Here is a 115,343-nt window from a genome sequence, read left to right on the forward strand (position 1 = left end):
GGTGTAACCGATATAAAACCGGTCGCAGGAGGCTGAATAAAGGATATAGGTCTTATACATAAAAAAATAACCCCGAAAATTTTACGGGGTTACTTTGTGGGAGCACACGGGTTCGAACCGCGGACCCTCTGCTTGTAAGGCAGATGCTCTAAACCAGCTGAGCTATGCTCCCTTGATTGATTGGGAGTGCAAAAATAGGCCCTGTAACATAACTGCCAAAAAAAACTTTGGATTTTTTCGGAGTTTGTTTCCGTCCATGATGGTGATGCCGCTCCGCCTTCTTCCTGACCGGCCGCTGCCGGGAGCGGATTTGCACGAACATTCTCCGGCAACGCCTACATTTGTGGCATGACGCATAGGATATTCAGCAGTGCTGCGAAACCCTGGGAAAAAGAAGAAACGGAGCTGATGACCGAGCTCGCATCATCCTACAGTCTGATCGTATGGAATGATGAGGTAAATACGTTTGAATGGGTGATCGAAACACTGGTTCATATCTGCGGCCATACCACTGAACAGGCTGAACAATGCGCCATGCTTATCCACACACAGGGCAAGTACGCCGTAAAAAAAGGCGATTACGACACACTCAAACCCATGCGCGACGCAATCACCGACCGCGGTATCGGGGCTACGATAGAAGAGAACGCGGGATAAGCGCGGTTGCTTACCTGCAATCGGGAAAATGTCAATGGTAAGCTGTTTGATGGTTGGAAATTTGAGAGAGGGCGTATGCCGCAGATTTCACAGACCTGTCTGCCTACAGGCAGGTTATCACAGTTTTTAAATCCGAATTCATCATCCACGAATTCATCATCCGCTCTAGTTCAGTTGCAGCGCGGGCAAGCGGTATTCTTTGCTGTCGTAGACAAACAATTCTTCTATCTCGTAGGTCCAGTATTTGTACAAAGGCGATTTGGCGATATAGCCATCGGCTTCTGTTTTGGAGTCTGCATTGACCGTTACCCAGCAGGTCTGGCTTTCCATGCTTACGGCATAACTGTCTATGATCCCTTTGTTGATGAGGTAGTTGATATAAGTGCGGTGCGGCGGTACCAGTGACATGAAACCCTCATCCATCGTAAACCTGATGATCGCCTGGAACTTTTTCATGATCTTCCGTTTTACAACCTGTGTAATACAATATCCGTGCGAGCTTTCTTTCCAATGGCATTATGGCAATCAACCGGAGAACAACTGACATAATTTACGGTAATTTTGCCTCTTTCCTAATTAAACCTTTTATGCTGAGAACCGTCGGGTTACTGATCTTATCCAACTGCTTTATGACCTATGCCTGGTACGGGCACCTGAAAAACAACAGCGTTCCTCTCTGGAAAGCCATCCTGATCAGCTGGCTGATCGCATTTTTCGAATACTGCCTCATGGTTCCCGCCAACCGGCACGGTTATTTACATGGCATGACAGGTTTCCAGCTCAAGATCACCCAGGAAGTGATCGCACTGTTCATCTTTGTACTCTTTGCCATTTTCTACCTCAAAGAACCCTTCGAACTGAAGTACATGATCAGCATAGTGTGCATTATTGCCGCAGTGTATTTTGCGTTTAAGTGAGGGGGACTGATTTTCGTGAGTTGGCGTGAGTTTTTTGGAGAGATGTGGCGGCCTATCGCATTTTCAAATTCCTCCTACCCCTTGAACCCATACATTTTCTCCACATCCTTCACGATCCGTTCCATGTCGGCATCTCTGCCGCTGCGGTCGTAGCTTTGTTTGAGGTTGCTGCCGAAGAGTACGGCTACGGTTTGCCAGAAGGCGGCGGTGATAAATCCCTTGTATTCGTCGATGATCTCGTAACAGTTGCTGCCGGTTTCGCGGTAGATCAGTTTCATCAGCACCTTACCCTGGTATACCGAAAGATTGGTGAGTTTATCCGTAAACTCTTTTTTGAGCTCTTTCTCCCGCGAATGTATGATGGCTTTGCGCTGCTTTTTATCGGTGACATTGACCAGCTTTGCGTTGATCTCGTTCATCACACGGCCCGCGGCTTTTGCGTAGGGATAGGTTACATACACCGCGTTGCGCAGACGCGTCCAGTCGGCCCAGTAATTTCTCCATTTGCTGTTCATCCGGCCAAGCACTTCTACGGAGGGCAGGTAAGACATCCCTATCGTATCGCCTTCGGGGGTTACCCAGGCATAGACCTTCACCGTATCGGCAGAACCATGCACCTGCGCGCCGGCTTTACCGGTAATCAGGCTCAAAGCGATCAGCATGGCTGCGGTATATGTGTTCAGGATCCTCACCGGTTTTAAAAATAGACAGTTCCCGGGAATTAATGCTGCCTGGCAGGAAAAAGTAACCCAGCGGGATTGTTAAATGGGCGATGGCAGATTGCCGGTTGGTCGTTTTTTTCGCGAATACCTATCTGGCAGCTTTTTTCCCGTTCCGCTGGTAAATAGACATAAAGAACCCCACCACCATCACCACCACTCCCAGCCAGAGAATATTGATCATGGGGAAAGCATATACTTTGAGCGTGATCAGGTCGGTAATGGCCCCGCTTTCTTTAACACCGATCTCGAATTTACCGTTCTGTCCATCCAGTATTTTATTGAACCTGAGCGCCAGGCTTTGCGATACCACGGTATCGGCGATCATCCGCACCTGGCCGTTCTTCACCGCAAAACCGGGGTTGGCGGGATAGGTACGGCCGTCTTTGGCAATGACCACCATATCCATGAAAATGGCGGTGTCGGCATCGGGGTACCTGGACTTAAACCGGTCGGGGTTCAGCATAATATTGTTCAGCACCATCATACCGCGGCTGTAAAACAGCGTATCGCCTTTGCTGATGGGGCGGGCCTGGAAACTGGCCGTATCCTCTCGGCTGTTTTCCTGAAAGGAAGTGATGTAAACGAATACATCTTTATACCAGTAGTGCTTGGCAGCTGGATTGGCTGCAAACCCCTCGCCCCCTTTGTTCTGCTTGATCACATCGGGATAGAGTTTAAAATGTTCGCTGCCGTCTTTCGCCTGGAAATCGATCTCGAAATACCGCTTACGGTCGCGCTCGTTCAGGGTATCCTGTACATAGGTAACCATGTACTTGCCCATATCCGTAGGCAGTTTTTTGAACAGCGTGATGTTTTCCGCCGGATCGCCTGCGGGATTGGCTTTGTCTTTCGGATTGCCGGTCAGCGGGGTAATACCCGTGGTATTCCAGCTCAACACCGTTTTCTTGCTCGATGAAATAAGTATGCCCACCAGCATCAGCCCAAAGCCGATATGCGCCACCGATGCGCCGGCAGCCCTGATCTTACCATTCAGTCCCGCCCAGATATAACCCATATTCGCCACCACGGCATACACCGAAGCGTAAATAGCAATATGAATGGCGATCAGGAAGCCGGGGCCTTTTTTATCGAACGCCACATGGCCCCAGAAGCTGATCAGTATACCGATCACCAGTGAAATGACGGTTGGCAGTAATATCTTCTTATTGAAATAGGCTTTGGGCGTGTCTTTGTATTTGAAATACTGTGTAACGGCAGTGAGTACGCCGATCACGATGGCTACGAACACCTGTATCTGGTTGTACGCGAACTCCGCATCTTCCGGCGGCGCAATATTGGTGCCGAACACCTTGTTCACCACGGGAACGGAGGTTTTGGATATGATCACCAGTCCGGCAAGAAAGAATACCAGCGAACCGATAAACATCCAGAACTCGCGGCTATAGGTTTTTTCCTCTTTATGGATCGTCGGGATGGCTTTGTACCTGATACCGTACATCGCCATTGCCGGCACAAAAAATACCAGCACAAACAACAGCAGCTGCCAGTTCATACCCAGGTCGGTGAATGCATGCACCGAAGTATCGCCCAGTATACCACTCCGGGTAAGGAAGGTTGAATACAGTACCAGCGAGAAAGCCGCGATATAAAAGAAATATGTGGGGCGCAACGAATACCCCGTGCTTTTATAGATCAGGTTGGTATGCAGTCCGGCGATCAGTACCAGCCAGGGCACCAGCGATGCATTCTCCACGGGGTCCCATGCCCAGTAGCCGCCGAAGGAAAGACTTTCGTAGGCCCATGCCGCGCCCATCATCACACCGGTTCCCAGCACGGCGGCGGAGAAGGATGTCCAGGGTATTGCCGGTTTTATCCAGCTATGGTCTTTCTTCATCAGTCCCGCCATGGCAAAGGCAAACGGTACGATGGTGGATGCAAAACCAAGGAACAGTACAGGCGGGTGTATCACCATCCAGTAATTCTGCAGCAGCGTATTCAGCCCCGTACCGTCTTTCAGGAACTGGAGGTAATCGGCGCGAAGCAGACCGGTGGCTGCATCCTTGAATATGGGTGCATTGTCGAGGATACCCTCGTTGCGTACCAGCGTAAACGGACTGCTGCCCAGTTTTACGCCAAAGAAATAAACACCCAGCACCATCGTGGCCAGTGCAAACTGGGCAAAACTGATCACGCTCATTACACCGCTTTCCCATCCCCTGCCGCGCCATACCAGCAGCCAGCCCAGCACACAATGCCAGAACGCCCATAACAGGAAACTGCCCTCCTGTCCTTCCCAGAAACAGGCAAACAGGTATTCCATCTGCAGGCTTTTGTCGCTGTGCGTAAAAGCATATTTATATTCGAAATAATGATGAGAGATGATATAGTACAGCGTGGCAAATGCCGCAATCACACTGATGGTCTCCGCAAGAAAAGCCAGCCTTGCCAGCCGCTGCCAGCCCTGTTGCGAAACGATATCAGCAGACCGGAACGATTTGAAATAAGCGATGGTGGCGGTCAATGAACTCACCAAAAAAAGCACCACGAAAAAATGTCCGATCTGACCCGGGAGCAGGTGTTCGCCGATATAATCCATGCGGTAGGGAGGGTTTAGAAAGTAAGAGAGGTCTCTGTTATATTGTTAAATGGTTGCCTTGTTATATTGCTTTTGACTGCCGGTGACGCAATGCCATAAAACAATACAGCCATTAAACCATTATCGTTTTCAATTCATTCCTGTTGCCTGAACATTCTTCTTCATGGCATTCGGGTCGTCTTTGTATTTGGAGGGGCATTTGAGCAGGATATCCTTGCAGTCAAAATGATCGCCCGTTACCTTGCCTTTGAGCACCACGCGCTCGCTTTTCTCCATATCGGTGGGTTTGTTGTTATGGTACACCACTTTAATGCGGTTGCCCAGGGTATCCACAGCGGTAAAGCTCAGGTAATTGGGGTTTTTCACCGCGTCGTATTCCACCGGCTGCTGCAGGTCGATCTTTGCGATCAGGTTCACGAATTTACCCTCTTTCTGGCGGGCGGATGCGATGGTCTCGTACGTAGTCAGATCGCCCATATAACTTACCAGCACCACTATGGCTGCGGCGATCAGCACCAGTATCACAATATGCGTTTTCTTCATACCTGCAATTTTACGCCGCAAAATTAGCGTAAAAATGCCAAGACACGGCGGTTTGTGGTGAGCGGTTCCGCCGGTACACGGTGTTTCCGGAGCGGTTCCCACTCCAAAGCTGCCTGCCCAGGCCCCGCGAAGGCAGGTGTTAAAAAAAATCCAATCCCCGGGCAATTTCCATCCGGGGGCAAAGCATACAGATTTTAACGCCGGAAATCCGGTAATTAGCCTAATTTGCATCCGTTTTTGCAACAACATTATCATGGCTGATCTTTCGCAATTCGACCCCAATGCGGTCGGTAACCCGTTTAACAACATATTCGGGCTCCCCTTCTCCGAAGACGATGCAAGGCTGGTATTGCTTCCCGTTCCCTGGGAAGTGACCGTTAGTTATGGCGCCGGTACCGCCAGGGCCGCCGAGCATATCTGCAAGGCCAGTATCCAGGTGGATCTATTTGACCAGGACGGCGACCAGGGCTGGAAACAGGGGTTTTTCATGAAGGATGTGGACAAGAAGATCCTTATGAAAAGCGATTACCTGCGCAAGGAAGCAGAACTCTATATTGATTATATCTCCAAGGGCGAGATCGTTGACAAGAACAAGTTCATGTGCAAAAGCATGAAAGACATCAACGAGGGCAGCGAATTGCTGAACCAGTGGGTATACCACCAGACCACGGCCCTGCTTGGCAAAGACAAACTGGTAGGCCTGATAGGCGGCGATCACAGCACACCGTTCGGGTTTATCAAGGCGCTGGCCGACAGGCACGGCGATTTTGGCATACTGCAGATAGATGCACACTGCGATCTTCGCAAAGCCTATGAAAATTTCAAATATTCGCATGCATCGGTGATGTACAATGTGCTGGAAGAAATTCCCGCCGTAAAAAAACTGGTGCAGGTGGGTATCCGCGACTACAGCGAAAGCGAATGGGCATATATCTCGAACAGCAATTACCGGGTGGTCACTTACCTCGACAAACACATCAAGGAACGCCAGTTCGAAGGCGAGACCTGGAAACATATCGTGGACGAGATCGTTAACCACCTGCCTGAAAAAGTATATATCAGTTTCGATATCGATGGCCTGGACAGGAAATACTGTCCCAATACCGGCACCCCTGTACCCGGTGGTTTTGAACTGGAAGAAATATTCTACCTGATACGCAGGATCAGCAACAGCGGACGCAAACTCATCGGCTTTGATCTTGTGGAGATAGCGGTGGGACAAACCGACTGGGACAGCAATGTGGGCGCGCGCTGCCTGTGGAGATTATGCAACCTGCTTACCCATAACAATTCATAGGATGCCTGTTAAAGCCTACGATTATATTGTTGAATGCAAGCAGCCGGATTATAAACTGGTGAACCTGGTGAGCCAGATCATGCTGTTTCTCTCGCTGATCGCATTCGGGTCTTCGCCGCATATGTATCCCATTACCTTCAAAGCCGTGTACCTGTACCTGATCATGACAGGTATATTGGTATTGCTGGTGATCGGCAACCGCAAACAGCGCCATGAAGGCAATGCCAATTACCGTTTTGCCCTTTCGCTTGCCGCCATCGGCTGGATAGCGCAGCCAGGCGATTGGAAATGGGTAGCGGCCATCTTTATCCTTTCCGCCATACTCGAAAGACAGGTAAAGTTTCCCATCGAATACGCGTTTGATGAAAAACAGGTGGTGTTCAATTCCCTTCCCAAAAGAATGTATGACTGGAAAGAGCTGAACAATGTAGTGTTAAAGGACGGCCTGCTCACCATCGATTTCAAGAACAACAGGATCATACAGAAAGAGATCAACGAACATATCAGCGATAAACTCGAAACGGATTTCAACGATTTCTGCCGCCGGTGCCTGCTGTCTGCACAGGCAGCCTGACCTCTCTCTGCGATACTTTGCGATCTCCGCGTCTCTGCGGTAAAAATCACCGCAGCGTTTCGCAGCGAAAAAACAAAGACATTATGCCTACTCCCTATATACTTTATTCCGACGGTAACGGTAATATTTTCGAAGACACCAGCCTTTACGCCGCAGGCCGTGCAGGATGGGATGCCATGCCCGTACCCGAGGAAGACTGGATCATACTCCCCGAAGGCGGCAATCTTTACGAACTGCCCGGCAGGCGCGGCATAGGCATAGACGTGCACACCGGCGAGATGCGTCTCTGCGAAAAAGGATGGGCTGTAGCCGCCTTTATCCCACCCGCGCATACCGGTCTTTTTATTGCAGCATACGAAACCCTGCCCGATGCGCCTACCCTGCCGCTGTTTTGCTACACCGCTGTGGGCTGGTTCAACAACCAATACTATGTACCTGCGGTACGCATCGAAAAAGACATACGACAGGAATGCGCAGGTTACGACGACACCAAAATTGAACAGGGTACCAAACACCTGCTCCAGGCCTATCCCGGTAACCGACTGGTAAAACACCTGATGGAGAACTGCTGCATGACCTACCATTGTCCGGCAGCGCGCAATTTTGCTTTGGGCAGGTGGGAATGCCCGATACCGAGTTCCCCTGCCTGCAATGCCAACTGCGTGGGATGCATCTCCTTCCAGCCCGAGGAAGAATCGATCGTATCCACGCAGGACAGGCTTACGTTCAAACCTCTCCCCGAAGAGATCGTGGAGTTTGCCGTACCTCACCTGATGACAGCACCTTACCCCATCGTAAGTTTTGGCCAGGGCTGCGAAGGCGAGCCCTTGCTGATGTGGGAAACCATACGCGAAGCCATCATCGAAATACGGAGGCATACGGATAAGGGCAGCATCAATATAAACACCAACGGTTCCAAACCCGATGCGGTGCGCGCCTTATGCGAGGCAGGCCTCAACAGCATACGTGTAAGCACCAACTCGGCCCGCAAACGTATTTACGATCCCTATTACCGCCCCAATAACTACCGCTTCGAAGACATCATCGACAGCCTGAAAGTGATGCGCAGCTTCGGAGGCTGGACAAGCATCAACTATTTCGTATTCCCCGGTATGACAGACAGCGTGGAAGAATACGAGGCCCTGCGACAGCTTATCATCGACACCGATCTCTGCATGATCCAGTGGCGCAATTTCAATATAGACCCCGACTGGTACATGGGCAAGATCGGCGCCTACGAAACGGGCGATATGCTTGGCATGAAACAGGTAATGCAACTGCTCCGTGAAGAATTCCCTAACCTGAAATTCGGCTATTTCAACCCTTCGATGGAGCGGATGAAGGGAAATTACGAAAGCGATTTTGCGGGGAGTGAGCGGTACTAGCACTCCGCAAGTATGCCCGTACAGCGCTGAAAGATCGGGTAAAGATTTAGTTGTGTAAAAAAAATTGCCACAGATTGCACAGATTAGCACAGCCCTGTCTGCCGACAGGCAGGTTAGCACATAAAAAAGCTGTGTCAATCTGTGTAATCTGTGGCAACAAATTCCCGCACCACACCACCCTACACCGGCAGATACTTAGTCAGCATCTTTCCATTCGCATAAGTAACCACGCTCTCCAGCGCCAGCATTTTTCTCTCTTTGAATATCCGCATCCCCTCCCCGATCGCCACGGGGTTCCGGATGATATAGTATTCATCGATCAGGTTCAGGCTGATCAGCGAACTGACAAAAGTGGCGCCGCCATACACCATGATGTCCTTACCGGGTTGTTCTTTCAGGGCTTTTACGGCAGTGGCCAGGTCGCCGTTTTCCACTTCCAGGTTGCGGCCTTTGATCTCTTTCTGGGTATGACTGAACACGATCTTACGCATATTGACCATACGGTAGGCAAGCGACTGCTCTTTACTGTCGGGCAAATTATCGAGCGTATTTTCCCAGTGATCGATGAATTCGCGGGTCATTTTTCTGCCGAGTAAGATGGTGTCGCAGGTATCGGCCAGGTCAATGACAAAGCGCATTCCCGCTTCATCGGGTTGGCTCAGCCACATCCAGTCGAGTTCTCCGTTGGGACCGGCTACAAAACCGTCCAGGGTCATTTGTACCTGTACTTTTAATTTTCGCATGGGAATCGTTTTAAAGTTGATGATGTTTTACACCACAAATTTGTGCCAATATTCCCCGCCACCATGGGTAGGATTGCGACAAAACCGCTGGTGGTTTGCGTAAATATGCCCGTCAGGGTACCGGGCGGGACGCGATTGCCATACGAGGCCGCCGCGCTGATCCGCGGCATCTGTTCTTTCAAAGGGGAAACAATGGCAGTTTATTGCCGTCGATTTACGATATGAACATTCATCTCGATACTCATCCAGTAATGCCAGCGCGGAGCACGACCGGGCGCCTCGAACTCGGGTGAGCGAAAATTGAATTTCAGTTTTCCGTCAAAATTGGTTCTGCTGGAAACAGAAGGATTGATACAAAACCCAAGCGATCCGTCGAACACGCCGCGACGAGCCCAGGCATTGGGCAGGTTTACCGCATCGTGACGGCTCTGGCCGCTTATCAGTGCATTGTACCCAATGAAATTACCCCTGATCGCTGCAAAGAAAAAGAGCTCTGTTGCTTTTTCGCGTTTATAATAGTTTTCCATTGTTGCAACGGCATTGGGCTTAAAAAGCATCGAGGAAGATCCGAGCGGATTGGTCGCATACATCCAGTTGCGCGGATCGAGCCAGCCAAAACGCCAGGACAATTCAGCGACGGCGGTATTGTACCAACCCAGGTTTAAGCGGCCGGCGGCTTTCCATTCACCTCCGAAGCGGATAAGCCTGTCTGTGAAACCCAATTCACGCCGGCGCAGCGGTCCCCGGGTCAGCAAATGATCCTGCTGGTAAAACAGTAATGCGGTAAGCGCGCCGCCGTCTGACAGCTGGTTATGCCAGCCCCTTGGCGTGCGCGGGTCTTTTGTATCATTATTGTTCATCCCCTTGTGAATCGCGGTTTGTATTTCACGGGAAACTCCTGTACCCAGCGCACCCGCAGCCAGCCCGAAAGTATATAACCGACACTTTTCGCGATCAAGAAACATTCCGGTTGTTTGCAGATAAGTGAGAGAGGCATATGGCCTGTCGTTGTAGATCGGATAGGAAGCGGGCAAGGAATCAGGGGTAAACGATCCGTTAGCCAGCTGCATTACATAGAATCCCGTGGCATACTGTACACGTTTCGGTTTTATCATTTTGAAAAGCCAGCGCGAAGGAGCAAATAGAAAACATTTTTCAAATGCATCTGTTGCGTAGTGGAAGCCAAAACCCATCGTGTAGTTTCTGTCTTCATTCAATTGTTTCATGCCAAACCATTCCAGGGTATAGTCCTGGTCGTAGCTGATACCAAAACGCTGATAGCGCGCAGCCGGCAAAGGCTGTGCAAGGGCCTGCCCCGTCAGCAAAACTGAAACGAGTAAATACAATATCCTTACCATATGCTTTTTTATCGGTCCCGCACCATCAACTCCGCCAGTTCACCGATCACCCAGGGCGCTGTATTTGCTTCCCCGTTGGGATTGTTGTCATGATGCGTATAATCAAACTGGTTATTGGTAAGGTAGTCAACAGCATGCACGGTTTCGTGCACCAGTGTATTGGTTATCGATGCCAGGCTTCTGTTCAGTTTAGCCGTATTCACACTGATCTTGTCGAGTGTGCCCGCGTTGGAACGGCTCCAGGGCCTCCAGAAAGTGGTTACGGTGATCTCTCTTGGAAACGCGGTAAATTCCGCGGCGATCTGCCGGCCGGAATAAACAGAATTGTCAAAAGAATTGATCTGTTCGAGTTTCTGGTAAAATACCTCATCTGAAAGGATGCGGTTCGCTTCCAGGATCGCATTGGTGAGAGACCTATTGTTTCCCTCGTATTTTAGCTTTGGACAGTTGGTGATAGCCATGATCAGTTTAGTTTATAGTTAACGGCAAATTTGACAACAGGTTTGGCAAGCAGTTCCACCGGGCTGTTGGTATACTGGTAAACACCGGCACGCAGGCTGATAATATTGTCAATTTCTATCCCCATATCAACCGAATAGCCCAGCAGTGAATTTTTTTTGAAGCCTGGTCCGAATATGCGCGCAAAATTGCTTTCGGCCGACATGTTCCCGGAAATCTTCGCCTGCAGAAAGAACATGCCTATATTACTCATATCATCATTGGCCCAGGCCCCTGTTTGAAAATACAGTCCTGCATTGGCAAAGCTGTTGAGGTAATTGATACTTTCCTGGGTAAGACTGTCCCTGCCATTGACAAGCCGGGTACCCAGGTGATAGTTGAACTTAAGCAGTGTGCGGGCCGATGCATTTCTTTCTAACAGATTAAAGGACTGGTTGATGGAAAAATTCAACGTGCCGCCGAGCTGATTGAGCAGCGAATTGACAGACTGGCTATTCTCTTTATCATTGCCAAATCCGGTACCTGAGGTGCCTGTGTAGATATAAAACGGAATGCTGAATTTTTCCTCCCCGATATTCAGTTTCAGAAACCGCGCAGAAGCCTGCACGCCGCCGTTGGTGAGGTAATCTATGATACCGCTTCGAAGCAGCTGAAAAGATTCGTCGTCGGCCTGAATACGCTTTTGGATCTTTGTCGTTTTTTGGGTCAATCCAGAAATATTTCTCGCGGACAAATTGTTGATTTTTTCCTTTGCCCATGTATAATCCACTTCTACGATCTGGGCTTTTGCGTGCAGGTAAAAGACGGAGCACAGCACAATGATGGCACACCGGTACCGTTGCATAAGCAGTTGGGTTTTGATCAGTAAATAAGGGGGGATATCGTAAACCTAATAAAAGTTTCTGCATAATGCAAGCCATTCCAGACTTCTTTTTTCGGCTTAGGCCGACCAACCGGAGACAGACCGGAAGAACGCTCCGTGGCACTGTTTATGCGTACATTTGGATAGCCCGAAAAACGAGCATTATGACACTGAAAGAAACGCTGGCCCGGCTGAAATCGATGAGCAACGAAAAAACCATGGCGCATAACAGGAAATTCGGCCTGGGCGATAACCAGTTTGGCGTAAAAATGGGAGATATACGCGCGCTTGCCGGCAAAATCAAAACCGATCAGGCGCTGGCAATGGAACTTTGGGAGACCGGCAACCTGGATGCACAACTGCTTGCCGTACTCATCACCGACACCAGAAAACTGACAAAAAAAGAACTGGAAAAAATGGTACAGTCTGCCGGTTACGCCCCGGTGGCGGACTGGCTGTACAGCTATGTGGTCAAAGTGTTTCCCGACAAAGAATCTTTCCGCACCGGCTGGATGAATGGCAGGAACAAATGGGCCGCCCGTGCAGGATGGAGTCTTACCGCAGGCAATATAGCGCGCGATCCGGCACTGGTGGATATCCAGGCATTGCTGGACAGAATTGAATCCGAGATGCCCGCCGCGCCGCCCGAAGTGCAGTGGACCATGAACACCGCACTGGCCAATATCGGCATCCACCACGAAAAACACCGCCAGCGCGCCATCGCCATCGGGGAGAAACTGGGTATTTACAGAGACTATCCCGTTTCCAAAGGATGCACCTCCCCTTTTGCCCCGGTATGGATCGGCGAAATGGTGAAAAGACAGCAGGGCTGACCATTCCTGTTCAACGCAGAGACGCGAGGGAGCAGCCTCCCGCCGAGATCATATCCGGGAACCCGCGATCCGCAAATCCATCATCCCCTGCGCCGAAAGGATCCGGAACGCTTCCTGAATCGCGGCGGTTTTCTTATCTTACTGTGCAAACAAGGATTGCATGCAAAAGAACCAACTGTTCCGTTACTCGGTGGTGGCTGCCCTGGCTGGTTTTATTTTCGGGTTTGATACGGTGGTGATCTCCGGCGCCAACCTTCCTATTAAAAATCTCTGGCATACCTCGCCGCTGTTTCACGGTTTCTTCATCATGTCGATGGCCTTATGGGGCACCGTACTCGGAGCGGTCTTTGGCGGCATTCCTACGCAGCGATACGGAAGAAGAAAGGTATTGATTGCGGTGGGACTGCTGTTTGCGGTTTCGGCATTTGGAACAGCGCTGGCAAACGATCCCTATCTGTTCTCTTTCTTCCGTTTTATCGGCGGCGTGGGCATAGGGGTTTCTTCTGTGGCAGCGCCCACTTATATTTCCGAAATAGCAACACCCGGCAGCCGGGGCCGGCTGGGCGCTATGTACCAGTTCAACATCGTTTTCGGGATACTGGTGGCATTTCTCTCCAATTATTTACTCCAGGGTGTGGGCGGCGATAACGACTGGCGCTGGATGCTGGGTGTGCTGGCCATCCCGTCTGTGCTCTATACCCTGATGGTACTGGGCGTTCCGGAAAGTCCGCGCTGGCTGATCACGCAGAAAAATGATATGACTGCTGCCAGGCAGGTATTGGTACAGTTGGGTATAACGGATCCTGATAAAGAGGTGGAAACCATTCTGGCAGCCAACAGGGACGAAGCCGCCGCGGGAAGCGGGGCGCAGTTGTTCAGCGCCCCATACCGGAAAGTGCTGTGGCTGGGTTTTATGATCGCGTTCTTTAACCAGGTATCGGGTATCAATTTCATCCTTTACTATGCACCGGAGATACTGGAGAAAGCGGGACTTGCTGCAAAAGAGTCGCTGCTCAATTCCATCGCCATCGGTGGCACCAACCTGCTGTTCACCTTCGTGGGGCTGTACCTGATCGACCGCGCCGGCAGGCGGAAACTGCTGGTCATCGGGTCGCTGGGGTACATACTCAGCCTGTCGATGGTGGCCTGGTCGTTCTATACACATGCCGGCGCCGCCTTACTGATGGGTTTCCTGTTGCTGTTTATCGCCGCGCATGCCATCGGCCAGGGCGCTGTGATCTGGGTATTCATATCCGAAATATACCCCAACCGCATACGTGCGGCAGGACAGTCTTTCGGCGCAAGCGTGCACTGGGTGTTTGCCGCCATCATTACGCTGGTAACACCTGTATTTCTTGATTCCGGGAACGGCATCTTCAAAGACAATCCCTGGCCCATCTTCGCTTTTTTTGCCTTTATGATGCTGCTGCAGCTGATCTGGACCCTCACCAAAATGCCCGAAACCAAAGGCGTTTCACTCGAGGGCCTGGAAAAACGACTGATGCATTGAAGAACCAGGTAACCATGTTCACCCGTTCCTTATTCTTTGTTCCTTGTTCCCCTGTTCCTTGCTCCTTGTTCATCTGTTCCTATATTTGACCATCATCCCCTTGTTGATGCCGATATCCCTGCGTGTGGTTTTGTTACTGTTGCTTGTTTCCTGTTGGAAGGGCGGCCTGTTGGCCCAGGATAACAGCACGCATTTTTATCTGTATGAAGACACCTCGCGTTACCCCGATCCGCAGCGGGTATTGCAGCTGTACCGGAATCACCAGGTAAAACAGGCGCCGGATAAGGGAAAGAATCCGGGTTTTACACGGTCGCTTTTCTGGCTGCTGTACGAAAACCCGGTTGACAGACCGGCAGATTCCCTGCTGCTGTATATAGGCCACCACCATATTAACCGGATCCATTTTTATTTTATCAGCGACAGCAGCACACTGCTGCAGTGGGTTACCGGTGATTATTTTCCTTTCCGCCAGCGACCGGTGGAGGCAACGGGGTTTTATTTTCCCATCAACAAAAAAGGCATTTACCTGGCGCAGATAGACAAGCGGAACGAATCGTTACAGCTCTCCTATTACCTCACCGATAAAGTCCGTGCCCTTCGCGAAGAATCGGGTACCAAAACCACGGTCTTCCTTTTTACCGGTATGCTGCTGCTGCTGGTCATTTTCGGTATCTATCTTTTTATCATGGAGAAAGACAGGCTGTACCTGTACTATATCCTCTATATCGGTTCGGGCTGGCTTTGGGTGTTATCGAATGCGGGTTATGGATTTGAATACCTCTGGCCCAACCTGCCCTGGTTTGCCAGTAAAGCCCGACCCATATTTGTGGTGGTGCCGCTTATTTTTGCATCTATATTCCTGGTACGGTATATCGGTGGCATAAAAAGCAGGTGGCTGCTCAACACATTTCGTTCCATCAATACGCTGCTGCTGGGCTGCATCGTGCTGACGCTTTGCCTGAACGACCAGAACCAGCAGAACAACTGGTGGCTGTACCTGCAATACCTGGTGCCTATATTCCCGCTTACCTATATCATTCTTTCATTCACCATTTTGATTTCCGCATCCTGGCGTGGCAACCGGCTGGCGGTGTTTTACCTGGTTTCGCAGTCGGTGCTGCTGGTGTCGGCAGTGCTGCAGGTGTCTTTTTCACTGGGCAGTCTTAACCGCTTCGATCATTTCTTCAGTCATTATGGTCTTGCTTTCGGCTATGTGGTGGAAGCAATCATCCTCACCGCCGGGCTTGTATACCGGTTCAGCCGGTATCGGCTCGACAAAGAAAACCTGCTGATAGAAATGAACCGGCAGCAGCAGGAAAACACGCATGTGCTGATGCAGGTGCAGCAGGAAGAGCGCAGTCGCATCGCCACCCAATTGCACGATGTGGCCGGATCCTTACTTTCGGCGGTAAAACTCAATCTCTCATCGATCAGGGAAAAAAACCTGTTCCTGCAGCCCGATACATCGGCCAAGTTTGAAAAAACCGAGGAAGCCGTGGGCATCGTATCTGATATGGTCCGTAACCTCAGCCATGCGCTGAGTCCTGTCATGCTTACGCAGGTGGGCTTTCGAACGGCGCTGGAAAAATTGGTGGGTATCTTTAACGCATCGGGCAAGATCCATATGCAATTGGTGGTGATCGGGTTTGACAGGTATGAACCAAGACTGGAGCAGTATTATTTGGCGCTTTACGGCATTGCCTATGAGCTGCTCAACAATATTGCCAAACATTCGGGCGCCGGTCATGCGCTGTTACAGGTATCGGAACATGAGGATGTGTTCAGCCTTATTGCGGAAGACGACGGCGTGGGACTGGAACAGGTGTCGGGCGATGGATTGGGACTGGCAGGCATCCGGTCAAAGACAAACTATTACGGCGGTTCGATGGCCATTGACCGCAACGAACCGAAAGGACTGATTGTAACGATAGAAATACCCATTACCTATGACACCAAGCAGGATCATACTGGCTGACGATCACCAGTTCATGCTGGAGGGCGTACAGTCGATCTTAAAAGACGATGCTTCCCTGGAAATTGTGGCAACCGCGCACAATGGCCATCAACTGATGGATGCCGTGGCGCAGGAAAGACCCGACCTGGTGGTTCTTGACCTCAACATGCCGGGATACGATGGACTGCAATGCCTGGAAAAGATCAAGCAGCAGTTTCCGCGTGTGAAGGTACTGGTACTGTCCAATTATTCGCAACCCGACCTGGTGGGCACGGTAAAGAAAATGCAGGCTGATGGGTACCTCGTAAAAAATTCAACCGCCGCCGAATTGCGGGATGCGATCAGCATGCTGTTATCGGGCGAGACGCATTTTCCGGCCACCGAAGAACTGAAACCGGTTTCGGAAGACTCTTATTTCTTCGATGAGTTCCTGAAAAAATACCAGCTCACCAAACGGGAAGTGGAAGTGATCCGGCTGGTATGCCGCGAGATGAGCACCAAGGAAATCGCAGCCGAGCTTTTCCTGAGCGAGCTGACGGTCAACACCCATCGCAGGAATATCCTCAAAAAATTATCACTCAAAAACGTGGCCGGCCTGGTGAACTTTGCCAAACAAAACCAGATTTTGTAACTGCAGGAATGTTGACATGTCGGTATCCGAGAATTTTGAAACCCCTGTCTTTATTTACTGCAGCTTACCGCCTGCTGTATACCTTATCCCCCATCCGCAACTCGGATTTCGATACTTTCATGGTCAGACCGATCACCCTGGTTTGCTGCCAGCTGCCGCCGGTAAATTGCTGGTGATAGGCTTCCCAGTAACCGGCGCGTATAAACTCCACTTCCTTTATACAAATACCACCCAGGGCCGAAGACGGTAATGCAGTGCCCATGGCGTACACGGTGCCGGTGCCGGTTTGATGCAGGTCAACGCCGCTGATGCGCACCATCGCCCCGGTGGCGGTGTCTTTCCATATACCGTTGATATCGGCCGCTGAAAAACCAACCTGGTTCGTCGCCTCCCGTATATCTCCCCTACAACCTGTGAATACGGAAACCACCAATACAAGCAAGACCAGCCTGTTGTTTCTCATAAAGCACCCAGCGTTTAGAAGAACAAATCTATCCCTCCCAAACGCCCCCGGAAATCCCTATTTATAAGTATTGTTCACCCCCCATTCCCCTGTTCCTTGCTCCCCTGTTCCCTGTTCCCTGTTCCTTGCTCCTCTGTTCCCCTATTCCTCTCTTCCATCACCTTCTTCTCGCCGGGGTAAACAGACTCAGGTCCCATTCGCGGAGCCAGTGTATTTCCATCTTCCCGTCGGCGGTGATGGTGATGGGCAGGAATACGTATTCGGAATCGGGTTTGCCGCCGCCGTTCCATCGGTCGCCCATATAAAGATAGGCATCGGTATAACCGGGTATTTTGAAGATAAAGCAGGGCTGCGAGTTAAAGGAGTTGTTACCCGCATCGCCGGTAAACGGATTGCCGCCCCTGGTGTACGGACCGAGTATGGCCGAAGAGGTGTAAAAGGTGCCGGGGTTGGGCGTCCATCCCGAACACTGGCTTGTAAGTAAATAATACACCCCCCTTCTTTTCAGGACGCCCGGCCCCTCGCAATGGGCATTGATATCCGAATCGTTGGTGGTGATGTCGAGATAATCTTCTGTCAGCTCCACCATACGGATGGTGCGGTTCACATGGTCTGCGGCATAACCGATATAGGCTTTTTTGGTTTCCGGTTCGAGGTACATGCCGATATCGCGCGACTCATGCCCGTTGGGACGGAAATGTTTTTTTAGCACGAAAGGGCCTTCCGGCTTATCGCTGGTGGCAACACCGAGTTCGGCAACATCGTAATTACGGCTGTCGTAGTGAAACCACATCACATAACGATTGTTTTTGGGATCGTAAATGACTTTGGGTCTTTCCAGCACGGGTATTTCTCCCTTGGTAAGCACCACGCCTTCTTTTTTCCAGTTATACAGGTCTTTCGAGGAATAACAGGATACGCCCTGTGGTGTTCCCCTGTGCTCGCCGTACCAGTAAAAAGTGTGTGTGGAATCAACATACAACAGGTTTCCGCCATGGGCATCGATATGCACACCGTTTTCGTCGAGCCATTGCCCGCCGGGTTTAAAGGAACTGTAGCGCGGCTGTGAGAAACCGGCTGTAACCGATACCTGCAGCAGCAGGCATACCTGCATGAGCCTGAAAAGCATATCCGTATGTTTTTTTATCGTTTGGTTTGAAAATTTTTTCTACAATAAAACAGGAAGTATGTCCGCCAAAAAATGCGGGCTCCGTAAAGAATCCATGTTACCCATTGATCCGCCTGATGATCCTGAGTGTATGCGTGCGCTCGCCGGTATCGGAACTGACAATACCCATATTGTCGATGGGATCGATGCGTACGCGGCCGGAGGAATGAATGATCCTGTCGGGACCCAGCAATATGCCCACATGGGTGATGCGGCCTTCTTCGTTGTCAAAAAAAGCAAGATCACCCTCATTCGCTTCCTGCAGAAACCCGACAAGTTCGCCTGTTTCTGCCTGCTGGTAAGAATCGCGGGGCAGCTGTTTGTTGAAAAAAAGGAATACCTGCTGTACAAAGCCGCTGCAGTCTATGCCAAATACAGAGCGTCCGCCCCAGAGATAGGGCGTATTGAGGTACTGCCTGGAAAAAGCCACCAACGCCCTTTTATCGAACGGCGTGCCCGATGGATCATGGCGTTTGCCCGCGTAGGAGCAGTGAAAAGCGCCGATGCTGCCCCGGCCGTTTTCCAGCATATCGATGGAACAGCCCAGGGGTACCTGCATGGTTTGATCGTTGAACAGGATCGTGTTGATCCATTCTGCCGTAAGCTGTTTGTGCCAGGTCTTCTCCGTTTCCGGCACCTCGGCAAATTGTGTGCGCTGGCACCAGCCTTCGTATCCGTCAAAAAGGGCGCGGATACGTAGGAAATCCCGGGTCGTTTCCAGCAGTTCGGCTGCCTCCCCAAACAGCATCTGGCTTACCATCTCAGTCCTGTGCGATGCCTCTTTGCGCATCGGGGATATGGGAACGATACAAACGATCATATTCATTTGCCGAGTTTGCGGAAAGATATGGAAATTTACAGGGGCTGCATCTAACAGAAAAGCTATTTTCAGGCGTGGCGCAGGAACGATACGACCATATTGAAGACCAGGAGCTATTAGACAGGTTCTATAAAGACCGTAACAACGAGTGGCTGGGCATACTGCTGCAGCGGTATACACTGCTGTTGCTGGGTGTGTGTATGAAATACCTGAAGAACGAAGAAGAAGCCCGTGATGCGGTGCAGCAGATATTCCTGAAAGCGATCATGGAGCTGGAGAAATACCGGGTATCGTACATCAAAAGCTGGCTGTATATGGTGGCCCGCAACCATTGCCTGATGAAGCTGCGCGATAAACATGTGACGGTGCCGGTAGAAGAGAAAACACAGCTGGCGGCAACCGAAACGGACAAAAACGAGCTGGCCGATAAGGAGCTCACGCTTACACAGCTGGAAGCGGCCCTGGAAGAACTGAGCCCGGAACAGAAAAATTGCATCCGTCTGTTCTACCTGCAAAAGAAAAGCTACCAGGAGATCGTTTCTATTACAGGCTATACGCTTTTGCAGGTAAAAAGTTATATCCAGAACGGTAAACGAAACCTGAGAATACTGGTCGAAAAGAAAATGAAACAAAGGTAATGGCAGACCTGAAAGACATATTGAACAGTGACGATGAACTGAACCACGAAGAACTGATGCGCTACCTCGAAGGGAACGCATCGGAAGAGGAACGTTTTGCCATTGAAAAACAGATGGCCGATTCTGCTTTTGTAGACGATGCGGTGGAAGGACTGCAGCGTTTCAAAGACCCCGGGCAGGCGCTCAGCTACGCGGACCAGCTTGACAAACAACTGCAGAAATACACCAGGCTCCGCCAGGCCCGCAAACGCAAACGCAGGCTGAAAGACCAGAACTGGCTGGTGATTGCCATATTCGGCATTCTGGCGCTCTGCGTTGCCGGCTACCTGCTGATCCATTTCTTTATGCACAAAGGATAAACCACCCTACAAACACCGATCATAGGTATAAAAAGCAAAGATCTCCCTCGGGAGATCTTTGCTTTTTATACGGAAGGTAACACGCAGTTACCAGGGTTACTACCCTCTTGTCTTGATCAGTTGCACCACTTTTCTTCTGCCTCCCTGGGTAAACTCAGCATAATACGTGCCGCTGCTGTAGGTATGTCCTACCTGCAGACTGCTGTTTGCCTGGAGTTTAGTCCTTGCCTCAACCGTTCTTCCTGTTCCATCCAGCACACGGAGACTAACCGGAGCATCGCTCCTGCTTGTGAGTTTGAGGGTGAAATAGGTGGTTGAAGGGTTCGGCATCACGGTCACCGCAAGTTCCGCTTCGGAAACAGCAGCTGCAGTGGTGGCTTTTGCAGCCATTTCCTGCGTTACCGTTTGCTTCGTGGTGGTTGCGAAGGCGCTGCTGCTGCCGCTGTTGCAAGGAGCCTGCTCACAGCTGCCCAGCCTGTCGCCACCATGACCGCCGCAGGTGCCGTTCAGATGCGCCGGCACGGCGTTAACCGATATCTCTATGGTATGTGAACCGTTCTTACCGTCTGTGGCATGACATACAAATACTTTGGCACCGCCTTTGGTTCCTGGTACACGTATATCGGTTACACAGATGGTAATGCTTGTTGTGTAACTGCAGTTGTACCTGTTGGTAACCGTTACCACGAATGTGTAACTGCCGGCCGCCACCGGTGAGAACACCGGCGCTGCACTGCTTGTGCTGTTCAGCAGGTTGGTGGCACTGCCCGTCCAGCTATACCTGTAAGGTGCACCCACTGAGGGCAGTGTACCTACCTGCAGGGCTGTGCTCTGCGCACCATAACCCAGGTAGAGATTGGTTGCCACACCACCGGTGTACGTACTGGTTGTCGGAACAGACGTGATATACGGTGCAAACACCGCTCCGATCGCGATCTTCTGGATGGCTGTTCCTGTGTTTCCGGAAGGATCTGTCGCTTTCCAGGTACGGGTGATCAGATTGCCGGTTGTTTCATCTGTATAAGTGATCGAAGAAACATGGCAATTGTCTGTTGCCGTTGCCGTACCTGTTGCCGCCGGTGCAGTTGCGCCGCCGCAGTTAACCGTGGTATCGGCAGGTGCTGTCACCACAGGTGGTGTTGCATCCGTAACCATAATGGTCTGGTTCTGCGTTGTGGTATTGCCATTTCCATCATCGTATTTCCATACAATGGTGTAAGTGCCTCTTGTCGTATAGATCAGCTGGTCACTTGTTGTGGCAGTGATTACGCCTGTACAGTTATCTGTCGCTTTTGGTGCGTTGATAACCACTGCTGAGCATAGACCCGAGATCGTTGGCAGGGTTGCCACCTGCGGAACAGGAGCCGTAATGTCTTTCACGATCACGGTCTGCGTCTGCGAAACGGCATTACCGCTTGCATCCCTGTATACCCAGTTAACCGTGTAGGTTCCCTGAGCTGTATATACCAATGGATCTTCTGTAACGCCACTGATGATTCCGCCGCAGTTGTCAACTGCTATAGGAAGCGGCACTGTTACCGAGCACTCGCCTGTAAGTACCGGCAATTCTGCTACAGTCGGAACAGGTGCGATATTGTCTTTTACCGTTACGGTCTGCGTTTGGGTTACGGTAAGACCGCTCAGATCAGTTGCTGTCCAGGTAATGGTGGTAACCCCTACCGGATAAACCTCATCCAGCGCCTTACCATCGTCTCTCACACCAGCCACGCTTGCCAGTCCACAGTTGTCCGAGGTCGCGGGTGCCGTAGCAGCCACCGCTGCGCCGCAAACGCCTGCGTCGTTGTTTACGCTGATATCAACCGGGATATTCATCAGCGGAGCCTGGTTATCCGTTACCGTTACGGTCTGCGTTGCGGTACTGGTGTTGCCGGATCTGTCCGTTACAGTCCAGGTAATCGTGGTAACCCCAATCGGGTACCTGCCTCCGGTGAGGAAGGAACTGCTGTTGTTAACCACGCTCTGCACACCGCAGTTATCCGATGCCACAGGCGAACCGAGGTTCACCGCAGCGCCGCAATAACCCAGGTCTGCATTTACGCTGACAGAAGCGGGTGCCGTAATGGTCGGATTGGTCACATCCACCACGGTACCGATAACCACCGGCTGCACGGCCGATACGCAGCCATTTGCCGTTCTGACAGCCGCGTAATATGTGCCTGCTGTCAATCCGGCAAAGGTGTTGGAAGCCTGGTAGCTGCCGCCGCCATTTCTTGAATACAGATAAGGTGTGGATCCGCCTGTTACCGAAACAACAAGGCTTCCGCTGGCACCGCCCGCACAGGCAACATCGGTTTTTTCTACCGAAACAATGGGCTGTCCGTTCACCGTTACGATTGCCGTAGCGGTGCCTACATTGCCGCTGCCATCGGTTACGCTGAGTGTAACCGTATTGGCCCCCACATTGGCCGAAGTAAAGTCTGTCTGGCTCAATGCATAAGAAGCGATACTGCAGTTATCGGTAGAACCGTTATTTATCTGCGCCGGTGTGATAACGGCATTGCCGTTTTGATCCAGACAGACAGCGATATTTCTTGTAACAACCTTAGGACTGATATTATCCACCACTGTAACCGTTGCTGTGCCCGAGGCAGAATTGCCCGCGGCGTCTGTTACGATCAGCGTGGCGGTATTATTGCCCAGTTTGCTGCAGTCGTACACATTGCTGGTACCCGTGCTGGCATAAGACGCCTGTACACAGAGACGTTTTACCGTTCCGTAACAGGGATCGCCAAATATTGCATTGCTGGCGGCAATGGTAAAGCTGTTCTTACCGATGGCCTGGCTCAATACAGACATGCTGAGCGAAGAATGACAGGCTCCGAGCGCAAAATTACCGCAGGTTCCGGTGGGTGATCCGTACGATGCAAAATCGATGGCACTGATCAGTTTCCCTGCCGGCGCGGTGATGGTAAGCCAGCTGCCCTCTGCCGCTGTTGCGCAGATGATGCCGCTGCTGTTGGTAAGGAAGGTTACGGCGCCGCAGTTATCGGTACTGCCATCATCGAGCGATGCGGCATTCAGCGTTGCCTTACCCGTGTTATCGAGGTAGAGGGTTGTGTTCTTTGTTTTAACAACCGGCGGTACATTATCCACCACCGTTACATCAAACGAAACAGACGGTGTTCCGCAGCCATTTACCGCAGTAACGGTAACATGCGTGATGCCCTTGTTAAAGGTCTGATCGCTTCCGGTGCCTGTACCGCTGGCGGTAGTTGCCCCGCTAAAGGTATAATTCACGTTTGGTGCCGGTGTACCCGAAACCGCAAGTGCATAGTTCACCACAGCGTTGCAGCTGTTTGCTGCCGTGGAAGCCTGCAGGTAGGGATTGAGGTTGCTGAATACCGGCGCCGTGCAATAGGCAGTGCCTGTTACGGCAAAACGGTAGGTTGCTTCGTCACAGTCCGTGTTGTTGATGGTAACCTGCGCATTCTTCACACCTGCGGTTGCCGACTGGAATACCAGGCTGAAACCGGCCGTTGCACCTGGCGCCAGAGAAACGGGCAGGGTAATACCACCCATGGTGAAATCACCTGCATTTGCTCCGCTGATACCGATGGATTGTACGGTCAGGACACTGGTACCGCTGTTCTGGATCACAAATGATTTTGTAACCTGTGTTGCGGTAGTCACCGTGCCAAAACCGGTGTTATCGTTTTCAGATGGTGTCTGTGAATCATTTACAATATTGGTATTGTTACCGGTAAGATTGATTTCCGGCGCCTGTACGGTAATGTTCTGTGTACAGGTTTGAGTATTGCCATATGCATCGGTAGCGGTCCATACAACGTTGGTAACGCCTATCGGGTAAGTGCCTGATGCATCTGCCGAATTATTGAAACTGTTTTTGATCACGATGTTCGCAGAAGCCGTACAGTTGTCGGTTGCAGTAAGTGCAGGTACCGTCACCGCAGCGTTACACGAGCCCTGCGGGGCGGTGATGACAAGGTTTGACGGACAGACGATGACCGGTGCCGTATTATCAACCACTGTGATCACGGCGTTGGCAGTGGCGGCGTTCCCGTAAGGATCGGTTACCGTAAGCACAACCGGGTTGTCGCCGATATTGGTGCAGGTAAAACTGCTTTTGCTAAGCGTAAATGTCATGGAACAATCGTCTGTAGAACCATTGTTAACCGCAGCGGGTGATACCGTTACCTGGCCATTGCTTCCCAGCGCGGCCGTAAGGTTCTTCGCCACCGCCACCGGCGGATAGGTGGTCAATTCAATGGTGGAACTGGTGGACACGGTGGTGTTATTCGGTTTGGCAAGCGTTACCGTAAGATTGCGTGTTGCCGAAGATACACCGCAGTTGTTCTGGTAGGTGATATGACGCGCAAGACTGGTTATGATCTCCGGTGTTACGTTATTGCCGAATACTTTCACGTTATCGATATACAGCGATGCACCGGCTGCCCTTCCGCAGGTCTGGTCCCAGGTTCCGGAAACGAAGACAAAACGATAGGTGCCCGTTGTTGGAACGGATACACTGGCCGGGGCCCAGGCTGTTGCCGCAGAAGTATTGGCGCCGGTCTGGTTGAGTACGATAGTAGATGCCCCGGTATTTACATTGACGATATAGCAGAAAATATCATAAGCGTCACTTCCGCCGAGTGCCCGCCAGTCGAAAGAAAGCACATCGCCGGCATTTGACTGAAACGGCGCGCTGTAGGCATAGCCTCCGTGCACCACATCACAGCCAAGGGCTGTGGTCATGGATGCATACAACCGGAGCGACTGGTTGCCCTGTGTTTTTTCGGTGGTGCTGAACTGGTAGCTGTAAGTGGCAGATGCCGGCACGTTCAGGTCTTTGTTCCTGGTATTGGAAGGATAGGTAGGATCCGCAGGTGTGGTGAAACCGAACAACTGCGTCTGACCTAAAAATATCTGTTGGTTTACCACGGTCCAGCCGCTCAGTCCCGACTCAAAAGAAGGGTTCTCGAAGTTGGAGGTGAAATTGATCCTGAGCTTCTGCCCGTTCTGTCCGTTCAGCACACCATCGATGGAACCGATGATATTGGTGCCGGTTCCGTTACCGAGAAAAATACCGGTGCCTGAAACGGATATGGCGCCCAGATCATTCGGGTTGGCGTCGCTCTTGATACCCAGTTGGTCGCCGAGTGATCCGTTGGTGAGATCGAACAGCATATAACCGCCGCCAAAACCGTCACCACCCGTAACGGTAAAGTTCGGGTGAATGGTAATGGCGGGTGCATGTTCTGTATACGTTGAATTGGTAATATTCGTGATGGTCTGGGCATTCGCACCGGCGGCAATCACCCATACCAGCAGAATCCCTAAAAATTTGTACAAATGTTTCATAAGTGTTCTTAAGTAGGGTTATTGTGCAATGGTTACCAGCAATTCGGTCAGTTCAATGTCTGTCACGAGTGCCATCAGGCCAGACTCGCGCACCAGTACCGACAGTTTGCTGTTCTCGGCAAAGCAGGCGCCTTTCAGTGAAGCGTTGGCATCAACCGTCAGTTTCACCGCAGCATCATCGGGGTTCTGGGTCTTTTCGGTGCCGTTCTGGAAAACGCGGTACTTCCAGGAAACCGTTTGCCTGTCGGAAGAGGTATTGCTGATCCTGAACTGGATCATTTCCAACGGACCGCAGTCTACGTATTGATAAGATACGGTTACGGAACCGCTTGTTTTCAGGGGATGCCATATACCGGCGGTACTGTCTTTCTGAAGACTGCCGATGGCGATCCTGTCCTGTGCCCTCGATTTACTCGTCGAAAGGAGGATGGCAACAAGAATAAAAAGAGCAAGTAAGCAACACCTGGCAACCAGGGAGAGCTGCTTGCTTCTTACTGCATGGGTTAGCTGTCGCATGTTAGGGTATTTGTACGTTTTGGTTTGCATGTTTAGGATGGTTGATATGGTCCGGCCGTTCGGGAAGACAAAGGCTTCCTTAGGGAATAAATTGCCTGCTTTATTTATCTGTTCAGGATAATGTAGGCTGGCTTAGCGGATACCGGATTGAAGAAGACACCAATGTGGAGGAACAGGTCAGAACCTGCGTGGGTATTGCCTGGGTTGCAGACAGAGAACCCCTATCTCATTAGCAGTCATTTAGTTACAAAAACGCGGGCCGAGGGTACCTTGTTTTCATGGCGTAAACATAGGACAGCCATATTACCGCAAAAAACAAATTTGATAACCCCTTTTAATTAGTAGACAAAAACCCCAACCCAGTAGATGAGCATTTAAAACCGCGCTAAAAATCATTATTATCGCTTTTTACCTATTTTGTAACCGGTTAGCAAAATAGCTGAGGGCATTATGACGTACTCCTGTATCGCGGTTGAAGACAATATTATAGAACTTCATTCTCTGGTTTCCAAGATCAAGAAGATTACCAAACTTTCGCTGGCCGCCTCCTTTGAAGATCCCGTGCAGGCCGTGCACTACCTGAAAGAGAACGAAGTTGACATCGTGTTTTCCGATATAGACATGCCCGATCTTTCGGGTATCTCCCTGCTCAGAAGCCTGAAAAAACCGCCGGTGTTCGTGTTTATCTCCGCGCACAGCGAGCATGCCGCTGAAAGTTTTGAACTGGATGTGATCGATTTTATCGTAAAACCCGTGCAACTGGACCGGCTGATCAGGGCCACCGACAAAGCCGTGGAGTATATCCTGGCAAAGAAAAAACTGGGTGCGGAAAAAAGCCTGCCTGCCGCGCAGGTGATGCAGGACATGATCCGCACGATAGACGCACAGGATTATTTCTTCGTAAAAGAAAAGAACAACTACATACGGGTGAACATGGGCGATGTGCTGTACATAGAAAGCATGGGTGATTTTTCGAAGATCATTACCGTGGGCGGCAAATCGCATTTCATACTGGTAAGCCTTAAGAACCTAGAAAAACAACTGCCCGACCGGTTGTTTGCCAGGATACACAAACAGTATATCATCAACCTGCTCCATATCATTCATATCGGCGCTGCCGATATCAAACTCACGGGCAATGCCGTTGTTCCGCTCAGCGGCGCATACCGTCAGTTATTGCTCGATAACATCGTTGCCAAGAAAACACTGACCAGGTTTGGGGAATAATTAATAATACAGGGTAAATTGTTTTATTGCTGAATGGCTGCATTGTTTTGACAATGCAGCCATTCAGCAATAGGGGCGGTTTCTTATCAAACTGCTGCCGGCAGGGCAACATAGAACCTGCTGCCCTGACCCTGCGCGCTTTTTACCGTTATGGTTCCGCCCATCATGGCGGCAAAATGTTTGCAGAGCATAAGACCCAGACCGGTGCCTTTCTCTTTCTGCGTGCCGCTCGTGCTTTCCACCGACAGTATCGCGGGGTTATTGATGTACTGAACCTTGGTTTCCGCCATGCCCACGCCATTGTCTTTCACAGCAAATACAATGGCAGCATCCTGCCGGTCTGCAGACAGTTCAAGCATATCGCCCGGCCGCGAGAATTTGATCGCATTGCTGAGCAGGTTGCGCATGATGAGCTCGATCATATTCCTGTCGCCACTCACATACAAACCCGGCATTAGTTTATTCACCGCTTTGAGGTGTTTGTTCTGCAGTACCCGGTCCATTCCCGCCAGGGTGCGTTCCGCCACCTGGCAGATATCAACATGCTCGATCACCGGTCTGAAGCCCTTCATCTGGCTGGCCGACCAGTTCAGCAGGTTCTCCATCAGCGTAGAGGTGTGATCGAGCGTGCGCTTGATCTGGTTCACATACAGCTGCAGCGTTTCCTTTTCAATAGCTTCTTCTTCGATAATCGAACTCAGTGCAACGATATTGTTCACCGGCCCGCGAAGATCGTGGCTTACGATACTGAATATTTTGTCTTTCACATCCACCAGTTCTTCGAGCGACTGCTTCTGTTCCGAAACAAGCCTGTTCAGGCGGACCGTTTTTCTACGGCTCTGGTAGATCAGCATGGCTGCAACGATCATAACAATGACCACCACGGCGAGGAAAAGGGACAGTCGCCTGTTGGAAGCCAGCTGCACATTTTTGAGACCGATCTCCTGTGCGCTCGTTTTCTGCCTGTACTCAGACTCCATCTGTTCGCGGTGCAAAAGACCTGCCTGCTGTTCTTTTTGTTTCTGCAATTCAGCCTGCCGCTGGAGAAATACAAGGCGCTGCAGTCTTTTTTCCTTATCGCTGATCTGCAGTTGCTGGTTGCGGAGCAATATCTCCTGCTGCTGCTGCCGCAATCTGATATCCGACAGCTGCTGGGCGTTCTGGTAATCTTTTTCCCTGATGTCGAAATCGATCTTCATCTGCCTGCGGGTGATCTCCTGTTCTTTTTCGCGCGAGAAAATACTGTCGCGCACCAGTATCTCTTTTTTGAAATAGATCAATGCGCTGTCGTAATCGCCTGTTCTTTCATGTACGCTGCTCAGGGCGCCCAGCGCATCGCCTACGCTGCCCATACTGCTGTTTTTTCTTGCAGCAACCAGCGCCTCGTGCAGCAAGGCCAGCCCGCTGGCTTTTTCCTGTGCCATGTTGGCAAGAAAGCGGCCGGCATATACCAGGTTATCGGGATAGGATTCTTCATCCTGTTTATCTTTCAGGATGGCAACGGCCTGCAGGTAATTTCTTTTTGCGGCAGCCACATCGCCCAGTCTCTCATTCAGTTTTCCAAGTGCGGCGTAAAAGGAGGAGATCAGCGACTCATCTGCTGTGAACAATGATTTTTTCAACCCTTTATCCAGCACCGAAGCTGCTTCGCGCCAGCGGTTGGCCGGCTGCACACCCATGCGTTGCAGTTCCTGGTCTGTTGCGTTCATATAAGTACTGGCAATCTCCTGGTAAGCCACTGCCATCCCTCTCCCCTGGTTGTCTGTTTCAAAAGAGCGCAATGCTTTTTTGATATACTCCATCCCTTTTTCTTTCTGTCCCATATTATTGTAGATATAGGACATATTCATATAGCAGCTTGCAATGTCGGCGGTATCGCGCATTACCGTGAAAGTGCGTAAGGCCTGTTCATGCGCGTCGAGCGATTTGGGATAATCCTGTATCGTCATATACAGCGCCCCCAGGTTCAGCAAAGAGCCGCCTTCCATCCGCAGGTACCCGGTCTGGCGGGCGTTTTCTATGGCTTTGTTATAATACTGAATGGCCCTGAAGCGGTCTGCATTATGGAACATCGCCCCCAAACGGTTATACAGGTAGGTGATCGGTTTGCGGGTGGGCAGTCTGGAAGCAACCAGTAATGCGGAATCGATGTACAATTCCATCCTTTCCGGGTTTTTCAGTTGCAGGTAAGACCGGGCGATGTCTTTCAGCAGGATGCATTTGACAGAATCGGGGGAATGGTGCTGGTTATTCAGCGAAAGCAGGCTGTCGAGCCTTTTGTTCTGACCTACGGCAGGAACGGCATAAATCCAGAAAAAAAACAAAAGCAGGAACCCACAGGTTCCTTCGCAGCATTTTCTCACACGTATACAGTTTTAGCTAATCCGTCAGCAAAATACGACAAGAAAGCAAATCATCATAGATCATTTCAAACACCACAATGGATCAGCCCTGGATGGCCTGGAGGTTTTCAGTCGCCGATTGACGGGGCCGTTTTGGTGATCTGTGCAGTTGCTAATAAATCAGTCGCATGGATTTTTCCTGAGCGTTCTGATGCGCAAAATTTATATATAAGCAGCCATACTGCCGAATCCGTATTTTTACCCCGGACACATATTTGGAAAAATCATCGTATGACGGCATCCATTATCATTACCATATGTGTATTGCTGTTGATCGCTTATATATTCGATCTGACCTCAGGCAAAACAAAGATACCGGCTGTTATCCTGCTACTGCTGCTGGGGTGGCTGGCAAGGAGGATATCTGAGTGGCTGGAGCTCCGGATACCGGATCTTACTACCCTGCTACCCGTATTCGGCACCATCGGTCTTATCCTGATCGTGCTGGAAGGATCACTTGAACTGGAACTTAACGCATCAAAAACAAAACTGATCCGGAAATCTTTTATCGTGTCGCTGGTACCTATGCTGGTGCTTGCATTTGGACTGGCATACGCATTTCAGTTATACGGGCAACCTGATTTCAGGCAGAACCTGATCAATGCGATCCCCCTCTGCGTTATCAGCAGCGCGATAGCCATACCCAGCGTGAAGAACCTGGGCTCCGGAGACAAGGAGTTCATCATTTATGAGAGCAGCCTGTCAGATATACTCGGTGTATTGTTCTTCAATTTTGTCGTCATCAACGAAAGCATCAATTTTTATTCTGTAACCGGATTTGCATGGGATATCATTGTCATTGTCATTGTATCCTTTATCGCAACCATCGGTCTCGCCGTACTGCTGAACAGGATCGATCATCATATCAAGTTCGCGCCGATCATCCTGCTTGTGATACTGATATATGAGCTGTCTAAAATATTTCACCTGCCAGGACTGATCTTCATCCTGTTATTCGGTCTTTTTCTTGGCAACCTCGATGAGTTGAAAAGATTTGCCTGGATACGGAAATTACATCCGGAAAAACTGAACGAAGAAGTACACCGTTTCAAATACCTCACGCTTGAAGCCACATTCCTGGTAAGATCGATCTTCTTCATCCTGTTCGGATACCTGATAGAAATTGCAGAGATCATTAACCCGGACACGCTCGGCTGGGCTGCCGGTGTGGTTATTGCGATCGTATCATTGAGGGCCATGCTGCTAACACTGAACCGGCTGCCTTTGTTCCCGTTGCTGTTTGTTGCCCCGCGCGGTCTGATTACCATCCTGCTGTTCTTCGCCATCGAACCGGTCAACAGGATCCCGTTGATGAACCGATCGTTTATCATACAGGTAATCATTTTCATGGCTTTTCTTATGATGATCGGGATGATGAGAAAATCCCCAAAGCGCTTCACCCAACCATAAAATCGTTTCAGACCGCGTTTTTTGTCACTGTCTGCACAACCTTCGGATTACTGTCGCATGACTGGGATATGCCGATAAGAGTTCAGCCTGTTTTGCCAATTCAAAATCTGCAAAATCGAATCCCGGTGCAACAGTGCAGCCTACCAGCGAATAGCTGCCGCCCAACGCTGTTTCGGATGCGAACCAGCATCCGGCAGGAACCACTGCCTGAAAGGAACAACCATTGACAGGATCGTTACCCAACCGGATCAACCCATATCGCCCGTCGGGATAAATTACATGAACCTGCAGCGGATCACCCGCATAAAAATGCCAGCACTCATCGCTTTGGATACGGTGAAAGGCGGAGAAATTTCCTTTCTCCAGCAAAAAATAGATCGCTGTGGAAAAAACCCGGTCCCCGGTAAAACGCCCGGGCAAGGAAGCGGCTGCCATGGTTTCCGCGGCACGGTAGGTTTCGCGGTAATACCCGCCTTCGGGATGCGGCTGCAGCTGCAATTGCCGGATAAGGTCTTTTACGGCCTCGTGTTGCATGACAGCGATCATTTAAAGAAAATATAAGCGATCACGATCGCGGAAATAACGCCGATCAGGTCGGCGATCATACCGGCCCAGATGGCATACCGTACTTTTTTAATACCCACACTGCCAAAATACAGCGCTACGATGTAGAAGGTTGTATCTGCACTGCCCTGGAAAGTGGAGGCCAGCTGCCCCACAAAACTATCCGCGCCATGCGTCTTGAAAATATCCAGCATCAGTCCCCTGGAACCACCCGCACTGAAAGGGCGCATGATTGCCACGGGCAGGGAAGGCACAAATTCGCCGCTGAAACCAAGCGAGGTAAAACACCAGGTGATGCCGTTGATGATCGCCTCCAGTGCACCGCTCTCACGGAATACACGGATGGCAACCAGCAGTCCCACCAGATAAGGCAGCACTTTGATCACCACTTCCCATCCCTGCTTTGCTCCTTCGATGAAGGCACTGAACACATCCACTTTTTTGCGCCATCCGCCAATGATAAATGCACACACAACGAATAGCAGGATCATATTACCCAGCACATTGCTGAATGTTTCCTTTGTGAGCAGGCTGGGTGTCGGTAGGTCTTTTTGCGAAGGCAGGCTGTGGATAAAACCGGCAAACAACAATATCGCGGTGATCATACCCAGCAGCCAGAGCACCAGCACCCTGTCGAAACGCAGACGCTGGTAAACACCCGTTACAATGATACTGGCTATCGTGGCGATGGTTGTTGCAATCATCAGCGGCACAAACACACTGGTTGGGTTGGTGCTTCCGCCGCTTGCCCTGTATGCGATGATGGATATGGGAATAAGCGTAAGCCCGCTTGTATGCAGCACCAGGAACATGATCTGCGAATTGCTCGCGGTGTCTTTCGACGGATTCAGTTCCTGCAGGCTGCCCATGGCCTTCAAACCAAAGGGCGTGGCTGCATTATCCAGTCCCAGCATATTGGCGCTGAAGTTCATGACCATCTGTCCCATCGCCGGGTGTTTCTCCGGCACTTCGGGGAAAAGGCGTTTCATAAACGGACCCAGCAGCCGTGCAAGGAAATTGATGGCGCCTGCTTTTTCGCCGATATTCATCAGTCCCATGAAAAAGATCATCACACCCGCCAGCGGCAGCCCGATATCCATCACGGATGATTTGGATGCATCGAATATGCCTTCCACCAGTCGCTTGAATATTTCGTAATCCTGGAAGACAATGAGTTTGATCAGCGCGATGATCAACCCGATCACAAAGAACAGTATCCAGACGTAATTGAGGGCCATAAGCGGGTATTATAGAGTGAAAATAGCGAAAGCCGCAGAATTGGGCAATTCAGGTGCTGTCCGCCTGTTCTTCGCAGCAAAAAACGGGCAGGGATTTATACCGCGCTGCGCAGGGAAACTTCCATATCGGAGAGCTGATCCAGCAGTACCGCCTGGTTGCCGGCGCGCACCAGGTTCTGACCGGGGTAAGAGGACTGATAGTATACATCGTTGCTCAGGTAGTCTGCCAGGAAACGCAGCGCCTGCATATAGATCATGAATTTGCCGGCATACAGGAAATAATGCTTTTCCGTAGCCGTGAGTTCATCGGCCATAACACTCAGGTAGCCTTCGGCGATGGCTTCATAGAAGGCGCGCCGCACTTCTATTTTTGCCGTATCCGCCTCTTCCTCGCTTACGGGGCACAGGTAGGTGCGCATCATATCGCCCACATCGCTGATAAAATAACCGGGCATCACCGTATCGAGATCGATTACGCAGATGCCTTTGTTATGTGCATCGAATAACACGTTGCTGATCTTGGTATCGTGGTGGGTTACGCGCAGTCTGCAGGACGGGTCTTTCTGAATCCGTTTGTAGTCATCCACGATATGGCTGTTGCTGCGCAGCTGCCTGATCATGGATGCGGTTTCTTTAACGCGCTCCTGGTTACCCAGCCGCACCGCCCGTTCAAATTGCTGATACCGCAGCCCGAGATCGTGAAATGCAGGAATGGTGGCCACCAGCCGGCTGCTGTCGAAGTCCCTTAGCACCGCCGTGAATTGGCCGAACTGCCGCGCGGCTTCATAGGCTTCTTCCGGCGCCTGTACAATGTTCTTGCTATGCGATCCTTTGACAAAGGGAAACACCCGAAAATAGCCCTGCACCGGGTCGTGCACCATCGATCTTCCATCCGGTGTGGCAATGGGCGCGGCGAAAAAATAATCCGGGCACGCGTTTTCCAGATGCTGTGCGATAAGCGCAATATTATTGTCAATATCCTCCGGGTGGCGGAACACTTCCTGGTTGATCTTCTGAACGATAAAAGACGTTTCGCCCTTCACCAGTTTCCAGGTGGTATTGATCAGCCCCTCCTGCAAAGGGATGACGAGGGGCGCCGGTTCACCGGCAAGACCATATTGCTGCAGTATCGACTCAAGCATGGAGAAATACCTTAAAAATCATCGTTCAGTGCAAACACGGGTTTACGGTACATCCACTGGCCGCCGGTGAAATCGGGGAAGTCAACGGTTTCGTTACCCAGTTCGATCGACTGCTCGCTCAGCGGGGTGATCGCACTCCATGCGGCAGCATCATACACATCCATCGGTGTGGGCAGTTTGCGTTTGATGGATTCCACCAGTGCGTGCACTACGAAGAAGTCCATACCGCCATGACCCGCGCCCTGCGCATCCTGTCCGTATTTTTTCCATAACGGGTGATCGTATTCATCCAGCCATTTCCTGGCCTCATCCCACTGGTGGGCTTTGGCTGATTTGCCCTCGATATAGATACCCTTGTTCACATCCATCCACAAGCCATTGGTGCCCTGTACGCGGAAACCGAGTGAATACGGTCTTGGCAGGTTGGTATCGTGCTGCAGCAAAATGGTTTCGCCGTTGGCGCAACGTATCGAAGTGGTTACCACATCGCCCAGTTTGAATGCCACACCGGCATTGGGATGGGTGGGTCCGCATGCCTTAACGATATGATTATGCAGCCCTCTTGCCTTGGAAGAAAAGGAACAGAGATTCAGGAAACGGTTGCCGCGGTTGATATTGATGTAATTCGCCACCGGCCCTATTCCATGTGTGGGATACAGATCGCCATTACGGTAAACAGAGTGGTTGGTGCGCCAGTGCGCTTCTGAAAATCCTTTCTCGCCAAATTCGCAGCCATGGCCGTATGCATTCACGCCATCGTTGAATTTCACTTCGCGCAGGTCGTGCTGGTAGCCTCCCTGCAGGTGAATGAGTTCGCCGAACAGTCCCTGCCGCACCATATTCAGCACGGCCATCACATCGCGGCGATAGCAGACATTCTCCATCATCATCACATGTGCATTGTTTTTTTCCGCCGCATGTACCACATCCCAGTGGTCCTGGAGGGTAATGCCCAGTATCACTTCGGTGCCGATGTATTTAACACCCGCGTCCAGCGCGCCCATGATCATGGGCTTATGCCATTCCCAGGGTGTGGCTATGATGATGCCGTCCAGCTTTTTTTTCTCCAGCATTTTCTTCCATGCATATTCACTGCCGGTGAATACCTCCGGCATTTTCCTGCCGCTTTTATCGATGATGGTCTTTGCCGATGCCAGCATACGGTCATCGATATCACAGACAGCAACAAGGTCCACATCGTTCCTTCTCAATACCAGGTCCAGGTGGTTCTGGCCGCGCAGGCCAACGCCTATGATGGCCATCCGTACTTTGTCATCGGCTTTTTTACCGGCTGCCAGCAGTTCGGAAGAACTGAGCGCCAGTCCCGCCGCTGCGATACCTGTGGTTGCTAAGAATTCTTTGCGTTTCATATGGTTTGGTTATGGATGTAACAAGGTGTTCAGTTTTCCGAGATCGATATCCGGCATCGTATCCGTTCTTACAACGGTCACCGGCTGGCGCAATACCGCCGTTTCATTAAAAAAACCGCCGTTGGCAAGGTAATACCTGCCGTTGCTTAGGCCTCCGCCGTAATCCATCCTGTATTTTTTACCGGCCGTGGCGTCGGCGGTCAGGTACATGGTCCGCAATGGCTGCCAGTCGCTGTTCCTGGGCTTCACCCATTGGTTATGGTAATAAGCCCTGCGTGTAAGGTTGCCGGTTTCGGGAATGAAATTTTCGAGAAAGGAATGCAGTCTTTTCAGCCAGGTATTGGTTGCCGGTCTGATAAAGCTGGCTATCAGCAGCCATTCTTTTTTGTCCGGGTCCTGAAAATAGGCCGTGTATTGGGTGCGGTTGTCCGGCAAAGGTGTTCCGTGTAAAAGAAAGCCATACCGCTGCCCTGCTTTCCAGGGATATACCAGGTGCGAATGCCCGCCCGAACCTTCGTTGCCGAATTCGTTGGCGGTTACCCTGCGGCCTTTCTTTACCAGTACGATCTTCTGGTCTTCGGGAATTTCCTTGGGGTTATCGGTCCTGAACGAACTCCATACGGAAAAGATGATACGTCTTTCCCTTTCAGAATTTACCTGCATGCCAAAATAACCCTCCGCAAAACCATCGGCCATAAAATAGGAGCCGATCACATCGTTGCCGGCGGGCACGGTAATCTCGTTATAGAACCATTCGATATCGCTGATACCGGAAATATCGTAATTGATGTGCACCGAAGGCCCTCTTCTTCCCCAATAGAAATAGTTACCCTCGTTATTCCTGACGAAGGCGGTATTGCTGTCAACCGCGGATCCGCTGATATAAAATTCTTTCACCTCGGCATATACGCCACCCGTTTTGCCCAGCCCCTGCGCGGAAATCATAACATAGCCAGGTGCGGCTATATCCCATTCGCCGATATCGTACCGGTGCATACCGGCCTTGTCTGCTTTTACCGCATTTGTTTTGCCGTTGATGGTAAAAGCGATGCTGCTTTCGCCCGCGGGAACCGAGAGCAGTACGGCCAGCCGCAGGCTGCCCGGTTTTGCCGGTCTTAGGTAGGTGTTCCAGACGGCGGCCGCTGTTTGCCAGTTGCGCCATCCCTCGTTCGTCACTTTTTCTTTGGCCCGCGCAGACAAACCCGTTACCCAGGAATTTCCTCCCGCCGGCACCACCGTTTCCTGTGCCTGCAAACAGGTGCAGGAAAATACCGCTGCCAGCAGGCAGGCAATCGTTGCTATCGTTACGCGTTGTTTCATGCTGTTTCCAACCACCGGCCGAAAATAGCATGCTTATTTGTTTTTTGCATGCGCAGTCGGTTGCACAGGCTCAGCGCGGCTGGTACTGGTTGATTACAAGCGTGGGCAGTATTTCTTCGGAGAGGAACACAGCTTCCTGTGTTTCGGCGTTTTTTTCGTTCATAAGCCGTATGATCATCTTCATGGCTTTTTCGCCCTGTGCGTAGGGGTATTGTTCAAGCGATGCCAGTGGCGGGTTGGCTGTATAGGCGGTGATGGGCAGGTTGGCATAACTCACAAAAATGATATCGCGGTTCACTTTGATATGCTGTTTGTCTGCATACTGCACCGCATCCATATGCACATAATCGTTGAAGGTGATAATGGCGTTGGGCGGCTGTTTCAGTGCGAGTAATTTGGCTACCGCATCCTGGGTGCTTTCCTTGGTGAGATCGGTGTTTTCCACCAGCTGCATATCCACTTTCAGTTTCTGGCGTGAAATGCCTTCGATGTAGCCGTTCAGCCTGTCCCTGCTGGCCGCAATTTTATCCGGTCCGTTGATAAAGGCGATCCGCCTGTATCCCTGGTTAAACAGCCAGCCCACCATTTCGATGGTACCCTGGTATACATTGCAGTATACCCGGTTTGCTTTCTCCGAAAGAGGCACACGGTCAAAATACACAACAGGGATATCGTAATTATCCAGCGCTTCTATATGATCGTACCGCAAAGTGGTTTTAGAGGGAGAAATGATCAGTCCGTCAACCCTTTGCCTGCGCATGGCGTTAACCACTTCCTTTTCTTTCTCCACATCGTCATAGCTCTGCCCGAACAGTATGGTGTATTCGTGTTCCAGCGCCACCATCTCGATACCGCTGATCGCTTCCGAAAAAAATTCTTCGCGGATATAGGGCAGGATCACACCCACGACATGCGTTTTTTTCTGTTTGAAAAAAATCGCCTGCGCATTGGGTTCGTAGTTGAGTTCTTTGGCCAGTTGTTTTACCCGCTCTCTGGTGGCAGCTCCTATGCGCGGATGATCGCTCAGCGCCCGCGACACTGTTGACACCGATACATTGAGCCTCCGGGCAATCTCTTTAATGGTGGGTAACTTCTGGTTCATGCCGGCACAAGGTAGGGAATTCGGTTATAGCATTGCCCGTTGCAACTCAGCCTTCACCACTATGCAAGAGCGTTACGGTGCTGTATTTTTTTTCTTTTTTCTTCTGCCCCACCAGATCAGGAACCCGGTTACGGGCAGGCTGGCTGCGATCAGGCTGGCAAAGAATGCCAGGCATTTGGTTGCCAGGCCGCCTATCGCACCCACATGCACATCGTAGTTCATACGTACGATCTTGTCTGCCGCAGAAGTGTTTTCAAAACGGCCATAGATATGGTCAACGGTGATCTCCTTCAGCGAATACCGGTCAAAATAGCGGTAATCGGTTTTCCAGTACGTGCCGGGGTTTGGATTGGCCGCGCCCTCGATGGAGGCACTGTCGCTTTGCGGATAATGGATCTCTATCAAGCCGGCTCCGGGATACAATGCCAGCATTTTTCCGTACACCGCGTCCACAGCGGGTATACTGCTGTCTGCCACCGGTATTTTCCGGGAGAGCGCTTCATAATAGGTTTTCATGGTCTTACCGCCCGATGTGCCATAATACATGGCTTTTGCAAACCACTGGAAGCCCATGACCAGGCCGGTGATCGCGATAAAGATGGATACCCACGACATATAAAACCCGAGCACATTGTGCAGGTCATAGTTCTTCCTGCGCCAGCGTACAGTCCATTTGATCGAAAAACGCTGCCTGCGGGCGGCTTTGTTCTTTGGCCACCAGAGAATAATGCCGGTAACCATCATCACAAAAAATACCAGGGTGGCCGTGGCAACGATCGGTTGCCCTATCGAAACGGGCAGCCATAAATTATAATGTCCCGCAATAACGATCCGGAAAAAATCACGGCTCATATCCACTGTCCGCTGTACCGCACCGGTATAGGGGTTGATATAAACGATATGGAAATAACCCTCGCCGTAAAAAAATACCTGCGCCGCTTTTCCCTCCTGGTAGTTTACGCTGTGCGGGTGTTTGCCGGGAACTTCTTTTTCGGCGATGGGTTTGATAACCGACGGCGGAAGCAGTTTCTCTCCTTTTTCCTTTACATACTGGTAGGGTTTGGTAACCGACTCTATCTCCAGTTGAAAAGCCAGTATGCAGCCTGTGATACCCAGGAATAAAACAACCAGCCCGGACGAAAGTCCGAGCCAGAGGTGTATCAAACCGATGATCTTTTTTAACCGCATAAGGTTTAGAAACGATAGTTAACACTGAAACGCAGGTTCCTCGGCGGGTCTGTCTGCCAGTTGTATGCCTTAAGCCAGGAATAATACGATCCGTTGTAAAGGTATTTGTTCAGCACATTGAATACATTGAAGTTGAACACCAGGTTGTCTTTCTCGTAAGAGATCCCGGCATCCAGTTTGGTATAGGCCGGCAATACCTGGTTGGGATCGGGCGATATATCCCAGTAAGTTTTTCTTCCGTCCAGGAACATGAGTCCCGAGGAGAAACCCAGTCCTTTCAGAACGCCTTCCTGCAAACGGTAGGTGAGCCATACATTGGCCGTGTGTCTGGCATAACCCGGAACCACATCACCCACTTTCATAGAGGTAACGCCATTGGCCACCCTGGTGATCTTCGAATCCGTTAAGGCATAGTTCGCCACCAGGTCCAGGCCTTTTGCCAGCCGGCCTTTCAGATCGAACTCGATACCCTGCGCTCTTTTCTGTCCCATCACAATGCTCAGACCGGAAGCAGGCGGACTGAACGGATCAGCAGTAAGTTCGTTCTCTTTGAGTATGCGGTAAACTGTCAGTCCTGTATTCCATCTTCCGCCGGCCCAGTCGCGTTTGATGCCGAACTCCAGGTTATTACCCGTGATGGGTTTTACCTTGCCGCCATTGGCCAGCCGTCCGCCCTGCGGAACAAATGCCTGGTCGTACAAACCATATACGGAAGTCTGTTTATCGAGCGACACACTGATACCGATGCGCGGTGTAAACCGGCTGGCCGTTATAGCAGCCCCGCCCCACTGTGCCTGTGTAACGGTGGTATACCTGCCTGCCAGCGTTACACGCAGCAGGTTATCAAAAAATCCCAGTTCGTCCTGGAAATACACACCGGTATTGCGCATGCTCATCGTACCCCCTATCGCAGCGGCCCGCTGTTCAAGCGGCGTGCGGAAATTGAAGGAAGGATAGCCATTAACAGGCGCACCGAGATTGGGATTGCGTGTGTTGAATTCTGCGCCCACCGTGTCCAGTGCATGCGATTGTCCCCAGTCGGCAAAATATTCCTTGGTGGCCACATCGATACCGCCCAGTATGCGGTGACGTACCTTACCGGTGGCAATGTCGCCGTTCAGGTAAGCCTGCGCCATGGTCATGGCACTTTTTGCATCCCAGCTGCCCACCGAGCGGATCATGGTGCCATTTGGGTTCACCGCATTCGGCCACATAGAACTGCCTACCTGGCGATAATTGCTGTAACCCGCCTGCGCCGTTACTTTCCAATGGCTGTTGAACTGGTGCTGCAGGTTCAGCAACACCGTATGGTCGTTGATATTGGTGCCGGGCAATCCCGCAGGCAGCGAAGTAAACCCAACGGGCAGCGTGGCAAATCCTGCCGATGAAAACACATAATAGGAACCCAGATCGCTCATACTCGCTTTCTGCCAGGTATATTCTGCGGTGAGTTTTGTTTTATTGTCGATCTGGTAAGAGATCACCGGTGCAATTGAATACCGGTTATTGTATTCATTGGCACGGTGTGATTTTTTTTGCTGACCGGCCAGGTTCAGGCGATACAGGAGTTTTCCGTCCTTACTCAGCTTACCATCGAGATCCAGTGTTGCGCGGTACAGGTCAAAGCTTCCTATGGTAAGGCCGGCCTCCCCTTTTGTCTGGCCCGTGGGTTTTTTAGTCACCACATTGTACAATCCGCTGGGGTCACCGTTGCCCAGCATAAATCCTGCGGGACCTTTTACAAATTCGATATGGTCTACAAAGCTCATATCCTCTGTCAGCGGCCCCCAGAAAGAATTCACCATATTAAAGCCGTTGCGGAATGCCTGTATCTGCGAGCCGCGTGCGGTGATATTGGTATACATATCGCCCCAGTGTTCCATGCGTATGGCACCGCTTACATTGCGGATAGCGCCATCGCTCATGCTGATCACCTGCTGGTCGGCCAGCGCCTTACCGGTAACCACCTGTATGTTCTGCGGAACCTGTAATAAGGGCGTTTGCAGACGCAGTGAAGACGATACGGCAGACGCCTTGTAACTGCGCACACCTGTTTTGATGATCACTTCCTCCAGTTCTTTCTGTGTAAGCTGCAGCCTGATCGATATCACAGCCGCTTCGTTGGCCGCCAGCGTTACTTTCTCCGTCAGGTCCTGGTAACCCATCAGTGAAATATGCAGTTCGTAACTGCCTGCGGCGAGTCCTTTGATCTGAAAATTACCATCGGCATCGGAAATGGCGCCTTTGGGTGAATTTTTAACCTGAATGGTTACATCCGCGGCTGCCGCACCTTCGGTGGTGGTGATTTTTCCCCTGATGGAACCATTGCCTTCCGGTGTTTCGGAAGCTTTTGCCGCACCCAGCAACAACATGGCCGCACACAGCAGTAACCCGTATATTCTTCTCATAATTGTGTTGATTAAACGGCGCGAAAGTATTGCACCGATCAACCAGGCCTCTGCCGGATACGGAAAACGGTTTTACGCAAAGAGGAAAATGACAGTTGTGTGACGGGAGGGAGGGGAATATCGAATCAAGAACAAGGAACAAGGAATGACGAACGGAGGGATGGGAATATTGAACAAGGAACAAGGAATATCGAATATCGAGGGATTGGGGGAAACTGATTTGATAGTCGATATTCCCTGTTCTGTTCGTTGTTTGGGGTGTGGTTAGGCGGCCAGCAGTTCGTCGAGGTTGCCGAGGGCCATGGTGAAGCCTTCTTTGAAGCCCATCTGCACAATGGTCTCCAGGTCGGTCTCGCTGTTGAAGCGCATTTCCAGATCCAGTCTTGAACCTGTGTCTGTTGCGGAGAAACGGGCAAACCAGTGCATGGGCGGTGCGGTATCCACCAGTACACCGTTCTCATCGCAAAAACCGGCAACCGCCTGAAAACTTTTTTCCTTCACCACTTCTTCTATATCCACCCGACACCAGTGTTTGTCGCCTTCCGGACCCACCATCGCGTACAGCCAGCGGCCGCCCGTTTCAAACCGGATGCTTTTTGTCTGCGCCCGGTAGGGTTTGGGCGCCCACCACTGGTCCAGCAGTTCGCTTTCGGTCCATGCTCTCCATACCTTGGCCAGCGGTGCGCTGAAATCTCGCGTGATCAGGAGTTTCCGGCCGGAATCGTCCCGGGTAATTTTTGTTTCGTGTGTGTTGCTCATGGTTTAGTCTTTTAGTTTGTTTAATACATCATCCAGCTGGCTGAACCGGGTCTCCCATAGTTTACGGAAAGGTTTCAGCCACTGATCGATCTCTTTCATCTTTCGTTTATTTAAATGATAATAGATCTCGCGTCCGGATTGTTCCTGCTTCAGCAAACCGCATTCGGTGAGCAGGTTTACATGTTTAGATACGGCCTGCCTGCTGCTCTCAAAATGCTGTGCCAGGGCGTTCGGTGTCATGGCATGACACATCAGCAGCGATAAGATCGCCCTCCGCGTGGGATCGGCGATTGCCTGGAAAACATCCCGTCTTGGTTCCTGTCCCATAAAATGCAACCATTTGATTGCAAATATATGAAACGCAACCAAACAATTGCATATTTTTTTAAAAAAAATCCGGTCTTGGCCGGGATTTTTTTTGCGGGATCAGAACTTTTGCGGCAGATGCCAGTAAGCGGCAAGCCGGTTGGCTTCTTTTTTGGTAAGATGGATGACAGCGCCGTGTTTGGGCGAAAAGAAATTGGTGGCCTTCATCACCCCTTCGTTAAAATGACCCAGGTTTTTGAAATGCACAAAATCCGTTGTTTCGCTGAATCCGAAATTATGCGGCTGTATGCCGTAGATATCATAGATCAATATCCAGGTGTTCCGGCCGATCAGTTTGTATACCGTGGGCGCCTCGCAACCCCTGGGCTCCGGATCGTACCAGGCCGAATCGTAGCGGTAACCGCTTTTCAACGAATCGGATACCGCCTGCTTGATACCGGCCGTTCCATCCTGTGCCACGTAAAACAGGTGGTACCGGTCTCCCACCCTGGTGATATCGCCATCGATATAGGAAATATCTTTCGGGTATTCGAAAAGCAGCTTCGGCGCTGTTTCCAGTTTGGTAAACCCATCATCAAGATAAGACCAGTACAAACGGTTGCGGCCGTTTTTGAAACGCATGGTGAAATACACCATCATTTTTTTTGCCTGCCCGTCATAGATCAGCTCCGGGGCCCAGGCGCAACCGATCTCTTCCAGACCGGGAAAGGATTTGTCTACCCGGAGTACCGTATGCGACCAGTGCAGCAGGTCGGCAGATTTCATCAGCACCAGTCCTTTGTTGTTTCCCCAGCCGTATTCCTTGCCGTCGCGTTCCCATTGCGTTGAACGGAGACCGGCGCGCTGTGCAAAAATGTGCAGGTCTGTGAGTGCCATATAAAACAGGCCATCCGGGCCGCGGCAGATATACGGGTCGCGTACCCCTTTCTGTTCGGCCAGTGTATCGCCGCCAATTACGGGGCGGCCGTTGTTGATATCGGTAAAGCGGTAACCGTCGCTGCTCAGCGCCATGTACAGGCTATGCGTGGTATCTTTGAAATAAACCAGCAGGTATGCCGCCATGTCTTTTTCGCGCGGCGGTTTTTTCTGCCGGGGCTGTGCCATGGCTACGACACCGCTAAACAAAACAAACGCAAACAGCAGGCAGTGATTTCTCATACAGGTGGTTTGTGCAAATAAAATACAAAGGCCTGGGCGGGCTGTCCTGTTCAGTCCTAACGCCCGGCGGCATTCGGATGGTTATTCATTTTATTATTGGCCCATTCGATAAAATATTTCACATTCGGTGCGTCGGTATGTCCGCCTGCATGTTGCCGCCAGGCAAGTTCGCCATCCAGTAAACCCGTCAGTACGGCCGGCATTTTTTCCGTGCGGTAATTGTTGGATACGCCAAGGTCTTTTGCGCCAAGCAGTTTAAACACTTCGCCCGCGGCTACCGTGGCCATATAACTGCCCTGCTGGTCGAGCCATTTTGCATCGCCCTGCGCGGGCACACCGTAGCTGATGAATGTGAGACGCGGAGCACAGAGCGCAATCAGCTGGTGTGCATCCACTGGTAAATCGCCTGCATTCTTTGCACCGAAAACCGATTCCGCCGTTCCGTATTTTAAGAAATTACCTGCCATCCAGTGGTATTCACCGCTTCCGGTAAGACTTTCCACCGCCTCGCCGAAATTGCGGCGATGCAGCTTGGCGCCCCCTTCGCCCGATGAGCCCACGAGCGCCATGGCAAAACGCGGTTCAAACGCCAGTGTTACCAGCGCAGCTTTTCCATACCGCGAAACACCTTCGATACCCACATGCTTGGCATCCACCATCGGCTCTGTTTCCAGGTAGTCGAGCGCACGGGCCGCGCCCCATGCCCAGGCACGCAGGGCGCCCCAGTCTTCGGGTTTGCGGGGTTGTCCTTTGTTGACAAGACCAATGATGCCTTTTGTCAGGCCCGCTCCGTTATCGGCCTGTATGCTCGAAGGATCTATCTGCACATACCCCCATCCCGCCGCGATCAGCTGCTGGGTGGTGGGTGGATCCTGTCCTGCCGGCAACTGCGGTCCAAACGGAGAGGCAGGCGGTGTGGCCAGCATGGGTGTGTAGGCCGGGTACTGGTCAAAGATCGCTTTTACCGAAGGGTCTGCTTTGATGAGCATTGTCTTCAACGCGTCGTTGAGTTTTTCCATCGATTCCTGGCCGGGCTGCGCGGGTGCGGGCAGGTTATTGCCGCCGCCAAACATCACCAGCACGGGCACAGGGCCTTTGGCATTGGCCGGAAGCACCAGCACCATTTTGATATCTACCCTGATATCGGGATACGCGCTGTTGTCTACATGACCCACCAGTTTTTTTGCGATCACCGGTAAAAAGCCGATGCGTTCGTTATCGGTGATCTTTACTTCCCAGTTCACCCTGGGAACCTGTTTTGGCACCCTGCCGATCACTTCGCGTTCAAAATCTTCCACGATCTCGGGACGGCGCTGTTTCCACCAGCCCTCGGCCGTACTGATGCGCTGCCCGCTTTTTGTCAGCAGCAGTTGCGGAAGATCGGGGAAAGGATTGGCAAGGGCCTCATCGTAGTTTGCGTGGTTGGGGGCAGATTCGTTACCGCTGGGACCGGGTCGCAGTTTGCGGATACCCAGTTGCTCCATCATGTTCTTATGATCCTGCTCCGTTGTAAAGTTAACAGGCGTCTGTGCAGACAGGTCAGCTGCATACATGATCAGCAACAACATAAAAACGGAGAAAGCGAAAGGTGTTGGGGATCGGCTGGTTTTGTTGGCCCGGGAACAGGCATGGCAATAATTCATTGTATACGTAATTTAACAGTTACTTACCGGTGATTACGTGAGCAATGGCAGTAGCTAATATACAGGAATATTTCAGACCAGGAAAAGATTAGAAAATTGCATGTGATGAACCTCCCTGTTTTCTTAACACAAAGCCACGGAGATACAAAGGTGCTTCTCCGTGTTCCTCAGTATCTCCGTGACTCTGTGTTCAACCCGTGTCTCTGTCCTCTCAAACCACCCACCCAAAAACGCCCCATCCCGTGCCGCCGCGGCAACTAACAGGAATGGGGCGTTGTCAAACAAGTGAGAACCCTGAGTTATTTATCCGGGGTCAGCGCGCTGCGGTCATAACTCACTTTCCACAGATCGTACCGGCCGAATTGTGTTGACAGGCGTTTTTTGAAATCATCCCAGTTGCGAAGTTCCTGTGGCGACCACAGCACTTCGCTCAATGCCGTCATACGCGGAAACACCATGTACTCCACTTTTGACGGGCTGGCCATGTATTCGGTCCACACATTGGCCTGTGCGCCGATGATGTATTTCTGTTCTTCCGGTGTCAGTTCGGCAGGAAGCGGGTTATAGCTGTATACCTTATCCAGCGGCAGGAAACCACCGATCACCAGCGAGTCTTCATTCTTTTTCTGCGCATAGTCGAAATACACATAGGTGGTGGGCGTCATGATCACTTTGTGTTTTTGTTTGGCTGCCTCTATACCGCCTTTTTCGCCGCGCCAGCTCATCACCGTTGCATTGGGCGCCAGGCCTCCTTCGAGTATCTCATCCCAGCCAATGATATCGTGACCCTTGCTGTTCAGGTATTTTTCTATCCGTCCGATAAAATAGCTCTGCAGGCCATGCTCGTCTTTCAATCCTTTTTCCTTGATCAGCTGCTGGCAGAATGCAGAGCGTTTCCAGGCTTCTTTCGGGCATTCATCGCCCCCGATATGGATGTATTTTGACGGAAACAGCTGCATCACTTCATCAAGTACATCCTGCAGGAATGTGAAGGTATATTCTGAAGGACAAAACACATCGCTGTACACACCCCATGCCTGCTGCACCTGTTTGCCTGTTCTGGGACCGGCCCAGTCCACCACGTTCTTTGCGGGCTGGGTGGCCTCATCGGGGAAGCAGCTCAGCTTGGGATACGCGGCGATGGCGGCAGACGAATGGCCGGGCATTTCTATCTCGGGTATAACGGTGATAAAACGGTCGGCTGCATATTTCACCACTTCTTTCACCTGTGCCTGTGTATAGAACCCGCATGAATGGGTGTTGTCGTTTCCTTTACCGGGGTGATGCCCCAGGATGGTTCCGTTGCGGCAGGCGCCTTTTGTTGTGAGCAGGGGATATTTTTTGATCTCTATCCGCCAGCCCTGGTCTTCTGTAAGATGCCAGTGAAAGGTATTGATCTTATGCAATGCGAGGAAGTCGATGTACTGCTTTACAAATTCAACAGGGAAAAAATGGCGGCCAACATCGAGCATCATGCCGCGGTAGGCAAACCTGGGTGCATCGGCAATGCTCAGCTGCGGAACCTGCAGACTGGCAGATACCGAAACGGGCAACAGCTGTATCAGCGACTGCACACCGTAGAACACGCCTTCCGCATCGTCGCCGCTGATCGTGATGGTATTGGCGGATGACTTCAGCTGGTAAGCACCTTTGACCTCGTTGTGCTTGCCGTTATTGCGAAGAACGATCAGGTTCCTGGCAGGAGCAGCGCCCCGGTTCTTTACTGCCAGGTTCAGCTGGTAGATCTTGCCGAGATAAGACTTGAGAAAATCCGCCTGTTTGCGCAGCGAGGGATGGTCGAGCACGATAACGGTGGAGCGGTTAAGGGTAAAATGACCGGTACCGATTTCCATACTGGCCGGCTGCGGAATAATGGATACCTGTGCATGGACGGCAGCGGACAGCACCAGGACAAGCAATAGCAAAACGTGTTTTTTCATGGAGCATTTTTTAGCGGCCTAAAGTTGTATAAAATCAGCCAATAAACGGTGCACCCATGCAAACGTTTGTCCGCAGGATCGGTTTTCAAAACAGGGGAGCGGAAATTTCCCTGGTATTTCTTGTCTTCCGCACAACGCCCGCTCCCACCCTTTTATTAGTCGGCTATTCAGCCCTTCTCCCATTTCTTTCCGAACGCTTTTGCAAATTCCACCAGTTTTACATTACCTGTTACCGGCGATCCCTGCTTTTCAAAATCGTGTTGTATGCTGCCGTTCCGGAAGCCGGCACCCATTTCGGTATACAGACCTGCTATTTCTTCGGGTAAACCGGCCTGCACCATTCCCTGCAGCGACTGCCGGTCGCTGAATTCCACCCAGGCAAGCGCCGGTATGCCGACGGCCGCGCCCAATGCTCCGGCAATTTCACCCGGTCGGCGTATATCGCTGACCACATAGCGAACGGTGTGGCCGGCGCCGGTTACCTGCAGTTCTTCGGCAGCCGCGGCGGCGATATCTGCCGGATGCACCAGCGCCATCTGCAGGGACGCAGGATAATTGCCTCCGATGATACCTGCCTGTCTGATCAGCGGGATATCGTTGAAAAAATTGGTGAAGAAAAATCCTGCCCGCAGATACGTTACCGATACACCTTCGAGCGCATGGTACAGTTGTTCGATGTTATGCAGCCCTGCAATGGGACCGTTGCCTGCTGCCAGGTCGGCGCCCACGCTGCTGAGCATTACCACACGCGGTATACCCGATGCCCGCACCGCCGCCGCATAGGCCTGGCCTGCCCGGGTGGTATTGGCAATAACATCCGCGCCACCCAGGTTGGGCGGTGTCATGGCAAATAACGCGTCCGCGCCCCTGCAGGTTTCGGCCAGGAATGCCGCATCCGTTACCGATCCGATGGCAGCTTTGGCGCCTGCGGCTTCAATGTCTTTTTGCCGGGCGGGTGTGCTGCTGATAACGGTTACGGTATGATCTGCCGCCACCAGTATGCCGGTTAAAACGCTTCCAATGTTCCCTAAAGAACCTGATACGATGATCTTCATTTGACTGTTGTTTATTTGAAAAGCAAAGCTATCTTTGTACTTACTTTTTTACAAGTACTTACCCTAAAGTATGTATCATGGCAGCAGTTAAAGCAAGCTCCACCATCCAGGAGAACAAACATTATGCACTGGGTTTATGTCCGGTTACCTATACCATGGAAAAGATCGGTGGGTACTGGAAGCCGATCATCCTGTACCACCTGTCTTCCGGCAGCAAGCGCTACAGCGAATTAAAGAGGGCCATACCCGCCATTACCGAGAAAATGCTGATACAGCATCTCAGGCAAATGGAGGCAGACGGGCTGGTGCTGCGTGAATCCAGACCGGTGGTGCCTCCTTATGTTACCTACCGTCTCAGCCAGGCCGGGCAGGGTCTGAAACCGGTGATCAGGGCCATGACGGCATGGGCCGGCAAAGAGCGCGCGGGCGAATTCGGGAAAAAGAAAAAATAAGGGCTGGTGCCTGGATCGTTTGATAACATAAAGAACCGCCCGTTGGGGGCGGTTCTTGTTACCTGTTACAGGTATCCTAAAGATCGTCTGCTTTATTTCACGGAGAAACGGGCAAATTCGTAGAACCCGATCGCCGCCATGCCGGTTACACCCGATCCTGCGCCTGCAGCACCGCCTACCGAAGGAAACGCCTCGTATTTTTTTGCACCCACATAGATATCGGGTGAGAAATCATACGTATCATTCAGCGCCAGCGGCGTACCGAACAGCGTTTCTATTTCAGAAGCGCTGATGGTAAAGCTGGTGGGGAATGCCGTGATATTGGCCTTGTATACTTTTACGTTTGCCGCAGAAGCATTTTTCCTTACCACCACATCCACTTTTGTTGGCGGCACCGATGTGGGGAATACCATGGCCACTTTGAATTTGCCGGAGAACGCGGCCTGGTTGCTGAACGTGATCGTTCCCACATTATTGGTGTTTGTCGATTCAATATTCGTGGTCATAGCAGGCACGTCTTCAATACCGATCCTTTTCGGGATGGAACCGTCATCCTTTGAGCATGCTGTGAACATAGTAACAGCTCCGAAAGCGATGGCTGCGACTAAGTTTATTTTTATCAATTTCATAATCTGTTGGTTTAATTGTAAGGGATCATCGATTAAGGCTGCCAGAACACTTTGTAGTTCTCAGCCACTTTCTGCGGCAGCGCGTTTGAGTTCAGACCGATTTCGTTGTTGCTGAATGGCAGCGACCAGGGGTATTTCCTGTCGTTCGAAACCGGAACCGTTTTTCCTTCGGGCGTAAGCACGCTGGTAACGGTGCCTTCCGGCGCCGGTGCAAACAGTACCGGGAATTTGGTTCTCCTGTAATCGGTATAGTTGTCAACCGGGTTCTCGATCCTGTTGATCCATTTTTGCGTCATGATATGTTCCAGCTTCTTGGAAGCGCTGGCCGCATCATAGGCCGCCAGCACACCGCTTTTATAGGTAGCGGTTGCGGGCTGCGTGGCAATGGCCGGAACCACCTGCGGAGAACCGGCAGAACCGGGTTTCACGTAGTTGGTGATCAGGTAATCCACCTGGTTAAAAGATTCATCCATCGCTTTGCTGAACACATCCCTTGCATTACCGGTTACCACTCCCGCGCTGATCAGCTCGGCCTCCAGGTAAAGACGATCGGCATAGGTGAGGAACTGGTGCGGAAGTGCGCCTGTTCCTGCATTCAGCGCTCCGATGGAGTTGATGGTTACCGCGGCGCCCGCATCATACCGTCCGCCCGTGGGGTAAATACCCAGCAGGGAATAGGTCTGGCTGTTGGAACCATCTCGGCAGGGTCCTTTCGAGCCGAAGATGATGGTGATAAAACCACCATCGCGGTAGTCGGTGCAGTTCTCCGGAACACCTGTTGCGGATTTCTGGTTGTACACGTAATAAGGGATCCGCGGGTCGGTCAGACCGGTGAGGATATCCGGGTTCCTGCCCTTCATGATCTCGTACAACCAGGGACTGAACAGCTGTCCGCCGCGCTGTGTTGCACTGTAATCGCCATAGGCCGGGTGACGGTCGTCTGTGACAGTGATCGGGCCATAAGGCATCATAAAGTTATCCGCCTGCGAATTAATCAGCAGATTGGGCGTAGCCAGCAGGGCAGCCACCTGTGTTTTTACATCCTGCACCAGCCTAACCTGCGTATACAGTTTCAGCTTGATGGTATTGGCGGCTTTTGTCCAGTTGGTCACATTACCCTTGAAAATATAATCGTCGCTACCCGGTTTGGAAGGATTGATGGCCGGGTTGTTCAGATCGGCCACACCTTCGTCGAGCATCGCCAGCAGTTTGGGATAGATATCGGAACCCTTGTCGAATTTGGGTTGCGTAATACCTTCTTCAAACCTGTCGAACTCGGAGAACGGCACATCGCCGTATACATCCACCAGTACACTGAATGTATAGGCTTTCAGGATCTTGGCGATACCCACATACACAAATCTTTTTTCCTCGGCGCCGCGCTTGATGATCACGTTCAGGTTGGCAATGGCCCCGTACAGTCCCTCCCATCCCGATGCACCTGCATTGTAGTTATCGGCGCCAACACGGCCCGTTAACTGGTGGGTGTATACGGATAAGGTATTGCCCAGACCGGTTCCGAGCGCGATGTTGCCGGATATATTGCGTTCAGCCGCGCTCAGCACCATCGATAACTGCACCGATGAGGGGGTGGGACTGTTGACGTTCTTGTTTACGTCGAGAAACTTTTTACAGCCGGTTCCCGCCATGACCAGCAGGGAAAGAGCTGCAAAAGAATATAGGAAGTATTTCCTTCTCATAATTGAAGTTTTACTTGTATGATTAGAAAGTTACATTTAAGTTGATACCGTATCTTTTTGTACTGGGTGCACCGCCGGTTTCAACACCCTGCGTGCCGCTGCCGACAACAGAGTTGATATCCGGGTCGAAATTGGTGTACTTGGGTACATTGGGTGCAAGGTACCAGAGATTGCGTCCGGTCAGCGAAACGGTTACGGCACTCAGGCCTATTTTCTTCACCAGTGTGACAGGCAGCGTATACGCCAGGGAAACCTCCCTCAGCCTGTATACGGTACCATCAAACACCGCGTATTCAAATGCACCGTTGGTGGCGAAGCTGGCACCGGTGCCTGCTGTAAAATACAGGTCGTTGGTGGTAACTTTTGTCTGGTTGGGTATGGTTTTACCGCCCGACAGCAGGGGTACGTAATGGTTAAGTCCATCAGCCCCCGTAACCGGAGTCGGGCTGCCGTAAATACCTGTGATCACGCGGTTCTTCTCCCTGTCTTCTGTGTCTTTTGTCACACCCCTTCCCAGCATGCTGCTGATGGTTTCGGAATAGAAATTACCACCCTTGGTCATATCCCAGAGAACACTCAGCTGGAATCCTTTGTAAGAGAAGCTGTTGGTGATACCCAGTTTGTAATCGGCATTGGGATTTCCCACCATACCGTTGTTGGGATCCGCATAAGGCATACCCGACACGGCATTGATCAGCAGCTGTCCGTCGGAAGACCTTGCAGAGTAGGATCCTCTCAGGTAACCATAAGGGTATCCGGCCTCGATCCAGTTGAAACCGCCCAGCTGCGCGCGGGTAAGTCCTTTTACGAGTTTCTCAACAGTGTTCCTGTTCCTGGTAAATACGGCCCGTACATCCCACTGGAAATCGCGGGTGATCACCGGTTTTGCATCCAGCGCCGCTTCCCAGCCTGTATTGCGGATTTCGCCGAGATTGGTGAAGAAAGAGCTGTAACCGGTGGTGGTTGGCAGACTGATCGCATAGATCAGATCGGTTGATCTTTTATCGTACCAGGTAACTTCCAGTCCCAGTCGCTGTTTGAAGAAACGCATATCGGAACCGATCTCAAGTTCTGTTGTGAACTCCGGCGTAAGTTCGGGATCGTAGCTGGAACCGCCTCTTGTTGCCAGGGGCTGGCCGAGGAAGCCGGCAGCATTCAGGTTAAATATGGGTTCGCCGTTATGCGGCGCGGCATCGTTACCCACCCTTGCATAACCTGCACGGAGTTTGCCGTAATCGAGCCAGTTTGATTTCAGTTTGAACGCATCAGACCAAACAACCGATCCGGATATACCGGGATAGAAATACCGTGCATTCTTGTACGGCAAGGTAGAAGTAAGGTCCGTTCTGCCTGTCATGTTCAGGAACGCAAATCCCTTGTAACCGACCGTGGCATCCGCAAAAACACCCACCAGTCTTCTGGTGCTCCTGCTGTCGTCGATGAAGAACTGGCGACGTGTATTGGTCAGGTTGAACAGACCGGGAATGACAAAGTCCACGCCATATACCTGCTGTGCGCGACCGGTTCTTTCGTTCACATCCGCACCGAGGTTAAAATCGAGGCTGATGTTGTTGGCGATCCGGGGGTTGGTATACACGGCTACGATCTTGCCCTGCAGCTCCTGTGTTTTGTTCACCACTTCGGTAAGCGTACCAAGGGTATTATCGGCACTGCCCAGTGATGACTTATCAATGATCTGGTCTCTGTAAAGCGAATAACTGTTTACGCCGGCATTGAAATCCAGTTTCAGCCTGTTGCTGAATTTATAGGAAGCCCTTACGTTGGCAACTGTCCGCTCATCCACAGAGGTGATCACGTTGTGGTAGGCGCCCCATATCGGGTTGGTATACTGCCCGTCGTTAAAACCGATCTGCTGACCGGCCCTGTTTTCAGTGGGCCATCCGGCAATGTCCCAGTTGCGGGCCATGGTATAGGTACGGCCCCACTGCGAGAGAAAGCTCTGCGCCTGGCCGATGAAACCACCGATCTGCTTGGTACGTGCATAAGAAACATTGGCGCCGATGGTGAGATTGCCAATGGCTGTCTGACCACCCACGCTGACATTGTTCTTGGTATAGCTGGAATTGGTGATGTATCCTTTCTGGTCAACGCGCGAGAGGGTAACATTGAATAAGGAACTTCCTTCGCCACCGTTCAGACCGATCGAATGCTCCATCAGGCTGCCGGTATTGAAAAGTTTGGATACGTTATCCGGTACCGCCTTGTATGCCATACGGCCGTTGGGGAACAGTTCAGGATAAGAATTGTACATGGTAGCCCAGGTAGTGGCCGGTATGGAATCGATGCCGGATGCGGAAGTGCCGATCACCAGACCGGCCGCATCATAGATAACACCTTTGCCGAACCTGCCACCCCAGGAACCGTTGGAAGACTGTGTGCGGAAGTTGGCGCCCGCACCGTACTGGTTCTGGAAACTGGGAATATCGGAGATCTTTTCAATACTGTAACCCGCGCGGTAAGTTACGTTAAGCGACTTGGTGCCTTTTTTCGGCGCGCCTGATTTGGTGGTGATCAGCAGTACACCATTGGCAGCGCGCGAACCGTACAATGATGCCGCCGCGGCGCCTTTCAGTACGTTGATCGATTCGATATCGTTCGGATCAAGGTTACCGAGACCGGAACCATAGGTACCGCCACCACTGAACGGGTTGCTGGTGTTTACCAGGTTATTGCTGTACGGAATTCCGTCCACCACGATCAGCGGCTCACCGCCGTTGAAAGAGGATACCCCCCTGATCTGTATACGGGAAGCCGCACCGGGCGCACCCTGACCCGACCTGATATCCACACCCGGTACTTTACCGGCCAGATTATTCAGGATATTGGGTTCGGATTTCTGCACCAGCGCACCGGGATCCACCTTGGATACGGCATAACCCAGCGCTTTCTCCGAACGTTTGATACCCATGGCCGTAACCACCACTTCGTTCAGGGCGGCATCCGCCATGGTAAGCGTAATGTTCAGCGTGGTGTTGCTGCCCACGGCTACCTCTTTGGGGAGGAAGTTGACGCTGGAAACCACCAGAACATCCCCTTTCGAGGCGTTGATCCGGTACCTGCCTTCCGCGTCGGCGGCAACACCGGTTGCTCTTTTACCTTTGATGATAACGGAGGCCGAGGGGATAGGCACTCCTTTGTCGTCGGTAACCCTTCCGGATACCGGCGTGACCTGAGCCTTACCCGCGATGGCAAAACATGCCATTACCAGCAGGAGGCTGGACAGAATTTTTCTCATGTGCTTTGGTTTTGGAAGTTGAATAAACTTTCTAAGTCCCAATTTATTAATATTTACCCAACCACAATTCGTGTTTTTTTAACACTTAATGTCAAAACAGTACTTTTTTGATGCCGTTTTTATTCATGTGATAATATTTATATATAAAATATATAGATTATCAGTCCAATTTAGGCCTTCGGAAATCCGGGCCGGTTGTGCAAAATTTTACAAGCGGTAAGCGGCCACCCTTCACCGTTCAAACACCTGCAGGGAGCGGTTTTTAGCAAAAAGAGGGGGACCTGGTTCATCGCCGGATATCCTTTGTTCATGGGCCAGCCCCGGTGCCGGCGATGGCATAAACCACTGGTTTTCACATGGTCACATAGAATATAGTGTCATATCACAAATTGCGCGCGGGGGCGGCGGTGGTAGGGGTTTGTCGTTAACTTTAGGCTATGCAGCCAGCCGAAGAACCCTTTGTGAACCAGGATTCCATCGTACGCCGTATCTGGGGCGATGCTGATACGATACTGTTCATCTTTGCCGGATCGGCTGCTGAATTTGCGCTGAACAAGGCGGTCGACTGGCTGTACTTCACCGGCCGGCTGCCAGCCGACCCGCTGGGAAGGTTGTTCTCAACGGTTGCCTATGCAAAATCGATCGTCTTCTCCCCTGCCGCCGCAGCCAATCAATCCATCGACCGGATCACGGCCATCCATGCGGGTGTGGAAGCGGCCAGGAATACCAAGATCCCCGACTGGGCCTACCGCGATGTACTGTATATGCTGATCCATTATTCGATCGCGGCTTTTGAACTGCTGGAACGCAGGCTGACTGCCGCCGAGAAACAGGAAGTATACGATGTGTTTTACCGCGTGGGCACCCGGATGCAGCTTACCGGTTTGCCGGCTGATTATCCCGGCTGGCTGGCATCGCGCGAATACCATTTGCAGCATGATCTGGCCAGGAGTGTGTATACAAACGATCTGTACCTGCAATACCGCAAACACCTGGGGCGCTTTCGTTTCCGGCTGCTGCTGGGCGTACAGCGGATGATCCTTCCGCCGCTGGCAAAAAAACTGCTGAACAGGCAGGGTATAGAATGGCTTCGGCCCGTATTGTTTTTTTACCGCTTCAGCAGGTATGTAAATGCCGACCATATTGTAAAACACCTGTTGCTGCCACCCAAATACAAGGAACAGGTTTTTGCACTTGACCGGCGTTGATCCCAGCATCGTTCTTTATTCGATCAGCGCCGTTTTGTGCACGATCACTTTTACTTCACGGTCGAGCTCTTCTGCAGACCGCTTTAGGTTATTGATCAGATCGGGTGTGCAGTCGGAGGTATTGATCAGTTCCACCAGCCCCAGAATATTGGCCAGCGGCTTCCTGAATCCGTGCGAAGCGGTATAGGCGATGTCCCGCAGGCGGTTGTTCTGTTCCTTGATGGCGGTGATATCGGTTTGAATGGCGATATAATTGGTGATCTTTCGCCCGGTATACACAGGCGCCACGGTAAGACGCAGCCAGAAACTGCTGCCGTCTTTCCGGTAATTCAGTATCTCTCCTGCGAATGCCTTGCCTGAAGTTACTTTCTGCATGATCTTTTCCAGCAGCGCATCATCCGTTTCGGGGCCGTGCAGGAATTCCGAAGGCCGCCGGCCGATCACTTCGTCGATCGTGTAGCCCGTAAGTTTGGTAAACGACTGGTTCACCCATTCTATGCGCGACTGGTCATCGAGTATCAGCACCGAATTGGTGGCGTTCTCCGCCACAAGCGATAACCTGCGGTTCTCTTCCTCGCGCTTAAACCGTTCGGTGATATCCGTTGCGCAGACAAGCCGGCAGGGTTTTCTGAAAAAAGTAACATCGTTGGCCGAAATGTCAACAATGATCACTTCCCCGTTTTTTTTACGGTGATGCCATACGCCGTGTCCTTTATCGCCCGTCTGGTAATTGTTCATATAATTTTCCAGCAGGGGAATGTCTTCTTCGGGGCGTATGTCTTTTAAGGTAAAGTCCAGGAACTCCTTCCTGCTGAAACCATATTGCGAGAGCGCCGCTTTGTTCACCGCGCGGAATTGCAGCGTTTCTATCTCATATATCCACATTGGCTGCGGATGGTTATCGAACAGCGCCTCGTATTCGGCCCGGGTATTGTTGAGTTTTTTGCGTGACACACGCATCAGGAAAAAGATCATGACCGAAATACCAACGACAAAACTTGCATCCCGGATATTATGTATCTGCTGCACACGGGCCGCCTCCTCCGAAACAGGCAGGCCACCAAGCCAGCGGTCTGAAAACAACACCCATACTATGCCCGGTATAAAATAGAGCAGGGAGAGCAGGAAAGCGGTCTTATTTCGTTTGAAATACGCTTTCATGGAGAATTTTTTATGTACTGAAGCCATTGCCAGGGGGGATCTTTCAATTTACAACATTTATCCCGGGCGACCATAAAAACACACAATTTTTATACCAGCATGCGTTTCGAATGCCGGCGCTTAGCTTTGCACCTCGTAAATACCTACCCCCCCATCCCGATGAAGCAAGCCCGGCACCCCTATCTGTCTATGTCAAAAACGGAATACATCTGTCTATCGGCCGCCATTATGATGCTTACCGCACTGGGCATCGATATTATGCTGCCGGCATTGGGTGCATTAAGAATTCATTTCGGGTTAAGACCCGACTCAACGGCAACCGCCAACATCATCGTGTTCTTTTTCATGGGACAGGTAGCGCAGCTGGTGTTCGGGATATTATCTGACAGGTTCGGACGTTTGCGGGTGTTGCGGATCGGTTTTCCCCTGTACATACTGGGTGGTGTGGCCGCTGCCTATGCGCCAACGCTGCTGCTGATGTGCGCGGCACGGTTTATTGCGGGTGTCGGTGCTTCGGCGGTGTTCACCACCACTATTGCGGGTGTCAGGGATCGTTTTGCCGGCGACCAGATGGCGCGGACGCTGTCGCTTATTTTTACCATCTTCCTTTTTACACCGATCGCTGCCCCGTTTGTAGGGATTGCGCTGTTATCGGCCGCGTCCTGGCGTGTTGTGTTTCTAACACCGCCGCTGTTCGGGCTGCTGGTCTTCTTCTGGTCGTTCCGTCTCACAGAATCGCATCCCGCCGAAAAAAGAACGCGGTTGCGTGCTATATCTATACAACAGGCATTGCGGCAGGTAATAGGTAACCGGACATTTATGCGGTATACCACGATCACCACACTGCTGTTCTCCGGGTTGAGCGTATATGTTTCCGGCTCCGAACGCATGGTAGGTGAATTGTACGGACGCCCCGGTTTGTTTGCCTGGATCTTTGCCGCTATCGGGCTGGTGATGTCATTATCGGCATTGTTTAACGCGCGACTGGCAGCAAAATACGGAGCGGCGAAAAGCGTCCGCTACCTGCTGCTGGCATATACCGTTGTGTCCGCCCTGCTGTTAATGATAACCTGTATCGACGGCGATCCGCCGGGTATGTTTGTTTTCTTTACCTGTATCGGGGCTTTAATGGCCATTAACCTGGCGATCGAACCCAACAGCAGCGCACTTGCACTGGAACCGTTGGGCGAAACAGCGGGTATTGCGGCTTCTGTTTACGGAACCATTTTCTTCTTTGCCGGATCATTGATCGGCGCGCTGATCGGCCAGCTGATGGTGCATTCAGTGATGCCGCTGGTGATCAGCTTTTTCCTGTTTGGCATTACGGGAACGGCACTTGCCTGGGGCGACGGGGGCCGTCGTAATCACTGAACCGCTATCGCTTTTGTTTGATACGCTATAAAAACCGCTGCAGGTGCTTTTTGAAATAAGCCGCGCTGTCGGCAATGCTTTTCATGGGAGCCTGCGCAAAATTGCCGCCCTGTTCAAGATAATAAAATTTGAGACCCGATTCTGCCGGGTCGGGTAATACCATGGTATAATCAATGGAACCGTTACCCAGTTCTGTATAATCCCTGGTTACCTTGTCCATATCTTTTATATGCCACATCACATAACGGCCCGGTTGATTCCTGACCCATTCTTTGGGGCTGCGTTTGGACGAATGCATCACCCAGTAAAGATCCATCTGCAGTTTTACCAGCGCGGGATCCGTTTCTTTGAGTATGATATCGTAACCGGTTTGTCCATCCTGTTCGCGGAATTCAAAGTCGTGGTTATGGTACGCAAATCCCAGTCCCGCATCACTTACCTGTTGACCGATCAGGTTCAGTTTTTTTGCAAGCAGCCTGAAATGCGCCAGGCTGCGCTGGTCGGGTGCCAGCCAGGGCCAGGTGATGTATTGCATACCCGCCGCTTTGGCGCCTTCGATACAGCGGTCAACAAATGCATGCAGCGCATCGTCTGTCTGGTTCAGGAAGGGCGCAAAATCATAATGTCCGCTGGAGGCGGTAAGCCCCAGGTCGCCGAGTATTTTTTTAAACTCCGCAGCCTTGAATCCATAGTAACTGCCTTTCGTGCTGTCGAAGCCGTATATCTCCAGGTCTTCATAACCCATATCCCTGGCTGCTTTTAACGATCCCAGCGGATCTTTCGCCATATTAGCACGAATGGTGAAAAGCTGCAGTCCCATTTTATACTTCGGCGCGGGTACGGCAGAAAAAACAGCCGGCGCCAGTAAGGCGGCAGCCGATGCCATTCCGGTTTGTGTCATAAATTGTCTCCGGTTCATAGTAAACAGTTTAGCAGGGTAAATATATTCCGAAACCGGCGAAATGCGGATAATGCGTTGCAGGTGTTACCATATTGCGCGGATTAACCGATGGCATACCTGTTAATATCGGGTGATGATTGGTTAAAATAGACTTATCGGAACACGTGGATTATTCCTTGTTTTACGGGAATTATCAAACATTGTTTTTCATATGAAGATGTACCAAGTATACCTGCGGGTTATTTTGCTTACCGGTATTTTGACCGGGAGCCTGGGTACCGGCCTCGCGCAGAACGGCGATCAGATACTGGACGGGATCGGTGAAACCGGAATGATTGCGCGGTATGTATTTAACGGCGATGCCCGCGACTGGTCCCGCAACAACCTGCACGCCAGGGTTCAGGGAAGCGAAAGCAGATTTGTGAACGACAGCCGGTTTGGAAGGGTTTTATCGCTGGCGGGCGACAGCAGTTCATTCATCACCATTCCCGGCGAAGCATTGACCGATCTGGAATCGCTGAGTATATCGGGATGGATCTACCTGCGATCCAAACAGCCCGGGCAGCGCTTTTTTGATTTCGGTAAAGATGCCGGCAAACATTTTTTTGCGGCTCCTGCGGGCACTGCAGAGCAGGAAGGTTACCAGGCACTGATCACATCGGGCAAAGCAAATAAGAATGGGGCGGTTGCGCCTGCTATCGAGCTGAACAAATGGGTTCATCTTGCCGTAGTGATAGACATACCTTCAAAATCAATCACCACGTATGTAGACAGCAAACCTGTTGCCGAGGCAAAAGATATCCCGCTGGAACTAACCGAAGTATTCGGTCAGCAACCGGGCGAGAAAATGCTTTATATCGGCAAATCCCTGACACCGGGAGATGCTTACCTGAATGCGATGGTACACGATTTTCGCATTTACCGTGTTCCGCTGAGCAACAGACAGGTGGCGGCCATTTATACAAATGCCCAGAGAGGAAGAGGACTTAACGAAGGATCGGTGAATACCGGTGGCAGGCGTGTTGAAGACGAGCTTCCCCGCTTCTCTCCCACCGAAGCGCAGCTGTATAACACCTATCTTTTGCAGGTATCGGATGTGGAAGTGGAAACAGAAGCAGGCAGTCTGCCCCGGCTGCCCAGTTATGTGCCCGGAACTTACCGGGACGATATGAAAGGCAAAGCCCCCAGGGTGCGCGTGGTATGGCCCGAAGCCACAGACAACAGCGCCGTGCTTACCCCGGGGCGTTACACCATCACCGGACGCGTTGCCGGAACCAGTTTTCAGCCAAAAGCTTTTGTTACCGTAAAAGCGGCGAAGAAACCGGTTGTGCCTGCTTTGAAACTGGCAACATTTGGACTGGGCAGGGTTTCACTGAAAACGGATGCCGGCGGACACGAGACACAGTTCATCGAAAACCGCAATAAATTCGTCAGCACGCTGGCAAAAACAGATCCCAACTCATTTCTGTACATGTTCCGTCATGCTTTTGGCCAGAAACAACCTGAGGGCGCAAAGCCGCTGGGTGTATGGGACAGCCGCGATACCAAGCTGCGGGGTCATGCTACGGGTCATTATCTGTCGGCGATTGCACAGGCATATGCGAGCACGGGATACGATAAAACACTGCAGGCGAATTTCTCCGATAAGATGGCCTATATGGTCAATACGCTGTACGATCTGTCGCGGCTATCCGGCAAGCCGAAGGAAACGAACGGAACACATGTATCCGATCCTGCCGCCGTGCCCCCTGGCCCGGGCAAAACCGCTTACGACTCGGACCTGAGTGATACGGGCATACGCAACGACTACTGGAACTGGGGCACAGGATTTATCAGCGCATACCCGCCGGATCAGTTCATCATGCTGGAAAACGGCGCCAAGTACGGCGGGCAGAAAAACCAGGTTTGGGCACCGTATTACACGCTGCATAAAATCCTGGCCGGGCTGCTGGATGTATACGAAGTGAGCGGCAACCAAAAAGCGCTTGCCATTGCCTCGGGTATGGGCGACTGGGTGTATGCACGACTGAGCAAGCTGCCGACAGATACGCTGATCAAGATGTGGAACACCTATATTGCCGGTGAGTTTGGCGGTATGAATGAGGCCATGGCGCGGCTGTACAGAACCACGGGCAAAGCGGATCACCTGAAAACCGCGCAGCTGTTTGACAACATCAGGGTGTTCTTTGGCGACACGGCCCACTCGCACGGACTGGCCAAGAATGTGGATCTTTTCCGCGGACTGCATGCCAACCAGCACATACCGCAGATAGTGGGCAGTATTGAGATGTACCGCGTTTCGCATAATCCCGAATACTACCGGATTGCCGATAATTTCTGGTACAAGATGGTCAACGATTATATGTACAGCATCGGCGGCGTTGCGGGTGCGCGCAATCCCAACAACGCGGAATGTTTTATCAGTCAGCCCGGCACCTTGTACGAAAACGGTTTTGCCGCCGGAGGTCAGAACGAAACCTGCGCCACCTACAATATGCTGAAGCTGACCAGCGACCTGTTTCTTTTCGATCCACGCGCGGAGTTAATGGATTACTATGAACGCGGGTTATACAACCATATCCTTGCCTCGGTGGCGGAAAATACGCCTGCCAACACCTATCATGTGCCGCTCAGACCCGGCGCCATCAAACAATTCGGCAACCCGAATATGACCGGGTTCACCTGCTGTAACGGCACGGCGATAGAAAGCAACACCAAACTGCAGAATTCCATTTATTTCAAAAGCGGGAATGACCGGGCGCTGTACATTAACTTATACGTTCCTTCCGTGCTGGAATGGACAGAACGCAAGGTAACCGTGGAGCAAACCACGAGCTTCCCCAATGAAGACCAGACTACGCTTACCATTCGCGGGAATGGAAAATTTGAGGTGCATGTGCGTGTGCCGGGCTGGGCTACAAAAGGCTTTTTTGTGAAGATCAACGGCAAAGAACAAAAGCTGCAGGCAAAGCCTGGTACCTACCTGAAACTATCCCGCAGCTGGAAAGACGGTGATAAGATAGAATTGAAAATGCCTTTCGAATTTCACCTGGAACCGGTTATGGACCAGCAGAATATCGCCAGCCTGTTTTACGGCCCCGTATTGCTGGCCGCACAGGAACCCGAGGCCCGGAAAGACTGGCGTAAAATAACACTGGATGCAGGCGATATCAGCAAATCCATCAAAGGCGATCCGCAGCAGTTACAGTTCACCATTGATGATGTGATCTTTAAACCATTTTATGAAACCTACGGACGCCATTCTGTTTACCTGGATGTAAAATTGAAATAGAAATAACAGGATATACTATCCAATACTGTTTCTTAAAAGAAGACCAGATGCTATCCGGTCTTCTTTTTTTTACGATGACAGCACAGCGCGTATTATGCAATAAAACAGGGAAAGCGTTCGTTTATTATTCCTGATGCCGCTTCCTGAAAATTACCTGGTTATTAAACGGTCCCTGTTACCCGGTGCGGGCAAAGGGCTGTTTACCAGGATCGCCATCAACGGGGGAACCCGCATTATCGAATACAAAGGGGTGATCAGAAAAAAAGTCAGGGAAGCGGATATGCCCTATGCATTTGTTGTGCGCCCGGGTTATTTGATCGATGCGAAAAATTACAAGGACGGTATTGCGCAGTTTGCCAATGATGCCACGGGAACCGGACAGTTAACCGGTGTTGACAATAACTGCAGGTATGTGCGCGACGGATTGAAAGTGTTTATCGAGGCAAAGAAAAACATCAGGGCCGGCGAAGAGCTCCTGGTATTTTACGGCAGGGGGTACTGGGTGGAGGAAGACGATACAAATGCCGCGGTCAAAAAAAATATTCATTTACTAACCCATAAACCGGATCGTATGGCAACAGCAAAAAAGGCCGCTAAAAAAGCAGCGCCTAAAAAACCCGTAAAGAAACCAATGGCCAAAAAAACAGCGAAGAAAGCTGTTAAAAAAGCGGCGAAGAAAAAAGCTGCACCAAAAAAAGCGGCGAAGAAAGTGGTAAAAAAAGCAGCTCCTAAAAAAGCAGTGAAGAAAATCGCCAAAAAAGTTCCTTCCCGCAAAGGAAAAAGCGGAAAAACCGGCGGTTAATTACGGATTTTTCAAAGCAGCAAGACTATCCCGCAGCGCGCTGAGATCAATGCCTGCGGGATTTTTGTTGTCCTTTATAAAATCTTCACTCAGTACGGCATAGGCTTCGTCGCAATAGGTATCGAAATACGCCCAGCTCATCCATTTTTCAATTCCCCAGGTAACTGCTTTCAGTCCATGTTCGCTGTACCCCGTGATGAGCACCGCGTGCCCGCCCCAGGAGCCCGGTTCAAAATCGCCCACGGTGCCGGAGGCGGGTATCTCCCAGCGTTTTTGTTTCATACACGAAGCAGGAAGGTTCAGACCGGCATAGCATCCGCCAAAAAGATAGATGGTTTGTCTTACCTCTTCGTGATCGAGCGGATCGATGGATGCAAACGCGAAAATGCGATGCCCATGGATATAATATTTGCGCCAGTATTTCAATACATCGATCGAATTCATACCGATGTCATTGGCGCCTGTTTCGGGATCGTAGCCGGTGAGTGCGGAATAGGTTGCCACGATGGCCGCATCGCTTGGCCGGAAAAGTTTACCGGTGTTCGAGGTCCAGGTCATGATAAAATGTCCCGCCGCAGCAATGGTGCAGTCCGATGAACGCATATTATCCATCTCACCCCATGCGTCTTTCGCAATATGCGCATCCCAGTTCCAGCTATCGGGCACTGCGGGCAGTTTGTTTTTACGGAGATAATCGGCTAGGCGGAAAGTACGTTCGTCTTTTTTAACAGGTTGGCGCCCGGGCTTATGCATGTTGCGTTGTTGAATGATCTGCTTGTGAATAAAGAAAAGATTCAGGCGATTTTTCAGGCGGACGGAAAGTAAATATACGCATTACAGCAGATAGGCACATGGCAGAATAGATTATCTTTAAGCAGATGGTTCATTCAATATCCCGAGCGTTCGCTGCAAAATAATCTGTTGGCAATAAAGCAAACAAATATGGAGATACAGCATTGCACCAAGCAAGACTTTGACCAGTACAGAGATCGCAGCATTCTGGGGAAGCGACCGCACACTTTCGATACACCATCCAATGTTGCTTCATGAATTTGGCAACACCGCTTTTGTGATCAGGGATAAAGACAAGGTAATTGCGTATCTGTTTGGCTTTTTCTCCCAGACAGGCAAGACAGGATATGTGCATCTCATAGGTGTCAGGCAGGATTACCAGGGGCAGGGGCTGGGCAAACAACTCTATGATCATTTTACCCAGCTGGCAAAACAACAGGGCTGCAGTAAACTAAAAGCCATTACCACCCCGGGCAACCACCATTCCATTTTTTTTCACAGGAAGATCGGCATGAACCCTGTCGGCGAAAAAAATGAACAGGGTATTGAAGTGGTGAAAAACTATTCAGGCCCCGGACAAGACAGGGTTGTTTTTGAAAAGCAGTTATAAAGCAGGGAGAAGATATTCCGGATTAACGGATGATGGATTGGCGGATTTGATCTCTGCGAAACGCCGCCCCCTCGCTGTCTCTGCGGTGATCTTTCCCGGTATTCTCCGGATACCCGTTTGTACAGCAGGTTTAACGGAAGTTAACAGCACCGCCGCCAATTGAAAAAATTGCCGATTCATCTTCAATCAGTTGTAATAGTACTACCGTGTCATACAACCGGTATCGCGCCGGACTGCTTGCAAAAAACAGATTTATTGCCTACTTTTTAATGTTAACCTTTAAAAACAACATTATGAGTACAAGCAATTACCAACAACGACGCGGTTTTTTAACCAAAGTAGCCGGTGCGCTTGGCCTTTCTGTATTGATCAATCCGCCCAGCTCCATGGCTACTGCTTCTGCAACCGCAAACACAGACCTGGCAGCCGATGACTGGGTGGCGCAAATAAACGGAAAACACAAAATGGTGTTTGATGTGCCGAAGCCGCATGGCATTTTTGCCTTTGCCTGGCCCAAGGTTTTTTTATTAACCAACCAGGCCACCGGAACGCCGGAAAAAGAAACCAACTCCGTGGTGGTGTTACGCCATGATGGTATTCCTTACGCGATGGAGGACGGGCTTTGGGAAAAATACCGGTTCGGAGAATTCTTTGGCGTGGATGATCATCGCACGGGCAAGCCTGCCACACGCAATCCGATGTGGCAAACCAAAGACGGCGAATTTGTGATACCGGGGTTTGGTCCGGTGCCCATCAGCATCGGGGAACTGCAGAACAGCGGTGTGGTCTTTTGTGTTTGCGATGCAGCGCTCACCGTAAATGCGCATACCATCGCCGCCAAAATGAAACTGGACGGCGCCGAGGTAAAAAAAGAGTTTCTGTCAGGCATCCTGCCCGGAATAAACCTGGTTCCTTCCGGCCTATGGGCGCTGGGCAGGGCGCAGGAAAAAGGATGTGGCTATTGTTTTGCGGGTTGACGAAATCTTGCCTATTGGTTATTCGTTAGCGATCCAACTGTTTTCAAAGACCGGTTGGCACTTATCGACGTAACGGGGTACTCTCTGTGTAAGTGCCCCGTGAAAATCAGGCAGTTTAAAAGGCAAAAAATACCCTTACCTGTAAACTGCCCGATTTTCGCGGGAGCTGTCTTCTGACGCATATGACCACCGGAATTGTCGCATTTGCACAGGCCAACCTGGAGATAATTCCCGAGGTTTGTAGTCATTAAAAATTAACATCATGGCACAGATCAATCCGTATGTAATGTTCAACGGTAATACCGAAGAAGCATTCAATTTTTACAAATCAGTATTTGGCGGTGAATTCGCGATGGTTGTCCGTTTCAAAGACATGCCGGCCGAGCCCGATCCGAAATGGACCGAAAGCGAAGCCAATCATATCATGCACATCGCCCTGCCCATTGGCAAAAACAGTATGCTGATGGCCAATGATGTGCCATCGGGTCTGGGACGTGTGGACGAAAACGAGAACCGGAGTAAAATTTCAGTCAGTGCGGAAAGCAAAGAAGAAGCCGATAAAATATTCAACGGACTTTCCGCAGGGGGACAGGTTGAATTTCCTATCGGAGACAGTCCATGGGGTTCCTATTTTGGCATGTTCCGGGACAAATACGGCATCGAATGGATGGTTGATTTTGATGCAAGGAGAAAGGGGTAATACGGGGAAACGATCGGCTTATCCTGCGTCTTATCTTTCCATGCTACGCAGCGTATACTTTTATTGGCCTAAGCAAAACTTCATCGCAGATATTTATTCTAAAGAGGGGTTTGCGCCCGGAACGATCATATTGTAGCAACACAAAAGGTCTAGCAATTCATCATTGCAAGACCTTTTGTGTTGCTACGCCTTCCATTGTCGCATTGGATTCAAGCCGTTGTTATTAAATCAGCGGTATCAGAAACACTTCGCGCGAGCGCCATACTTCCTTTTTACCTTTATTGCTGAACTGAAAATTTCCTGGTCACCTTGCCGGTAACCATAAGGCGTACCTTATGAAGAATTAAAAAACGGCTATTGTTCCGGACCTAACGAGTCTTCATCGTCAATAATTAAAACAGATGCGCGCATTGAACAAATGTAAATTAGAATAGTTCAGGTGCGTAAATAAACTCCAAGCAGGTTATCAAACAAACAAGGAAATGCATTACATATCTTATTAATATTAGTGCATCCTCGCCTTCCATTTTCGCTTTGGGCTTCAATGAACAAGTGCGTTTTCGGCAGACAAGTGGAGATGAGGGGAATGGAATCGAACCCTTGATTCCACTATTATCATTCTTGAGTAAATTCGCAGATACACAATCCCACCAAGAATTCATACACTGTTTACCCCGTGATATTAGCATTTCGTTTTGATATTGATTGAGTCCTTTGTGATAGGGTTATAACACAAAAAGTTATCTTTGCAATCCTCTATTAAAACGCTGATGCGTTTAACCGATTAAACTACGGTGACAACAGAAAGTCTAACCTGTGCAACCGGTACATACTGCTACCAACGACTAACTGCAATTAGTTAACAAATCACAAAAAGTTGTAGCCTATGAAATGGTTTCGCTTCACTTTCGGTCTTGGTAACATTATTGCGGCCAGCAAATATAGCCTTATCTACTTCGCCCTTCTGATCATCGGCGTGACGACCATGTCCTTTGCTGATGCCAATAATAATATCCCTTCGAGATCGCCGTTTTCCAGCCTTTATATGCCTGCGGCCACCGGTAACCATTCCGGGATCGCGCAACTTAATCCGCAAGCTTTATCGTTTGTGCAGGAATATATGCGCAAGCAGGGAGAGGAACTTGAGAAAATGAAAGATTGGGGTAAACCCTATTTTGACCTCTACGACAAAATCCTCGCCAGCTACGGCGTTCCCAGAGAGATGAAATACCTGAGCGTCATCGAGAGTCATCTTAAGCCTGAACTGGTATCATGGGCAGGAGCGGTTGGCCCCTGGCAGATCATGCCTGATGAAGCAAAACGCTTTGGTCTGCATGTAGGCAGACATGATGAGCGGATGGATTTCAAAAAAAGCACAAAAGCCGCCGCGCAGCTGATGAAAGAACTCTACGGCGTTTTTGGAGATTGGCTGCTGGTGGTGGCAGCCTACAACGGCGGCGTTAACCGTGTTAAAGATGCGATCCGCGAATCGGGGAGTAAGAATTTTTGGGAACTTCAGTCTTACCTGCCAGAGGAAACGCGTAATCACGTAAAGAAATTTATCGGCACACATTATCTCTTCGAAGGCGGTGGCGGCTGGACGACGCTGACCGCGCAGGAAGCGCAGGTACAGAAAGCGCTGCTGGCAAATCCCAATGCCATACCCTTTTCAGGTGAAGAGATCGATAATTCGATACTGTTGGAAGTGAACGGCCGCTACAGTGCAAAAGTGATCACGGATGCTCTGGGAATCGACATCGACAAATTCTATAAATGGAACCCCGGGTTTGAAAAAACACTTGATCAGGGAAAAACATACTCCATGCGCCTGATGAAAGATAAGGCAGGGCAATTCGAATCGAGAAGAGATCTCCTGCTTACCGCCTCCTTCAATGAAAAAGCTGCCGACAGCTGATGCTGCTGCGGCATGAATTATCTCATTGTAAAACTATCAGAGGGCAAAACAGGTTTTCAGTGCGAGTCAGGTTGAACAAAAAAGGAAATGCTTTTACATTTCCTTACCCTCAGTCCACCTTCGCCTTCCATTTTCGCGTTGGGTTTCAATGGACAAGCTCATGTCATCGTTGGTCGCCTCACAACAATCAACAGCAAACAACAATGCCGGTCAGGCGACCGGCATTGGCAAATCTGTGGAGTCGAGGGGAGTCGAACCCCTGTCCAAACATCGTAACCATTGGCTTTCTACATGCTTATTTCATGATTGCTTGTCGGCGGTTTGCCGGACATGAACAGACCAACAAACCGCTTAGCTGGATAGTCTTAAGCAACCCGCACAGCCTTGGGTTGCAGCAGCCTCTTTTGTGTTGAGTCGGCGGCGGCGCCTGGTAAGAAGCAGACCTGCGCGGCGGCCCAAATGGTTACTTAATCACTGATTAAGCAGCCATGGCATACTGTGTATTGCCATTTGAGGTTTGAGTATTCAGATTAAAGTGCTAATTACCCAACGCACTGCATGCTTACACCAACCGTAACCTATGCTGTCAAAACCAGTACGACCCCGGTTAATTTGAAAATAGGTCAATTTGAAAATGACCAAGGCCCAAAATTACAAAATTACAGGCAGCTGCGTTTGTTAAATCAACAAACTACATCCGGAGTCCTCATTTTCAAATTTTCAAATTAACCTATTTTCAAATTGCCTACTTAAACAATCGCCAGAAATCCAGCCCCAACGCATACGCCATCAATCCGAGTAACAGCACCATGCCCACCATCTGCGCGTATTCCATGAATTTATCGCTGGGTTTGCGGCCGGTGATCATTTCGTAGAGGGTGAAGAGCGCATGTCCGCCGTCGAGCGCGGGTATGGGTAATATATTCATGAATGCGAGGATAATCGAGAAGATGGCGGTCAGCGTCCAGAAACGCTCCCAGTCCCACACACCGGGAAACGTGTTGCCGATGCTGATCACGCTGCCCAGGGAATCCTTGGCGGCCACTTTACCGGTAACCAGCTGTTTCAGTCCGGTTACATACCTGTCGAGCGTTTGCCAGCAGCGTTTCCAGCCCATGGGAATAGCTTCTGCAAACGAATAGGTTTTGGTTACCGTGCCCAATACCTCGGCAGGGTCTTTGAAACCAAGACTGACCGCTTTGGTATTGATCAGGAATTTTACCGATGCGGTGTCGCCGCCGCGTATCACGGTGGCGGTTACCACCGAGTCGGCATATTTCTTTTTCCATTCCTGGAACTCGTTCAGGTATTGAAAATAGTGGCCGTTGATCGCGATCAGCGTATCTCCTTTTCTAAAGAAAGTGCCGTCGAAGAACCTGGCCTCCTTGGTTACCGTATCCACCACCGCCGGGTAACGCGGAAACACCATACTCCCCAGCTTTTTCTTGCTTACGATCTGTTTCATAAACCCTTCGGGAATGGTGATCGCCACCGGCCGGCCTTCGCGTACCACACCCAGCGTCTTTGCCTCTTTTAACACGATCTCCGACTCGAGGGTTCCGAAATTCTCGATCGACTGTCCATCGATGGATAGGATGTTATCGCCGTCTTTAATACCCAGGGTTCTTGCCAGCGAATCGGTGTACACACCGTATTTCATATTCTTCACCGGCAGGTTTTCTTCGCCCCATACCCAGGTGATGCCGATAAAGATCACGATGGCGAGGATCACGTTCACGATCACACCGCCGGTCATGATGATCAGCCGCTGCCAGGCCGGTTTGGCGCGGAACTCGTAAGATTGCGCAGGCTGTTTCATCTGCTCCTTGTCCATGCTCTCGTCGATCATACCCGCTATCTTCACAAAACCGCCAAAAGGCACCCAGCCGATGCCGTATTCCGTTTCGCCTATTTTCTTTTTCCAGAGACTGAACCAGGGATTGAAAAAAAGATAGAATTTTTCCACGCGGCATTTGAACCAGCGGGCGGGAAGAAAATGCCCCAGTTCGTGCAGCACCACCAGTATGGAAAAGGACAACACAAATTGCGCTGCTTTAACGCCCGTGCTTGCCCAGTCGATTGCTAATAAAGTTCCAGTCATTGTATGGATTACGGATTAACGGATTACGGATTTACGGATTACGATGCCTGAAGCAGGTTGGCCTGCCCCTGGTTCATCTTGCACTCTTTACATATGTATGAGTGAGGCCGCGAAGTTACGGGCCTCGCCGTCGGTTTCAAAATACTCCTCCAGCGTGGGATTGGGCAGAAAAGAGATGCGGGCCATGGTGCGTTCCACCAGCTCCGTCATATCGAGGAAACCGATCCGGTTACGGAGAAATGCATACACCGCAATTTCATTGGCGGCATTGAGGATGCAGGGCATATTGCCCCCCTGTTTAAGCGCTTCCATGGCCAGGGCCAGGTTGCGGAAGGTTTTGATATCCGGTTCTTCGAACGTAAGCGTATTGGGTTTGCGGAAATCGTAGCGCGGAAAATCGTTCTGTATCCGCTGCGGAAAAGCCATGGCATACTGTATCGGCAGTTTCATATCGGGCAGACCCATCTGCGCCTTGATGCTTCCGTCTTCGAACTGCACCATGCTGTGGATGATACTCTGCGGGTGCACCAGTACCTGTACCTGGTCGTGCGACAGGTTAAACAGCCATTTCGCTTCGATCATCTCCAGTCCCTTGTTCATCAGCGTTGCCGAATCGATGGTGATCTTGGCGCCCATGCTCCAGTTGGGATGCTGCAGGGCATGGTCTTTTTTCACGTTCACCAGAAAATTGGGCTTCTTGCCCAGGAAGGGGCCACCGCTGGCCGTAAGCACGATCTTCTCGATCCTGTTCTTTCCCTCTCCCACCAGGCACTGAAAAATAGCGGAATGCTCGCTGTCGACCGGGATGATCGGTATGCGTTTTTCCATCGCCATGCGCATAATGATATCGCCTGCCACCACCAGTGTTTCTTTATTGGCGAGCGCCACGGGTTTGCCTGCTTCTATCGCTTTGAGCGTGGGACGCAGACCCGCATAACCCACGATGGCAGCAAGCATCATGTCATAACTGTCCATGGCAGCCACCTGTTCCAGCGCGTCTTCTCCTGCAAATACCTTGGTATTGGTATGTGCAAGCGATTCCTTTACGTTGATGTATTTTCTTTCATCACCGATCACCACGGCATTGGGCTGAAAATCCAGCGCCTGTTTGATCAGCAGCTCATCGTTGCTTTGTGCTGTCAGTATCTCTGCAGAGAACAGAGTGGGATTGGCTGCGATCACATCCAGCGCCTGCCGGCCGATGGAACCTGTTGAACCGAATATAGCGATACGTTTTTGCGTCACGAGAGGATGATTAATCGTTAAAAATCAGCAATTAATAAATAACAGCCGGCAATCGGTTGTTAAAATGCCTGTTAAACACAGTCCGGAGCAGGCTGCGGCCGGCTGTTTATCCTGCGAATTCCTCCAATGCATCCGCGATCTGGCGGTCGTTGCTGAGCCGGGGAACTTTGTTCTGCCCGCCCAGTTTACCCACCGAGCGCATATAATCGATGAATGCGTTCTTGCGCAGCCTGCGGATCTGCAGGGGCTGCAGTATGTTGCCGCTGATGAGGTCATCATAATAAACATTCTTCCTGCGAAGGTTCTGGTCGATGATCTCGCGGAAACGCTGCATATCATCGGGTTCTTTTTCGAACTCGATGAACCATTCATGGTAGCTTTTTCCCTGCTGCTGCTGCACCATCGGCGCCACGGTGAATTCGGTTACCTTGGCATGCTGTTCGGTAACCGCTTTGAGCAGGGCCTGCTCCACTTCTTCGCCGATCACGTGTTCGCCAAATGCCGAGATAAAATGCTTGATGCGGCCGCTTACCACCAGCCGGTAGGGATCGATGCTGACAAACTTAACCGTATCGCCGATATTGTATCCCCACAAACCGGCGTTGCTGTTGATGACCAGCGCATAGTTCTCCCCCAGTTTCACCTCTTTCAGCGAAAGACGCGTGGGGTTCTCCGAGAATACTTCGGCGGCGGGTATGAATTCGTAGTAAATGCCGCTGTTGGTGTTCAGCAGCAGCCCTTCTTTTACCTGCGAGTCCTGGAAAGCAAAAAAACCCTCGCTGGCAGGAAACAGCTCGATCGAGTCCACTTTTTTGCCGATGCTCTCAAACAGCCTGGCTTTATACGGTTCAAAATTGACACCTCCCTGTACCATAACACTGAAGTTGGGAAATAACGCAGCAATTTTTTTGCCGGTTTTTTCCATCAGCCTGTCAAAATACATCTGCATCCATGGCGGTATGCCGCTGATCAGGGTCATGTCTTTGTTAACCGTTTCGGCAACGATTTTTTCCAGCTTGGTTTCCCAGTCCTCTATGCAGTTGGTTTCATAGCTGGGTAACTGGTTGGACCGCAGGTAGCTGGGTATATGGTGGTTAACGATACCGCTGAGCCGGCCCGTGGGTATATCGCCCACCCTTTCCAGTTCGGGCGACCCGCTCAGAAAGATCATTTTGCCGCTGGCAAACCCCGAATTACCCGTTTCCGCCATATAGCAAAGCAGGGCGTTACGTGCCGAATCAATATGATTATCAATGGAATCTTTGGTGATCGGGATGTATTTTACCCCGCTGGTGGTGCCGCTGGTCTTGGCAAAATAGATCGGGCGCCCCTTCCACAGAATATTGTGCCTGCCTTCTTTTACCTGCTGGATATAGGGTTTGAACTGCTCGTAATCGCGCACCGGCACCGCCTGTACAAACCCCGCATGGTCGGTTACCTGGCCGAGCCCGTGGTCTTTTCCGAAAACCGTTGATTTACCGATCTTTAGCAGGGATTTCAGGATCGCATCCTGGTCTTCAAGGGCCGAATGCGCATTTTTCTGGATCTTGTTATGTATATAATGAGCGAACGGTTTCGCCAGGAGAGATTTTAGGTTCATGTTCTGCTACGGATCGTTAGAGAAACAAAGGTAGGGAAATAGGTAGCGAAAACGCCGCTTTCCCGATGGGCAATTGCCGCCCGGGCCTGGGGATTTCCACGGGTGTTAATAAGATTTTATTGCAAAATCTTTATGGTTTTTTCGAATAAAACCCTACCTTTGCCGTCCTAATTTTGGTAAGCTATGTTAGCAATAGTAAAAATCGCGGGTCAGCAATTTAGAGTTCAGGCGGGTCAAAGCCTGTATGTTCCTCACCTGCAGGGTAAAACCGGAGACAAAGTTGAGTTCAAAGATGTACTGTTTACAGACAATGCGGGTGCAGTTGCCACCGGCAGCGCTGTGAAGGCAGTTGTAAAAGCAGAGATCATCAGCGACCTCGTTCAGGGTGATAAAGTGATCGCCTTTAAAATGAAAAGAAGGAAAGGCTTCCGTAAAAAACACGGACACCGCACCCATTATACAAGGATCAAAATTGAAAGCATCGCTTAATCAATCGGTCATTTCTTCTGGTAAGGATTGTTCTGATTTTAAACTCATACACAATGGCACACAAAAAAGGTGAAGGTTCCGTAAAGAACGGCCGCGACTCACAAAGCAAACGTTTAGGTGTAAAAATATTCGGCGGTCAGCCTGCACTTGCTGGTAACATTATCGTTCGCCAGAGAGGAACCGTATACCATCCCGGTAAGAATGTTGGTGTTGGATCTGACTTCACCCTGTTCGCACTGTCGGATGGCCTGGTTGAATTCAGGAAAGGAAAGAACGACAAAACAACCGTGTCTGTAAAGCCGGTTGAAGTGAGCGCATAAAAATTTTTTTTTGCAGTTCCAAATAAGTTTTTATTTTTAATGCATTAACTAACCATTAAATCTAAAAACATGGCAACTGCAAAGAAAGCCGCTAAAAAGGCTGCGCCTAAGAAAAAAGCTGCTCCTAAAAAGAAAGCAGCCCCTAAAAAGAAAGCTGCTCCAAAGAAAAAAGCAGCTCCTAAAAAGAAAGCCGCTCCAAAGAAAAAAGCAGCTCCTAAAAAGAAAGCTGCCGCTAAGAAGAAGTAATTTCTTCGAAGAGAATATCGAGAGACCCGGGAAAATTTCCCGGGTTTTTTTATGCAAAAAGGGAGAGCAATTTGAAAATGTGGTAATTTGACAATTTGAAAATGAAGAAGTTAGCGGTATGACCGAATTGTTATACTGGTCAATTGCGCACAAATAACCATTTAACAATTGAACCGCTGAACCTCCCATTTTCAAATTTTCAAATGACCTCATTCTCAAATTAAATGGACAACTATACCATCTCCGAAAACTTCTCCCTTCTTTCCAAACTCATGGACATCCATGGCGATAACAGCTTTAAGGCAAAATCCTATGCTTCGGCTGCATTTACCATCGACAGGCTGACCACGCCCCTTGCAGAACTGGCGCCGGACAAGATCGCGGCCATTAAGGGGATCGGGGAATCGGTTGCGGCCAAGATCAGGGAGCAGCTGGCAACAGGCGAACTGGGCGCGCTGAAAGAATACCTGCTGAAAACACCCGCCGGTGTACTCGAAATGCTCCACATCAAAGGCATCGGCCCAAAAAAGATCGCTACCATCTGGAAGGAACTGGAGATCGAATCGCTGGGCGAACTGCTCTATGCCTGCAACGAGAACCGACTGACATTGTACAAGGGTTTTGGCGAAAAAACACAGAACAATATCCGGGAGGCCATCGAGTTCTATATGAACAACCAGGGCAGTTACCTGTACCGGCAGGTGGCGGAAAATACAGCTGCCTGGACCGATATGCTGCACCGGCTGTTTGCCAACGAGCGCTTTGAGATCACCGGCGAGTTCCGGAGACAGATGGAAGTGATCAATAAACTGGAATGGGTTACCACGGCCGGTATGCAAACGCTCAAAGACAAATTTGAAACGCCTGCACCCGCCTCCGGAAAAGAAACCACAGGGGAAAACCTGTTTGAAGTGGTGACGGAAGAAAACGGTTACCTGCTGGTAAAGGGCCAGAGCGCCGGTCAGCATATCTCGTTCGGTTTTTATACCAGCACTGCCGACCAGTTCTGCGCCACCCTGTTCCGCACAAGCTGCAGTGCCGAATTCCTGGAAACATGGATCGCCGAACACCATGCGCTGGATGGACAGTATGCAACGGAAGACATGATCTTTGCACAGGCAGGGCTGCCCCTGATACCGGTATACCTGCGCGAAACCGCCGCCACTTTGCTGTCGGCAAAAAAGCAGCCGCTTCCGGAAGTTATCCAGCCGGAAGACATTACCGGCATCATTCACTGCCATAGCAACTGGAGCGATGGCGCAGACGACCTGGCTGCCATGGCGAAGGCGGCAAAACAAAAAGGCCTGCAGTTCCTGGTGATCAGCGACCACTCGAAAACAGCATTCTATGCCAATGGGCTCAGCGAGGAAAGGATACTGGCACAGCACCGGCAGGTGGATGAGCTGAACAAACAACTGGCCCCATTCAAACTATTCAAGAGCATTGAGAGCGATATCCTGAACGATGGAAGTCTTGACTACGCACCCGAAATACTCAGCAGTTTCGATATCGTGATCGCTTCGGTTCACTCCAACCTGAAGATGAACGAAGAAAAGGCGATGATGCGTTTGCTGAAAGCGATCGAGAACCCCTATACCAGCATCCTTGGTCATATGACCGGCCGGCTGCTGCTGAGCCGCAACGGCTATCCTGTTGATCATGCAAAGATCATAGACGCCTGCGCCGCCAACGATGTGGTGATTGAGCTGAATGCACACCCGCGCAGACTGGATATCGACTGGCGTTACATCGCCTATGCGCTTGAAAAAAATGTGCTGATTTCCATCGATCCCGATGCACATGCCGTTGAAGGGTTCGACGACTGCCGCTACGGCGTGCTGGCCGCCCAAAAAGCGGGCCTCACCCGCGAACAGAACCTCAGCAGTTTTTCACTAAAAGATTTTGAAGCCTTTGTAGCCCGCCAGCACCGCAAACGATAAATACCCTCACCACCAAAGATCACCCTCCATACATTTCCATCTGCAACCTGGTTTCTTCAAGATCGAGTTCGCGCTCGATCTTGCGGAGGATCTCTTCGTTGGCTTCTCCCTTCCTGTGCATCAGGGCAAGTTCTTTTCTTTCGATCCCGATAAGGTCCAGCTGCAGCTGGGTAAACTCATTAAAGATGCTGCCGGCAAGCGTTTTTCCTTTCCCGAAATAATTCGAAGGCAGGTCTGTGCGTTGCAGTCGGTTGTATTTTACCTCGTATTTGCTCTTGATATTGTCCAGCAGATCGTCCTGTATCAATGCCAGGTTTTCTTCAATAAAGGTGATGGTCTGCGTTACCACCCTTGTTCGCACATCGTATTCTTCCAGCGCAATGGAATAGGGCTCCATCTTCATTTTGCGGATGATCCAGGGCAGAGTGAGTCCGAGCGGCACCAGCGTGGCCAGTATTACGCAGAAGGAAAGATAGATGATGAGGTTGCGGTGCGGAAACGGAGAACCATCCGGTAACAGGGTGGGTATGGCCAGGGCCGCCGCCATCGACACCACACCGCGCATGCCCGCCCAGCCGAATATGACCAGGTTGCGGCGGTCGAGGGTTTCGGTTTCCCGTATTTTCCTGCTCATGATCCTCGGCAAAAAAGCAGCCGGTATCACCCATACGAACCTGACGATGATCACCACCAGGCTGATGATGACCGCGTACAGCAGCAGCTCATACCTTCCGTATTCAGCAATACCGGAGATAACCCCGCGCAGCTGCAGACCGATCAGGATAAACACCAGTCCGTTAAGGATAAACATCACCACTTCCCATACCGAATAGGCCATGATACGGCTCTGGTTGGTGAATATTTCTCCCGACCGGAAAGTGAGGTACAGACCCGTGCTGACCACGGCCAGCACACCCGAAAAATGAAAATGTTCTGCCAGCAGGTAGGCGGCAAACGGCGTAAGGAAGGTAAAAGTCACTTCTATGACCGGGCTGCAGACAAAATGTTTGTGGATAATATACATCAGGTAACCGATCACCAGACCGATGGCAATACCGGCGCTGGCCACGAGCAGGAAATTGAGTCCCGCTTCCCAGAGTACAAAATTTCCGAGCGTAATGGCTGCCAGCGCATATTTGTAAGCCACCAGTCCGCTTGCATCGTTCACCAGACTTTCGCCTTCGAGAATGGTAATCAGCCTTGGACTGATACCGAGACCTTTGGTAACGGATGTGGCGGCAACGGCATCAGGCGGCGATACGATGGCGCCGATCAGGAAAGCTGTTGGCCAGCCGATACCCGCTATCATCCAGTGAGCGGCAACCGCTACCAGGACAGTGGTAAAGATCACCAGACCGATGGCCGCCAGGCCGATGGGACGCAGGTTCGCCTTAAACTCGTGCCAGCTGGTAAACCATGCCGCGCCATACAGCAGGGGCGGAAGAAAGATCACGAACACCACATCGGAATTCAATGCAATCACGGGCAGTCCCGGCATGATGCTGATGATCACCCCGCATAATACCAGCGCAATCGGCAGCGGGAATTTGTACTTATTACTCAGTATCCCGATAAATGCCATTCCAAACAGCAGGAAGATGATGATGGTGGTGTTTTCCATGGAAATAAAAATAATATCGAATAGTCGAATTTCGGCAGGGAATATCAAGACGGTGTAAAACCGGCGCGGTAAGCGCAAAAGGAATTATTTCCCGCCAGCTGTTTTTCAGTTTGACGCTTTTGGCAGCCTGATGTAAAACACCGCTCCTTTTTCTTCCACCGATTCAAACCAGATCCGGCCATTGGCTTTTTCAACGATGCCTTTGCAGATAGCCAGTCCCAGGCCGGTTCCGGAGGATTTGGTGGTGAAATTGGGTTTGAAAATATTCTCCCGCATCCGGGGTGGAATGCCGCCCGAATCGTCGGCAACGGAGAGCAGTATCTGTCCGTCCACGATCTGCTGCTGTATGCGGATATGCGCCTGCCTGTGGGGCTCCTCATTGGCTTCGATCGCATTCTGGATAAGATTGGTGAAGAGGCGGTTCATCTGCACCCGGTCGGAGAATACGGCGTAGTCACCCGCTTCTTTTGCCCATTCGATCTGCGCTTTGGGATGCGCCTGGTAGAGCCGCACCACGGAAGACAGGGCATCGGTGATATCAAATTTTTCAAGACGCGCATTGCCGATGTTTGCGAACTGGGAAAAATCACCGGCGATCTTTGACAACTGGTCTATCTGCTCTATCAGCGTTACGGCCATGTTCGACGACAGTTCCTTTACATTTGGCGCACCTTTCTGTATGGCATTCTGCAGGTACTGTATGCTCAGCTTCATCGGCGTAAGCGGGTTTTTGATCTCGTGTGCCACCTGCCGCGCCATTTCGCGCCAGGCCCCTTCCCGCTCGCTCTTGGCAAGCGCCTGTGCGCTTTCCTCGAGTTTCTTTACCATCTTGTTGTATTCCTCCACCAGCATGCCGATCTCGTCGTTGCGGTTCCAACTGATCTCTTCGTTGATCTTGCCGAGGTTCATCTCGCGCATTTTCTTACCGATGATGCTGAACGAATTGGTGATACGGCTGGTGAGGATAAAAGCGATCGCACCGGCTATCAGGAAAATAAAGGCGTTGAGGTTGATCAGCGTTGCCAGAAAGCTGGAGATCTCCTGGTTCAGCTCGCTCTGTGAATTGAGATACGGTATGTTCAGATAGGCATAGGCACTGCCCGCATCGTCGATCAATGGCACATAGATGCTGAGGTATTCAAAACTGCCCACCTGCTCCGACTGCAGGTAACGCATACTGAAACCATACCGCAGGTGCTGGTACGCACGTGGTTCCATTTTAGCGCTGAGCAGGTGTTTGTTATAGATATAGGGCTGGGTTGAAATAACCAGCGTTCCTTCGGTATTGTAATAATTGATGTCTACGTTATGAAGATCCGATATCTCTGCGATGGTTTTCTCCAGTTCGGAGCGTACGCCGAGGTTATCGGGCACATCATCGAACGCCTGCAGCGAATTCATGCGGCTGTTTACCTCGTTGGCCATTACCTGAATGGACTTGGACAGGCGTTCTTCGTTGCCGCGGTGAAACCTGAGGATAAAAAACGAGATGGTGGCAATACCGATCACCAGGAAAGAAAATACGCTGAGGAAGATAATGGTGGCCTGTATCTGCGAACGGATATTCAGCCGCAGCATTTTCCGCATCTCCTGCCATTTGAAGCGGGCCTGCAGCGCCCGGTTGCCCACATGAAACACCAGGATGATCAGCAGGAAAGAGCAGAACAGGTAGGCAAAAAGCGTGATCGCCTCTATTACCCAGGTGTTTCGTTTTACCACCAGCACCTGTTTGTCGTTGCCGCTGTTATACCATAGTTCGCTGTAATTACCCTGTTTACGGAAAGAGAACTCGAAATCCGGCACCTCGCGCCTGTCTATGCGCGAGGGGAAACTGTAGGTATTGAAATGATTGATCAGCCGGCCCTTGTTGTATACGGCGTATGCATAGTTGGTGTTGAGGTCAGACGCCACATCCTGCACCTGGTTAAAAAGCTCGGGATACAGCGCCTCGCTTTTGTAACGTTTCGATTTGATGATCACGAACAGGTAACCCAGTTCCCCGTCCTCGTCCCTGATGTCTTTCTGGTAGATATAACTGAATCCTTCTGCGGTGTTATCGTAACTGAACAATTCGGGGATCACCGTGGGCTTGGCCTGGTTCAGCAGTATGGTTTTGATACTGGCATAACTGGTAGAGTCCTCGTTATACAGCGGGTGATACAGGCTGTCGAAAGTATAGATGCGGGTATCGTATTTATTGAGATAGCCTGAAAAATTCTGGTTGATCAGGCTGTCTTTAATGAATTTGTTGGAATACTCGCTCTCCGCCAGCCGGTGAAAATTGCTGATAAGAAAGGCATCGTCAAAATTGGTGGCGGCAATATTCAGCAGGCTTTCCCCGGAAGGGTCTGTCTGCAGCGCCAGCTTTTCCGCAATGCTCTTACGCTGTCCCGCTTCCACGATCCTGTTCTCATAGATCACGATGGAGGCAATAGACATGGTGAAGATCATCACCCAGAAAATAAAGAAGGTGGAACGCAGCAGCGGCTTGCCGATATCTCTTCTGCGGAAATTCAGCAGCAGCACATAACCGGTAAGCCATACCAGTATCCAGAGATAGGTTCTGGTGTCCGTAATCGCCGTAAACAACAGCAAACACAGCGAGCCCGCCGTCGCCACGCCCAGCAACTGCTGGTACAGCGGCACCTGGGTTTGAATGGCCGGTTTGAGCAGTATCTGCGAAAAATGGAAAAAAGAAAGCACCAGAAAACACAGTACAATGATGCTGATAACGCTGTATACGGTTAAGCTGAAGATATTGGTGACATCGAAAGAGATCTTGGAATCCTTTACCAGGCTGATGACAACGCTGCCCAGCAGAAAGCAGATAAACGTAAGCAGGGCCAGGCTGCCGAAATTATAGACGTCTCCGGGCAGTATCTTTTTGATCCAGGGCAGGTGGTCGTGGTGGGTTTTGTAAAAACTCACCAGCCAGAAAAGCAGCACCGCGTTCACAAACAGATCGCCAAGCGAAGGATGCAGGAAATTGGAGGCATAGATGGAGGGGTCGAACAGCAGCAGCTTGCTGAAATCGAAAGGGAAGGCAAACCGGTAGGTGATCACCCGCAGCAGTACCACCACAGCCGTCAGAAACAAAAAACCTGTACGGAAATTGCGCCGCAACACAATCTCCTGCGCCACCGAGTGCAGGAATACCAGCATCAGGATAATGGCCATCACCCGCAGAAAAACGGTGATGCCGTCGTAAGCCACAAACAATTTCCCTTCCTTTAATTTGATGCGGAAAAGTTCCTCGCCCTGGCTGTCGTTAACCGGCAGTGCCGATGGGTCGGCGCTGATCTCGTATTGCAGACTCAGACCCGGATAGCCTGCAAAATCGCTGTGCAGGTACCTGTTCTCGATAAAATAAGACCAGCGCACCGGTATCATACCGATCACCGCGTACACGATGCCGCGTATGGTATCGGTGGTCTTGACCATTTCAAAATCGCCGTTGGAAGTGCCCACAAAAAAATTGGCGGCCTGTCCGTCTACATCGTCGTTGTCAACATACATCCGGTTGGTGTTCCAGTATACCAGTGAAGGCGTTTGCCGGGTTTCGTTGAGGCGGTAGATAAACAGCCCGATATCATCGGCCAGCGGGTTACGTATCTCGGGGCCGGGATGGATCAGGGTGTAGAGCAAGGCCGTATCGGCGCTTACCCGGGTAAACCGGGCTTCCTGTCTGTGCAGGCTCTGTTCGATGCTGCTCTGCACTTTTTCAGGAGAGGAGTGATAGCTCCAGTAATTGCTGAATATAAAAGAGATGGTATACAACCAGGCGGCCGTAATGATCAGGTATCCGTGTTTGTATGTTGCCTGGCGTAATAACTGGATCAAGCAGATCGGGGTTTTCGTTTGATATCATTCCAGATGGCGTCCATTTCTCCGAGCGTCATATCGGTCAGTTTTTTTCCTTTTTCCGCTGCCACGGCTTCCATTTGCTGAAAGCGGCCGATAAATTTCTTGTTGGTCAGTTCCAGTGCACCTTCTGCATCCACCTGCAAAAATCGTGCATAATTCACCAGACTGAACAGCAGGTCGCCGAACTCTTCCGTTACCTGCTCCTGTTCCCCTTCCCTGATCGCCTGTTGCAGCTCGCCCATTTCCTCTTCCACTTTCTTCCACACGTCTTCCCTGTTATCCCATTCAAACCCCACCTGTTTTGCTTTTTCCTGTATACGCGTGGCTTTTACCACGGCAGGCAGCGATACCGGCACTCCGCCCAATACCGATGTTTTGCCCTCTTTTATTTTAAGTATTTCCCAGTTCTTTTTTACCTCCTCCTCTCCCGTCACCGTTACATCACCATAGATATGCGGATGACGGTAAATGAGTTTTTCGCAGATGCCGTTGAGCACTTCATCAAGACTGAACTGCTGCTGCTCCGTTCCGATCTTTGCGTAGAACAGCAGGTGCAGCATGATATCGCCCAACTCCTCCCGGATGCCTTTCCAGTCGTTCTCGGTGATGGCATCCGCCAGTTCATAGGTTTCCTCCAGCGTAAGCGGCCGGAGCGTGTGTATGGTCTGCTTCCTGTCCCAGGGGCATTGCTCACGCAATTCATCCATGATTTTTACAAGCCGTAGAAAACTGTCTGCTGTTTGCTGCATAACCGGTCTTTTAAATCGACATCGCCGAGAAAATAATAAAAATGGCAAAGATAAACGACATGATGAACAGCGAGAGGAACATCACCAGTATGTATTTCAGGATGGTCTTCCTTCTTCCCTGCTCATAAAAGCCCCGCATACACTTATACCAGTAAAAGAATCCCAGCAGCGTGAATATGCCGGTAAGCCAATCGGTATCCCAGTGAAACCGGTGCATCAGCCATGCCAGCAGGATGCCGATCAGTATCAGGATAAAGGTACCGCAATACAGGTGAATGGTATAGATCACATGGTTTACATAATAGAACTTTTTACGCCGCACATACAGCAGCTGCAATGCCAGCGCAAACAGGGGCAGCGATACAAACAGCATCTGGGGAAACAGGTGTTTGAATTTCTCAACGATTGCCTTCCATATTTCCTTGGAATCATCATGGTATTTCTCTCTCAGGTGCAGGTTCTGCCGCGTAAACCGGCGCTCGAAAAAGCCCGCGCGATCCGACACTGGCAACGCCGCCTGGGCCGAATCATAGGCTTTTACGGTTTTAAAATCGCTTTCGCTGCCCAGAAAATTGAAGTCATCGCGAAAGGTGATCAGCTGCTCCCTGGCGCTGGTGTCTTTTCTGATCGTCACCAGATCGCTGTCGATATTCGACAACTGCGCCAGGTAGCGCTGCACCTGGGATGCATTCAGCGAGTCCTTTTTCAGTTTCTCCTGCGTTCGCGTTTTCTTTTTCTCCAGCCGTTCTATGAGTTCCTTTGCCGTAGACTGCGTCTCTGTCATTTTCACCATTTCCCCGTCTTTGCTCATACTGAAGAACACAAGAAAAAAGAAGGCGGAAGTGAACACATACATCCTGATCGGGTGCAGGTAAGAGGCCCTTCTCCCTTTCAGGTACTCATGCGAAAGAAACCCCGGCCGGAACAGGAGGTACTTAAGCGTACTGAAAAACTTGCCGTCAAAATGCGTAACGTCGTACACAAAATGGGTAACCAGGTGCCAGAAACTTTCGTGCGGCTCTGTGTTTTCCTGTCCGCAGACATGACAATACCTTCCATGAACCGTTGCCTGGCAGTTGAGACAGCTCTTTTCCTTTCGTTCGCGTAGATGAGACACTTGTTAACGTTTGATTAAAAATACAGAACTAAACGATTGCCGGAAGCGAAGGTTTTTGGATTGTTGAAAAATGCCTCTGTACCTTTGGCAAAACCCGTATACCGAATGAGGATCACGTTTGTTTTACTGGCCTGTGTGTTTACCCTGTCTGCAGACTGCCAGTATTATTTTAATGATATTATTTCCACCCAGAGCACCAACGAACAATACAAACTGCTGCGCGCAGGCAGGATCAAAAAGATCACCGGCACCAGTTACGAGGCGGACAATTCCGTTTCGGAAGGATTTTTACTCGAAGAAGAGATCAGTATGGATGGCAAACGGGTTTCGGTGAACACCGCTGTTGCCGGCGGCAAAACATCGAATACAACCTATGGCTACGAGCTTTCGCGTTTAAAAAGATCGCGTGCCTACAGCAACGGCATCGAAAACAGGACGGAATACCAGTATAACGACAAAGGAAAGATACAGCAGGTGCTGCTTACCACCACAGACACGGCCATGAAATACAGTTCTGTGGAAGCACACGACTGGGTATACAACGAAAACGGCGAACCTGTTTCCATGCTTCGCACAAAAAACAGGACGGATTCGACCCAGATCGTTTTTGTCAGGGACGAAAAAGGACTGGTTGCCGAGGAACACTGGAAAAGAAAGGGAAAGGATATAGAAGTGTATTACTACTACTACGACGACGCCAAAAGACTTACCGATATCGTTCGTTACAACAGCCGGCTGAAAAAGCTGATACCCGATTTTCAATATGAATACGATGCCGGCAACAGGGTAAGCCGGATGACGCAGATCTCGCTCGGCAGCGCCAACTATTTTGTATGGCAATACACGTATAACGACAAAGGACTCAAAACCTCGGAAACCGGTTTTGACAAAGAGAAGAAAATGATCGGCCGCATGGCGTATGCGTACGAAAATTATTAGGCTGCCGTTTCGGCAACTTCCGGTTCCTCCTGCTCGTTGTGGTTAGGCACTTTGAGGGTGAACCGGGTTCCTTTTCCAAACTCTGAATTTACGTTGATATCGCCGCCGATACGGGTAAGCGCTTCTTTTACGATGTACAGCCCTATACCCAGCCCATTGCGGTAATCGGTGCTGCGGAAAAATATCTGGAATATTTTATTCAGGTGGTCTTCGATGATACCCACGCCATTGTCCTCGATGAAGATCAGCGCCTCTTTCTTATCCGCTTTTACCGTAATGGATACCTTAGGTCTCTCCTCATCGCTGCGCTGGTATTTCACCGCGTTGGAGATAAGGTTGTTCAGCACCAGCGACAGGCGGAAACTGTCGCTATGGAACTCTGCGGTCTGGTCCACTTTTGTTTCAAACACCAGCTGCGGGTTCTGCATATTGCAGAGACTGATGCTGTCGTTGACCAGCGTATGAAAGTCCACCACCTCGTTCACATTGTCCACACGGATACCCTTGTAATACTCGATGATCTTATGAATGAACAGGTCCATTTTGTTCACGCAGCTTTCGATCATATCGTAAAAACCGGTGGGGTCTTCCGAGGGGGATTGCAGTTTGGCCACGTTCAGTATTCCCAGGATATTGGCCAGCGGCGAGCGAAGATCGTGTGAGGTGCTGTATACAAAACGGTTGAGTTCATCATTGGTCCGTTCCAGCTCGCGGATCTTGTTCTTCAGTTCCAGCCTGGTGCCGTACACTTCGTAGGCGTTCTGTATCGCTGTTTTCAGTTCCAGGTCGTCCCAGGGTTTTTTGATATAGCGGAATATCTCGCCCGAATTGATTGCCTCCACCAGGGCGCCCAGGTCGGTGTACCCGGTGATCAGTATGCGCATGGGATCGGGATGCGCTTTGCGTACGATACTGAAGAATTCAACACCTGTAACCTTGGGCATTCGCTGGTCGGCAAGGATCACGTGTATCTCGTGATCGTTGAGAATGGCGAGTCCTTCGGCCACGCTGGTGGCGGTGTATATTTCGTAAAAGCGCCTGAAGCCGGCCTGAAATGCAAGCAGGTTGTTGGCTTCATCATCTACGTACAATATCCTGATCCTGGTGTCTTGTTTTCTCATCATGCGACAATTAGTTGACCGCCGATTCGGGCAAGGTATGATATAAAGTTATAATAAACTCCGATCCCTTTCCGGGGGCAGAAATTACGTCAATTTTTCCTTCATGGCGCTGTATGATCTTAAAAACAATGGAAAGTCCCAGCCCGGTGCCCTCTCCCACGTCCTTGGTGGTGAAGAAAGGATCGAATATTTTTTGTTTTACTTCCTCGGTCATACCGATACCCGTATCCCTGATCCGTACCTGTATCTGGTCGCCGATATCCTCGGTGCTGATGGTGAGACTTTCATCGCCCTGCACCTCTTTCTGCCTGATCGCCTGCAGACCGTTGCCCATGATGTTCATGAACACCTGGTTAAGTTTTCCCGGCAGACATTCGATCGAACCGCCGGCCCTGAAATCGCGGATGATCCTTACATTGTCCGGAACCTGGTTCTTGAGCAATACCAGGGTTGAATCGATGCCCTCATGGATATCCGCGGTTTTGATCTCGCTCTCGTCGAGGCGGCTGAAGTTACGCAATCCCAGTACAATCTCGGCGGTGCGCTCGGCGCCGTCCTTGATGCCGTTCATCAGGCTGTCGATCTCTGTTTTTACATAGTCGAGATCGATCTGTTTTTTCAGTTTGTCGATATCTGCCAGCTTTTGCTCTATTTTTTCCGGATCGGTGCCATGCAGCCGATCGTATTCGCCGATCACTTCGAGCAGGTCCTTGATATCGAGCTGCAGCGGCTTGATATTCGACTTAACGAAATTGATGGGGTTATTGATCTCGTGCGCAATACCCGCGGTTAGCTGGCCCAGCGATGCCATTTTTTCGGCTTCCACAAGCTGGCTCTGCGCGTCTTTCAGGTCGTGCAGGGCCGAGCTGAGGTTCTCGTTCGAGGCCTGCAGTTCTTCGGTGCGTTCCGCCACCCTTTTTTCGAGCACGATGTTCTGGTCCTTCACCAGCCGCTCGTTCTCCTGCGATATACGCAGCGCATCGGCCTGTGATTTTTCTTTTTCCGCCCGCAGCGAATTGATCTTATCCGCCAGCGCTATAGAGAGCAGTATACCCTCGATGGCCGAACCCACATACAACACATAGGTGGTGAAATTATTATAGGGCAGTACATTGATATTACGCAATACAAATACGATGATACCGCCGAGAAACGCACACCAGGCCACAAAATAGAAATAGGCGGGTTTATACTTTTTCCGGCGGGCTATGTACAGCGAGATACCCAGTAGCAGCAGCCCTCCGGCCATACTGATAAAATTCAGTATGTTGTAACTGATGCTGTTATTACCCGCCAGCGTAGATACGATCGCCACCATATAACATACCACCAGCCCGAAAAGCACCGGCATCATCTTCCTCGCAAACCGCTTCATATGCAGGAAGTAAACAGCGAAGGTGATACCGCTTATTCCCGCCAGCGCCGAGGTTACCGTAACCAGGTACCTGTTCAGCACGGGGTAATCGCTCCAGAGGTATTTGTACCCGTAACCCGACACCGCAATCTGCGCAATGGTGAGAAAGAAAAGATAGAGTATGTAGATAAAATAACTGCTGTCGCGCGTTGAAAAGAAAAGGAACAGGTTGTACAGGAAGATCGCCACCATAACACCGATATACAGACCGATCACGATCTCCTGCAGGCTCTGCGATCTGTCGAGGGCTATCCGGTCGGCGATAAAAAAAGGCAGCAGTACCTGGTGGCGGCTGTTGATCCGCACAAAATACATGGCAGAATCACCCTGCGGCAGCACAATGCGGCAGGTGAAATTGGGACCTACCTGGTTGTTCTCCGCAAACGGCAGCGACTGTCCCCCCTTTTTCAGCAGACCCAGCGAATCGCCCTGCTGCCGGTAAAAAGAGATCTGGGTGATATTGGGGTACTGCAGGTCTATGTATAAAACAGAATCAGCCGAAAGGTTCCGCAGCGGAAACCTGACCCAGATGGTACCCGGCACCACCGGAAAAATAGGGCTGGTGCTGACGGCTCGCTCAAAACCGCCGCTTTGTAAAATGGTGGCGGCATTGTAGCGGTTGCTGCTGTCTACCAAAATATGCATGCTGGTGCCTACGGCAAGCGGTTTGTCTGTATCCCCGCGGTATACAAGCGGCTGTGCATGCAGAACCGGGGCCGCTAACAGCAGCAGTAACGCACAGCCCAGATACCGCACGGTAAACAGGATCTTTTCCCTAAAATGGCAGAAAGAACGCATACGCAGTCAGTGATTGGTTTTACCAGATAAAGGGAATGATCCGCTTGGTCTGTTTGCTGTACTCGAGGTATTTGTCACCAAAGTAAGCAGAAAGCATCTTTTCTTCAACACCGATGCGCAAATAATAGGCAATGGTCATGGCGGCAATGGCCACACCCGTTGCCCACCAGGCGTTCAGGAACACCGGGCAGCCCGTGATGGCCATGAATGCGCCCAGGTAACTGGGATGCCTCACCCAGCGGTAGGGCCCGGATCGTACCAGCTGGTGATCGTTGGTCAGGGTAACCGTGGCGGTAAAATGTTTTCCCAGGGTTTGAATGGCCCATACGCGGATACCGATGCCCGCTGCCAGCAGCAGCGCCCCGATAAGCGTCATGGTTACCGACGATTGAACCGCATTGTTGGCATAGCCCCATTCGGTAACCGCGGCTACCACGCTCAGTGAAGACATGATAAGGATCACGATGATGGACAACCGGTCGCTGCTTTTATCCCGTTTTGCTTCCTGCGTGCTGAAAGCGGGCTGGCTGAGCCACAGACAGGCTGCGGCAACGATCAGTAAAAGGGATTTGTAGTGAAGGATGAGTTCGGGTTTTCCCGCAAGGGGTGCAATGTTCAGCAGCAGGATGGCTGCGATGGTAAACAGCAGTTTGTTCATGAAGGTTTTTCTTTACGCTTCAGCGGTATCTTGAATTCCCTTGGGTTGGCGCTCGCTATCACCAGGTCATAATGCACTTTCACCGCAAAGTTCTTGAAAGGTGATTTTTCGATGGAGACCGACTGCAGGTTTTTTCGAAGATACAGCATCTTTTCCCTTTCGCGGGGATGTGCGTGTTCAAGCGCCACGGCGTCCGACAAAAAAACGGCGGTTGCCAGCAGGTCAAGCTTGGGATAATAAAAGGTGCCATCGTTGCCCACCGTCTTGAGTACCGTGCTGCCGATCCACTGGTTGAAACGAACGGTTGCCGGGGAACAAAGCGAGAACATGGTGGTTAAACCGATCTGCTCGGCGATCACCACGGCCGCAATGGAGGGAAACAGGCTGCCGATGCCGAGCCCGGCCACTTCCTTCGAGTTCCACAAACCGCAGAGCTCGCCGGTGCCATGCTGTGCGCAAATGCCCACAATATCGAAGATCCGTTCGTCCATATACCCTGTTGCGTCTTCGATGGGCAGGGGTACAATGCCATTGGCGGCATGCACGCGCGCACCGCCGAAAAGTTTTTCGCGGTCGAGCGTTTCCACCACGATCACGAACACACCGGGGTTATTGGCCCATTCGTTGTTGGAAGAAGTGACTTTGGTAATCCCGTGGTGCTCGAGTACATGGCGATGGCCATCGATGAATTTCTGACAGGTCACGGGATCATCCACTGCCCGGAAGGCTCTGATACGGATCTCGGTCTTTAACACTTCGGGCTCTGGCATCTCCGGGGGATTTTTATCGCAAACACAATAACGAAACTGCTTTCGCTTTATTTTATTTGTAAACGTTAATCTTCGTTTTTATTACCTTTATAACCGATTTAAAATCACCACTCCCACAATCCAGGATACATGGAAGAAAAAAAGATCAACGTTCTTTACGTTGATGACGAACCAAACAATGTCACTTCTTTCCGGGCCGCATTCAGGCGTGTATTCAATATTTACACGGCCGAATCTGCCGAAGAAGGAATGAAAATCCTGGATTCAGAACCCATTGACGTGATCCTGAGCGACCAGCGCATGCCGAAAATGACGGGCATCGAATTCTTCCAGTCCATCCTCACCACACATCCCGACCCCATCCGTATCCTCATCACGGGATACACCGACATCAATGCCGTAATAGACGCGATCAATGTTGGACAGGTGTACAAATACCTCTCCAAACCCTGGAATGAGGAGGATGTAAAGAACTTTATCTTCAAAGCCTTTGAAGTGCTTGACCTGCGCAGGCAAAACAAAGAACTTACGGAAAAACTGATCGAAGCAAACGAAAAACTCGAGTTTCTGGCGCGACAGAACCTGCTCTCCTGAACAGCTTTATTCCGGAATATACCGTATCCGGTTCCTGGTAACCGCTCCCGAATAATTGCTTGTATCGAAGGTAACCACCATACTCAACGGCGTAAGCGTATCCACAAAATAGACCCTGTTCTTCCAGGTAAAAAAGGGTTTGGGCTGACCGTCGGGGGTTGCCACAAATTTCCCGCTTGGTTTCAGCTGCCCGTAATAGCTCCAGGTAAGCTGCTCCTCTTTTGAATCGCCGGTAAGGGTAAAACTGGTCCGGGCATCCAGGTAACGGGCCCTGTCGGCTGCAAAAATGCTCACCCAGTCGTATACCAGCGTGTCCTGTCCCTGCGAACCGATCGCCCTTACCTGTTTCCATATCCAGGTATCATTCACCACCCATCTTCTGGCGCCGTTCCACAAACCGGTGGTGAGTTTGTCGGCCACCCGGATGGTTTTGGTCTGCTGGGAACCGTTGTTCACCGCCAGTACATAGTTTACATTGGATCGTAAAGGGCCAGTCGTCAGGGCATCGTTATACGCCACTTTGATGCCGTTGAGCGTTACCACGGTACTGGCATTTGTTTCGGAAACATACCAGCGCACAAAAGTGCCGCGTTCGTAGCCGATCAGCGTATCGTCGATGTAAAACTCCCTGATCATACCGGTGGGTGCCACCGGTCTGTTGCGCGTGGTATCCACCAGTACGGGCGTCTCGCCGCCGTCCTTGGTGCAACCGATCAGCGAACCGCCCAGCACCGCAAAAAACAGCCATACCCCCGCGGTGGCGAAGTGGCTGTAGGTTTTGGCGGGGTTGAAAAACCAGTGTTTTTGCATGACTGACCGGGAAGCGACCGCAATCTACCAAATTACTACAACACGTAGTGAAAACCACTACAAAAACTATTGGATCCATCTAGGCCCGGGATGGGGCAGTGCCATTTCGCCCCCCCTGTTGATAACCACCCGCCGGGCATAAGATTTTAGGGTTGTTTCCATATGCACACAAATACCACCGGAAAAGTGATCCTGGTAGCAGACGATGATATCGACGACCAGGAGATGATCAGCGACAGCTTTCGCGGTATCGACAGCGCCTGTACGGTGGAAGTGGTCTCCAACGGGCAGCAGGTGATAGACCGTATCCGGGACAATTCCCTGCCCCGGCCCTGCCTGGTTGTGCTGGACTTGAATATGCCGGTGCTGGACGGCATGGAAACCCTGACCCGGATACGCAGTACCGGCGGGCTCGACGATGTGCCGATCGTGGTATTCACCACCTCCAATTCAAAGGAAAGCCGCAAACAATCGCTCACCCTGGGCGCCCTGGACTATATCGTCAAACCCAACGATTACCACGGACTGATGGAAGTAACCGCGAAGATGATGCAGTATTGCAGGGAGGAGAATTGAAGGGATTGGCGATTGCCGATTTCCGATTGAGGTTAGACTGGAAGAGATTGGACCAGCAGATGATTTTATTAAATTTTAGATATAGTAAGTTATCAGTTAATTATCAGTAATTTATATCAAAGGCCTGGATCCTCAACACAGGCCAAAGCACGTTCTTCAGAACCGGCCGTTTGATTTGTCAATACAGGTATTCCTTTCATTTAGCCTAAAGCAGCCCATCAATTACAGGCTGCAAAGCCAGCGCCCATTTGCGGTAACCATCAGTGTGCAGGTGAATGCCATCTCCTGTAAAGTCACTCGTGCTCAAACTGCCGTCAGCCTGCAAAAATGTATTTGTCAAAGGCAGGTAGATGTACTCCTTACTCTTCCGCATGGCTAACAACTGTTGAATCTTTTCATACTTCTTTCTTCTGCTTTCTTCCTTGTTTAATCCGGTAGGTAACGGGCCTGTGAGAATTATCTTAGTAGCGGGCATGTTGATCTTTGCCCATTTGGCAATGGACAGAATACCGGCTACAATTTCTTCGGGGCTGTCGTCCTCGATAAAATTATTGACGCCAATTGTTAAGACCAGCACCTTTGGTTTGGCAAGTTTGTAATTGCCGTGTTGCAATCGCCACAAAACATTTTGCGTACGGTCGCCGCTGATGCCAGCGCATACCCATTTGCGGTTGCCAAATACCGAATCAAAAACCGCAAGTCCCGGCTTGTGGGTGACGTGCGGGCGCTGGCCTGCTATACCTTGCGTGATGGAGTTGCCCAGAAAAACAATATCAAGTTTTTTTTCAGCGGCCAGCAAGGAATCAATATCGGCGTTTTGTCTCCACCAGTCGTAGCCTTCCGTCCATCCTGCAGCGGAGCGGTATTCGGCGGCGGGTGCTGCAACGGATGCAAAGTTTGTTTTATATCCTGTGGCCCGTAAAATAAAATCAACAACGGGTGTTGGGTTTTGCAGACTGTGCGGATGATGGTTTACGCCCGGTTTGTGAATCACGTTTATACTGCCACCGGCTGCTTTTATTCTTTCTTCAAAAGGCGCCGTGTTTTCACTCACCGGCACCACCTCATCGGCGTCGCCCACCACGTGCAACAAAGGGATGCCAAGGCGGGCAATCTTCGCGGCGTTGTTCAAAGGGCTGTTGGAAAAATTATCCGCATCTGCATCAGCAAGGTTGTAATCTTTTTTAAAAACCTCCCAGCTTTCTTTGCTCCCGGCGCTTTTGCCTTTTCCACCCGGCCAGCTTTTAAGGTCCAGCACCGGCGCATCGGCGTAAACACAAGCTACTTTGGCCGGATTGGCCAGGGCCCAGCTGTAAGCGTACACACCTCCCCTGCTCATAGCTTCCATCGCCACTTTTTTGGCAAGGCCGCAATCCTGCATGTAGGCGTAAAACCGATTCCATAAATCAACGGCTTCTTTGTTGCCAAAGAGTTCCGCCACATCACAATACACCAAATGAAACCCTCTTTCCAATAACGCGATATCGGTTTGGGGTTCGTGTCCCCAAAACCTGGCTCGCCAAATCCAGGAAAGTCCGGCAACAGCCTTTTTGGGCTTGACTACTTTGCAGTTGCGGCCCGCAAACGTAAAATCGGCGCAGGCAAAGCCGTGAAAGGAACTGAACTTTTTTTCTTCTTTGATTTTTGAAAAGATGTCGAAGGACTTTTCGTTCAGCTTCACCACTTCATACAATCTCCTTGCAATGAGGGTTGCGCCTAAGGAAGAAGGATGAATTTTATCTACCAGCAAGCCAACTTTGTCGGTGAAGGGATGGTAAAGATCAATGGTCTCGCAGCCGGTTGCGTAGGCCACATTCTCAATCATGGGAATGATTTGTTGTTTGATAACCGGGTCGTAAATGGAAGTGCTGTCTTCCAAAAAAGAAGGAAGGGGCAACAGCAACACCACACGGGGATGCGAGGGTAATGAGCGAAAGGAATCAATCAGGTCTTTGTAGTCTTTTTCAAACTCTCCGCGAAAAGGACGATTCACCATTTTGCTGTCGTTGGTGCCCAACATGATCGTTACTATATCAGGTCGACTGGTCAAGGCTTCTTTAAATGCATCTACCCGCCAATATGAGTGATTTCCTTTCCGCAGTAGGGTGCTTCCACTTACGCCGAAGTTTAACACTTCATAACCGTCACCCAGCATGTTTTGCAACTGGGCGGGATAGTTGTTCTTTTCGCGATTGGCTACCAAGGCGCCATACGTAATGCTATTGCCTATGCAAGCAATCTTTATCTTTTGTGCGTTTACGGATATTGCAGCAAAGAGAAAAATACAAAGGATAGGGTTTTTGACGGAAGAATTTTGTTTCATGATATAATTGTTTATTCAGGAAAACCGTTCGAATCAGGAGATTGCCATAACCGGCGATGTCGCGGTATCCCGTGTCATCCGTTAATACTAGAATGATGTTGGGACCTTTGTGAAGGGCATTAGGCTTTTGCGCAAACAAAAGTTGTCCAGTTGCCAACAGGCATGTAAGTGCCAGTCTTTTTTCCATCGGGTTTATTGTAAGATTCCTGGAAAGGCGTCGCTTGTGTCCACTAGTTTTTCATCCCGTAATGATTTTTATATGGCAAAAACATCTGCAATTAAAGCTTCACCAACCCTCCACAAACCGGATGATGCTTCCTGTTAATCGCCCTCATTTCTCCAGCTTAAACGGCGTTGTTGAAAAATACAACCGGTAGTCTTTGATTCTTCCATTTGCGCCGTCCTGCCGGGGAAGGTAGCTTATACCGCTAACCTTTTTCACTGCCCCCAGATCAATCACCAACTGGTGCGGGTGTTTGGGCTGCGCAGAAGACCATTGGGTGTGCCAAATGCTGGTAAACTGCAGGTCGAACACGTTGTCAGCTTTGCCGTCTTCGCTTCCTAATTCTTCGCTGTCGGCGTACGCCACTTTCCAGTTGTTGCGGGAAATTTTTTCGCCCCGCTCGTCCAGCAGTTCCAATTCGGCAACGGTTGTAAACGGCTGCTCGTTGAAACTGTTGAGCGCCTCGATGCAGAAATAACGGGCTGCGACCGGTTTGAATTTCACCGATTGCCAGGCCGCCGAATTTTCAAAACTGCCGGTGTAATGCGCGGCGCTTGCACCGGTCATCCATTGTTGTCCGGTTTTTTTGTGTGCCGTTGCCTGCGTCTCTGTCACCATGTCCAGAATGGGTTTTACTACGCCTGCCAGTGTGGGGTTTGCGTTGTTGCCAAACAAATCAAACACCACCACCTCGTTCCGTCCTTTCTTCAGCCAGCAGCCTGGCAAAAACATGGTTTGCGTAGGCCCGATGTTCCAATACCGGCCGAGGCAAATGCCGTTTACCCACACAAGCCCCTTGCTGCACTTGCTCATGTCGAGATATGTATCGGCATTGCTGTCTGTGGTGAACGAGCCTTTGTAAAACATTGGCTGGCCTTTAGCAGGCATGGTTGTTTGAAAGGAAAGCGGAAGATTGTTCTCGCCCATCGGAATGCGGTAATGTTTCCAGTTCTTCAATTCCGTTTTGGCATTGTTGACGGCCAGCGTTACAGCGCCGTGTATGCCTTTGCGGTCGTGCATAAGATCACCGTAATTCACACGGCCCATCGCTTCCACAAAAATGCGTAGTGTTGAAGGCTTGCTTCGGGCAGGCACCGCAAGCGAACGGACGTTCTTCCTTCTGTCAATCACGCCAACAAATTTACTGTCAACGTACACCGTTGCAAAGTCGTGAATTTCATCAAACGTCAGCAAGGCCTTTTTGCCAACGGGCAGTGTTGTTTCGTACAGCATACCGCCAAAGGGAAGATCAAGGTCTTCAAAAAGCGAAGCCGTATCTGCAACAATGGGCTTGGGCAAATTGTTGAACACAGCAGCGTATTGCGTCAGCTTAAACGCAGCAATGGCCTGCTTTGGAATAGCCGCTGGCAACAGAGGCAACTTCTCTCCTTCCTGTAAATATTTTTCAAGCAAGGCGCGAAGGTGATAGAACTTAGGGGTGGACTCTCCGCTTTCATTAATAGGCGCGTCATAATCGTAGCTGCTGGTTTGCGGCAAATAAGGTGGTGCGTTAGCGCCGCTATATGTTCCAAAAGTGGTACCGCCGTGCACCATGTAAATGCTGAAAGAAGCTTTGTGGTCCAGCATCCAGCTCAATTCTTTCACCACATGCTCACTGCTGCCCGTATGATGCGGCCGACCCCAGCTGTCAAACCAGCCGGGATAATATTCGCTGCAAATGAGCGGCCCTTTTGGCTGAACTTCGCGCAAGGCTTTAAAACCATTTTCGGGATTGCCTCCAAAATTGACGGCAGCAAAAATATCAGGTCTGACGTCATTTTTTAATTGCACTGGACCATCGCAGGTAAAGAAAGGCGTGTTAAACCCGGCTTCCTTTAAATCATCTCTTATAATACCGAGGTACTCTTTATCATTTCCAAAACTTCCGTATTCATTCTCCACCTGTACCATTAGTATGGCCCCCCCGTTGGTAATCTGCAAAGGCGCTAATCGCCTGCCTACTTCCTTCAGATATTGTTTGCACCGCTGTAAATAATATGAATGCTGTGTACGGACCTTCATGGTTTTGTCTTTCAACAACCACCAGGGCAGCCCGCCGAATTCCCATTCTGCGCAAGAGTAAGGCCCTGGCCTTAATATCACATACAGGCCTTCCTGCTGTGCAATTTTGCAAAACTCCGCCGCATCACTTTGTCCTTCCCAGCTAAATTTTCCCGGTTCTTTTTCATGCATATTCCAAAACAGGTAAGCACATACTGTATTAAGTCCCATGGCTTTTGCCATTTGCAAGCGTTGACGCCAATAAGGTTTCGGTATACGGGCAAAATGCATTTCACCACAACGGATAACATAAGGCTTGCCATTCAGCAAAAAAGAACTGTCACCAATCGCAAATGCCCGCTCTGTTTTCTGGGCAAAAAGATTACAATGTGCAAAGAGCAATAACAGCGCTACAATTAATTTTTGTTTCATTTTTTATCTTTCAATTTGATACAATACGTAGTCAATACTCCATACTCTGCCAATGCTTATGAATGAAGCAGGATTCTTTGGCAAAGGCTACCTTCCTCCACCGGTACAGCGAGTCTTCAAAATATCGTTATATAGCTATGCTAAGGGGCCCATTGGGATAACTCATTCGTTCGAACTTTTTTTCATACTTCCCCAGCTATTGATAAATAAAACCCACCAACAACAGAAACAACGGCAACCTGGCTGCTGCATCCGCTTCGTTTTGAGAAATAAAGAAGCATTAAGAAAAATATTTCTATTTTTTCTAACTTTTTAATAATTTATTACAACACTCCCTTCACTTCAAACACTTGCGTATAACCATCTGTCACAGGTACGGTTAATTTTAGCCTATCCCTGTCTTGATTAAATGAAATTTTGTTGTGGCATCCCAATAATTTTATAGCAGTAATTTTTTTAGAATTGTAGTACGATTGCCGTCCGAGACTTGGTATTTCAATTTGACCGGGTATAGGATTCAATAGAAAAATGAACAAGTTTTTCCCTTTTGTAGTGAACCTGACTTCATTATTCGGATAGAGTGGACTGCCAATGGTGCGTTCATTAAAATCGTTGCTTTGCTTTTTTACATCGGCGAGGTCAGTTTCACTCATGTTTTTCGCCGGTTTTCCACCACCTAAGTTATCACCGTATATTTTCCAGGGTTTGCTGGCGTAAATAGCTTCACGGTTGCGGTTGATCCATTCACCAATAGTGTCCAATATTAACTTATGATCTGGCGGTATAGTGCCATCAGGTAATAATTCCACGTTCAATAACAGGTTTCCATTTTTGCTGATAATATCAGTAAGGGTTTCGATCACTGTCCGGGCACTGTGCCTGATGGGTCTTTCTTTTTTATAGAACCAACTTCCAAATGTAAGAGTACCCTGCCAGGGGTAAGGCAGGATTTCGGTGGCACCTCCCCGCTCGATATCCTTTACAGTTGATGGCTCATTACTAAATTTTCCCGCTATGACACCTGTAATTTTTCCATGCTCTTTTAATGTATTATTAAAATAGTAGGTGCACACTTCTTTACCATAATCACCATAAGGGAACCCATAACCATCAAACCAAAGCATATCCACATCATATTTTGTCACCAGTTCTTCAAGGCGCCTTATATAGTTCTCTTTTACGCCTTTAATATATTCAGGTGTACGTTTCTCGGGTGGAAGGCCGTACAAATCGGCCGGGTCAAGACCTTCCCACCATTTCCCTTTGCCGTCAGCTTTGGTCATGCGTCCATCGTAAGGCAGCCCTTTGTATGGGCCAGAAGTATCTGCACGGAACGCGGGCAACCACCACGTGAGAAAACGATCATCATGTGAGCTGACTCCGAAAGGAATATCATATTTAACCGCCGATTTTTTAAACAAACCAACAATATCCTTTTTTGGACCCACGTTCACTGAGTTCCACTGTTGATACGTAGAAGCAAAATTGTCGAAGTGATCATGATGATTTGCAAGGACCACAAAATATTTAGCGCCAATACTTTTGAAATATTTCAACAATGCATCCGTATTTAACTTCTCCGCTTTCCATTCATGTATCACATCTTTAAAACCTTTTTCTGAAGGGTGCCCGTAGTGCCGTACCTGGTAAGGATAAGCATTAGTTCCCCAGGTTTCATTGCCCACATCTTGCATGTACATGTGGCGGGCATACCAGCCCCCGCCGCTATCTGGTTGTGTTTGTGCACCCCAATGGACCCAAATACCAAAACGGGCATCAGTGTACCATTTAGGAAATTGGTAATGGCTGCGTTGTTGTTGCCAGTTTAGTGCTTTTCCTTGAGAATAAACGATAAAAGAAAAAAGAATAGCATGGAGTACAAGGAAGGTTTTTTTCATAAACTTTTTAATTTTTATCTCTGATGTTCACTATTTTTTATTGGCATACTATTTTCCATTCACCAAAAATGAAATTCTGCAAGTGTTGCCTGCGCTTTCTCTATTTCCTTCGGAACTCGATTTTCGTTTAAGAATATAATTTACATAAGGAAATCAGACCTTTCTGTTTGTACGGATCATAATCAATACTAGTTTCGATGATGAGGGCATCGAGACCAGACAAAACCCTAATGCAACAATACTGTGTCCTTACTCAATGCGAACAACATTTCGGTCAGATGCTTGGAGATGGATACGATACGGATATCTTTAGTTGTATCCATTTCTTACTTATTGAAGCGGCCGCAACCTGCAATAAGAAAACTAATAAGAAGACATTTAATGATTCGTTTCATATTCATGGTATAAGAATGAGATTATTCCCATGCTGATTAAAAATTGTACCTGAAATTAATCCCGCCAAAGAAGTAATAAAATGAAAGCGCCATATATAGTACCAAGCATGGATAATGTGTTTTGTCATTTATAATCATAGTTGCTTACAAACTGCAAACAGTGTTAAAATCCCTCGATAAAATCCAAATCGCGGTCGTGTGTTTCCGGTATTGTAAGGATGGAATAAAAGCCAATGGCAAAACATACCAGTCCAACAATGGCGGCAGCATTTACTTCGTGCACTAAAGGTTTCAATACGCCATAAGAAAGCGTCATGGCTACTACCGTGCCCCTTACCATGTTGGGAATAGTCGTGGCCGCTGTAGCCCTCACATTGGTTCCAAACTGCTCGGCGCCTATAGTGACAAACATGGCCCAGTAACCAATGCCAAAGCCTAACCACAAGGCTGTGAAATATAAAGTGGCTGCGCTGTGTATGCCCGCGTAGAGATAGACAATGCTGCCGATAAATGTAAAGCCCATTAACAAGGCCACAGCTTTACGCCGCGACTGCATCCAGTGACTGATAAATCCACTTAACAAATCGCCGGCAGCCAGGCCCACATAACACCACATAACGGTGAGGCCTGGCTTTATTTCTTCGATTATGCCCAGGGCTTGGCCTACTTCGTTGCTGAAGGTAGAAAGGATGCCGATGACATACCAGGTGGGCAGTCCTATGCCAATGCATTTGAGGTATAAGAAAAACCGGTCCTTGTCGTTGAAGAAAGTCAAAATATTTCCTTTGCTTAATCCTTTTTGATCCTTCATGGTTTTAAAAAGGCCGGATTCAAAAACACCAATTCTTAAAAGCAATAAAAGAATACCCAGCCCGCCTCCGGCAAAATAAGCATTGCGCCAGTTGAACAGCTCCACTGTAAAATAACCTACTACGGCTCCCAATAGACCAACGCCTGCCACTATAGAAGTTCCCAGGGCTCTCAAATTTCTTGGCAGCGTTTCCGATACCAAAGTGATACCTGCGCCTAATTCCCCCGCAAGACCTATACCGGCAATAAAGCGCAACAGTTTATAAGTTGTAACATCATGCACAAAACCACAACCAAAATTGGCAACAGAGTAGGTAATGATAGATCCAAAAAGCACAGACAGCCTTCCTTTTTTATCACCTAAAACACCCCACAAAATGCCTCCTAACAAAAGACCGGTCATTTGCCAGTTTAAAATGCTGGCGCCCTGTTTTGATATGGCTGCGTCATCCAAGTGAAGATCTTTAAGGCTTGGAATGCGTACAATACCAAAAAGCAAAAGATCGTAGATATCTACAAAATAACCCAGTGCGGCTACAATTACCGGCGCACAAAACAGGTATTGAAAAGTTGTTTTTTTGTTTGTCATCGGACTATTTATTTTCCTGCTCACTGAACATTTTATTTTTTTTTAAAAAAAATTGAAAAAGCCCCGGAACTGTAAAACCGGGGCTGAGGAAAACTACCGCTTGCTATATGGTAATCGTTTGAGCAACTACAGGTATGACCTATGCCTGCCCAGCGTTTCCTTTGTTAAATAATATTATTTCGCTTACACTACAGGTATGATAGTGATCCCTGCCGTCACTTCTGTAGTGCAACTCTTTGATCTATGGCAAATAAATTATGAATTAGACGGTCCTGGACTTCCGGTTGTGCGGAAGCAGTTTGGCAATACGGCTCGAAGGATGTCGGCATAACTGTCAGCACTTAATTGAGCCAGTTTGTGTTGTTTACATCATGCAATTTGCAGGTAGCGATCAGCGAGTAAATGCTCACAGCATTGTAATCATTCTTTTCATATTACTCGACCAGACCCCGATCTGCTCTTCGCTGCGAACTGTCCGCTGACGACTAGTACCATTTTATCACCGTTCCATAATTTGTTCCACATACTTTCAAAGAGCAAGCTATTCTTTAATAGCATTAATTCGAACCATTAATTCCCCATGTGCTTACGCTATATGAGGAACCTTTTTATTGCCGGTTCATTTTTGTGTTTCCAGGTCTCGAGCCGTAATCTTTGTTTTTGTTTCTCTTAACTTCATAAAGTTTGTTTTGTCTGGTTTGGGAAATCCCTGCCTGCCTAATATTTCACCTACCGCAACGAGGGTTTCTTTATCCTGAGGGACAATACCTCCATCAGGGTAAGGGCCGATGTTCAACAACAAATTGGCGTTATTGGCTGCGGCTGTTTGTAACAAAGCCATTACCTGTTCCGGTGTCTTGTGTTTTTGCTTCGGACCTTCGCAATAACCCCAGTTAATGCTTTGCATGGTGGTACACAACTCGGCGGGTTTGGCTTTGTTTTTTTGCCAGGCCGCTTCGGCTGCCACTGCTGTTTTTTCTCCCTGAACATTTCTCATCAAGTCGGTGATGGATTTTACCTCATGCTCACAGGTGATATAATCCTCTTCACCATTGTATCCCGTTTTATAAGAAACCAGCGCCTGGGGTTGCAATTTTCTGATCATGCTGTAAATCGTTGTCATGTCAAAGACATCTGCATTGGTATAGGCGCCGCCAATCGGGTCAAACCAAAAGCCGGCCAATGGACCATAATTGGTGCAAAGCTCATAGATCTGTGTTTTTACATAATTCCAATAGTGCACAAAATCTTCCTTGCCTTTGAAACGAATCAGGTCCTTTGGAAAATGAGCACTGTCGTAATTAGGACGAGCAGCACTGTAATATTTTTCGGTCAAATAAAAAGGATGCGTCCAGTCTATGCCAATGGAATAATATACAAACAACCCCAGTCCATGCCTTTTACAGGAGGTGGCCATCTCTTTTAAAAAATCGCGATGAGCTGTTGCATTCATACTGTTGAATGGCCCTGCCTTACTGGCAAATTGTGCAAAGCCGTCGTGATGTTTTACCACGTATGTCACGTATTTCATCCGGGCATTTACGGCCAGGTCACAGATAGAATCGGCATTCCACTTTGCGCCTGTAAACTTCATGGCTTCATCCATGTATTGTTGCAGCGGCATTTTACGATCATATAATACCCAGTCGCCGGCTTTGTAAGCAGCTGAAGGGCCCCAGTGCACAAATAAACCAAAGCGGGCATTTTCAAACCATTTCAAGGTGGCCGCACGCCGATCTTTTACATACAGGCTTTTATAGTGTTTTAAAAAATAAGGAATCTCTTGCTTTTGCTGGGCCCCCGCAGGGCCAATACAGGTAAAAAGAGACAGCAGGATACAGGCTATAAAATTTTCCTTTCTCATCTTGTATTAATCATATTTCAACCACACGGTAGCTTTGCAATCTTTGTCGGCGACGGCCCTGATCCAGTGTGCACTATAACCATCAGGAAAAGTATAATGAATCGTTTTGCCCGCAGGCACTTTTATTTTTTTATACTGGTGCCAGCCCATAAGATCAACATCCACTTCAAGTGTAATTGTTACATCCTTATTAGCCGTTAATGTTATTCTCTTTTTGTCGTAGCCTGTCATGAGGTAAGGAAGGGAGGGTGTGTTCGCTTTCACCTCAGTGTTCTTCCACACCCCTCCTTCACCAACAGGTTTACCCAGTTTCCACAGGTCGTCAATGGCGCCAAACCATAAACCGCCATTTTGGTTTTGCATAGGAAAATAATGCCCATCGCTTTTTGCGTTTGCTTTTGTGCCGCTCATCACCAGTAAGCCACGCCAGGTGCAGAAGTCCACGATCTTCTTTTTATGCGTGGTTATGGGACGAATGGCAATAAATCCAGACTCCCTGCCCACCTCATAAAAAGTTCCCTGTGCATTTAACATATATCTTTCCGACTCCACTTCCCGGGCATCGCGGTAGTTGGTGAATGCATCATAGTTGGAAAAAGTTTTTGGCAGTCTGAAAGTGCCGGTTTTATCATGCACAATCACCGACGCATCATCTGTTTCAAAATGTTTTGTCAAGCCCAGCAGCCTTTCCATTTGGGCCGTGCTGTCTGCAACACCACTTAAGTATTCAATGTTCTCGTTTACTTCAGCGTATTGCTTTTTTCCATCGGTAACATTCAGTACTTGCAGATTTTTATTATGACTCGCAGGGCGGATAAGTGTTTCCTGCACATCGCCAGCATCATCTATGCTTGCAAGCGAAGAAAACATGGCATCCTGCTTTGCATGCAGGGCTTTACCGGTAAAGTGGAAAAAGGCGGTGGCCCTGCATTTTTTATCGGCCTCTACCCTGATCCAATCAGCAGAGAAACCTTCAGGGAAAATAAAATATTGATAGCCTTGGGCAGGCACTGTTATCGTTTTATACACCTGCCATTGGTTATTACCACTTTTATCTATCTCCAATGTGAACTTTACGGGCTGGTCTGCATCATGACTTAAATGGATCATTTTTCGACTCAACCCGCTGAATAAAAAGGCATCGGATGGCTGACCGGCTTTCACTGAATCATTCATCCAGAGCCCGCCCCAGCCGCTGGTAGCTCCCCATTGCTTCAGGTCATCCCATTGGCCAAACCACAGGTTGGATTGCGAACGGCCTGCCATTGGATTTTGCAGTATAGTGGTTTCGTCTGTTGATAATACCAATTGGCCATTCCAGTTTGTAAAATCAGGTATGTATCGAAGATGGGTTCCTATAGGTGATAAGCCGCCGCTGTTTTTATAGCTGAATTTTTTTGGAAAATCATAAAACATCCCATGCATGTCCATCAGGATTTTACTATTACCCACTTCACGGATGCGAGGCCACTCGGTGTACCAGCCGCCAAAATGATCGTAGGTATGAGCAGCCTTTGGCAACCGATAAGTATGCCAATTCCCGTCATCTAATAATTCTAAAATTACAGAGCGCTTATCCCAACCAATACTCCACAGAGGGCTTTTATCGTTAGACGAACCATAAATACCGCCAGGACCGGTAACATCAGTAAATTGCCTGCGCTTGATAATTTTCCATGTCGTTCCATCCCAACTTGCGAGCACACCCTTTTCTTCTGGCGTTTGTGGTTTACTATTACCAACTTGCAGCATGCCTTCTGGCACCTTAAACACGGCATCTTCACCATTATTGGCAACAACAAGTTGGTGTTGCGCAGTATAAGCACCTTTGCCGTGCCAGCCCGGCACCGGTTTTTGAAACAATTTATTTACGGCAAGCGTATGCACATTTGCCTCGTAAAGAGCTCCTTCCATATCATAGAAGTAAACCATGTTGGCAGGGTTTGTAAGATGGCGGGCTATGGCTGTTAACCTTCCTGGCATAATGGATGGAGGTATTACCCTGATGTGCGAATTTGAATCAATAAAATAAGGACCAATAATCAATTGTTTTGATTCCTTATGAATCATCCTGCCAGCTGGTGTACCGCCTACACTTTCGGGATGGATCACCTGGTTAAGATTATTGTCTATGCTGTATAATTTATCAGCACTACCATTTGGTGAGTGTGGCGAATAAGTAATCATCCACAATTTATTTTCCCAGGGCACAATAGCGCCGATACCACATTCGTTTCCTTCCATATTTGTAGCATAGCCATTTGCATTTTTTTCTTTAATGGCTTTGGTGTGTCCTTCGTTAAACACGGCGAGACTTGGATACACACCGCTTATTTGCAAAGGCTTTTTGGAGTTCAAATGAAATGGCTTTGTAAAGGAAGATGACTGTGCTTTTGACGGGGCATAAATTCCTACGCACAGTGCCAGGGTAACCCATTTGGATAAAAATTTCATTCAGGTAATTTCTATAGTAAAAACTTGGTTAAAGAAGGCAGCGAATCTATAGCTGCCTTCTTCTAGATTTTTTAGTAGCCGGGGTTTTGAGTGATGTTTGGATTAACATTTCTCTCTACCTGGGGAATAGGCCACAAATACTGTCGCGAAGCATCAAATTTTCTTTCAAGTAAATTTCGTATATAGCCATTGGTAAAAAACGTTGAATAATCGCCAATGCCATCATTATCCAGCGGCGTAACGCCTGCAAAAGGCCATTTATCACGTTTTTGTTGAGCCGGATCCACGAGTCCATAGACCGGTTTAGTCAAAACCTTTTCTGCCAACCTCCATCTTATCAGATCCATATAACGAAGACCTTCCAGCATAAACTCAACTCTTCTTTCTCTTCTTACGATTTTTCTCAATTCAGCCTGGTCTAAGGTCTTCACGGCGGGATAAGAACCTACCGCCGTAACTGGCACACCGTAGCCTCTTGCTCTTACTTTATTAATGGCGTCTAAAACAGACTGGTCAATTGCACCTAATTCAATTTTAGCTTCAGCATAGGTCAGATACATTTCAGCAAGACGAAACAGGATTACATCGTTATCTTCCAATAACCTGTCGGCCCAACTCTGGTCAATTCCCTTTTTCCACAAAAGTCCGGTGAAGCTTGCAAACTGGCCTGCGGTGGTACCCCTGGAATCCCTGTTTAAAACCAATCCGCCGGTTTTATAATTTCGCACCTGCAATGAATCCGGATGAGGCTGGTAAGAAAACCCCAACCAGGGCGTACCAAATTCAACGATAGAAGCTGTTAGGCGTGGGTCACGATTTTTAAATGGGTTGCGGGGATCATAAAGTGGTGATTTATCTATAGGCAACCCGTCGGTACATTCAAAAGCGTCTATGGCATCAAATGAAGGAAAATAAGCGCCGTAACCTCCGGCATTGCGTGAAATAAATTCTTTTACCCAGCCTTCTGCCTGGTTGTACACTTTTTGCTTTTCATCCAAAGGCACAGACCAGATAATTTCCCTGCTTGTTTCGCCGTCCTTCAAAAACAATCCCGGAAAATTAAAATAAAGGCTATACACCCCATTATTGGCGAGATTGATTACTGAATCCGCAGCCACTTTTGCTTCCTGCCATTTGCTCATATACAGTGCTGTTCTGGCTTTAACGGCAAATGCAAGTCCTTTTGTCAATCTTCTGACATCTGACGTGGGATAGGAAACAGGTAGATTGGCAGAAGCGAAGTCAAGCTCCTGAAAAATAAAATTCAATATTTTATCTTTACTGGTTCTTGTTACGTCGTATGCTCCTTCCAAAGAAGTGGGCTGGGTGATAAATGGGACATCTCCAAAATGAGTAATGAGTCTTGAATATTCATAAGCTCTTATCAGCCTCATTTCCGCTTCAAGTTTTGTGATAACGCTGGCAGGAGCAGAACCCACTGCCTTACCTTCATTGGCAATAAAAGCATTGGCCCTGGCTATAGCTTTATAGCAGTTCAACCAATAGGCTTTTACACTGCCATCCTCGGAGTTCATAGTACCGTTTATGACTGCATTTCCGAATTGACGGTAAATAACATTATCAGAGAAGAACTCGTTGTCTTTATCCCAAAATGGCATCCGATACAAATCGTTTACAGCAAGTTCCAATTGGGTTTGATTTTCATAAAAGCTTCCTGTTGATGGTCCGGAAGGGTCTGAAAGATCAAGCTTATGACAAGCTGTTAATCCTGCTGTTGCCGCAATGATTAAAAATATCTTTTTCATTCCTATATTTTTATAAAATTAATTTTTGAATGGGGCTGCCAAGGTGACAAATACGTTTAAGGCAATAGACCCATTATTTCTTTTTATTCAGTTTCCAATCACATTAAAATTTGATGCTGGCTCCAGCCATAATTGTTCTTACTATGGGGTAGCCGGCATCGCCTGATTCCGGATCAACGTAACGCGGGAATTTGCTGATTGAGAATAAATCGTTAACTGAAATATAGAAACGCAAGCTTTCGATACCCGCCTTTTTCAAAGAGCCTTGCTTTAAAGTGTAGCCAAGCGTTATATTTTTCAGCCTGAAATAAGCGCCACTCAGGAGCCAGAAATCCGATAGCGCATAGTTAGTGCTGGCCATCTTATCAGTTAGTCGTGGATATATAGCACTCAAATTCTGTTCAGCCGTATTATTCTTGCTCCAAAAATTACCGGCCAGATTCGCAGGCACATTACCAAAAGCTTCGAGAAAAGGTCTCACCACATCATTACCCAGCCTTGATAATTTTTTTCCAACGCCCTGAAATGCGATGCCAAAATCAAATCCGCCATAGTCGGCTCGCAGGTTACCCCCATAGAGATACCGAGGCATTGCGCCACCCAATAATACTTTATCATCAGGTGTTATCTTTCCATCAGGTTTGCCACTAGGGCCGCTCACATCAAGAAAACGAATATCACCAGGCTTGGTGTTGGCATTAGCTACAGGTGCACCATTTAGGTCATTTTGTGTTTGAAAAAGTCCATTGGTTAAATAGCCATACCATTCGTTATATTCGCTACCTTCTTTAATCACCTGGTCGCCCAGAAATTGCGTGCCTTTTAGATCACCAATCCTGGATTTGGCGTCGGAGAGATTGAAGGCGGCTGAATAATTTACTTTGCCGATCCTGTCTTTCCACCCTAACTCCAATTCCCATCCATTTACATACAGTGTACCGGCATTTTGATAAGGTTTATCATATCCAATATATAGTGGAATGTCGAGTGGAAGCAGAATGTTAGTAGTCGTTTTTCTATAATAATCTGCACTCAGATTTAATCGGTTGTTAAGGAAAGAAGCCTCGATACCAACATCTGTTGTCTTTGTAGTCTCCCAGGAAATATCTTTCACAGCGTAGGTTTGCTGACCAGCGCCTGGCAAAGGCACAACTTGACCGTTTTGTAAGAACAAAGCTGTTGTAAAATCGAGTGTGGCCTGATAAGGATAATCGCCAATGCGCTCGTTCCCTGCTTTACCCCAGGATCCTCTCAACTTCAGGAAAGAAAGCCAGTTTATGTTTTTCATAAAAGATTCATTCGATATCGTCCATCCTGCAGAAACAGAAGGGAAAAAGGCTCCTCGATTTTGTTTTGCAAATCTTGAAGATTGATCATACCTAAGATTTCCTTGTACGTAATATTTATTTTTAAAATTATACTGCAACCTGCTGAAGAAAGAATGCAATCCATTCTCACTGGCACCACCATAGCTTTCCATGATTTCTGTAGTACCTGCATTTAGGTAAGGAAAATCAAGCAAAGGAAATCCTGTTCTTCTGGCAGTAACCGACTCATTGGAGGCATAAATTTCTTCGTAGCCAGCCATTACATTAATCGTATGAACATTTGCGATATTCTTCGTGTACTCTGCTAAAAACTGCCCATTAATATTTAAGCTTTCCGAACGGCCTTCAGTTAAAACAGCCTTAGGAGTAGAATTTCTTGCTACAACTAATGCTGGGTCTTCCTTTGCAAAATAACTTATGGGTTTACCAAATCCTTTTGACTTGTTCCAGTCAAAGGTTGGAGCCACCATAGCGCTTAAGGTAAGGCCTGTAATAGGTTTAAAATGAAGTCCAATTCTACCTGAAAGCTCATTCGATATGCCATGACCAAAACCGCCCTCTCTTAATTGTGCAATAGGATTGCGGCCATCTTTTCCATAAGCATAGCGGCCATCATCGTAGAAATCATCGTAAAAAGCAGGAAATTGCCGGCTTTCATAAATCGGATTATTAGAAGGAGTATTGGTGGAAGAACGCCTATAAAAAAGATCCAGATTAGCGGAAAGTTTACTGCTGATCTGCAGGTCATTATTCACACGGAATTGATAACGCTGGTAATCATAATTATCGTAGAAAGCCCCTACTTTTTGATAACCAAAAGAAGCTTTGGTTCTTATTTTATCATTCCCGGAAGTGAAAACGAGATCATACCTATTGCGGGGAGCATTAGGTTTAAGAAGTACTTTCCGCCAGTCAACATTGGGAAATTTGTCAGGATTCACCCTGTTACTGTCTAGATAGCTGTTAATAAAGGCATCCGGGTAAAATTGCGAACCGCCATCGTTGGTCTTTAATTCATTGAAATAACGGTAATAGTCTTGAATACCCACGTATTCAGGCATAGCCGTTGCCTGTTGCACACCATATTCATAATTATATTCCAGGCTGCTTTGTCCAATTTTTCCTCTTTTAGTGGTAATGAGTATTACACCCGCAGCCCCCCTCGAGCCGTAAATGGCTGCCGATGCAGCGTCTTTTAATACAGTGAGGTTTTCAACATCATTAGGATTTACCAAATCAATATTGCTTACTGGCGCACCATCTACAATAAAGAGAGGGCTATTAGTTCCTATAGTAGTTATACCCCTGATGAGAATTGTCGCACCTGCGCCTGGCGCAGCACTGTTCCTGGTTACGGATACGCCTGCAATACTTCCCTGCAGGGCTTCCGATATTTGTACCGTCTGTCTGCCTCCCACATCTTTTGCACCGATAGAAGATACAGCACCTGTAAGGTCTTTTTTCTTTTGGGCGCCATAACCCACTACTACGACTTCATCCATCTCCTTTACTTCACCGGTAAGTGCAATGTTAAGCAGGGTGCGCTCAGTGGCATCTACGGTTTTCGTTTGATAGCCTACCATAGACACCTGGATGTTTTTAGTTCCGTTGGGAACTTGGAGAAAGAACTTACCTGTATTGTCGGTGGAGGCTCCGGCCTTGGCGCCAGGAACGATGATACTTGCCCCGCTGAGCGGAGCCTTGGTAATGGCATCGGTAACTACGCCCTTTACCACTTTGTTTTGTGCCCATGCCACAGGAGATAGGCACAAGATCAGCAGAAGATTTAAAAGCAGTTTCTTTTTCATACAGCAACTTTCGTTTTGGTTTTTTACCCTTCGTGGGCCGCGGGTAGTAAATTTTTTTTAAGAAGAAGTAAATTTAGATTTGCAAAAACAGGCTTTCCAAGTTTTGCCCTGTGCAATTGACTTATCAAAATTTTGGACACGTTAAAACGCTGAAAATTAGAATTTTACATTCCAATAGCTGCTGAGAATGGACAATATGAAAGCGAGGATTTTTTCTATCCGCTACAGCTTTGCTGCCGCTACGTTGGGAAAAAATATGGCAACCCTGCCATTGCGACGTGGAGAAACCGGAATTATATAAGCCTGCCTAGCATTCTTGCCAGGGATTGTCAGAATTTTTTTTTAAGCTTACATTAATTGTTGTTTGCCGTTCTTCACTACAGGCTATCTCAAAAGTCATAAATTTCTACTATCGGGAACCTTTAATCAACCTATTTCCATCTGAAAATCAGGTGCGGCTATATAAGTTTTTGATATAAAAATTAACTAAAACGGACTTTTGAGATAAGCTCTAGCTATTTGTATACAAAGGTTTGGAAGAATGGCTATGCCACCAATATTGCAAATGCCCATCTAACCGGCCATATTTTTAATAGTGTTGGTGGTCGACTGTATAGGCAATCCTGCAGCCTGCGGAAATACGGTTATTTCCTTTTAATGAACCCCGCTTTTTTGACCTTGGTATCTTTATCGTCTAGGCAAGTTGTGGCACCAACGTTCGAATAGGCTTAAACACATTCCTCGCCAGTATTATCGCGACGCCGGTAACAGCATTATTTTTTGATCAGGCATAACAGTGCATAAGCTGATAAAACTTCGCGAGAGTAAACTTAAGTGGTACTAAGGCTCTCTTTATATATTTTAGCAAGCCAGTAAAACCATTGTTTATAAAACGACGGTTGCTGAATAAAAAAATTAGGCAGTTTTTTCTTCTAATCGCAATTCCCCCATTGGGTTGAAATTGAATGGCTGAGGCTTTAGACCAGCACAGCTTTAGTCCATACATCAAAGCGAATTCACAATTTGAGCAAAATGCGACAATTATTTATTAAAATGCGTAGAGTTATAAAAAGATTACAACAATAAATTTAAGCCCTTACTAAAAACCAAGTTGACATAAAAATAATCCGCTGCAATGCATCGACATATCACAGGATTTAGTAATTGAAAACATCTATTTTTGTACTTGAAAACACATTTTAAACTGGAATAGCCTATTATGCAATTATCCTATAATTGGCTTATCAGACTTTCGGGCACGTTTAACCACTGAAAATTAGAATTTTACATTACGATGGCTGCTGAGAATGAACCATATGAAAGCAAGGAATCTTTCTATCACCTGGAGCTTTGCTGCCGGTACGTGGGGGAAAAATATGGCAACCCTGCCATTGCGACCTGGACAAACAGGGATTATATAAAACTAAGCGGCATTCTCGCCAGGATTACGGACGTACAGATAAGCCCTAGTACGCTGAAACGAATTTTTGGCAAGCTAAAAACACCGGAAAGATATTATCCCCAAAAAGCTACAAGAGACGCGTTGGCCTTTTTTGCAGGCTTTAAAAGTTGGGAAACTTTTGTTGAAAAAAATCATAGGCCGGTAAAGCAGAAAAAAGAGCCCGAACCGGTTTTAAATGAAATTCAACAACCTGCGTCACCTCCGGAAATAGGTGCAAAAGAAATTCCATTTGCCTCTTTCCCCAAAAAATGGCTCCCAATCGGTATCGTCACATCCACGGCAGTAATAATATTAGTATGGCAATTGATGAGTAAAAAAGAAACGGTGCCACCGGTAAATGCCACAGGCGTAGAATTTATTTGTAACAATGCGGAAGGCGGCAATCCGCACTCAGCAAATTTTAGAATTCATTTGCCCCCGGGATTCTCAGGAAATACTACAAATTTCACTGTAGATTTTGGAGATAAAAAAACTGAAAAGAAAGAGACGGCAGGGACTCTTTTTACACATTATTATGAAGTGCCTGGACGCTATTATGCAGTTTTAAAATATGCAGGGCTTCCATTAGATACTGTTTCCGTCTATCTTAAAAATAATGGCTGGACTGCTACTGCCGAAATGGAGCATGATACAACCAGAGTGTACCCCGTCAACAGCGATCACCTGTTCAAAAATGGAAAGTTGCAGGTTAACACAAGTGAACTGCTTCATGCAGGCGTTGACACCAACCACACTTTTTTTGTACGCTTTACCAATGTAAAGCCCATGGGCATTGACGGTGATAATTTTGAACTGACGGCTAAAGTAACGACTTCTGCCTTGCGACCGGGTGTAAGATGCTCGCAAGTAAACCTTAATATTTATGGCACAAAGTCTAAACACAGTGTTGTTATTTTGAAGCCAGGCTGCGTGAGTTGGGCATCGCTTCGTTTTTCAGAGGTTGTGAAAGATGGTGGAACAGAAAACCTAAGCTTTTTAGGCAACGACCTGAGCCAGGGCGGTGTAATTCAACTGCGGGTGGTTCATAAAAAAGTGAGTCTTTTTGTAAACGATAAATTGATTTACAGCACTTCCTATCAATTTCCATTGCACAACCTATATGGAATTGATATTTCCTTTGCGGGCATAGGCACAGTGAATAGCCTGACTATAAAAGACCTGGGATCTGGTGCAATGTTCCAGGAAGGCCTTTCCTTAATCAGTCATTGACCAAGGGCACCAATGTATATATTGAATTGAGACAAGAAACTTCCGTCACATTTCTTTTTTAGGGGCCAAAGCCATCAATGCTGCCTGCACTACCATATGCAGGCAGTCCGGTTTTAAAAATGCCAATTGCTTTAATTTCACGAAGGCTTTAATTACATTTTATTTTTTTATAAAAACCATCTTCCATATATCCGATTCATCTTTTAACCTTAAAAACTTTTCCAATGAAACAGAAGTTTTTAGCAATCTGTACTGCAGAATTATTTCTTGCAGCGATTGGGTTGAACGTTTCCACCAATACGGGTGGAAGCATTTCTCTGCTAAGCTAAGCCAACGCTACTCCCGCCGGCGGTGATTGGGTATTGATGACTGGAACCTGCAGCTCAGACCCGAAGGTTTCGATCAAGGTCTGCGGCGCTGGTACGGATGCATCATGTACACCTGAAGGCACCTGCCCGTAAGGCAAGTGAGGGGCCGTCTCAATGCAAGTTGAGGCGGTTTCTTTTTTGGTTATGTGTCAGAGAGCAGCTTTTGGGATACGATTGGTAAAAGGCGGTAAAGAAGCATCGATCTTTGCTGCCATCTTTCTGAGGTTATGTGCCTGCAGAAAAAAAAGTTTCTCATATCGGCATACCATTATTATCCTGAAATTGCGTAAAATGTTCTGAATAATCCCACATGAAAACAACAATTTATCCAGGCGCCGGCAGGCTTTCTTCTGCTTTTGGCCTGTACAAAACCGTTTTTGTTTTGTTATTGCTTACCGGCGGCGGTTATGTTCATGCGCAGAAAACAACATCGGGCAACCCGGTGTTTCCCGGCTGGTATGCCGACCCCGAGGGCGCGGTATTCAAAAAGAAATTCTGGATCTACCCTACCTATTCAGCGCCTTACCGGCAGCAGGTGTTCTTTGATGCTTTTTCTTCCGATGACCTGGTTAACTGGACAAAACACGAACGCATCACCGACACTTCGCGGATCAAGTGGGCAAAGCGCGCTATGTGGGCGCCGGCGATCGTGGAAAAGAATAAAAAATATTACCTGTTCTTCGGCGCAAACGATATACAGAACGACCGGGAATACGGCGGCATTGGCGTAGCGGTATCGGATAAACCCGAAGGACCGTTCACCGATCATCTCGGAAAACCGCTGATCGATAAATTTTACAATGGTGCGCAGCCGATAGACCAGTTCGTATTCAAAGACAAGGACGGGCAGTGCTATATCATCTATGGCGGATGGCGGCATTGCAATATCGCGAAGCTGAATGCGGATTTCACCGGCGTTATTCCTTTTGATGATGGCACCCTGTTCAAGGAGATCACCCCCAAGGGATATGTGGAAGGTCCCTATATGTTACTGCGCAATGGTAAGTATTATTTCATGTGGTCAGAAGGCGGGTGGACCGGCCCCAATTATTCCGTTGCCTATGCCATTGCCGATTCGCCCTTCGGCCCTTTTGAACGGGTGGGAAAAATATTACAGCAGGACTCAACGATCGCCACCGGCGCAGGACATCATTCGGTGATACAGGCAGGTAACAACCGCTGGGTGATCGTATACCACCGCCGCCCGCTCGACAGAAAAGGCGGCAACGACCGCGTAACCTGCATCGATGAAATGTATTTCGATAAAAAAGGATTCATCAGGCCGGTTAAGATGACCAATGAAGGCGTGAGGAAAAAATAAGGCGATTGCCGATGGACAATGTCCGATTGCAGATTGCAGATTGCCGATTGCAGATAATATAAATCGGCAATCGGCAATCATCCATCCAACCATCTAAGAAGGGAACCATCGGTTTACGACGCTTTCCTTTACATCTTCCACGCGCAGCCCGTTTCGTTGCTGGTAGGCGCGTACGATAAAGTAGGTATACACTTTCGCCCTGAAATCGCCGAAATGCGATACCGCCTGCAACACTTCATCGCGTGTAACCTGGAACCGCTCGATGATATCTGTGATAAAATTGTTAAAACCCTTTCTGAATAATATTTTCTTCAGTCGCATAAAACGCTTTTTACAGTAGTTATACAAACCCTGTTCCGGGTTTGGTGAATTTTTGGCATAGTTTTTTTTAACAAAGCTGAAAACATCATCTTATGAAAGGACTATTATTTACCGCAGCAGCGCTGTGCTTTGGTGCAGGCGCTATGGCACAGGAAACAGCGCACAAAGACAATGTGAACAGCAGGACATCCTGGTTAAAGGCCGGCATTTCTCCCAGTATACCCGTTGGCAATACCGCAAAGGCAAGTTCGTTTGCACTCGGTGCAGACCTGAGTGGGCAAATGATGGCATCGCCTAACTGGGGACTGGGTGTGGCAACCGGTTACACGCACTATTTTGGCAAGAATGGCTACAGTGATTTCGGTGCCATTCCGCTTGGTGCGTTGATCAGGTATTATCCCAAGCAACCGGGTCTGCTGGCAGGCACCGATGTGGGTTATACCTTCAGCACCAACCTGCCCGATCACAACGGAGGTGTATATGTTAAACCACAGCTGGGCTGGCAGAACTACGACTGGAATGTATATGCTTTCTATAACCATGTTTTTTCCAATCGCGGACTGGGTGATCTGCAGAATGCAGGTGTAGCGGTTACCTACAATCTCCGTTTCAATTAATGTTTGTAACGCCGCGGATCTGCAGATAACTAAGGATAATCTGCGGATCTGCGGCTATTTGTTTTGCACAGCGCTGCTTATCTCTGTTTGCCGGTTCCTCCGGAAAAAACCAATTTGCATAATTGTTATGCAGAAGAAATTATCAGAGATCCCTTTTTCCGTGCTTGACCTGGCCACGATCATAGAAGGCGATGGTTCTCCGGGACCCGCTTTTGCGCGGAGCCTATCCTTCGCCCGACAGGCAGAGTCGCTGGGTTATACGCGTTACTGGTTTGCCGAGCACCACAATATGGAAAGTGTGGCCTCGGCTGCCACGGCAGTGCTGGCGGGTTATGTGGCCAGCGGAACCCATACGATCAGGGTTGGTTCGGGCGGAGTGATGCTACCCAACCATGCACCATTGGTGATAGCCGAACAATTCGGAACGCTTGCGTCTTTATACCCCAACAGGATCGACCTGGGTATTGGCCGCGCACCCGGTACGGATCCTGTTACCTCGCATGCTTTGAGAAGAAACCTTACAGGCGATGTGAACCAGTTTCCCAATGATGTGATCGAGTTACTGAACTACCTGGGCGACCGCGATCCCGAAGCAAAAATCAGGGCGATACCGGGTGAGAATACGCATGTGCCTGTATGGCTGCTGGGCTCAAGCACTTTCAGTGCGCAGCTGGCGGGGATGCTGGGTCTGCCCTTTGCATTCGCCTCTCATTTTGCGCCTGCGCAACTGATGGATGCGATGGCAGTGTACCGCCAACATTTCAAACCATCCGCATTTTTACAACAACCTTACGCCATGGCATGCGTGAATGTGATCGCGGCGGAATCGGATGAAGAAGCAGCATCCATGGCTACAT

General features: G+C 49.5%; 88 protein-coding genes, 1 tRNA gene and 1 other RNA gene (1 of these 90 running past the window's edge). 33 read left to right on the forward strand and 57 right to left on the reverse strand.

Features of this window, described 5'->3' with window-relative positions; genetic code table 11:
• Positions 1–97: 97 nt before the first annotated feature.
• Positions 98–172: transfer RNA gene (locus GWC94_RS07540), tRNA-Val, on the reverse strand.
• Positions 173–348: 176 nt separating this feature from the next.
• Between GWC94_RS07540 and GWC94_RS07545 the strand changes: the two genes are divergently transcribed.
• Positions 349–657: an ATP-dependent Clp protease adaptor ClpS gene (locus GWC94_RS07545; protein WP_161834441.1), complete on the forward strand. Its 309-nt coding sequence runs from the start codon at positions 349–351 to the stop codon at positions 655–657.
• Between the two features lie 165 nt (positions 658–822).
• Here the strand turns inward: GWC94_RS07545 and GWC94_RS07550 are convergent, their stop codons facing one another.
• The gene (locus tag GWC94_RS07550) at positions 823–1,113 is read right to left on the reverse strand and encodes a hypothetical protein (protein ID WP_161834442.1); all 291 of its coding nucleotides are present in this window, start codon (positions 1,111–1,113) and stop codon (positions 823–825) included.
• A gap of 131 nt (positions 1,114–1,244) precedes the next feature.
• Between GWC94_RS07550 and GWC94_RS07555 the strand changes: the two genes are divergently transcribed.
• Positions 1,245–1,574 carry a DMT family protein gene (locus tag GWC94_RS07555; RefSeq protein WP_161834443.1) on the forward strand — a complete coding sequence of 110 codons (330 nt, stop codon included), beginning with the start codon at positions 1,245–1,247 and terminating at the stop codon, positions 1,572–1,574.
• 74 nt (positions 1,575–1,648) lie between these two features.
• Here GWC94_RS07555 and GWC94_RS07560 read toward each other — a convergent pair whose 3' ends face one another.
• From GWC94_RS07560 to GWC94_RS07570, 3 genes are all read right to left on the reverse strand, one after another.
• Entirely contained in the window at positions 1,649–2,236 is a 588-nt protein-coding gene (locus tag GWC94_RS07560; RefSeq protein WP_161834444.1) for a DUF4294 domain-containing protein, read from the reverse strand.
• A gap of 148 nt (positions 2,237–2,384) precedes the next feature.
• Positions 2,385–4,853 (reverse strand): cytochrome c biogenesis protein CcsA, encoded by a 2,469-nt coding sequence (ccsA, locus tag GWC94_RS07565; protein WP_161834445.1) that lies wholly within the window; start codon positions 4,851–4,853, stop codon positions 2,385–2,387.
• A gap of 129 nt (positions 4,854–4,982) precedes the next feature.
• Entirely contained in the window at positions 4,983–5,396 is a 414-nt protein-coding gene (locus tag GWC94_RS07570) for a cytochrome c maturation protein CcmE domain-containing protein (protein WP_161834446.1), read from the reverse strand.
• Positions 5,397–5,649: 253 nt separating this feature from the next.
• Between GWC94_RS07570 and GWC94_RS07575 the strand changes: the two genes are divergently transcribed.
• The 3 genes from GWC94_RS07575 to GWC94_RS07585 all read left to right on the forward strand — a co-directional run bounded on the left by GWC94_RS07575 (position 5,650) and on the right by GWC94_RS07585 (position 8,652).
• The gene (locus GWC94_RS07575; protein WP_161834447.1) at positions 5,650–6,693 is read left to right on the forward strand and encodes an agmatinase family protein; all 1,044 of its coding nucleotides are present in this window, start codon (positions 5,650–5,652) and stop codon (positions 6,691–6,693) included.
• Between the two features lies 1 nt (position 6,694).
• A complete protein-coding gene (locus GWC94_RS07580) occupies positions 6,695–7,267 on the forward strand; it encodes a hypothetical protein (protein WP_161834448.1) in 573 nt (190 codons plus the stop codon).
• An 83-nt stretch (positions 7,268–7,350) separates the two neighbouring features.
• On the forward strand, positions 7,351–8,652 hold the full coding sequence (locus tag GWC94_RS07585; RefSeq protein WP_161834449.1) for a radical SAM protein: 1,302 nt from the start codon (positions 7,351–7,353) through the stop codon (positions 8,650–8,652).
• A 179-nt stretch (positions 8,653–8,831) separates the two neighbouring features.
• Here GWC94_RS07585 and GWC94_RS07590 read toward each other — a convergent pair whose 3' ends face one another.
• The 4 genes from GWC94_RS07590 to GWC94_RS07605 all read right to left on the reverse strand — a co-directional run bounded on the left by GWC94_RS07590 (position 8,832) and on the right by GWC94_RS07605 (position 12,056).
• Complete coding sequence (locus tag GWC94_RS07590; RefSeq protein WP_161834450.1) at positions 8,832–9,395, reverse strand: dihydrofolate reductase family protein; 564 nt, start codon at positions 9,393–9,395, stop codon at positions 8,832–8,834.
• A 200-nt stretch (positions 9,396–9,595) separates the two neighbouring features.
• Entirely contained in the window at positions 9,596–10,753 is a 1,158-nt protein-coding gene (locus tag GWC94_RS07595) for a lipid A-modifier LpxR family protein (RefSeq protein ID WP_161834451.1), read from the reverse strand.
• Between the two features lie 8 nt (positions 10,754–10,761).
• Positions 10,762–11,214: a hypothetical protein gene (locus tag GWC94_RS07600; protein ID WP_161834452.1), complete on the reverse strand. Its 453-nt coding sequence runs from the start codon at positions 11,212–11,214 to the stop codon at positions 10,762–10,764.
• 2 nt (positions 11,215–11,216) lie between these two features.
• On the reverse strand, positions 11,217–12,056 hold the full coding sequence (locus tag GWC94_RS07605; protein WP_161834453.1) for a hypothetical protein: 840 nt from the start codon (positions 12,054–12,056) through the stop codon (positions 11,217–11,219).
• A gap of 182 nt (positions 12,057–12,238) precedes the next feature.
• On the opposite strand from GWC94_RS07605, the gene GWC94_RS07610 reads away from it, so the two are divergent.
• The 4 genes from GWC94_RS07610 to GWC94_RS07625 all read left to right on the forward strand — a co-directional run bounded on the left by GWC94_RS07610 (position 12,239) and on the right by GWC94_RS07625 (position 17,002).
• Positions 12,239–12,907, forward strand: coding sequence for a DNA alkylation repair protein (locus GWC94_RS07610; protein WP_161834454.1), 669 nt, complete (start codon positions 12,239–12,241; stop codon positions 12,905–12,907).
• Positions 12,908–13,067: 160 nt separating this feature from the next.
• Positions 13,068–14,417, forward strand: coding sequence for a sugar porter family MFS transporter (locus tag GWC94_RS07615; protein WP_161834455.1), 1,350 nt, complete (start codon positions 13,068–13,070; stop codon positions 14,415–14,417).
• Positions 14,418–14,523: 106 nt separating this feature from the next.
• Positions 14,524–16,392 carry a sensor histidine kinase gene (locus tag GWC94_RS07620; protein WP_161834456.1) on the forward strand — a complete coding sequence of 623 codons (1,869 nt, stop codon included), beginning with the start codon at positions 14,524–14,526 and terminating at the stop codon, positions 16,390–16,392.
• Positions 16,364–17,002: a response regulator transcription factor gene (locus GWC94_RS07625; protein ID WP_161834457.1), complete on the forward strand. Its 639-nt coding sequence runs from the start codon at positions 16,364–16,366 to the stop codon at positions 17,000–17,002. The genes GWC94_RS07620 and GWC94_RS07625 overlap by 29 nt, the downstream gene beginning before the upstream one ends.
• A 64-nt stretch (positions 17,003–17,066) precedes the next feature.
• Here the strand turns inward: GWC94_RS07625 and GWC94_RS07630 are convergent, their stop codons facing one another.
• The 3 genes from GWC94_RS07630 to GWC94_RS07640 form a co-directional block, all read right to left on the reverse strand.
• Positions 17,067–17,465, reverse strand: a complete 399-nt coding sequence (locus GWC94_RS07630; protein ID WP_161834458.1) for a hypothetical protein — start codon at positions 17,463–17,465, stop codon at positions 17,067–17,069.
• A gap of 157 nt (positions 17,466–17,622) precedes the next feature.
• Positions 17,623–18,594, reverse strand: coding sequence for a glycoside hydrolase family 43 protein (locus tag GWC94_RS07635; protein WP_161834459.1), 972 nt, complete (start codon positions 18,592–18,594; stop codon positions 17,623–17,625).
• Positions 18,595–18,691: 97 nt separating this feature from the next.
• Positions 18,692–19,459, reverse strand: a complete 768-nt coding sequence (locus GWC94_RS07640) for a C40 family peptidase (protein WP_161834460.1) — start codon at positions 19,457–19,459, stop codon at positions 18,692–18,694.
• 68 nt (positions 19,460–19,527) lie between these two features.
• Here GWC94_RS07640 and GWC94_RS16930 point away from each other — a divergent pair, with 68 nt between their 5' ends.
• Entirely contained in the window at positions 19,528–20,091 is a 564-nt protein-coding gene (locus GWC94_RS16930; RefSeq protein ID WP_317163446.1) for an RNA polymerase sigma factor, read from the forward strand.
• Positions 20,091–20,450, forward strand: a complete 360-nt coding sequence (locus tag GWC94_RS07650; protein WP_161834462.1) for a hypothetical protein — start codon at positions 20,091–20,093, stop codon at positions 20,448–20,450. Before GWC94_RS16930 ends, GWC94_RS07650 begins: the two co-directional genes overlap by 1 nt.
• Before the next feature lie 99 nt (positions 20,451–20,549).
• Here GWC94_RS07650 and GWC94_RS07655 read toward each other — a convergent pair whose 3' ends face one another.
• Together GWC94_RS07655 and GWC94_RS07660 are read right to left on the reverse strand one after the other, a co-directional pair.
• Entirely contained in the window at positions 20,550–25,790 is a 5,241-nt protein-coding gene (locus GWC94_RS07655; RefSeq protein WP_161834463.1) for an HYR domain-containing protein, read from the reverse strand.
• 18 nt (positions 25,791–25,808) lie between these two features.
• A complete protein-coding gene (locus tag GWC94_RS07660; protein WP_161834464.1) occupies positions 25,809–26,306 on the reverse strand; it encodes a hypothetical protein in 498 nt (165 codons plus the stop codon).
• Between the two features lie 450 nt (positions 26,307–26,756).
• On the opposite strand from GWC94_RS07660, the gene GWC94_RS07665 reads away from it, so the two are divergent.
• Entirely contained in the window at positions 26,757–27,533 is a 777-nt protein-coding gene (locus GWC94_RS07665; protein ID WP_161834465.1) for a LytR/AlgR family response regulator transcription factor, read from the forward strand.
• Positions 27,534–27,619: 86 nt separating this feature from the next.
• On the opposite strand, the gene GWC94_RS16810 is transcribed toward GWC94_RS07665, so the two are convergent.
• Positions 27,620–29,896: a tetratricopeptide repeat-containing sensor histidine kinase gene (locus GWC94_RS16810; protein WP_161834466.1), complete on the reverse strand. Its 2,277-nt coding sequence runs from the start codon at positions 29,894–29,896 to the stop codon at positions 27,620–27,622.
• Between the two features lie 270 nt (positions 29,897–30,166).
• Here GWC94_RS16810 and GWC94_RS07675 point away from each other — a divergent pair, with 270 nt between their 5' ends.
• The gene (locus GWC94_RS07675; protein WP_161834467.1) at positions 30,167–31,345 is read left to right on the forward strand and encodes a cation:proton antiporter; all 1,179 of its coding nucleotides are present in this window, start codon (positions 30,167–30,169) and stop codon (positions 31,343–31,345) included.
• Between the two features lie 24 nt (positions 31,346–31,369).
• Here the strand turns inward: GWC94_RS07675 and GWC94_RS07680 are convergent, their stop codons facing one another.
• The 14 genes from GWC94_RS07680 to GWC94_RS07745 all read right to left on the reverse strand — a co-directional run bounded on the left by GWC94_RS07680 (position 31,370) and on the right by GWC94_RS07745 (position 48,559).
• Positions 31,370–31,879, reverse strand: a complete 510-nt coding sequence (locus GWC94_RS07680) for a cupin domain-containing protein (RefSeq protein WP_161834468.1) — start codon at positions 31,877–31,879, stop codon at positions 31,370–31,372.
• 8 nt (positions 31,880–31,887) lie between these two features.
• Positions 31,888–33,147: a nucleoside recognition domain-containing protein gene (locus GWC94_RS07685; RefSeq protein ID WP_161834469.1), complete on the reverse strand. Its 1,260-nt coding sequence runs from the start codon at positions 33,145–33,147 to the stop codon at positions 31,888–31,890.
• Between the two features lie 95 nt (positions 33,148–33,242).
• A complete protein-coding gene (locus GWC94_RS07690) occupies positions 33,243–34,289 on the reverse strand; it encodes a phosphotransferase enzyme family protein (protein WP_161834470.1) in 1,047 nt (348 codons plus the stop codon).
• A gap of 11 nt (positions 34,290–34,300) precedes the next feature.
• Entirely contained in the window at positions 34,301–35,659 is a 1,359-nt protein-coding gene (locus tag GWC94_RS07695; RefSeq protein WP_161834471.1) for a Gfo/Idh/MocA family protein, read from the reverse strand.
• Between the two features lie 9 nt (positions 35,660–35,668).
• The gene (locus GWC94_RS07700) at positions 35,669–36,979 is read right to left on the reverse strand and encodes a DUF3472 domain-containing protein (protein ID WP_161834472.1); all 1,311 of its coding nucleotides are present in this window, start codon (positions 36,977–36,979) and stop codon (positions 35,669–35,671) included.
• A 70-nt stretch (positions 36,980–37,049) separates the two neighbouring features.
• Positions 37,050–38,081, reverse strand: coding sequence for a LacI family DNA-binding transcriptional regulator (locus GWC94_RS07705; RefSeq protein ID WP_161834473.1), 1,032 nt, complete (start codon positions 38,079–38,081; stop codon positions 37,050–37,052).
• Positions 38,082–38,153: 72 nt separating this feature from the next.
• Positions 38,154–39,269, reverse strand: coding sequence for a PepSY-associated TM helix domain-containing protein (locus tag GWC94_RS07710; protein ID WP_161834474.1), 1,116 nt, complete (start codon positions 39,267–39,269; stop codon positions 38,154–38,156).
• A gap of 5 nt (positions 39,270–39,274) precedes the next feature.
• Positions 39,275–41,677: a TonB-dependent receptor gene (locus GWC94_RS07715; RefSeq protein WP_161834475.1), complete on the reverse strand. Its 2,403-nt coding sequence runs from the start codon at positions 41,675–41,677 to the stop codon at positions 39,275–39,277.
• A gap of 264 nt (positions 41,678–41,941) precedes the next feature.
• Positions 41,942–42,436, reverse strand: a complete 495-nt coding sequence (locus tag GWC94_RS07720; RefSeq protein WP_161834476.1) for an SRPBCC family protein — start codon at positions 42,434–42,436, stop codon at positions 41,942–41,944.
• 3 nt (positions 42,437–42,439) lie between these two features.
• Entirely contained in the window at positions 42,440–42,763 is a 324-nt protein-coding gene (locus GWC94_RS07725; RefSeq protein ID WP_161834477.1) for an ArsR/SmtB family transcription factor, read from the reverse strand.
• 99 nt (positions 42,764–42,862) lie between these two features.
• Positions 42,863–43,921: a glycoside hydrolase family 43 protein gene (locus tag GWC94_RS07730; RefSeq protein ID WP_161834478.1), complete on the reverse strand. Its 1,059-nt coding sequence runs from the start codon at positions 43,919–43,921 to the stop codon at positions 42,863–42,865.
• 56 nt (positions 43,922–43,977) lie between these two features.
• Positions 43,978–45,564 carry a glucuronyl esterase domain-containing protein gene (locus GWC94_RS07735; RefSeq protein WP_202628666.1) on the reverse strand — a complete coding sequence of 529 codons (1,587 nt, stop codon included), beginning with the start codon at positions 45,562–45,564 and terminating at the stop codon, positions 43,978–43,980.
• Positions 45,565–45,863: 299 nt separating this feature from the next.
• The gene (locus GWC94_RS07740) at positions 45,864–47,504 is read right to left on the reverse strand and encodes a beta-N-acetylhexosaminidase (protein ID WP_161834479.1); all 1,641 of its coding nucleotides are present in this window, start codon (positions 47,502–47,504) and stop codon (positions 45,864–45,866) included.
• Between the two features lie 167 nt (positions 47,505–47,671).
• The gene (locus tag GWC94_RS07745) at positions 47,672–48,559 is read right to left on the reverse strand and encodes an NAD(P)H-binding protein (RefSeq protein WP_161834480.1); all 888 of its coding nucleotides are present in this window, start codon (positions 48,557–48,559) and stop codon (positions 47,672–47,674) included.
• 77 nt (positions 48,560–48,636) lie between these two features.
• Between GWC94_RS07745 and GWC94_RS07750 the strand changes: the two genes are divergently transcribed.
• Positions 48,637–49,011 (forward strand): winged helix-turn-helix transcriptional regulator, encoded by a 375-nt coding sequence (locus GWC94_RS07750; RefSeq protein ID WP_161834481.1) that lies wholly within the window; start codon positions 48,637–48,639, stop codon positions 49,009–49,011.
• A gap of 92 nt (positions 49,012–49,103) precedes the next feature.
• Here GWC94_RS07750 and GWC94_RS07755 read toward each other — a convergent pair whose 3' ends face one another.
• The 3 genes from GWC94_RS07755 to GWC94_RS07765 are packed head-to-tail and all read right to left on the reverse strand — an operon-like array spanning position 49,104 to position 54,596.
• Complete coding sequence (locus tag GWC94_RS07755) at positions 49,104–49,640, reverse strand: hypothetical protein (protein ID WP_161834482.1); 537 nt, start codon at positions 49,638–49,640, stop codon at positions 49,104–49,106.
• Positions 49,641–49,672: 32 nt separating this feature from the next.
• Positions 49,673–51,340, reverse strand: a complete 1,668-nt coding sequence (locus GWC94_RS07760; protein WP_161834483.1) for a SusD/RagB family nutrient-binding outer membrane lipoprotein — start codon at positions 51,338–51,340, stop codon at positions 49,673–49,675.
• Positions 51,341–51,362: 22 nt separating this feature from the next.
• Positions 51,363–54,596: a SusC/RagA family TonB-linked outer membrane protein gene (locus tag GWC94_RS07765; RefSeq protein WP_161834484.1), complete on the reverse strand. Its 3,234-nt coding sequence runs from the start codon at positions 54,594–54,596 to the stop codon at positions 51,363–51,365.
• A gap of 437 nt (positions 54,597–55,033) precedes the next feature.
• Here GWC94_RS07765 and GWC94_RS07770 point away from each other — a divergent pair, with 437 nt between their 5' ends.
• On the forward strand, positions 55,034–55,804 hold the full coding sequence (locus tag GWC94_RS07770; protein ID WP_161834485.1) for an oxygenase MpaB family protein: 771 nt from the start codon (positions 55,034–55,036) through the stop codon (positions 55,802–55,804).
• A gap of 15 nt (positions 55,805–55,819) precedes the next feature.
• Here the strand turns inward: GWC94_RS07770 and GWC94_RS07775 are convergent, their stop codons facing one another.
• Complete coding sequence (locus GWC94_RS07775) at positions 55,820–56,965, reverse strand: PAS domain S-box protein (protein WP_161834486.1); 1,146 nt, start codon at positions 56,963–56,965, stop codon at positions 55,820–55,822.
• 159 nt (positions 56,966–57,124) lie between these two features.
• Here GWC94_RS07775 and GWC94_RS07780 point away from each other — a divergent pair, with 159 nt between their 5' ends.
• Complete coding sequence (locus tag GWC94_RS07780) at positions 57,125–58,336, forward strand: MFS transporter (RefSeq protein ID WP_235918488.1); 1,212 nt, start codon at positions 57,125–57,127, stop codon at positions 58,334–58,336.
• Between the two features lie 25 nt (positions 58,337–58,361).
• Here the strand turns inward: GWC94_RS07780 and GWC94_RS07785 are convergent, their stop codons facing one another.
• Entirely contained in the window at positions 58,362–59,255 is an 894-nt protein-coding gene (locus GWC94_RS07785; RefSeq protein ID WP_161834487.1) for a sugar phosphate isomerase/epimerase family protein, read from the reverse strand.
• Between the two features lie 193 nt (positions 59,256–59,448).
• Here GWC94_RS07785 and GWC94_RS07790 point away from each other — a divergent pair, with 193 nt between their 5' ends.
• Positions 59,449–62,529, forward strand: coding sequence for a beta-L-arabinofuranosidase domain-containing protein (locus GWC94_RS07790; protein WP_161834488.1), 3,081 nt, complete (start codon positions 59,449–59,451; stop codon positions 62,527–62,529).
• 133 nt (positions 62,530–62,662) lie between these two features.
• Positions 62,663–63,331: an SET domain-containing protein gene (locus GWC94_RS07795; RefSeq protein WP_161834489.1), complete on the forward strand. Its 669-nt coding sequence runs from the start codon at positions 62,663–62,665 to the stop codon at positions 63,329–63,331.
• Here the strand turns inward: GWC94_RS07795 and GWC94_RS07800 are convergent, their stop codons facing one another.
• A complete protein-coding gene (locus GWC94_RS07800; RefSeq protein ID WP_161834490.1) occupies positions 63,332–64,084 on the reverse strand; it encodes a hypothetical protein in 753 nt (250 codons plus the stop codon).
• Positions 64,085–64,304: 220 nt separating this feature from the next.
• On the opposite strand from GWC94_RS07800, the gene GWC94_RS07805 reads away from it, so the two are divergent.
• The 4 genes from GWC94_RS07805 to GWC94_RS07820 all read left to right on the forward strand — a co-directional run bounded on the left by GWC94_RS07805 (position 64,305) and on the right by GWC94_RS07820 (position 68,325).
• Positions 64,305–64,733, forward strand: coding sequence for a GNAT family N-acetyltransferase (locus tag GWC94_RS07805; RefSeq protein WP_161834491.1), 429 nt, complete (start codon positions 64,305–64,307; stop codon positions 64,731–64,733).
• A gap of 293 nt (positions 64,734–65,026) precedes the next feature.
• The gene (locus GWC94_RS07810) at positions 65,027–65,710 is read left to right on the forward strand and encodes a hypothetical protein (protein ID WP_161834492.1); all 684 of its coding nucleotides are present in this window, start codon (positions 65,027–65,029) and stop codon (positions 65,708–65,710) included.
• A gap of 262 nt (positions 65,711–65,972) precedes the next feature.
• Positions 65,973–66,410, forward strand: coding sequence for a VOC family protein (locus GWC94_RS07815; protein ID WP_161834493.1), 438 nt, complete (start codon positions 65,973–65,975; stop codon positions 66,408–66,410).
• An 886-nt stretch (positions 66,411–67,296) separates the two neighbouring features.
• Positions 67,297–68,325, forward strand: coding sequence for a lytic transglycosylase domain-containing protein (locus GWC94_RS07820; RefSeq protein ID WP_161834494.1), 1,029 nt, complete (start codon positions 67,297–67,299; stop codon positions 68,323–68,325).
• 233 nt (positions 68,326–68,558) lie between these two features.
• Here the strand turns inward: GWC94_RS07820 and ssrA are convergent.
• The 4 genes from ssrA to GWC94_RS07840 all read right to left on the reverse strand — a co-directional run bounded on the left by ssrA (position 68,559) and on the right by GWC94_RS07840 (position 73,271).
• Positions 68,559–68,930: a transfer-messenger RNA gene (ssrA, locus tag GWC94_RS07825) on the reverse strand.
• A gap of 140 nt (positions 68,931–69,070) precedes the next feature.
• Positions 69,071–70,426, reverse strand: coding sequence for an RIP metalloprotease RseP (rseP, locus tag GWC94_RS07830; RefSeq protein ID WP_161834495.1), 1,356 nt, complete (start codon positions 70,424–70,426; stop codon positions 69,071–69,073).
• A gap of 87 nt (positions 70,427–70,513) precedes the next feature.
• Entirely contained in the window at positions 70,514–71,671 is a 1,158-nt protein-coding gene (locus tag GWC94_RS07835) for a 1-deoxy-D-xylulose-5-phosphate reductoisomerase (protein ID WP_161834496.1), read from the reverse strand.
• Between the two features lie 106 nt (positions 71,672–71,777).
• Positions 71,778–73,271, reverse strand: coding sequence for a GH3 auxin-responsive promoter family protein (locus GWC94_RS07840; RefSeq protein WP_161834497.1), 1,494 nt, complete (start codon positions 73,269–73,271; stop codon positions 71,778–71,780).
• Positions 73,272–73,454: 183 nt separating this feature from the next.
• Between GWC94_RS07840 and rplU the strand changes: the two genes are divergently transcribed.
• The 4 genes from rplU (at position 73,455) to GWC94_RS07855 (ending at position 76,266) form a co-directional block, all read left to right on the forward strand.
• A complete protein-coding gene (gene rplU / locus GWC94_RS07845) occupies positions 73,455–73,760 on the forward strand; it encodes a 50S ribosomal protein L21 (RefSeq protein WP_161834498.1) in 306 nt (101 codons plus the stop codon).
• Between the two features lie 53 nt (positions 73,761–73,813).
• Positions 73,814–74,080, forward strand: coding sequence for a 50S ribosomal protein L27 (gene rpmA / locus GWC94_RS07850; protein WP_161834499.1), 267 nt, complete (start codon positions 73,814–73,816; stop codon positions 74,078–74,080).
• A gap of 69 nt (positions 74,081–74,149) precedes the next feature.
• Positions 74,150–74,326, forward strand: coding sequence for a hypothetical protein (locus GWC94_RS16670; protein ID WP_202628667.1), 177 nt, complete (start codon positions 74,150–74,152; stop codon positions 74,324–74,326).
• A gap of 224 nt (positions 74,327–74,550) precedes the next feature.
• Positions 74,551–76,266, forward strand: a complete 1,716-nt coding sequence (locus GWC94_RS07855; RefSeq protein WP_161834500.1) for a DNA polymerase/3'-5' exonuclease PolX — start codon at positions 74,551–74,553, stop codon at positions 76,264–76,266.
• A gap of 19 nt (positions 76,267–76,285) precedes the next feature.
• Here GWC94_RS07855 and GWC94_RS07860 read toward each other — a convergent pair whose 3' ends face one another.
• The 4 genes from GWC94_RS07860 to GWC94_RS07875 all read right to left on the reverse strand — a co-directional run bounded on the left by GWC94_RS07860 (position 76,286) and on the right by GWC94_RS07875 (position 83,617).
• Positions 76,286–77,887: a Na+/H+ antiporter gene (locus GWC94_RS07860; protein WP_161834501.1), complete on the reverse strand. Its 1,602-nt coding sequence runs from the start codon at positions 77,885–77,887 to the stop codon at positions 76,286–76,288.
• Between the two features lie 105 nt (positions 77,888–77,992).
• A complete protein-coding gene (locus GWC94_RS07865) occupies positions 77,993–81,727 on the reverse strand; it encodes a sensor histidine kinase (protein ID WP_161834502.1) in 3,735 nt (1,244 codons plus the stop codon).
• The gene (gene mazG / locus GWC94_RS07870) at positions 81,724–82,500 is read right to left on the reverse strand and encodes a nucleoside triphosphate pyrophosphohydrolase (RefSeq protein WP_161834503.1); all 777 of its coding nucleotides are present in this window, start codon (positions 82,498–82,500) and stop codon (positions 81,724–81,726) included. The genes GWC94_RS07865 and mazG overlap by 4 nt, the downstream gene beginning before the upstream one ends.
• Positions 82,501–82,510: 10 nt before the next feature.
• On the reverse strand, positions 82,511–83,617 hold the full coding sequence (locus tag GWC94_RS07875; RefSeq protein ID WP_161834504.1) for a DUF3667 domain-containing protein: 1,107 nt from the start codon (positions 83,615–83,617) through the stop codon (positions 82,511–82,513).
• Positions 83,618–83,722: 105 nt separating this feature from the next.
• Between GWC94_RS07875 and GWC94_RS07880 the strand changes: the two genes are divergently transcribed.
• Positions 83,723–84,556, forward strand: coding sequence for a hypothetical protein (locus tag GWC94_RS07880; RefSeq protein WP_161834505.1), 834 nt, complete (start codon positions 83,723–83,725; stop codon positions 84,554–84,556).
• Here the strand turns inward: GWC94_RS07880 and GWC94_RS07885 are convergent.
• Genes GWC94_RS07885 through GWC94_RS07900 form a run of 4 tightly spaced genes read right to left on the reverse strand, consistent with a single transcriptional unit; the run spans position 84,553 to position 89,317 of the window.
• The gene (locus GWC94_RS07885; protein WP_235918489.1) at positions 84,553–85,680 is read right to left on the reverse strand and encodes a hybrid sensor histidine kinase/response regulator; all 1,128 of its coding nucleotides are present in this window, start codon (positions 85,678–85,680) and stop codon (positions 84,553–84,555) included. The genes GWC94_RS07880 and GWC94_RS07885 overlap by 4 nt on opposite strands.
• 7 nt (positions 85,681–85,687) lie before the next feature.
• Positions 85,688–87,889: a sensor histidine kinase gene (locus GWC94_RS07890; RefSeq protein WP_161834506.1), complete on the reverse strand. Its 2,202-nt coding sequence runs from the start codon at positions 87,887–87,889 to the stop codon at positions 85,688–85,690.
• 19 nt (positions 87,890–87,908) lie between these two features.
• Positions 87,909–88,547: a methyltransferase family protein gene (locus GWC94_RS07895; RefSeq protein ID WP_202628668.1), complete on the reverse strand. Its 639-nt coding sequence runs from the start codon at positions 88,545–88,547 to the stop codon at positions 87,909–87,911.
• Positions 88,544–89,317, reverse strand: a complete 774-nt coding sequence (locus GWC94_RS07900) for a hypothetical protein (RefSeq protein WP_161834507.1) — start codon at positions 89,315–89,317, stop codon at positions 88,544–88,546. Before GWC94_RS07900 ends, GWC94_RS07895 begins: the two co-directional genes overlap by 4 nt.
• A gap of 129 nt (positions 89,318–89,446) precedes the next feature.
• Between GWC94_RS07900 and GWC94_RS07905 the strand changes: the two genes are divergently transcribed.
• Positions 89,447–89,911: a response regulator gene (locus GWC94_RS07905; protein ID WP_161834508.1), complete on the forward strand. Its 465-nt coding sequence runs from the start codon at positions 89,447–89,449 to the stop codon at positions 89,909–89,911.
• A 6-nt stretch (positions 89,912–89,917) separates the two neighbouring features.
• On the opposite strand, the gene GWC94_RS07910 is transcribed toward GWC94_RS07905, so the two are convergent.
• Complete coding sequence (locus tag GWC94_RS07910) at positions 89,918–90,721, reverse strand: hypothetical protein (protein ID WP_161834509.1); 804 nt, start codon at positions 90,719–90,721, stop codon at positions 89,918–89,920.
• A 162-nt stretch (positions 90,722–90,883) separates the two neighbouring features.
• Here GWC94_RS07910 and GWC94_RS07915 point away from each other — a divergent pair, with 162 nt between their 5' ends.
• Complete coding sequence (locus GWC94_RS07915) at positions 90,884–91,297, forward strand: response regulator (RefSeq protein WP_161834510.1); 414 nt, start codon at positions 90,884–90,886, stop codon at positions 91,295–91,297.
• Between the two features lie 205 nt (positions 91,298–91,502).
• Here the strand turns inward: GWC94_RS07915 and GWC94_RS07920 are convergent, their stop codons facing one another.
• From GWC94_RS07920 to GWC94_RS07955, 8 genes are all read right to left on the reverse strand, one after another.
• The gene (locus GWC94_RS07920; RefSeq protein WP_161834511.1) at positions 91,503–93,620 is read right to left on the reverse strand and encodes a GDSL-type esterase/lipase family protein; all 2,118 of its coding nucleotides are present in this window, start codon (positions 93,618–93,620) and stop codon (positions 91,503–91,505) included.
• Positions 93,621–93,951: 331 nt separating this feature from the next.
• Positions 93,952–96,276 carry a beta-galactosidase gene (locus GWC94_RS07925; protein WP_161834512.1) on the reverse strand — a complete coding sequence of 775 codons (2,325 nt, stop codon included), beginning with the start codon at positions 96,274–96,276 and terminating at the stop codon, positions 93,952–93,954.
• A gap of 323 nt (positions 96,277–96,599) precedes the next feature.
• On the reverse strand, positions 96,600–98,174 hold the full coding sequence (locus GWC94_RS07930) for an alpha-L-fucosidase (RefSeq protein ID WP_161834513.1): 1,575 nt from the start codon (positions 98,172–98,174) through the stop codon (positions 96,600–96,602).
• Between the two features lie 558 nt (positions 98,175–98,732).
• Positions 98,733–99,968 (reverse strand): MFS transporter, encoded by a 1,236-nt coding sequence (locus tag GWC94_RS07935; RefSeq protein WP_161834514.1) that lies wholly within the window; start codon positions 99,966–99,968, stop codon positions 98,733–98,735.
• A 619-nt stretch (positions 99,969–100,587) separates the two neighbouring features.
• A complete protein-coding gene (locus GWC94_RS07940) occupies positions 100,588–101,832 on the reverse strand; it encodes an alpha-L-fucosidase (RefSeq protein ID WP_161834515.1) in 1,245 nt (414 codons plus the stop codon).
• Between the two features lie 6 nt (positions 101,833–101,838).
• Positions 101,839–104,286, reverse strand: coding sequence for a hypothetical protein (locus GWC94_RS07945; RefSeq protein WP_161834516.1), 2,448 nt, complete (start codon positions 104,284–104,286; stop codon positions 101,839–101,841).
• A gap of 71 nt (positions 104,287–104,357) precedes the next feature.
• Positions 104,358–106,052 (reverse strand): RagB/SusD family nutrient uptake outer membrane protein, encoded by a 1,695-nt coding sequence (locus tag GWC94_RS07950; protein ID WP_161834517.1) that lies wholly within the window; start codon positions 106,050–106,052, stop codon positions 104,358–104,360.
• A 103-nt stretch (positions 106,053–106,155) separates the two neighbouring features.
• A complete protein-coding gene (locus GWC94_RS07955; RefSeq protein WP_161834518.1) occupies positions 106,156–109,188 on the reverse strand; it encodes a SusC/RagA family TonB-linked outer membrane protein in 3,033 nt (1,010 codons plus the stop codon).
• Between the two features lie 1,294 nt (positions 109,189–110,482).
• Between GWC94_RS07955 and GWC94_RS07960 the strand changes: the two genes are divergently transcribed.
• Both GWC94_RS07960 and GWC94_RS07965 read left to right on the forward strand, forming a co-directional pair.
• Entirely contained in the window at positions 110,483–111,859 is a 1,377-nt protein-coding gene (locus tag GWC94_RS07960) for a hypothetical protein (RefSeq protein ID WP_161834519.1), read from the forward strand.
• Positions 111,860–112,537: 678 nt separating this feature from the next.
• Positions 112,538–113,548 (forward strand): glycoside hydrolase family 43 protein, encoded by a 1,011-nt coding sequence (locus GWC94_RS07965; RefSeq protein ID WP_161834520.1) that lies wholly within the window; start codon positions 112,538–112,540, stop codon positions 113,546–113,548.
• Positions 113,549–113,641: 93 nt separating this feature from the next.
• On the opposite strand, the gene GWC94_RS07970 is transcribed toward GWC94_RS07965, so the two are convergent.
• Positions 113,642–113,869, reverse strand: a complete 228-nt coding sequence (locus GWC94_RS07970) for a hypothetical protein (protein WP_161834521.1) — start codon at positions 113,867–113,869, stop codon at positions 113,642–113,644.
• Between the two features lie 92 nt (positions 113,870–113,961).
• Here GWC94_RS07970 and GWC94_RS07975 point away from each other — a divergent pair, with 92 nt between their 5' ends.
• Together GWC94_RS07975 and GWC94_RS07980 are read left to right on the forward strand one after the other, a co-directional pair.
• Positions 113,962–114,486: a hypothetical protein gene (locus GWC94_RS07975; protein WP_161834522.1), complete on the forward strand. Its 525-nt coding sequence runs from the start codon at positions 113,962–113,964 to the stop codon at positions 114,484–114,486.
• Between the two features lie 127 nt (positions 114,487–114,613).
• A protein-coding gene (locus GWC94_RS07980; RefSeq protein ID WP_161834523.1) for an LLM class flavin-dependent oxidoreductase crosses the window boundary here: on the forward strand, positions 114,614–115,343 show its 5' portion. It continues 302 nt past the right edge of the window; the window shows 730 of its 1,032 coding nt (coding positions 1–730); its start codon is at positions 114,614–114,616; its stop codon lies beyond the right edge, outside the window.

It is taken from the genome of Sediminibacterium soli (assembly GCF_009939225.1).
GTDB classification, from domain to species: domain Bacteria; phylum Bacteroidota; class Bacteroidia; order Chitinophagales; family Chitinophagaceae; genus Sediminibacterium; species Sediminibacterium soli.

What these genes read in the sequence shown, in the direction of transcription:
- GWC94_RS07545 (WP_161834441.1), top strand. Translation starts at nt 349, where the DNA reads ATGACGCATAGGATATTCAGCAGTGCTGCGAAACCCTGGGAAAAAGAA.
- GWC94_RS07550 (WP_161834442.1), bottom strand. Translation starts at nt 1,113, where the DNA reads ATGAAAAAGTTCCAGGCGATCATCAGGTTTACGATGGATGAGGGTTTC.
- GWC94_RS07555 (WP_161834443.1), top strand. Translation starts at nt 1,245, where the DNA reads ATGCTGAGAACCGTCGGGTTACTGATCTTATCCAACTGCTTTATGACC.
- GWC94_RS07560 (WP_161834444.1), bottom strand. Translation starts at nt 2,236, where the DNA reads ATGCTGATCGCTTTGAGCCTGATTACCGGTAAAGCCGGCGCGCAGGTG.
- ccsA (WP_161834445.1), bottom strand. Translation starts at nt 4,853, where the DNA reads ATGGATTATATCGGCGAACACCTGCTCCCGGGTCAGATCGGACATTTT.
- GWC94_RS07570 (WP_161834446.1), bottom strand. Translation starts at nt 5,396, where the DNA reads ATGAAGAAAACGCATATTGTGATACTGGTGCTGATCGCCGCAGCCATA.
- GWC94_RS07575 (WP_161834447.1), top strand. Translation starts at nt 5,650, where the DNA reads ATGGCTGATCTTTCGCAATTCGACCCCAATGCGGTCGGTAACCCGTTT.
- GWC94_RS07580 (WP_161834448.1), top strand. Translation starts at nt 6,695, where the DNA reads ATGCCTGTTAAAGCCTACGATTATATTGTTGAATGCAAGCAGCCGGAT.
- GWC94_RS07585 (WP_161834449.1), top strand. Translation starts at nt 7,351, where the DNA reads ATGCCTACTCCCTATATACTTTATTCCGACGGTAACGGTAATATTTTC.
- GWC94_RS07590 (WP_161834450.1), bottom strand. Translation starts at nt 9,395, where the DNA reads ATGCGAAAATTAAAAGTACAGGTACAAATGACCCTGGACGGTTTTGTA.
- GWC94_RS07595 (WP_161834451.1), bottom strand. Translation starts at nt 10,753, where the DNA reads ATGGTAAGGATATTGTATTTACTCGTTTCAGTTTTGCTGACGGGGCAG.
- GWC94_RS07600 (WP_161834452.1), bottom strand. Translation starts at nt 11,214, where the DNA reads ATGGCTATCACCAACTGTCCAAAGCTAAAATACGAGGGAAACAATAGG.
- GWC94_RS07605 (WP_161834453.1), bottom strand. Translation starts at nt 12,056, where the DNA reads ATGCAACGGTACCGGTGTGCCATCATTGTGCTGTGCTCCGTCTTTTAC.
- GWC94_RS07610 (WP_161834454.1), top strand. Translation starts at nt 12,239, where the DNA reads ATGACACTGAAAGAAACGCTGGCCCGGCTGAAATCGATGAGCAACGAA.
- GWC94_RS07615 (WP_161834455.1), top strand. Translation starts at nt 13,068, where the DNA reads ATGCAAAAGAACCAACTGTTCCGTTACTCGGTGGTGGCTGCCCTGGCT.
- GWC94_RS07620 (WP_161834456.1), top strand. Translation starts at nt 14,524, where the DNA reads ATGCCGATATCCCTGCGTGTGGTTTTGTTACTGTTGCTTGTTTCCTGT.
- GWC94_RS07625 (WP_161834457.1), top strand. Translation starts at nt 16,364, where the DNA reads ATGACACCAAGCAGGATCATACTGGCTGACGATCACCAGTTCATGCTG.
- GWC94_RS07630 (WP_161834458.1), bottom strand. Translation starts at nt 17,465, where the DNA reads ATGAGAAACAACAGGCTGGTCTTGCTTGTATTGGTGGTTTCCGTATTC.
- GWC94_RS07635 (WP_161834459.1), bottom strand. Translation starts at nt 18,594, where the DNA reads ATGCTTTTCAGGCTCATGCAGGTATGCCTGCTGCTGCAGGTATCGGTT.
- GWC94_RS07640 (WP_161834460.1), bottom strand. Translation starts at nt 19,459, where the DNA reads ATGAATATGATCGTTTGTATCGTTCCCATATCCCCGATGCGCAAAGAG.
- GWC94_RS07650 (WP_161834462.1), top strand. Translation starts at nt 20,091, where the DNA reads ATGGCAGACCTGAAAGACATATTGAACAGTGACGATGAACTGAACCAC.
- GWC94_RS07655 (WP_161834463.1), bottom strand. Translation starts at nt 25,790, where the DNA reads ATGAAACATTTGTACAAATTTTTAGGGATTCTGCTGGTATGGGTGATT.
- GWC94_RS07660 (WP_161834464.1), bottom strand. Translation starts at nt 26,306, where the DNA reads ATGCGACAGCTAACCCATGCAGTAAGAAGCAAGCAGCTCTCCCTGGTT.
- GWC94_RS07665 (WP_161834465.1), top strand. Translation starts at nt 26,757, where the DNA reads ATGACGTACTCCTGTATCGCGGTTGAAGACAATATTATAGAACTTCAT.
- GWC94_RS07675 (WP_161834467.1), top strand. Translation starts at nt 30,167, where the DNA reads ATGACGGCATCCATTATCATTACCATATGTGTATTGCTGTTGATCGCT.
- GWC94_RS07680 (WP_161834468.1), bottom strand. Translation starts at nt 31,879, where the DNA reads ATGCAACACGAGGCCGTAAAAGACCTTATCCGGCAATTGCAGCTGCAG.
- GWC94_RS07685 (WP_161834469.1), bottom strand. Translation starts at nt 33,147, where the DNA reads ATGGCCCTCAATTACGTCTGGATACTGTTCTTTGTGATCGGGTTGATC.
- GWC94_RS07690 (WP_161834470.1), bottom strand. Translation starts at nt 34,289, where the DNA reads ATGCTTGAGTCGATACTGCAGCAATATGGTCTTGCCGGTGAACCGGCG.
- GWC94_RS07695 (WP_161834471.1), bottom strand. Translation starts at nt 35,659, where the DNA reads ATGAAACGCAAAGAATTCTTAGCAACCACAGGTATCGCAGCGGCGGGA.
- GWC94_RS07700 (WP_161834472.1), bottom strand. Translation starts at nt 36,979, where the DNA reads ATGAAACAACGCGTAACGATAGCAACGATTGCCTGCCTGCTGGCAGCG.
- GWC94_RS07705 (WP_161834473.1), bottom strand. Translation starts at nt 38,081, where the DNA reads ATGAACCAGAAGTTACCCACCATTAAAGAGATTGCCCGGAGGCTCAAT.
- GWC94_RS07710 (WP_161834474.1), bottom strand. Translation starts at nt 39,269, where the DNA reads ATGCGGTTAAAAAAGATCATCGGTTTGATACACCTCTGGCTCGGACTT.
- GWC94_RS07715 (WP_161834475.1), bottom strand. Translation starts at nt 41,677, where the DNA reads ATGAGAAGAATATACGGGTTACTGCTGTGTGCGGCCATGTTGTTGCTG.
- GWC94_RS07720 (WP_161834476.1), bottom strand. Translation starts at nt 42,436, where the DNA reads ATGAGCAACACACACGAAACAAAAATTACCCGGGACGATTCCGGCCGG.
- GWC94_RS07725 (WP_161834477.1), bottom strand. Translation starts at nt 42,763, where the DNA reads ATGGGACAGGAACCAAGACGGGATGTTTTCCAGGCAATCGCCGATCCC.
- GWC94_RS07730 (WP_161834478.1), bottom strand. Translation starts at nt 43,921, where the DNA reads ATGAGAAATCACTGCCTGCTGTTTGCGTTTGTTTTGTTTAGCGGTGTC.
- GWC94_RS07735 (WP_202628666.1), bottom strand. Translation starts at nt 45,564, where the DNA reads ATGAATTATTGCCATGCCTGTTCCCGGGCCAACAAAACCAGCCGATCC.
- GWC94_RS07740 (WP_161834479.1), bottom strand. Translation starts at nt 47,504, where the DNA reads ATGAAAAAACACGTTTTGCTATTGCTTGTCCTGGTGCTGTCCGCTGCC.
- GWC94_RS07745 (WP_161834480.1), bottom strand. Translation starts at nt 48,559, where the DNA reads ATGAAGATCATCGTATCAGGTTCTTTAGGGAACATTGGAAGCGTTTTA.
- GWC94_RS07750 (WP_161834481.1), top strand. Translation starts at nt 48,637, where the DNA reads ATGGCAGCAGTTAAAGCAAGCTCCACCATCCAGGAGAACAAACATTAT.
- GWC94_RS07755 (WP_161834482.1), bottom strand. Translation starts at nt 49,640, where the DNA reads ATGAAATTGATAAAAATAAACTTAGTCGCAGCCATCGCTTTCGGAGCT.
- GWC94_RS07760 (WP_161834483.1), bottom strand. Translation starts at nt 51,340, where the DNA reads ATGAGAAGGAAATACTTCCTATATTCTTTTGCAGCTCTTTCCCTGCTG.
- GWC94_RS07765 (WP_161834484.1), bottom strand. Translation starts at nt 54,596, where the DNA reads ATGAGAAAAATTCTGTCCAGCCTCCTGCTGGTAATGGCATGTTTTGCC.
- GWC94_RS07770 (WP_161834485.1), top strand. Translation starts at nt 55,034, where the DNA reads ATGCAGCCAGCCGAAGAACCCTTTGTGAACCAGGATTCCATCGTACGC.
- GWC94_RS07775 (WP_161834486.1), bottom strand. Translation starts at nt 56,965, where the DNA reads ATGAAAGCGTATTTCAAACGAAATAAGACCGCTTTCCTGCTCTCCCTG.
- GWC94_RS07780 (WP_235918488.1), top strand. Translation starts at nt 57,125, where the DNA reads ATGAAGCAAGCCCGGCACCCCTATCTGTCTATGTCAAAAACGGAATAC.
- GWC94_RS07785 (WP_161834487.1), bottom strand. Translation starts at nt 59,255, where the DNA reads ATGAACCGGAGACAATTTATGACACAAACCGGAATGGCATCGGCTGCC.
- GWC94_RS07790 (WP_161834488.1), top strand. Translation starts at nt 59,449, where the DNA reads ATGAAGATGTACCAAGTATACCTGCGGGTTATTTTGCTTACCGGTATT.
- GWC94_RS07795 (WP_161834489.1), top strand. Translation starts at nt 62,663, where the DNA reads ATGCCGCTTCCTGAAAATTACCTGGTTATTAAACGGTCCCTGTTACCC.
- GWC94_RS07800 (WP_161834490.1), bottom strand. Translation starts at nt 64,084, where the DNA reads ATGCATAAGCCCGGGCGCCAACCTGTTAAAAAAGACGAACGTACTTTC.
- GWC94_RS07810 (WP_161834492.1), top strand. Translation starts at nt 65,027, where the DNA reads ATGAGTACAAGCAATTACCAACAACGACGCGGTTTTTTAACCAAAGTA.
- GWC94_RS07815 (WP_161834493.1), top strand. Translation starts at nt 65,973, where the DNA reads ATGGCACAGATCAATCCGTATGTAATGTTCAACGGTAATACCGAAGAA.
- GWC94_RS07820 (WP_161834494.1), top strand. Translation starts at nt 67,297, where the DNA reads ATGAAATGGTTTCGCTTCACTTTCGGTCTTGGTAACATTATTGCGGCC.
- rseP (WP_161834495.1), bottom strand. Translation starts at nt 70,426, where the DNA reads ATGACTGGAACTTTATTAGCAATCGACTGGGCAAGCACGGGCGTTAAA.
- GWC94_RS07840 (WP_161834497.1), bottom strand. Translation starts at nt 73,271, where the DNA reads ATGAACCTAAAATCTCTCCTGGCGAAACCGTTCGCTCATTATATACAT.
- rplU (WP_161834498.1), top strand. Translation starts at nt 73,455, where the DNA reads ATGTTAGCAATAGTAAAAATCGCGGGTCAGCAATTTAGAGTTCAGGCG.
- rpmA (WP_161834499.1), top strand. Translation starts at nt 73,814, where the DNA reads ATGGCACACAAAAAAGGTGAAGGTTCCGTAAAGAACGGCCGCGACTCA.
- GWC94_RS16670 (WP_202628667.1), top strand. Translation starts at nt 74,150, where the DNA reads ATGGCAACTGCAAAGAAAGCCGCTAAAAAGGCTGCGCCTAAGAAAAAA.
- GWC94_RS07855 (WP_161834500.1), top strand. Translation starts at nt 74,551, where the DNA reads ATGGACAACTATACCATCTCCGAAAACTTCTCCCTTCTTTCCAAACTC.
- GWC94_RS07860 (WP_161834501.1), bottom strand. Translation starts at nt 77,887, where the DNA reads ATGGAAAACACCACCATCATCATCTTCCTGCTGTTTGGAATGGCATTT.
- mazG (WP_161834503.1), bottom strand. Translation starts at nt 82,500, where the DNA reads ATGCAGCAAACAGCAGACAGTTTTCTACGGCTTGTAAAAATCATGGAT.
- GWC94_RS07880 (WP_161834505.1), top strand. Translation starts at nt 83,723, where the DNA reads ATGAGGATCACGTTTGTTTTACTGGCCTGTGTGTTTACCCTGTCTGCA.
- GWC94_RS07885 (WP_235918489.1), bottom strand. Translation starts at nt 85,680, where the DNA reads ATGATGAGAAAACAAGACACCAGGATCAGGATATTGTACGTAGATGAT.
- GWC94_RS07890 (WP_161834506.1), bottom strand. Translation starts at nt 87,889, where the DNA reads ATGCGTTCTTTCTGCCATTTTAGGGAAAAGATCCTGTTTACCGTGCGG.
- GWC94_RS07895 (WP_202628668.1), bottom strand. Translation starts at nt 88,547, where the DNA reads ATGAACAAACTGCTGTTTACCATCGCAGCCATCCTGCTGCTGAACATT.
- GWC94_RS07900 (WP_161834507.1), bottom strand. Translation starts at nt 89,317, where the DNA reads ATGCCAGAGCCCGAAGTGTTAAAGACCGAGATCCGTATCAGAGCCTTC.
- GWC94_RS07905 (WP_161834508.1), top strand. Translation starts at nt 89,447, where the DNA reads ATGGAAGAAAAAAAGATCAACGTTCTTTACGTTGATGACGAACCAAAC.
- GWC94_RS07910 (WP_161834509.1), bottom strand. Translation starts at nt 90,721, where the DNA reads ATGCAAAAACACTGGTTTTTCAACCCCGCCAAAACCTACAGCCACTTC.
- GWC94_RS07915 (WP_161834510.1), top strand. Translation starts at nt 90,884, where the DNA reads ATGCACACAAATACCACCGGAAAAGTGATCCTGGTAGCAGACGATGAT.
- GWC94_RS07920 (WP_161834511.1), bottom strand. Translation starts at nt 93,620, where the DNA reads ATGAAACAAAATTCTTCCGTCAAAAACCCTATCCTTTGTATTTTTCTC.
- GWC94_RS07925 (WP_161834512.1), bottom strand. Translation starts at nt 96,276, where the DNA reads ATGAAACAAAAATTAATTGTAGCGCTGTTATTGCTCTTTGCACATTGT.
- GWC94_RS07930 (WP_161834513.1), bottom strand. Translation starts at nt 98,174, where the DNA reads ATGAAAAAAACCTTCCTTGTACTCCATGCTATTCTTTTTTCTTTTATC.
- GWC94_RS07935 (WP_161834514.1), bottom strand. Translation starts at nt 99,968, where the DNA reads ATGACAAACAAAAAAACAACTTTTCAATACCTGTTTTGTGCGCCGGTA.
- GWC94_RS07940 (WP_161834515.1), bottom strand. Translation starts at nt 101,832, where the DNA reads ATGAGAAAGGAAAATTTTATAGCCTGTATCCTGCTGTCTCTTTTTACC.
- GWC94_RS07945 (WP_161834516.1), bottom strand. Translation starts at nt 104,286, where the DNA reads ATGAAATTTTTATCCAAATGGGTTACCCTGGCACTGTGCGTAGGAATT.
- GWC94_RS07950 (WP_161834517.1), bottom strand. Translation starts at nt 106,052, where the DNA reads ATGAAAAAGATATTTTTAATCATTGCGGCAACAGCAGGATTAACAGCT.
- GWC94_RS07955 (WP_161834518.1), bottom strand. Translation starts at nt 109,188, where the DNA reads ATGAAAAAGAAACTGCTTTTAAATCTTCTGCTGATCTTGTGCCTATCT.
- GWC94_RS07960 (WP_161834519.1), top strand. Translation starts at nt 110,483, where the DNA reads ATGGCTGCTGAGAATGAACCATATGAAAGCAAGGAATCTTTCTATCAC.
- GWC94_RS07965 (WP_161834520.1), top strand. Translation starts at nt 112,538, where the DNA reads ATGAAAACAACAATTTATCCAGGCGCCGGCAGGCTTTCTTCTGCTTTT.
- GWC94_RS07970 (WP_161834521.1), bottom strand. Translation starts at nt 113,869, where the DNA reads ATGCGACTGAAGAAAATATTATTCAGAAAGGGTTTTAACAATTTTATC.
- GWC94_RS07975 (WP_161834522.1), top strand. Translation starts at nt 113,962, where the DNA reads ATGAAAGGACTATTATTTACCGCAGCAGCGCTGTGCTTTGGTGCAGGC.